The organism is Pseudoduganella sp. GW821-FHT12E03 (assembly GCF_058807115.1).
Map to the genome: position 1 here is coordinate 24170 of NZ_JBXAQJ010000001.1, position 115343 is coordinate 139512.

The window sequence follows — 115343 nt, forward strand, 5'->3', positions numbered from 1 at the left end:
CGGCTGTAGCTCAGCTGGATAGAGTACTTGGCTACGAACCAAGGGGTCGTGGGTTCGATTCCTGCCAGCCGCACCAGAATTCATCAGAAAAGCCAGATCTTGCGATCTGGCTTTTTTGTTTTACCCCACCACATTTACTGGCTGGTTGGCGGCAAACGCCTCGATATTGCCAATCAACTGGTCCGCCAGGCCTTGCATGGCTTGCGTACTGGCCCATGCATTGTGCGGCGTCAGGATGAAATGCGGCAGCCGCAGGTTCAGCAGCACGTTGTTGGGCGGCGGTGGTTCTTGTGACAGCACGTCGAAACCCGCGCCGGCAATCACGCCGGTTTGCAGCGCCAGCGCCAGGGCCGCTTCATCGACCAGGCCGCCGCGCGCGGTATTGATCAACAGGCTAGAACGTTTCATGCGCGCCAGTTCGGCGGCGCCGATGCAGTGGCGGGTCTGGTCATTCAATGGCGCATGCAGGCTCAGGATATCCGACGTTTGCAGCAACTCATCCCAGGACACATTGGTCACATCCGGATCATCGGTCGGTGTGCGCGTATGCACCACGACTTCCATGCCGAAGCCGCGCGCGATCCGTGCCACCGCCTTGCCCAGCGCGCCATAGCCAAACAAGCCCAGGCGGCTGCCATGCAAATCCAGGATCGGGTGGTTGAACAGGCAAAAACGATCCGATTGCTGCCAGCGGCCCGCTTCCACGTCGAGGCGGTACGCCATCAAATTGCGCCGCAAGGCAAGAATCAGCGCAAACGTGTGTTCCGGCACGGCGGCATAGGCGTAATTGCGGATGTTCGAGACGATGATGCCGCGTTCGCGGCAGGCGGCCAGGTCAATGATGTCGGTGCCGGTCGCCGCCACGGCAATCATTTCCAGATCCGGCAACTGCGCCAGCGTGTCGGCGCGCAGCGGGACTTTATTGGTGATGGCGATGGTGGCGCCGTGCAGGCGTGTCCGTGCCTCATCGGCCGTGCTGGCCGCATACTCCGTCCAGGTATGGGCGAACGCGGGGCGGCGGATGTTGGCGATCACGCTGTCGCGGTCCAGGAAAACAAGATGGTGGGTCATGCGGCGGCCCCTGTCGAAATGGATGTTGCCGGGGGCGGCGTCACCACCTGCATCCCCGGATGGTTGGCAAACAAATCGGCGACCCACTCGACAAAGACGCGCACCTTGGCCGACAGGTGGCGGTTTTGCGGGTACACCACGTGGATCGGCACCGGGTCCGTGGCCCATTCCGTCAGGATCGGCACCATGCGGCCGTCGGCCAGGTAGTCGGACAACGCAAAGGTCGTCATTTGCGTCACGCCCAGTCCCGCCAGGCCGGCCGCGATATACGCATTCGAATCATTGAGCGCGACCAGCGCCGGCAGTGGCAGCTGGATGCGTTCGCCATCGCGCGTAAAGTCCCAGTCAAAGACCTTGCCGGTCTTGGCCGAGAAATAGTTCACGCACACGTGGCGCACCAGGTCGCGCGGATGCTGCGGCACGCCGTAACGCGCCAGGTACGATGGCGCCGCGCACGTCGTGAAATTCAATGCGCCGATGCGGCGCGCGATCAGGGTGGAGTCGCCCAGCATGCCGCCGCGCACCGCGCAATCGACGCCTTCTTCGATCAAGTCGACCGGACGGTCGGAGCAGCCCAGTTCCAGCGTGATGTCCGGATAGCGGGCGAAAAAATCGGGCAGGGCGGGAATCAGCATGTCGCGCGCCAGTGCGCTGGGCGCATCGACGCGCAGCCGGCCCGTCGGGCTGAGCTTGGTGCGCGACAGTGATTCCTCGGCTTCGCGCACGTCGGCCAGGATGCGCAGGCACCGTTCGTAGTAGGCGGCGCCGTCGGCCGTCACACTGATTTGCCGGGTGGTGCGATGCAGCAATTTGACCGCCAGCGCGGTTTCCAGCGACTGGATCAGGTTGGAGACGGTCGCTTTCGGCAACTGCATGTTTTCCGCCGCCCGCGTGAAGCCGCCGGCGTCCACCACTTGCACGAACACTTCCATGGCCTGTAATTTGTTCATCTGACAACTTCCATGATTGTTCAACTATTACATGGCAATTGACCACGTTGATTGTTCGGAATTTTGAACAATCAATTCGCGATTGCCATATTTAACAGATTCTAGTTCAAGTTTATAGTTCATGCACTGGAACAAAGATTTGCTTTCTCCAGTTGCCAATTGAGGAGTTGACCATGAAACGTCTGGATGGAATTGTTGCTATCGCCGCGATCGCGCTGAGCGCACTGGCATTGGGCGGCATGGTGGTCACGGATGAGTACGCGGCCGCCGCACGCACGGAAGCCCAGGGCATGATGGCCCTGACGCATGAAGTGTCGGGCGGGCAGGTGCAACTGGTGCCGGCCAGCTTCAATGGCACGATGACGGCCTCGGCGTCCGCCTCTGCGGCAGTGCAGCAATGATGGCGGCCCAGGCCATGGAACAGGGCGTGCCTGTCCGGCTGAAAACCAAGGAACTGGAAGTGCAGGGCGCGTCCGGTCCATTGGGCGCCCGGCTCTACATCGCGGCGGACGCGCCGGCGGTGAAGCGCGATTCCCTGATCGTGTTTTTCCATGGCGGCGGCTTTGTCGCGGGCGACCTGGAAGAAGCCGATGAATTCCTGCGCAGCCTGGTGACCTGTGATCCACGCCATGTTGTCTTGGCCAGCAATTACACCTTGGCCACCACCAGCCCGTTCCCGGCCGCGGTGGAAGATGCGCACGCGGTGCTGTTGTGGGCAAAAAAGAATAAAGCCAGGTTGAACTGGACCGGCAAACGCATGCTGGTCGCCGGCATCGAAGCCGGCGCCAACCTGGCCGCCGTTTGCACGCTGATGGCGCGGGACCGGGGCGGTCCTGCGCTCGGCGGGCAGATTTTAATCATGCCGATGCTGGACCCGGGGCTGACCACGGGGTCGATGCGGGAAATGCCGACCTGCAGCTATAAAGCGCAGGCGGCCGATGTGTGCGCCGCCGGATACCGGGGCTACCTGCCGAACGCGGCGGACCGTACCCATCCGTATGCCTCGCCGCTGCAGTCGAGCCGGCTGAAAAACCTGCCGCCGGCGCTGATCCTGTCCGCCGAAGACGATCCGCTGCGCGATGAGGCCGAACAATATGGCGCCAAGCTGATTGCCTGCGGCATCAAGACCACGGTGCGCCGCTTGCCGCCGACGCCGCTGCCCGATGTGGAAGCGCGCAACGAATGTGCCTGTAAAACCTTTGCGCTGGCGGAAATCGCCGGCTTTGTCGCCAGCCTGGATGGGATGGAGGTCCCTCCGCCAGCGGTGTAGTACCTAACGAATTTAACGAATTCAGCCAGTTCCGCCGACCTGTTTTTTCCGCGCCACGCGCGCGGCGGGGGACGCTTTTGCCCAAAGATTTTCATACAAAAAGGAAAAATTATGAAAAGCCCGAAAACCCACTCGATCAACCTGGCCGACAAAGTGCGGCCGATGATGGCCGCACTGGCCGTGGCAGGCTTGGCAGCCGCGTCCCTGGCTGGTTGCGATACCGCTAACAGCAAGACCCAGGAAGCCGCGCCGGCCGGTCCTCCGATCTCGGCCGCGACCGTGGTGGAAAAAGCCGTCACGGAAACCCAGGAATTCTCCGGCCGCCTGGAAGCCATCGAGCGCGTGGAGATCCGTTCCCGCGTGTCCGGTTTCATTACCGCCGTCAATTTCAAACCAGGCAGCGAAGTCAAAAAAGGCGACGTGCTATTCCAGATCGATTCCCGTCCCTACCAGGCGGAATTGTCGCGCGCGGAAGCGGCCGCCCACTCGGCCCGCGCCAAGGCCGAACTGGCGAAACTCGAATTGACGCGCGCGGAAAAGCTGCTGGCCGACAAAGCCATCGCCCAGCGTGAATACGATGAAAAAGCCTCCAGCCTGAAAGAACTCGACGCCAATACCCGCGCCGCGCAAGCGCAGGCGGAATCGGCGCGCCTGAACCTGGCGTACACGCAAGTGACGTCGCCGATCAATGGCCGCGTGTCGAAAGCCGAAATCACCCTGGGCAACCTGGTGGACGGTTCTGCCGTGCTGACGTCGGTGGTCTCCACCGACAAGATCTACGCCAGCTTCGATGGCGATGAAGACACGTATTTGCGTGTCGGCGCCTTGGCCCAGAAGGGACATGCCGTCATCGTCAAGGTCGGCCTGGCCAATGAAACCGGCTTCCCGCATGAAGGCAAGCTGGAATTCGTCGACAACCGCCTCGATCCGCAAACCGGATCGGTGCGCATGCGCGCCACCTTCGCCAACGAAGACCGCACGTTGGTGCCGGGCCTGTTTGCCCGCATCCAGCTGGGCGGCGCCGGCGCCGGCAAGCCAACCGTCTTGATCAACGAGCGCGCCGTGGGCACCGACCAGAACCGCAAGTTCGTCTACGTGGTCAGCGCCGACAGCAAGGCCGAGTACCGTCCTGTGGTACTGGGCCCGGCTGCCGAGGGCATGCGCGTGGTGCGCGACGGCCTGAAACCGGGCGAAAAAATCGTGGTCAACGGCTTGCAGCGTGTGCGTCCCGGCGCGCCGGTGACGGCGCAAATGGTCAATATGGATTACGACCCGCTGGCGCCGCAAGATCCGAAGCAAGCCAAACCGTCGCCGAAAAAAGATGAAAAGGTCGCCGCTGCTGAAACCAGCACCGGCACGGCCAAGCAATAAGGACCGAACATGAAATTCTCCCGATTCTTTGTCGACAAGCCGATCTTCGCGGCGGTGCTGTCGATCCTGATATTCGTGGCGGGGCTGATATCGATTATCAAGCTGCCGATTTCCGAATACCCCGACGTGGTGCCGCCCTCGGTGGTGGTGCGCGCCATGTACCCTGGCGCCAACCCGAAAGTCATTGCGGAAACCGTGGCCGCGCCGCTGGAAGAACAGATCAACGGCGTGGAAAACATGCTGTACATGTCGTCGCAAAACACGTCCGATGGCGCGCTGGCGCTGACCGTCACCTTTAAAATCGGCACCAATGTCGAGCAGGCGGAAACGCAAGTGCAAAACCGCGTGCAGCGCGCCTTGCCGCGCTTGCCGGAAGAGGTGCGTCAAATTGGCGTGACGACCGTTAAAAGCTCGCCGAACCTCACCATGGTGGTCCACCTGGTGTCGCCGGACGGACGCTACGACGACCTGTACCTGCGCAACTACGCTGTGCTGAACATCAAGGACCACCTGTCCCGTATCCAGGGCATGGGTGAAGTCAACCTGTTCGGTTCCGGCGACTACGCCATGCGCGTCTGGCTCGACCCGCAAAAAGTGGCGGCGCGCGGCATGGTGGCGTCCGACGTGGTGGCGGCGATCCGCGAACAAAACGTGCAGGTGGCGGCGGGCGTCGTGGGCGCAACGCCGAACAAGGGCGCTGAATTCCAGCTGACCGTCAATACCCAGGGCCGGCTGAATTCGGTCGAGGAATTCGGCGACATCATCGTCAAGACCAATGCCGACGGCGCCCTGACGCGCCTGAAGGATGTGGCCCGCGTGGAGCTGGGCTCGAACAGTTACGCCTTGCGCTCACTGCTGAATAACAAATCAGCGGTGGCAATTGGCATCTTTGAAGCGCCGAACGCGAATGCGTTGCAGCTGTCGGCCGACGTGCGCGCCAAGATGGAAGAATTGAAGAAAGACTTCCCGCAAGGCGTGTCGTATGACGTGGTGTACGACCCGACGCAATTCGTGCGCGAATCCATCAAGGCCGTGATCCACACCTTGCTGGAAGCGGTGGCGCTGGTGGTGATCGTGGTGATCGTGTTCCTGCAAACCTGGCGCGCGTCGATTATCCCGCTGCTGGCGGTCCCGGTCTCGATTGTCGGCACCTTTGCCGTCATGATGGGCTTTGGCTTCTCGATCAACACGCTGTCGCTGTTCGGGCTGGTGCTGGCGATCGGTATCGTGGTCGACGACGCGATCGTGGTGGTGGAAAACGTCGAGCGGAATATCGCCAATGGCTTGTCGCCGCGCGACGCCACGATCCAGGCCATGAAAGAAGTGTCCGGCCCGATCATCGCGATTGCGCTGGTGCTGTGCGCCGTGTTCGTGCCGATCGCGTTCGTATCCGGCCTGTCGGGCCAGTTCTACAAGCAGTTCGCGCTGACCATCGCGTTTTCGACCGTGATTTCGGCGTTCTGCTCGCTGACCCTGGCGCCGGCGCTGGCGGCCACCTTGCTGAAACCGCACGACGCGCCGAAAGATGCGCTGACCCGTGGCATGGACCGCGTGTTCGGCGGCTTCTTCAACTGGTTCAACCGCTTCTTCAACCGCGCATCGACCCGCTATGAAGCCGGTGTGCAGGGCGTGTTGCGCCGCAAGAGCGCGGCCATCGTGGTGTACGTGGTGCTGGCGGCATTGGCCGGTGTGGTCTTTAAACTGGTGCCGGCAGGCTTTGTGCCGGCGCAGGACAAGCAATACTTGATCGGCTTCGCGCAGTTGCCGGACGCCGCTTCGCTGGAGCGCACCGACGCCGTGATCCGCCGCATGTCGGACATCGCCAAGGAAATCCCCGGCGTGGAATCGTCGGTGGCCTTCCCCGGCCTGTCGATCAACGGCTTTACCAATGCGCCGAACGCGGGCATCGTGTTCACCACCTTGAAACCGTTCCACCAGCGTACCGGCAAGGGCGAATCCGGCGAAGCGATTGCGGCGGAAATCAACAAGCGCATGGGCGCCGTGCAAGACGCGTTCATCATGGTGTTCCCGCCGCCGCCCGTGAATGGCCTGGGTACGACCGGTGGCTTCAAGATGATGATCGAAGACCGCGACAACCTCGGTTACGACGAACTGTATAAAGCCGTACAGGCGGTGCAAATGAAGGCCTGGCAAGATCCGCAGCTGGCCGGCGTGTTCTCCGGTTTCCAGATCAACGTGCCGCAATTGTTTGCCGACGTCGACCGCGCCAAGGCGAAACAGCTGGGTGTGCCGCTGGCGAACATTTACCAGACCCTGCAAATCAACCTGGGCTCGCTGTATGTCAACGACTTCAACCAGTTTGGCCGTACCTACCAGGTGCGGGTCCAGGCGGACGCGCCGTTCCGTTCGCAGGCCGAGCAGATCGCCCAGCTGAAGGTGCGCAATGACAAGGGCGAAATGATCCCGCTGTCGTCGCTGATGCGCCTGAAGGACAGCTATGGCCCGGACCGCGTGCAGCGCTATAACGCGTATGTCGCCGCCGAAATGAATGGCGCCGCCGCGCCGGGCATTTCGTCCGGCCAGGCCCAGGCCGCGCTGGAAAAAATCGCCAGGGAGACGCTGCCGAAAGGGATCAGCTACGAATGGACCGAGTTGACGTACCAGGACATCTTGTCCGGCAACACGATGATTTATGTGTTCCCGCTGTGCGTGCTGCTGGTGTTCCTGGTGCTGGCGGCCCAGTATGAAAGCTGGACCCTGCCGCTGGCGGTGATCCTGATCGTGCCGATGTCGATCCTGTGCGCGCTGGTTGGCGTCAAGGTGACGGGCGGCGATAACAATGTGTTCACCCAGATTGCGCTGTTTGTGCTGGTGGGACTGGCGTCGAAGAATGCGATTCTGATCGTGGAATTCGCCCGCGAACTGGAAGACCATGGCCGCACCGTGCTGCAAGCCGCGTTGGAAGCATGCCGCCTGCGTCTTCGTCCGATCCTGATGACGTCGATCGCGTTCATCATGGGCGTGGTGCCGCTGGTGTTCTCGTCCGGCGCGGGTGCGGAAATGCGCCATGCGATGGGTGTGGCGGTGTTTGCCGGCATGCTGGGCGTGACCTTCTTCGGCCTGTTCCTGACGCCGGTGTTTTATGTGCTGCTGCGCACGCTGGCGCAAAAAATGACCAAGAAATCCCATGTGGCCGCGCCAGTGGCCACGGAACTGGAAGGGACCAAATAAATGAGTATTACTGCGACTATGACTGCAAGGGGCGTTGCGCCCGCAGTTTCCATGTTGATGGCGGCGCTGCTGCTGACCGCGTGCGCGGCGCCTGAATTCAAACAGCCGGACGTGGGCGCGCCGGCCGCGTTCAAGGAAGCGCAATCGGCGCCAGCCAGCGCCGGTGGCGTGGTCACTGCGGCCGACGGCACCCGCTGGAAACAGGCGCAGCCTGCCGAGCAGCAGCCCCGTGGCGAGTGGTGGCTGGCATTCAACGATCCTGCCCTGAACGGCCTGATTACGGAAGCCACCAAGGCCAACGCCAACCTGGCCGTGGCGGCGGCCCGTGTCAAGCAGGCGCGCGCCATTGCCGGGATTTCCGAATCGGCGCGCATGCCGCAAGTCGGTGTCGGTGTCGGCGCGCAGCGTTCGCGTGCCTCGGCCGCTTCGCTGGGGCTGCCGGCCGGCAGCCCGGTGGCGCCGCAGACGTCGTACAGCGCCAACTTGACCGCCAGCTATGAGGTGGACTTGTTTGGCCGCGTGTCGTCCGACATCGCCGCCAGCCGCAGCGATGCGCAAGCCACGGAAGCCAATTACCGTTCCGTGCTGCTGGCCCTGCAGGCCGACGTGGCGCAGGCGTACTTCCGCCTGCGCGCCACCGATGCGGAATTGGCAACGTTGGATCAGACCGTGCGGCTGCGCGAGGAAAACGTCAAGGTCAACCAGCGCCGCTTCGACCTGGGCGACATTGGCGAATTCGACCTGGCGCGCGCCAAGACGGAACTGGCGACGTCGCGCGCCGAAGCCATTGGGCTGCAGCGTCAGCGCGTGACCACCGAACATGCGCTGGCCGTGCTGCTGGGCCAGCCGGCGGCGAACTTCACTGCCGGCGTCTCGCCGCTGCAGGATGGCGCGCTGCTGCCGGCGATCCCGGCCGGCTTGCCGTCGGCGCTGCTGGAGCGCCGTCCCGACATCGTGGCGGCGCAGCGCGCGATGGAAGCGGCGAATGCCCGCATCGGCGTGGCCCGCTCGGCCATGTTCCCGGCGCTGACCATCAGCGCCAATGGCGGCGGAGCAGCCGGCGCGTTTGCCGACGTCTTTAAATGGAGCAGCCGGTCGTGGGTGCTGGGCGCGCTGATGTCGATGCCGCTGATCGACGGTGGCCGCAACAGCAATAATGTGTTGCGCAGCGAAGCGGCGCTGGAAGAGTCCGTGGCCACCTACCGCGGCAGCGTGTTGAACGCGTTTGCCGAAGTGGAAGACAACCTGGCGGGCTTGCGTATCCTGTCCGGCCAGACGCGGGAAATCGACGATGCGCTGGTGTCGGCGCGCCGCTCGGCCGACCTGGCGCAAAAGCTGTACGCGGCGGGCCGGTCCAGCTACCTGGACTTGCTGGACGCGCAGCGCAACCTGGCGCAGGTGGAGCGCAACGCCGTGCAATTGCGGGGCAACCGCGCCGTCACCACGGTGGCGCTGATCCGCTCGCTGGGCGGGGGCTGGGACAGTACCGGCGCCGGCGCGAAATAAACCGCGACGCCATGTAGCGGTGCATCGCAGCGCCAGGCGCCTTCGGGCGCCTGGCGTGCTACAGTGACGGTTCCCCCGTGTTTGCCGTCACTCCATGAAAGTCAAAACCCACCTGGTGTTGCTGGTCGTGGTCGTGCTGACGCCGGTGATCGTGTTTTCCGCGCTGGTGTTGAACATGCTGGTGTCGCGCGAGCGGGAAGCGGCCATGCGCAGCATGCATGAGCTGGCGCGCGCCGCCGTGCTATCGATGGATATGCAGATGATGCGGGCGCAGGCCGGCGTGCAGGCGCTGGCGGCGTCGCCCAGCCTGGCGCGCGAAGATTTTGCCGCGTTCTATCTTGAAGCCAAGGCCGCCGTGGACCAGGAGCCCCTGTATGTGGCGCTGCTGGACCAGCACGGACAGCAAGTCTTCAATACCGTGCAGCCCTATGGCATGGCGCTGCCGCCGCCTTCCGGGGTCAGCACCCTCAACGTGCGCGAAGTGCTGGCCGGCGGCAAACCGCGCGTTTCGAACTTGATCCTCGGCACCACCACCGGCCAGTTCCTGGTCTCGATGGAGCGCCCCGTCATGGCCCGCAGCGGCACCCGTTATGTGCTGGGCGTGTGGATGTTTGCCCGCGACCTGTCGGGCCTGCTGCCGGCCGACGGCGTGCCGCCCGGCTGGCTCATTTCCGTGCTCGACCGTAACGGCGTGACCCTGGCGCGCAACCAGCGGCCGGAACAGTTTGTTGGTTCCGAACCCGTGCCGGAATTGAAAAAAGTATTGATGGGGCCGGAGAAAAGCGAATTCCGCGCCCTTAACCGGGCCGGACAGGAGATGTACGGCGTCAATGACCGTTCCTCCCTGTCGGGCTGGACCGTTACCGTCGGCGTGCCGGTGACCGATTATGAACAGGCCGCGGTACAGGCGAAAACCCTGACCGCGTTTGGTTTCCTGTTTGCCATTGCGTGCGCGATGGGCGGCGCGCTGTTCATGATCCGCCGCTTGGTGCAGGGCACGCGGCGTATTGCCCAGGCGGCGGAAATGCTGGGCGAGGGCAAGGCGCCGCCGGAGGCCCGGCTGGAAATCGCCGACTTCCAGGAAGTGCACGCGCGCCTTGCCCGCGTGGCGGAGCGGCTGGCGGCGGCGGAAGCGGAGCGCCGCGCCCACCTGGACTTCACGCAACAGGCCAAGGAACAGGCGGAAGCGGAAAACCGCGCCAAGGATGAATTCCTCGCGATGCTGGGCCATGAATTGCGCAATCCGCTGGCGCCCATCAGCGTGGCCGCGCACCTGCTGGGCAAGCCGGACCTGAGCCCGGAACGGGCCCGCGCCGCCAGCGCCGTGATCGGCCGCCAAGTGCAGCACATCAACCGGTTGCTGGAAGATTTGCTCGATGTGTCGCGCGTGACGCGCGGCATCGCGGACTTGAAACGGGAGCCGGTGGCATTGCATGACGTAATCCATGCGGCGCTGGAACAGGTGCGCTGCATGGCCGAGGCGCGCCATCAAACCATTTCCCATGAAGTGCCGGATGCGCCGCTGGTGGTGCTGGGCGACTGTGCGCGGCTGGTGCAAATCGTCTGCAACCTGTTGCACAACGCGGCGAAATACAGCCATGACGGCGGCGCGATTGCCTTGCGGGTGCGGCGGCAAGGGGCATGGGTGATGATCGAAGTGGCCGACCAGGGCATGGGCATCGCCGCGGAATTCCTGCCGCGCGTATTTGACTTGTTTTCACAAGGCAGCCGGGGCATCGACCGCCGCCAGGGCGGGCTCGGCATCGGGCTGGCGCTGGTGCGCAGCCTGGTGCTGCTGCACGGCGGCGATATCGCCTGCCACAGCGCGGGGCCGGAGCAGGGCAGCACGTTTATCGTGCGCCTGCCGCTGGCGCAGGAGGGCGGCGCCAACGCCTTGCCCGCCGACCCGCCGCGCTGAAGCCGGCGGGGCAAGCTCACTGCACGCCGTGCATGCCGTAACGCGCCGCGATCGTGTAGACCGTCCCTGAACGCACCATCTCTTCCAGCGCCGCCATCAACTGGTCCTTCACCGCGGGCGCCGTGCGCTTGCGCGACAAGCCGAGGTGGTACGTGATTTGCTGCACTTCCCCCACTTGCCGCAAGCCCGCATCGCCTTCCCGCTGCATCAGCCAGATGCCCAGGTCTTTATTGATCACCACCACGGCCTTGCTGCCGTAGCGGCCCATGCGCAGTTTGCGCAGCGCCGTGTCATTGTCGATCTCCACCTGCAAGCGGGCATTGGGCGCCGCTTGCGCCAGCCGGGCCGCGACCGAAGATGTGCCGGAGGGGCCGAACGAGGCCACCGTGTATCCGGCCAGCAAGTCGGGCGTCGGGTCGCTCAGGGTACTGTCCTGCTGCGCGTACAGGACGTACGCGGAGCGGATCAGGGCGGGGCTCATGTGGAATAGTTGCCGGCGTTCCGGCAAATCCAGGATGGCCAATAACCCGTCCGCTTCGCCTTCCGTCACCATTTGCAGGGCGCGCCGCCAAGGGAATATTTCGATGGTGCATTGCGCGCGGACGGTTTCACAGGCGGTGTGCACGATGTCGACGAATGGCCCGGTCAGTTTGCCGTTTTCCATATGGATGAACGGCGGCCACGGCTGCGCAACAAAGCGCAGCTGCAGCGGCGGCGCCGCCACAGCAAGCTGGCAAGACCATGCCACTGCAATCGCGCCAGCCCGGCATGCCCAGCGGCCCATGGCCATAGCGCCTCCAATTTCTTGACCTTTAGTAACAATATAGGCCGTGCGGCGGTTGCGGGCAACCGTGTGACCGGATTGACACAGCCGCCGCACCGCTGCTTGCGGTCGTTGACTCCTCGCCATAGTATAAATTGACCGGAAGGTCCGGTTTACAATCATAACGACGGCACAGGGGGGCGGGATCATGAACCAATGGCTGCGGGCAGTGGCGTTATCCATCTCCGTTGCGGCAACCGCCGTGGCGGTGGCGCAAGACCAGCGCGGCACGGCCGACGAAGCGGTGGCGCTGGTGAAAAAAGGGGCGGCGTTCTATAAGGCCAACGGCAAGGACAAGCTGGCGGCGGAAATCAATGGCCGTTCCCCGCAATTCCAGGAAAAAGACTTGTACCTGTTCATGTCGCCGGCAGCGGGTGGCGCCCTGATTGCCCACGGCGCCAACGCGAAAATGGTCGGCAAAACCCTGGGCGACTTGCGTGATGTCGATGGCGTGAATTTCGTGCAAAAGTTCCGCGAAGTGGCCAACAGCAAGGAAGGCAAGGGCTGGGTCGACTACAAGTGGCCCAACGCCAAGACCGGCCAGCTGGAACAGAAGAGTACCTATATCGAGCGGGTCGACGACGTGTATATCGCGGCCGGTATTTACAAGGGTAAATAGCCCGCCGGGGGGGCCACGCTGTGTGCGCTGGCTAACCGTGGCGCACCGCGCATGGCGGTAGCATCGCCGTCATGCGCGACCCACTGAAAACCTACAAGGCCAAGCGGAACTTCGCTATCACGCCGGAACCTGCCGAAGGCGGCCAGGAAGGCGGAGAGCAGCGCGCGTTCGTGATCCAGAAACACTGGGCGTCGCGGCTGCACTACGACTTCCGGCTGGAACTGGACGGGGCCATGAAAAGCTGGGCGGTGCCGAAAGGCCCCAGCTACGATCCGCACGACAAGCGCATGGCGGTGCAGGTGGAAGACCACCCGATCGCCTATAACGATTTCGAAGGCACGATACCGCCGCACCAGTACGGCGCCGGCAAAGTCATCATCTGGGACCAGGGCACCTGGCAGCCGGAGGGCGACGCCCGCAAGGGCTACCGCGAAGGCCACCTGAAATTCACCTTGCACGGCCATAAAATGCATGGCCGCTGGGCGCTGGTGCGCATGAAAAGCCGGGGCGAAAAGCAGCCGGCGTGGCTGCTGATCAAGGAAAAAGATGAGGCAGCAAGGCCGGCGGATGAATTTTCCGTGGTCGATGAAATGCCGGACAGTGTGAAGGCGCTGGGGATGCCGGACGGTATGTCCGCCGGGACTGCTTCCGCGGGCAGGGCAGCGCCCAAGACAGCGGCCAGGCGTTCCCGCGCCTCCCGTCCGGCCAGACCGGGTCAGGCCGCCGCGGCCGAACCGGGGGAGGCGCGGAACGCCATGCCGGCCCTGCCCAAGGCGCGCCTGCCCGCCACCTTGGCGCCGCCGCTGGCCACCCTGGTGGACGCCCCGCCATCCGATCCGGACGACTGGCTGTTTGAAATCAAGTTTGATGGCTACCGCATCCTGGCCCGCATCGATGGCAAAGGCATCAGGCTGATGACCCGCAATGGCAATGACTGGACCCATAAACTGGAGCCGCTGCGCGCCGCCCTGGCGGAGATGGCGTTGCCGAAGGGCTGGTATGACGGAGAGATCGTGGTACACGATGACAACGGCCGTCCGGACTTCGGTTTGTTACAGCAGGCGTTTGATACAGCGGGCAACGGTGACATGGTGTACTTCGTGTTTGACGCGCCTTACCTCGATGGCCACGACTTGCGCGACGTGCCGCTCGAGCAGCGCCGCACCTTGCTGTACACCGTGCTGAAAGACCGGCCCAGCGACACGGTGCGCTACAGCGCCGAGCTGGACGCGCCACCGGCCGACATGGTGGCGGCCGCCTGCAAGATGGGGCTCGAGGGCATCATCGGAAAACGGCGCGATTCCACTTACGTGTCGCGCCGCACGCCGGACTGGATCAAGCTGAAATGCGGGCAGCGGCAAGAGTTCGTGATTGGTGGTTACACCGACCCCAAAGGATCGCGCCAGGGCATCGGTTCGTTGTTGCTGGGCGTGCAGGGCAAGGATGGGGCGCTGCATTATGCGGGCAATGTCGGCAGCGGTTTCAATGCGGATAACTTGCTGGCCTTGCGTTCGCAGCTGGAAAAACTGGCGGCGGATGCCAGCCCGTTCGCGCCCGGCCGCACGATTGCAAAAAAGGCGCACTGGGTCAAACCGAAGCTGGTGGCGGAAGTCAGCTTTGGCGAATGGACGCGGGATGGTTCGGTGCGCCACGCGGTATTCCAGGGCTTGCGGTCGGATAAACCGCCGCGCGCCATCACGCGTGAGCAGCCGGCCCATATCGAAGACCTGGCGCAGGCGGCCAAGCCGGCGCGCCGGCGACGCGGCGGCCATGCCACGGCCGCCGCGAACGCCACCGGCGATGCGAACGGCCACGCACACCGTGAAGCAGACCACAACGCAAACCACAACGCAAGCCGCGACGCAAACCGTGACGCCGACGACAGCGCCGGCCCGCTGCATGGCAACTTGCCGGACGACCTCACCGTGACGCATCCGGATCGCGTGATCGATAAAACCAGCGGCGCGCACAAGATCGACGTGGTGCGCTATTACGCGCTGGTGGGTGACTTGATGATGGCGCACTTGCATGCCCGCCCGGTGGCTCTGGTGCGGGCGCCGGCCGGTGTCGGCGGCGAATTGTTTTTCCAGAAGCACGCCGATGTGAAAAAGCTGCCGGGTTTAACACTGTTGAACCGGAAGCTCGATCCCCCCCACCCGGCCATGCTGGCCGTGGCCGACAAGCAGGGCTTGGCGTGGGCCGCGCAATGGAATGTGGTGGAAATCCATACCCAAAACGCCACCGCGCGCAGCTATGAAAAACCGAACCGCATGGTGTTCGACCTGGACCCGGGCGAGGGCGTGGCATGGGCGCAGGTGCGGGAAGCGGCGCAGTTGCTGCATGCCTTCCTCGAGGAACTGGGCTTGCCCGCGTTCTTGAAAACCAGCGGCGGCAAGGGGCTGCATGTGGTGGTGCCGGTCAAGCCGCACTATGACTGGGATACGGTCAAAGCATTTTCGCAGGCGGTTGTGGCGCGCGTGGCGCAGACCTTGCCGGACCGGTTTGCGTTGAAAAGCGGCCCGAAGAACCGGGTCGGCAAGATCTTTATCGATTACCTGCGCAACGGGCGGGGCGCCACCACGGCCTGCGCCTGGTCGGTGCGCACGCGGCCCGGACTCGGCATTTCCGTGCCGGTGGCATGGGATGAACTTGATGCGCTGAAAGGCGGCGCGCAATGGACGGTCCACAATGTCCATACCCGGCTCGATGTGGGGAATGCGCCATGGGACGGGTACGACGACAGCGCGGCCGGGCTGGCGGCCGCGATGAAAAAGTTGGCGTTTAAGCCGTAGGGCGGGTTTTACGGGGACGCCGAGTCAAACCCGCCATGCGTGCGCGGCGTTGACGCCGGCAGGCGGCATTGTAAATGCCGCCCTACGCCGCCGTGCGGGTGGCCCTGGTTGCGGTCTTCGGGCGCTTCGCCGCCGTGGTTTTGCGCGCCGCCGGTTTTTTCGCCGCCGTACGCGGCTTTGGCGGTGGCGCGTCTTCTTCCTCTTCTTCCTGCTCGTCATCGGCCGCCTTGCCCCGCTTGCCGCCGCCCAGGCTTTGCTGCAGCAGCGCCACGAGGTCCACCACATTGGCGCTGGCGCGCGGTTTCTTCGCGGGCGCCGCTTCCGTGATGCTCTTGGTCTGTTTCGCCTTGATCTTGCGCTTGACCAGCGCCATCACGTCTTCGCGGTAGGTGTCATGGTATTGCGACGGCTCCCACTCTTCCGTCATGCCATCGACCAGCGACAGCGCCATCTTGATTTCCTTGTCCGAAATACCGGCGGATTTCAGCGACCTCGCCGGTAATTTCAATTCATCGGTGTCACGGATTTCATCGGGGAAGCGCAGGGTATTGAGGATGATGGTGTCGCCTTCGCACAGCAGCGCGCACAGGTGCTGGCGCACGCGGATCACGACGGTCGCAATCGCCACGCGGTCCGCCTTGCGCAGCGTTTCGCGCAGCAGGGCATAGACTTTGTCGCCGCCACGGCCCGGCGTCAGGTAATACGGCGTGTCGTAATAGGTCAGCGGGATGTCCGCGGCGGGAACAAAGGCTTGAATGTCGATCGACTGCGTGGCTTCGACGTTGGCCTGTTTCAAGTCTTCGTCCGACAGCACCACGTATTCGCCGTCCTGGTATTCATACCCCTTGATGATGTTGTCCCATGCGACTTCCTTGCCGGTGCCCTTGTTATAGCGCTTGAAACCAATCGGGGAAAAATCGCGCCGGTCCAGCATCGTCAAATCCAGGTCGTGCTCTTGCACGGCCGAGTGCAAATCGACGGGAATGTGCACCAGGCCGAAGCTGATCGCGCCTTTCCACAGTGAACGCGCCGCCATGTCAGCCGCCTCCCACGCTGCCGGTCACCGGCAGCACGATGCCGCTGATGTAGCTGGAACAGCAGGGCGCCGCCAGGAACACATATGCGGGAGACAATTCTTCCGGCTGGGCGGGCCGCTTCATGTCGGTGGTGGCGCCGAATTCACGGATTTTTTCCGGCGTCTGGTCGGCTGGATTGAGCGGCGTCCACACCGGCCCCGGCGCCACGGCGTTGACGCGGATCCCCTTGTCCAGCAGGTTTGACGCCAGCGACATGGTGAAAGCGTGGATCGCGCCCTTGGTGGTGGAGTAGTCGAGCAGGTGGCTGGACCCTTTCAGGCCCACGACCGAGCCTGTATTGATGATGCTGCCGCCGCGCTGCAAATGCGGTTCCGCAGCCTTTGCCATATGAAAATAACCATAAATATTGGTTTTCATGGTCAAGTCGAAGCGTTCTTCCGACAACTCCGCCAGCGAGCCCGCGTGTTCCTGGAAGGCCGCATTGTTGACGAGGATGTCGAGCTTGCCGAGGTTGGCCACGGTGCGCTCGACCGCGTCCTTGCAAAAGGCCGGGTCGCGCACGTCGCCGGGAATCAGCAGGCAAGTCTGGCCTTCCGCTTCCACGTGGTGCTTGGTTTCCATCGCATCGTCGTGTTCTTCCTGCAAGTACACGATGGCCACATCGGCCCCTTCTCGCGCATACAGCACCGCCACCGCGCGGCCGATGCCCGAATCGCCGCCGGTGATCAGCGCCGCCATGCCGGCCAGCTTGCCGCTGCCGCAATAGTCCGGCGCGAGGAAGCGGGGTTTTAATTCCATCGTGCCTTCAATGCCGGGCTTGACCAGGTGTTGCCCGGGCAGAGGCGGGCTGGGCTGGTCGGTATGGCCGGTTTGCACGGCCTCCTTGTGGTCGCCGGACGGTCCCTGCAACTGGTCGCGGTGGTCTTGCTGTTGCTGGATTGCGCGCTGCTCGCTGCCAGCCGAGGTCGCCTTGTTTTCCGAATTCGGCATGGTGTCCTCCCTGTTCGTCAAAGGGACAGTATTCGGAGATGCTGCGGCGCGGACCGTGCGGGGCCGCACATTTTCGGACCTTCGGCAGGTTTATTTGTAGTTTTTAGAGCAAATAATATTGCTATTTATGAACATTATGGCAAACTGCTGGAATACGATACTTATAACAGGTATGGGGATAATGTCATGGCGACAGACACTGATAGCCAGGCCCAGCGGGTCGGCTTGTTCCTGAACCTCGCCAGCGAACGCCGCGGCGAGTTTCAAAGCGCTTGCGGCGAGCTTTTTAACCGCTTGCTGTTGGCTGAATCATTCGATGCGGCCCTGGTTGCGTTGGGCCGCCAGCCGGTCGATTTGCTGGTGATCGACCTCGACGGCTTCGAAGACCACGGCGACCTGGCGTCGGCTTCCGGCCTGGTGCGGGCCCGCATGGGCAAGCCGGTCCTGGTGTTGTGTCCCTATAACAAGACGTCGTGGCTGCCCGAATTGATGACGGCTGGTCCCCTGGCGTACCGCGTCAGCCCGATCCTGAGTACGGAAATGCAGCAAGCGGTCAGCTATGCGCTGACCGAGCCGCTCGATGCCGCCGCCGCCGCCCAGCAGCAATTGCTGGACAAGGAAAAGGAATTGCGCGATTTGCTGGCGGTGCAGCGCAATGTCCAGCGCGCGCTGACCGGCATGGACGAGCTGGCGCTGATGTCGAGCCAGATTTGCGTGGCCCTGTGCACTTTCCCTGGTGTGCGCCATGCGGCGCTGTTCCACATGAAAGAGCGCGGCAACCTGGTGCTGGAAGCGCAGGAATCGCGCAACCACCTGGATATGGCGCAATTGCTGGGCCGTACCGACCAGTTGCTGCAATTACCCGCCCATGAATCCTTCCCGCCGCTGCTGTCGGTCGGCACCGGCGAGCTCGTGCTGATGGATGCGCCGGAAAAAGCTGGCGACCCGATGCTGGCCATGGGCCTGCACGACCACGGCGTGCGCACCATGCTGGCGCTGCCGCTGCGCAGCGAAGCCGGCGGCCCGGTGCTGGGCGCGGTCAGCCTGATGTTCGACCGCCTGATCCACCCGTCGCGCGAACAATTCTCGTGCTTTGGCAGCCTGGCGCAATTCATCAGCTTTGGCCTGGCCATGAGCGAACTGAAGCATCAAAACGATGCGCTGGCCGGCCAGCTGACGCAAATCACCACCATCGATGCGTTGACGGGCGCGGTCAATCGCCGCCACGGCGAATCGCAGCTCGACAACGAAATCCGCCGCGCGCGCCGCTATGGCATTCCGCTGGGCGTCATTGCCTTCGATATCGACAACTTCCGCTCGGTCAACGACATTTACGGCTATCCGTGCGGCGACAAGGCGTTGCGCACCGTGGCCGCCACCGTGCAAGACCGGCTGCGCACCTCGGACACCCTGGTGCGCATGCGCGGCGAAGAATTCCTCATCATCGCCACCCACACGGCCGCCATCGATGCCTTGAAACTCGCGGAAAAGCTGCGCGAAACCATAGCCAACACGGAATTGCCCGGTTGCGACAATGTGACCATCAGCCTGGGCGTGGCGCAGGCGGGGCCGGAAGAGGGCGCCGCCACCTTGCTGGAACGCCTCGACGCGGCGCTGCACCGCGCCAAGCGGGCCGGGCGTAATTGCGTGGAATTGGCGATGGCGCAGTAAGCTTTCCGCTGATACCAGAGCCCACGTGTGCCGCGTTCGCGGCTGCGTGGGCTTTTTCATTGGTGATGGCGTTGTGGGGATGAAAATCCCTGTGATTTGACGTCGGATCAATGACATAATTGCAAGTAAGAAGGCTGACTGCAGCCAAGAGTTGCCAGCCAAACACGGCTTCCTGTCTCTCAACAGTTGACATTTAAATATTAAAATGAAAGCAATTATTACTGGCGGTAACCGGGGAATCGGGCTCGAAATCTCGAAAGTCCTCGTGAGTAAGGGATTTGAAGTGCATGTGATATCCCGTTCCGGCATCGCCGAGCCTCAGAAGGGAATGGTTTCGTGGACGGCTGATATTGCAGATTTCGAAAAGGTTCTACAGGTTGTCGACGAAATAGGCACGCCTGACGTGCTGATCAACAATGCCGGAATGATGAATGCCATGACGGCAAGTGACTACGGTTCCGACGAAATTCTCCACATACTCAACGTGAACCTGATTTCCACCGTACGGCTCAGCGTATGTTTGGCAGAACGGATGGCAGGTAACGGCGGAGGTCGTATCGTGAGTATGGGGTCGATTGCGGGCGAAATTGGTCACCCGGACATTTGGTACGGAATTTCAAAGGCGGGCCTCATGAATGCGATGCGCTCACTTGCGCGTACATATGGTGCAAGAGGCGTGATTGCCAACTCAGTTGCGCCGGGACCGGTCGAAACTGAAATGATGAAAAACATTCCACAAGAAAGAAAGACTCGCTTGATGGCGGCAACGATCAGTCAACGATTCTGCCTTGCTGAGGAGGTTGCAAGAACAGTCCGTTGGCTCGCAACGGACGCACCGGCGTTCATCAACGGGGACGTAATTGATATGAATAATGGCACAAATTACCGGTAACGTGCGTCGGCGGCTCTTATCGGCCAGGAGCTGCCTGCCGGAAGCAGTGTTTAAAAAAATTGAAACGAGATTTATTGATGTCCTTTGCAAGGCTGAGCCACGTCACGCTTCATCGTCCCGGAAGCGCGGTGAATGGAACCACTACAGTGCAGCGCGATTCCGCAGATTTCTTGGTGGATGGTGAGTCGCTATTAGCCCGTCTTGTCAAGATGAATGGCGGACATGGCGACTTCATGGGGTGTTTCGTGCACGGTTTTGCCGATGCTAAAGCACAAGCCTTAAGTGAACTCTTGCTCGAGAAATTTGAGCAGCGTCGAGTCGGCATATACATTTGTCCAGAATGCGGCGATATCGGATGCGGAAGATTTTCGGTTATGGTGGAGCGGCGAGCCGATGAGGTAATTTGGTCAGAATTCGCCTATGAAAATGGCTACGAAGAGCCCTGGATATTTGAAAAAATGGGGTCGTTCCGGTTCGAGTCTTCGCAGTATGAAAAGGCTGTTCGTCAGTCTGCAGAGATTTAAATGGATGTCTCTATTCGGCCCAAAGCAGCCCCTCAACTTAACTTGTTTTGAAAATGAAAACTTTGCATAATATTCTTTTACTGATGACTATAGGATTGTCTGCTTCGGGCGCTCCTGCTATGGCGCAGTCGTTCAACCATTTACTACCGATTACTCCCGTTACTAGGCCGGGACCAGGTGATCCAAACTGTGCAAAGCCAACCTATCCTAAAACGTCCATTCGAAATGAAGAGCAAGGTCGCGTTGTTGTCGCATATCTTATCGACGCAGAGGGTGCCATTTTGGACAGTAAGGTTGTTAAGTCATCTGGTTTTCGCGAGCTCGACAAGGAAGCTTTATATAGCATTGCTAAATGCCAGTTCAAACTTCCTGCCGATGCAACCGAGCCTCGTTGGATGCAGATGACCTACGTATGGTCGCTCCAGTAAGCTACGCGTCCTTTCGGCCAGTACCGGACGAACAAAAAATGAAAGCATTCATGGAAGCGATTTATTTGGCGATCACAAAGAAGGGGCTTGAAAAGGCGCTGGAAGTCTGCGCTGAGACTGGCGCGACTGTCTGGTGTGGTGCTGACACGATGTCAGAAGGCGAGTTCGATTCTCATACCGGCCCGGCCGTGTCACGGTTTAGCTATTCGATAGATGAAACTGACGACTTGGCTGGTGCAATCGAGACTGTCCGAGAACACCATCCTGAAGCTGTGATTTGGGTCGAAGCGGAATCTTGACCTTGTGCTTTCGGTCAAAAGCCGCCGCTCGGAATTTTACTCACATGATTAATCGCCTTACCTCGTTCACTGCCCTTATTGCACTTCATCTTACTTGTGCGGCGCTTCCGAAAGGTGCCCCGCCACCAACGCCAATGTCCTTTGGTGGCGATTATTGGAATTGTGTTCTTCCCGTTAAAATAGTCATGAGAGGCCCATCGATCGGCTATATGGCCACGGATTTGGCTTCAAAAGTAGTGAGTCAATTTAGGAAAGGCGCTAATGTTAGGGTGCTTCAAGTTCGTGATGTGGTTCTAGAGCCGGGCATTGCAGAAGTAACGCACGACGATTTCGAGCACAATGACATTGGCTTGTCCGTTGGAACTGAAGTGTATGCGTTGGCGGAATGGGAATTTCTGTATTTCCACGCGTGGGTAAATGGGCTTGAAATTGATGGCGGCCTACCGCTAGGCGATGATTCTTATTTCAAATTCATTGAAATTCCCAAAGTTGAACGCTGGGTTCTTCTTCAACATGAACTCCCGCCAAAGGCGAAGAGTTGGGTAAAGTATAGCGATGCCCTTCGGGATGACCGCGTAATACAGGGCTGTACGCGTATTCAGGATCACTGATTAGCATGGTCGAACGCAGTCAGGTAGCGGCCATTACCAGCCGTTCGAGTTCGGGCAGAAAGCAGGGCGTTCAAGCGAGCGTGAGTCCAGCGTTTGTTGTATATTACACAATTCCCGCCTACACTGAGCCGGCAACGAAGTCTCACGTACCTGACCGCCTTTCACGGATTCTATTTGCCGCCTAACTTGACGCAGAACAGATGGCTCAAGCATGGATGCGGCTTGCAGCCGATTCGCTTACCCAGGTTATGCAGACAAGCTGTCGGGATAGGTAGAAATTTTTTCACCCTAATTGAAATTAAATGACAAGCATTTTCTATATGGAGCGCAGATGCAGGATTTAAGCAATCTGCCGAAGGATGTACTCGTTAATGTGCCGGCCAATTTACCTGTTTCACAAGATGATGGGGCATGCAATCATCTAATGGAAATGCTGATGCCTTCTGTCGAACTGCCGTCAACATCAGGAAATACGGTTAATCTCGCCACTCAATACGGTTGGGTTGTTCTCTATTGCTACCCAATGACAGGACGTCCCGGCGTACCTATTCCTGATGGTTGGGCTGCCATCCCAGGAGCAGCCGGGTGCACTCCTCAATCCTGTTCTTTCCGTGACAACTATGAAGAGATGGAGTTACTCAAGGTAAAAGTATTCGGAATGAGCGCCCAAACTACGGCAGACCAGGTCGAAACGGTACAACGCCTGCATTTGCCATATCAGTTACTTAGCGATAATGCATTTTCATTTGCGGCGGCTTTGGGCTTGCCAACTTTTGAGGCTGGGGGTATGCGCTTATTGAAGCGTGTTACTTTGGTTGCTAAGGATGGAAAAATTGTGAAATGTTTCTATCCTGTCTTTCCACCTCACAGAAACGCAAGTGAAGTGCTTTCATGGTTACAAGTTCATGCTATTTAACTCGATATTCGACACCGACACCTTACGGTGCCGGTCAATTCAGCGTTGAGCGTCCGGTTCGGAGAAGAACGACTGACCGGTTTGGGGGGGCGGATTCAACCGGTCGAGGCAACACATTGCATGCGGATTTCCTGCCCCCGCGCGCCTGTCTGGTAAACCATCTGCCAACCATGTCTTTTCCTGTCTGTTTTTGCCTCCTTTTGTCTGTTTTTTGAAAAAGAAGACAAAAGAAGACAAAACCAGACAAGAAAAGACGGATATCCAGACTGTTTACCACACGGGCCGTGAGGGAACCCCAAGCCTTGCTCGCCGACGACGGGGCCGGCACTGGCGCGGCGGCATCACCGCCTGTTACACTTCCGCGCCATGCACTCCGATGCCAAATCACCCATCCCAGGCCTGCTTCACTGGCAGCACTTGCATTGCCGCGCCGGCAGCGGCGACGTGCCCGTGCACGTGCTGCGCTACGACCTGCAACAATACGTTCCCGGCGCCTTCGCGCAGGCCGGCGTCGCGTATCCGGCCGCGATGGACCGCTGCGTCCCGAAACGCCAGGCGGAATACCTGTTTGGCCGCGTTGCCGCCCGGCGTGCGCTGGCCGATCTCGGCTGGCCGGATGCCCAGGTTGGCACCGGTCCGCAGCGCGAACCGCTGTGGCCTGATGGGGGAGTGGGCGCCATTACCCACACCGATACCTTTGCCGCCGCCACGGCGCTCAGGGCAGGGCGGTTCAGGGGCATCGGCATCGACATCGAAGCCGCCCTGGCGCCGGAAGCCATGGCCAGCACCGAGCACTACGCGATGAATCCGCAGGAATTACAGGTGCTGCGCGCACAATCCGCACTCGCGTATCCGCTGGCGCTGGCGATCGCCTTTTCCGCCAAGGAAAGCATTTATAAAGCCCTGTTCCCCACCGTGGGCCGCTACTTCGGCTTCGAAGCCGTGCGCGTCGATGCGATCGATGTGATCGATGGCGGGCAGGGGATCTTGCAGTTCACGGTGATGGAAACCCTGTGCCCGGACTGGCGCGCCGGACACCGCGATCAAGCCAACTTCACCCCGCTGGACCCGCGCACGGTCTTGACCAGCTACGGCTGGTAGCCTCCCGCGAAATCCCCATCGGCAAAATGGAAATGTTAAATAATTGTTTACATTGGAAATGAGAATCAATATCATTCGCATTCCTTTAAAAACAACCAGATTCACATGTCCATCACGAGAACAATCCTGGCGACGAGTATTGCCGCCATGTGCAGCACGGCGCTGGCAGCGCCGTCCGGCCCAAGTGACGCCAGCGACGAGAAGGTCGTGATTGTCACGGCGTCGCTGCGCAACCATACGGCCGCCGCCGCACCCGCCTTCACTACCGTGATCACGGCGGAAGACATTGCCCGCGCGCCGGTCAACAGCATTGGCGACCTGCTGCGCGAAACCGTCGGCATCAATACCAGCAACGACGGGACCGGCCGCGACAGCATCCAGATCCGTGGCCTCGACAGCAAATACACGCTGATGCTGGTGAACGGCAAGCGCATTTCGTCGTCCGGCGCCTTGTGGCGTGGCGGCGATTTTGACTTTTCCTCCATTCCGCTCAGCAATATCAAACGCGTGGAAATCGTGCGCGGTCCGATGGCGGCGCTGTACGGTTCCGACGCCATTGGCGGCGTCATTAACATCATCACGAAACCCGCCACCCAGGCGTGGAGCGGCACGGTCACGGCCGACTACCGCGTGGTGGCCACCGGCGACGAAGGCACGTCGCGCCGCATCGGTGTCTCGGCGTCCGGCGCCGTCAGCGACGCGGTCAGCCTGGCCGTCAATGGCGATGTCCTGAGCCGCGACGCCTGGTACGCCACGTCCGCCTCGGACGCCACCCGCCCGGCACGTCTGGAAGCGAAGAAGGCGCAAAACCTCAGCGGCAGCGCCACCGTGCAACTGGCCGGCAACCAGTCGCTTGATATCGACCTGGCGTGGAACCACGACCACCGTCCGCGCGGCCTGTATTACTACGCGTTTTACCCGGCGTGGAATTTCGAAGCCAAGGACTTCCGCGAACAGGAAATCAACCGCCGCACCGGTGGCGTCACGCACCGCGGCGATTGGGGCGGCTTCACCACCACGGCCTTCATCACCAAGGAACTGGCCACCATCGACGACTTCAATAGCCGCTACGACAAGCCGCAAGACCGCGTGCTGAAGGAAGACAATACGTACGCGAAGTTCTACGGCAGCGGCAATGCCGGCATCCATACCATCACCGCCGGCGTCGATGTGCGCCGCCAGGTCATCAAGGATGCGCTGACCTATAAAACCTCGGGCCGCATCGGTATCGATTCCAAGGCGCTGTTCGCGGAAGATGAAATCGCACTGGCCGAGCGCCTGCACCTGACCCTGGGCGGCCGCTTCGACGATACCAGCACCTATGGCAGCCGCTTTACGCCGAAAAGCTATCTGGTCTGGCAAGACGGTAATGGCGTCACGGTCAAAGGCGGCGTCAGCAAAGCCTTCAAGGCGCCGGAAGCGTACCAGCTGAGCAAGGAGTACAGCATCGTCAGTTGCGGCGGCAGTTGCTACCTGTCGGGTAATCCTGACTTGAAACCGGAAACTTCCACTAACGTCGAACTGGGCTTTGAAGTGCACCGTCAAGGCTGGGATGTAACGGCGGCCGTGTTCCACAACGACGTCAAGGACTTGATCGTGGCGTATTACGACGCCGCGATTCCCGCCCGCCGCTGGATCAACGTGGCACAGGCGAAAACCAGCGGCATTGAGCTGCAGGGCGAAGTGGAGCTCGCGCAAGACTGGTCGGCCAGCGCCAACTTCACGCACTTGAACGCCGATTACACCGACGAAACCGGCAAGTCCGTCACGCCGGACAGCAAGCCGGAAAACATGGGCAAGGTCAGCCTGAACTGGAAAGCCACCGGCAACCTGACGGCCACCCTGTCCGCGCACTACACCGGCAAGCAGCTGTATGAAACCAGGGAATTGCCAGGCTATACCCGCGTCGATGCCGGCGTCGTGGCAAAAATCGACCGGCACTGGACCGTGCGCACCGGCGTGAAAAACCTGACCGGCGTCGACCTGGAAGAGAAGAACAAGTCGTTCGCCTATAACGAATTGGGCCGCAACTACTACGTCAGCGCGACCTACGGCTTCTGACGCCGGCCATACCAGCAATACCAGCGATACCAGTAACACCGGCAGCTTCTGCCCCCCGCCAGCCCTCCCGCCAGCAACACTCCCAAACCCACACCCGCCAGCCACCGCCAGCACCTACCTGAATCGAGAGGTAACGATGGCAACGACACTATTCATGTCGCCGCATCGCAGCGTCCGTGCGCATGGCGTCGCCGCGCGTATTGTGACGCCGGCGGCCAGCGGCCACCAGCTGCAGCACGAGATCGACCAGGCATTGCACCGCGCCCGCGCGGACGGCATTGCCAACCCGGTCGTGATTGGCGCACTGCCGTTCGACTCCACCCGGCCGTCGGCGCTGATCGTGCCGCAACAGGTGGAATTCTTTGACCGTGAAGCGCGCAACAGCGCCGGCCGCCCGATCGCCGCGATGCCGGCCATCCGCTCGGCGCACAGCGTGCCGGGCGAAGACCGCTTTAAACAAGGGGTACGCCAGGCCGTGGCCAATTTCGGCCTGAGCGATATCCGCAAAGCCGTGCTGTCGCGCGTACTGGACGTGGAGCTCGATGGCGAGCTCGATGCGGCCGGCATCTTCAACCGGCTGGCGGCGCAAAACCCGTCCGGCTACCAATTCCGCCTGCCGCTGGCGGACGGCTCGGAACTGGTCGGCGTCAGCCCGGAGCTACTGGTGCGCAAGGAGGGCGCGCGCCTGTATTCCAACCCTCTGGCCGGCTCCGCACGCCGCCAGCCAGACCCGCGGCAAGACCGCGCCACCGGCAATGCGCTACTGGCCTCCGGCAAGGATACCTATGAACACCGGCTGGTGACGGACGAGATCCGCCGCGTGCTGGCGCCGCTGTGCCGCGAACTCACGATACCCGCCGCGCCCTCGCTGCTGACCACCAGCGCGATGTGGCACCTGTCGACGCAAATCCACGGCGTACTGGCCGACCCCGCGCAAACCGCGCTGCAACTGGCCGCCTTGCTGCATCCGACACCGGCCGTATGCGGCTTCCCCACGCGCGGCGCGCGCAAGCTGATCGACCTGGTGGAACCGTTTGAACGGGGCCTGTTTGCCGGCGCGGTCGGCTGGTGCGATGCGGACGGCAATGGCGAATGGGCCGTCACCATCCGCTGCGGCCAGGTGCACGGCAACCGTATCCGCCTGTTCGCCGGCGCCGGCATCGTGGCGGAATCCTGCCCCGAAGCCGAGTGGGCGGAAACCCAGGCCAAGCTGCAAACCATGTTGCGCGCGCTGGATATGCAGGAGGCGGCATGAAGCGCATTCCATTCACGCCATGGCCGGACGCCGCCGCGCAGCGCTACCGCGAACTGGGCTACTGGACCGGCGCACCGTTGACCGCCATGCTGGCGCAACAGTGCGCGCGCAACCCGGACGCCACGGCGATCCTGTGCGGCGAGCGCGGCGTCACCTACCGCGAACTCGATGCGCAATCGTCAAGCCTGGCGCGGGCGCTGGCGCGGCGCGGCCTGGGGCAGGGCGATACGGCGCTGGTGCAACTGCCGAACGTGGCGGAATTTTATGTGGTCTTCTTTGGATTGCTGAAGGCCGGCGTGGCGCCCGTCAATGCGCTGTTCAGCCATCAGCGCCTGGAGTTGCAGTCCTATGCGCAGCAACTGCAACCGCGCCTGTTGATTGGCGCCAGCGCGCACGGCCTGTTCGGCGATGACGGGTTTATCCGCGAATTGCGGGCGGCGACGCCGCAACTGGAGCACGTGTTGCTGTTATCGGCTCCGGCCAATCCACCGCAGGGCGTGCAAGACCTGGCGCCGCTGCTGGCCGATATCCCGCACGACGGCCCCGCGCCGCACCCCACGCCGGCCTCCGAAGTCGCCTTTTTCCAGCTGTCCGGCGGCAGCACCGGCACGCCCAAGCTGATCCCGCGCACGCACGACGACTATTACTACAGCGTACGCCGCAGCGCGGAAATTTGCCGCCTGTCGCCCGCCACGCGCTACCTGTGCGCACTGCCGGCCGGCCACAATTTCCTGCTCAGTTCTCCCGGCGCGCTGGGCGTGTTCCATGCCGGCGGCGCGGTGGTGCTGGCGCCCTCGCCGGAACCGCTCAATTGCCTGCGCCTCATCGCGCGCCATGGCGTGACGATGGCGGCGCAGGTGCCGTCGGCCGTGGCGCTGTGGCTGCAGGCGGTGGACGCCAACCCGCCGCTGCGCCAGCAACTGGCGTCGCTGCGCCTGCTGCAGGTGGGGGGCGCCAGCTTTGCCGAGGCGCTGGCGCGGCGCGTGCCGCAAGTGCTGGGCTGCGCCTTGCAGCAAGTGTTCGGCATGGCCGAAGGCCTGGTCAATTACACCCGGCTGGACGACCCGCCGCACCTGGTCTATGCCACGCAAGGCAGTCCGATGTGCCTGCACGACGAAGTGCGCGTGCGCGACGCCGATGGCAACGACGTACCCGATGGCGCGACCGGCATGCTGGCCACGCGCGGTCCCTACACCTTCCGGGGCTACTACCAGGCGCCCGAACACAATGCGCGCGTGTTTGACGCGGACGGTTTTTATGCCACCGGCGACCTGGTGCAGCGCGGCGCGGACGGCTACCTGAAAGTGGTGGGGCGCGTGAAAGACCAGATCAACCGGGGCGGTGAAAAGATCGCTGCCGAGGAAGTGGAAAACCTGTTGCTCAAGCACCCCGGCGTGCTGCAGGCGGCGCTGGTGTCGGTGCCGCATCCGGCGCTCGGTGAAACCAGTTGCGCCTGCATTGTGCCGAAGCAGCCGGGCCTGCGCGCCGTGGATTTGCGCAAATACCTGCGCCAGCTCGGCATCGCCGAATACAAATTGCCGGACCGTTTCGACATGCTGGACAGCCTGCCGCTGACGGCGGTCGGCAAAACCGATAAACAGGCGCTGCGTGCGCTGAGAGGAAACCAACCATGACGATCCCCGCCATTGCCAACTACACCTTGCCCGCCGCGGCGCAATTGCCCGCCAACCGCGTGCGCTGGACGGTCGATCCACAGCGCGCCGTGCTGCTGGTGCACGACATGCAGGATTATTTCCTGCGCTATTACGGCGCCGACAGCCCGCTGCTGGCCACCGTGACCGCCAACATTGCGCGGCTGCGGCGCTGGGCCGATGCGCTGGGCGTACCGGTGGTGTACACGGCGCAGCCGACCGAGCAAAGCGCGGAAGACCGCGCGCTGCTCAACGACATGTGGGGCCCCGGCCTCACCACGGCCGACCCGGCATTGCAGCAAGTGACGGCCATGCTGGCGCCGGCGCCGCATGACACCGTGCTGACCAAATGGCGCTACAGCGCATTCCACCGCTCCGACCTGCACCAGCTGATGCGCGAATGGCGCCGCAGCCAGCTGGTCATCACGGGCGTGTATGCGCACATCGGCTGCATGACGACCGCGCTTGACGCCTTCATGCGCGACATCCAGCCGTTCATGGCGGCCGATGCGCTGGCCGATTTCTCGGAACGCGAACACCGCATGGCGCTCGACTATGTGGCGGGCCGCTGCGGCGTGGTGCTCGATACCGGCGCGGTGGTGGCGGCGGCGCGCCCGGCGCTGACGCGCGAATGGCTGCGCGAATCGCTGCTGCCCCGGCTCGAAGCGCACGACTTCCAGGACGACGACAACCTCACCGATTACGGGCTCGATTCGCTCGAAGTCATGAATGTGGTCGGGCAATGGGAGGCGGTGGGCGTGACCGTGGCGTTCGAGGAACTGGCCGCCGAACCGACCTTCGATGCGTGGTGGACGTTGCTGGCATCACGGCTGGCATCCCGATCGCTCCCGCAGCCGGACGGCGCGCAAGCCGGCCTGCTGGCCGCGTAAGGGGCGCGCGATGTTCCTCGGCGAGCAAAACAACCTGACCGATGCGCGGCCCGTGCGGCCGCCCGGACCGCCCGCCCTGCATTTCGAAGGGCGGCAAGTGTGGGTGACGGGCGCGGGGCGCGGCATCGGCTACCACGTGGCGATCGCGTTCCGCCAGCTTGGCGCGCGCGTGATCGGCATCGACCGGGCCTTCGATTCGGAACTGGGCACGCGCCACGGCAAGAAATACCCGTTCAAGACCGTGCGGCTCGATATCACGGACCGTGCGCAAGTGGCGCGGGAATGCGCGCAACTGTTGCTGGAAACACCGAGGATCGATGTGCTGGTCAACGCGGCCGGTGTGCTGCGGCTGGGAAAACTCGACACCATCAGCGCGGCCGACTGGCAAGCTTGCTTTGACGTCAATGTCGGCGGGGTGTTCAACCTGCTGGCCGAACTGGCGCCGCAATTCAAGCGGCAGCGCGCCGGCAGCATCGTCAACGTGGCGTCCAATGCGGCGCACGTGCCGCGCATGGATATGGTGGCGTATTGCGCGTCGAAATCCGCGCTGGTCAGCCTCAGCCACTGCGCCGCGCTGGAACTGGCGGAATTCGGGGTGCGCTGCAACCTGGTGTCGCCCGGTTCGACCGACACGCCGATGCTGCGCTCGATGCTTCCGGATGACGACGGCATGCGCCGCACCATTGCCGGCTTGCCGGGCCAATACAAGCTCGGCATCCCGCTGAAAAAGATCGCCACCGCGCGTGAAATCGCCAACACCGTGGTGTTCCTGGCCTCCGACCTGGCCAGCCACATCACGATGCAAGACCTGGTAGTCGATGGCGGCGCCACCCTGGCCGCATAAAAGCGCCGGAAGCCAGGAACCAGCCATCGCCCGCCAAGGCAAGCGGCCCGAAATGCGTAGGGCGGTTTCCGCCATGGCGGAAGCCGCCGCGCCAGCGTCGCCCGTACAGTAAAAGGAATGAAATGCAGTCAACCAGAACAACCCACGCAATAGCGGCCCTGGCCGCAGCCCTGCTGGCCGCCTGCGGCGCGGAGCGTCCGGCCGCCCCGCAAAACCAGCCAGCCGCGGCGCCAGCGCCACTGGCGGAAGTCGCCGTCGCCACCGCCATCGCCAGCGACGCCCCCATCCGCACCGAACTCCCCGGCCGCGTCGTCGCCCTGAAAATCGCGGAGGTGCGCCCGCAGGTGGCCGGCGTCATCGTGCGCCGCCACTTCGACGAAGGCGGCGATGTGCGCGCCGGCGATGTCCTGTACGACATCGATGCCGCCAGCTATGCGGCAAGGCGCGACCAGGCAGCCGCCGAACTGGCGCTGGAAAAAGCCGCGCTGGTCAACCTGCGCGTGATCGCGGAACGCTACCGCAAGCTGATCGACTCGAAAGTCGTGACGCAGCAAGACCACGACCTGGCGCAAGCCAATCATGAACAGGGGCTGGCCCGTGTGGCGTCGCGCGAAGCGGCGCTGCGGTCGGCGCAAATCGACCTGCAGCGCACGGAAATCCGCTCGCCGATTGCCGGCCGCGTGGGCCGCTCGGCCATTACCGAAGGCGCGCTGGTGGCGGCCGGCCAGCAGGAAGCGCTGGCGCGCGTGCAGCAGCTTGATCCCATCGTGGTCGATATCGCGCAATCGAGCCGGCAGGTGACGCAATTGCGCCGCCAGTTGCTGGCGGGCGGTGTCAGGCAGGGCAAGCGCGCCGTCACCCTGATCCTGGAAGATGGCAGCGCTTATCCGCACGCGGGCGAATTGAAATTCGCGGAGATGCAGGTCGATGCGAATACCGGCATGGTGGTGCTGCGCGCCCAATTCCCGAACCCGGACCGCTTGCTGGCGCCGGGCATGTACGTGAGGGCGCAGGTCGAGCAGGGCGTGCATGCCGGGGCGGTGCTGTTGCCGCAGCAGGCGGTGCGCCATGACGGCGGCGCGGCCAGCGCCCTGGTGGTGGACGCGCAAGGCGCGGTGGCGCGGCGTACGCTCGATGTCATCGGCATGGAGGGCGAGCACTGGGCCGTGCGCGATGGCGTGCGGGCCGGCGAACGGGTGGTGGTCGAAGGCGGCATGAAGGCGGCGCCGGGGGCGCGCGTGCGCGCCGTCGAATGGCAGGCTGGCAAGGGCGGGAGAAAATCCGCCGCGCCGGGCTTTGCCGCCGCGCAGGGATAAACCAGCATGGTTTCCAAATACTTTATCGAACGCCCGATCCTGGCCTGGGTGCTGGCCGCCATCATCATGCTGGCCGGTGTGCTGGCGCTGATGCGCCTGCCGGTGGCGCAATACCCGGACATCGCGCCGCCGTCGGTGCGGGTGACGGCGTCGTATCCCGGCGCGTCGGCCCGCGTGGTGGAAGACACCGTCACGCAAATCCTGGAACAGGAACTCAAGGGCCTGGACCGGCTGCTGTATTTCAGCGCCGGCAGCAGTTCGTCCGGCGAAGCGGAGTTGGTGCTGACGTTCGAGCAAGGCGTCGATGCGCAACTGGCGCAGCTGCAGGTGCAAAACAAGGTCAACCAGGCGCAATACCGGTTGCCGCGCGCCGTGCAGCAAAACGGCGTGCAGGTGGCCGCCGCGCAAAACAGTTTCCTGATGGTGGGCGTGTTTTACGACGCCAGCGGGCGCCTGTCCGACAGCGATATCGCCGACTGGGCCAGCGGCCATGTGATGGATGCGGTCGGCCGCCTGCCCGGTGTCGGCGAAGTGCGCAATTTCGGCTCGCCGCACGCCATGCGCGTGTGGCTGGACCCGCACCGTCTGCACAGCTTCGGCCTGATGCCGGGCGACGTGGTGCGCGCGATCGAAGCGCAAAACGCGGTGGTGCCTGTCGGTGAACTGGGCGCGCGCCCGTCCGCGCAGGGCCAGCGCCTGAATGTCAGCGTGACGGCGCAATCGCGCCTGCAAACGCCTGAACAGTTCCGCGCGCTGGTGCTGAAAAGCCGCGACGATGGCGGCGCGGTGCGGCTGGACGACGTTGCGCGGGTCGAAGTGGGCAACGAACAATATGGCGGCGTGTCGCGCATGAACGGGCTGCCGGCCTCCGGCTTTGCCGTCATGCTGGCGCCCGGCGCCAATGCACTGGCGACAGCGGCGGCGGTGCGCGAACGCATTGCCGCGCTGGCGCCATCGTTCCCGTCCGGCCTGCACATCACCTATCCGGAAGACGCCACGCGCTTCGTGAAACTGGCGATCCGCGACGTGGTGGCGACCCTGGCGGAAGCCGTGCTGCTGGTGGCGGCAGTCATGCTGCTGTTCCTGCGCAGCTGGCGCGCCACGCTGGTGCCGGTCCTGACGGTGCCGGTGGTGTTGCTGGGCACCGTGGCGGTGCTGTCGGCCTGCGGTTTTTCCATCAATACGCTGACCCTGTTCGGCATGGTGCTGGCGATCGGCTTGCTGGTCGATGACGCCATTGTCGTGGTGGAGAACGTTGAGCGCATCATGCATGAGCAGGGGCTCGACGCCCGCGCCGCCACCTTGCAGGCGATGCGCGGCATGACCGGCGCACTGGCCGGCATCGCCGTGGTGCTGGGCGCGGTGTTTGTGCCGATGGGCTTTTTCAGCGGGTCCGTGGGCGTCATTTACCGCCAGTTTTCCATCACCCTGGCCAGCGCGATGGCCTTGTCCGTGCTGGCCGCCGTGTGCATCGCGCCGGTCCTGTGCGCGGCGCTGCTGCGGCCTGCGGCGGGGGCGCAGGCGCGGCCCGGTCCGCTGCAAGCGGCTTTGCTGCGGCTGCGCATCCGTTATGGCGCCATCTCCGGCCGCGCCTTTGGCCAAATCCTGGGAATGGTCCTGGGCCGTCCGCTGCGCGCGATGCTGGTATACGGCTTGCTGGCGGCCGGCGCCGTGCTGCTGGCGCAGCGCCTGCCCACGTCCTTCCTGCCGGACGACGACCAGGGCACCGTGATGGTGAAGTTCGCGCTGCCGTCCGGCGCCACCTATGAACGCACGGCCGCCGTGGCGCAGGACATCGAACGCTACTTCCTGCATGAGGAACGGGCCGTGGTCGATGGCGTTTATACGATTGCCGGTTTCGGCATGGGCGGCGCGGGGCAGAACGCGGGCATGGCGTTCGTGTCGCTGAAGGACTGGCAACAGCGCCAGGGACAAAGCGTGCAAGCCGTGGCCGCGCGCGCCACGCAGGCGCTGGCGGCCCGTCCCGCGCTGCGCGATGCGCGCGCCTTTGCCATGGCGCCGCCGCCCATCGATGGCCTGGGCGAGGCCGGCGGTTTTGAATTCTGGCTGCAGGCGGCCGATGGCGCGGGCAGCGCGCAGCACAGCGCGCGCGCCGTGGCGCTGGCGGAACAGGCGTCGCAACTGCCCGGCATGCTGTATGCGGAAGCCGACGGCGCGCACGACAAGCCGCGCCTGCACATCGACATCGACCAGGGCCGCGCGCAATCGCTGGGACTCGATACCGATGACGTCAACCAGACCCTCGGCACCGCGTGGGGCGGCGCTTACGTCAATGACTATATCCACGAAGGCCGCGTGCGCAAAGTCATGGTGCAGGCCGACGCCGCTTACCGCGCCAGTCCCGATGACTTGAACCGCTGGTTTGTGCGGGGCGCCGGCGGGGCGATGGCGCCGCTGGCGGCGTTTGCCGGCAGCCGGTGGGAAAGCGGACCGTCCGAACTGCACCGTTTCAACGGGCTGCCGGCCGTGCACGTGACGGGGGCGGGCGCGCCGGGCGCCAGCTCGGGCGCGGTGATGGCGGCGCTGGAGCGCCAGGTTGCGGCAACCCCGGGCACGCAGCTGGCGTGGAGCGGGCTGTCGTTCCAGGAACGGTTGTCCGGCGGGCAAGCGCCGCTGCTGTACGCGGCTTCGGTGCTGTTCGTGTTCCTGTGCCTGGCGGTCCTGTATGGCAACTGGGCCGCGCCGGTGGCGGTGCTGCTGGCGGTGCCGCTGGGCGTGGTGGGGGCGGTGGCGGCCGTGGCGGTATCGGGTCTGGCGCGCGACATTTATTTCCAGGTCGGCGTGCTGGCCACGGCCGGCCTGGCGGCCAAGAACGCCATCCTGATCGTGGAATTTGCCGAGGGCGCGCTGCGCGCCGGCATGGCGCCGCTGGCGGCCGGCGTTGCCGCCGCCATGGCGCGCGTGCGTCCCATCGTCATGACGTCGCTGGCGTTTGGCGCGGGCATCGTGCCGCTGGTGCTGGCGTCCGGTCCCGGCGCGGGCGCCCAGCATGCGATTGGCGCCAGTGTACTGGGCGGCATGGTGTCTTCCACCGCGCTGGGCGTGTTCATTGCGCCGCTGTGCTGGTACGTGGTGCGGGGCGGCTTGCGGCGCGGTCCGCGCCCGGCATCCCGCGTCGAATCCATCAACATTTCCGGAGCATAAAGATGCTGTTTGTTTTCCTGACCGTGGCCGGCTGCTGCCTGGCCTATCTCGCGCACCGCAACCAGCAATGGCTGCGCGCACCCCTGGGACGCGCCGGCGCCGCGGCGGCGGCGCTGCTGCTGGCGGCGGGACTGGCCTGCGCCTGGCGGGCGTGGGCGCCGCTGACCGCCATTTTTGCCTGGCTGGCGCTGCAAATGCTGGCGTGGAGCCTGGTCCCGTTTTTTTCTTTATTCATGCCCAAGGAACGCCATGAACCGTGAATCGAAACCCGCGCCGATCCGCCCTGACTGGTGGAGCAAGACCTTCGCCGGCGGTGTGCTGGGGGCAACCCTGGCCCTGGCGCTGGCCGGATTGTTTGCCTGGCTGGGACCGGGCGGCATCAACGCGCCGGAAAAACCGCAATTTGTCATGTGGAGCATCGCGCCCCTGTGGCTGTCGGCATTTGCCGGCGTCTACCTGTTCCGCAGCGGCGCACGCGCGCTGCTGTGGATGGGCGGCGCCAACGCGGCGGCGTATGCGCTGCTGTTCTGGGTGAAGGGAGTCGTATGAAAATCCGCAGCGATATCCTGCGCATCTACCAGAGTTTGCACACATGGACCGGCATCTGCGCCGGCATGCTGCTGTTTATCGGTTTCTTCGGCGGCGCGCTGACCATGTTCAAGCAACCGCTGGAGCGCTGGGCCAGCGCCCCGGTTGCGCCTGCCGCGCTGGTCAGCCACGCGCCGGCGCAGGTCGACCAGGCGGTGCGCGCCGTCCTGCAAACCTATCCGGCCGCGCGTGAAGAAATGACCGTGCACCTGGCGCACAAGGAACATACGCCGTCGCCGGTGACATGGCGCGCGGGCGAGGGGGGGCGCGAACTGCAGCTGGACGGCGCGCGCTGGCATGCCGGCATCGATGCGCGGGGCGCGTTGGCCGTGCGGGAAGAAACGCCGTCGCTGCTGGCGGAATTGATCGACCTGCTGCACCGCACGGGCGGCATTCCCGGTTCCTTCGATGGCGAGTATGCGGGCATTTATGTGATGGGCGTGGCGGGCGCCATGTATTTCCTGGCGCTGGTGTCGGGCGTGATATTGCTGTTGCCGACCCTGGTCAAGGATTTCTTTGCGCTGCGCAAGGGCAAGAACCGCAAGCGCTTCTGGCTCGATGCGCACAATGTGGTGGGCATCGCCAGCCTGCCATTCCACATCGTCATCAGCCTGACCGTGGTGGTGTTTGCCTTCCATGACCAGTTTTACGGCGGTCTGGAACAAGTGGTGTATGGCGAACGGCCGCTGTTTGGCGGCCCGGACCGCCCCGTCATCGAACGCAAGGTGGACGATGTGCTGCCTGCCAGCGGCCTGGCGGCGCGCGTGCGCGGCGAGGCGCCGGGATTCGAGGTGACGGAACTGCTGTACATGGGACTGGAAAGTCCCCGCCCGATCGTGCGCGCGGCGGTTGTCAGTCCGGATTATGTGGTGCAGGGCCCGCAATCGGGTTTTGTCATGATCGATCCATATTCGGGCGCGATCATGGACACCAGCATGTTGCCGACCAAATCCGATGTGTGGAGCAGCATCGTGGGGCCATTCTTTGCGCTGCATTTCGGCAGTTATGGCGGCAATACCGTGCGCTGGGTGTATTTCGTGGCGGGACTGGGCGGCGCCTTCCTGTTCTATTCGGGCAACCTGCTGTGGATAGAAAAGCGCCGCAAAAACCAGTTGCGCCAGCAGCCGTTGCCGGTCCAGCCACGCAAGACCGTCGTGATTGCCGCCGCCACCGTGGGCGTGTGCCTGGGCAGCGTGGCCGGCGTGGCCTGGACCCTGGTGGCGGCGCGCTGGCTGCATGCGGCGCAGGCCGACATCAACACCGGCTACCTGGCCGTGTATTACAGCGTGTTTGTGGCGTGCGTGGCCTGGGCCTTTGCGCGCGGCGCGGCGCGGGCCGCGCCGGAGTTGCTGGCGCTGTGCGCGGCGGGCGCGCTGGCGGTGCCGTTGACGTCGGCGGTGGCCGTCATGTGGCCGCAAGCCGGCCTGTGGGCGCACGGCAGCGCCGCCGCCCTTGGCGTGGACGCGACCGCGCTGGTGTTCGCGCCGCTGCTGGCGTGGGCGGCCCGGCTGTCGGCGCGCCGGATGCGGGGTGGGGCGCTTGACAGCGTGTGGTCGGCGGCCGTGCCGGCGGCGTCAGCCGCGCCGGAAGCCGCCCGTCCGGTTTCCGCGCAAGAGGTCCGGCCATGACGGCGCTGATGGAGCGCGCCGACCTGGGCGGCGACGCCTGGTGGGCCGACGCCGCCGCCCTTGGCACGCCGCTGCTGGCGCCCGCGCCGGAGGGCGCCATGGACGCGGTGTTCCTGTGGCGCCAACAGGGGCATGAAACGCAGGTCTATATCGACGTGTGGTCGCACACGCCGCATCCGGCGCAAGGCCCGACAGCATTGCAGCGGATCGCCGGCACCGATGTCTGGCAATGGCGCACCCGCCTGCCGGGCGACTGGCGCGGCAGCTATTTCCTGGTCCCCTCGGGCGGCGGCGATGCGCCGCCCGAGGGCGCGGAGCGCCGCGCCATGCGCCACTGGTGGATGGCGCTGATGGCGCGCGCCGCGACGGCGGACCCGTTGAACCGCTTGCCGCCCCATGGCGGCGCATGGGGCGCGCGGCTGTCGCCGCTGCTGCTGCCAGCGGCGCCGGTCCATCGCGCGTGGGACGCCGCGCGCGATGCGCCGCCGCAAGGCAGCCTGCGGGAAGTGCGGTGGGACAGCGCGCTGCTGGACACGGCGCGCACGGTCTGGGTGTACCGCACCGGCGCGCGGAGCGCCTTGTCCGGCCAGCCCGGCCAGCCCGGTCTGCCGCTGGCCATCCTGCTGGACGGCCAGTACTGGGCACGGCAAATGCCGGTGTTCGGCGCGCTCGATACCTTGACGGCGGCCGGGGATTTGCCGCCCGCCATCTATGTGCTGATCGATGCCGTCAGTCCGGAGCGCCGTGCGCACGAGTTGCCATGCAATGCGCAATTCTGGCGCGCCGTGCAGGAGGAACTGGCGCCGCAAGTATTGCAGGGCTGCCAGCCCGGATACACGGTGGTGGCCGGACAAAGCTTCGGCGGGCTGTCCGCACTGTACGCGGCGCTGCACTGGCCGCAGCGCTACCACGGGGTGCTGAGCCAGTCCGGTTCATTCTGGTGGCCCGATGCGGGGACCATCAGCGGCTGGCTGGCCGGGCAGGTCGGCGCCGGGCAGGTGCGGGCGCCCGGCGTGGACATCGTGCTGGAAGCGGGCTGCTATGAAGACGACATGCGCGACGGCAGCCGCGCGATGGCGGCCGCGTTGCGCAACACCGGCCACCGCGTGGCGTACCACGAATTCCGTGGCGGCCATGACTGGCTGTGCTGGCGCGACGGCTTGCTCGACGGCTTGTGCCGCCTGCTGGGGCCCGCCAGAACAGAATTCAAATGCAATTAACGAACGAATCAACCTGACCAAGACCAACCAAGAGCGACTACCGATGAGCGACTACCTGAACCCTTTCGACGATGAACAAGCCACGTTTTCCGTGCTGGCCAACGCGCGCGGCCAATACAGCCTGTGGCCGGACTTGCACGCGCAGCCGGATGGCTGGGAGCACCGCTTCGGCCCCGCGCCGCGCCAGCAATGCCTGGAGTATGTGGAGCACCACTGGCACGCCATCAACCCATTCAAGGCTTAACGGACGCATAAATATGCAATTAACGAACAATCCCGGCGCCATCCCCCTCAATGGCAGCCAACAGGGCATCTGGTTCGCGGACCAGGTCAGCGAGCAGCGGCATGGCTATGTGATTTCCCATTGCATCGAGCTGGAGGCCGGCATCGATGCCGGCTTGCTGGCGCGGGCCATCCGCGCCGTGCTGGCGCAAGCCGATACGGTGACGGCCGGCTACCGGCAGGATGCCGCCGGCCCGGTGCAACTGTTGCGCGCCGGCTTGCGTGCGGACGACATTCCCGCTCCGGAACAGTGTGATTTCACTGCCGATGCGGACGGCAAAGCCCGCGCCCTGGCGTGGATGTGGGCCGATACGCGGGCGCCGCTGCCGCTCGACGGCGATGTCCCGCTGTACCGCCAGGCACTGTTCCGCGTGCGGGACGGCGAAGGCCGCGCGCAATGGCTGTGGTACCAGCGCTATCACCACATCATGCTGGACGGTTACAGCTTCATGGCATTGACGCGCCGCGTGGCCGCCGTCTATACCGCACTGGCGTCAGGCGCGCCGCCATCGCCATCGCCGTTTGCGCCGGTCGCGCTGGCGGCGGAAGAATATGCGGCGTACCAGGCGTCGGCGCAATGCGCGGCCGACAAGGCGTTCTGGCAAACGCATTGCGCGGATTTGCCACCGGCGGTGACGCTGGCGGCGCCTGGCGGAGAGACGACGGACGCCGGCGGTGACAGCCCGGTCACCGGCCATCCCGGTATTGCATCCCGCCTGGCCGCCGAGGCTGGACACGTCGCGGTCCACAGCCTGCCGCTGCCCGCCGCGCTTGTCGTCCAGCTGCACCGGCTGGCCACCACCCATGCCGAAGCCCGGGCCGCCCGGCTGTCCGCGCCGGATTTGCTGCAAGGCGTGCTGGTGGCATACCTGTACCGCGTCACCGGCCAGGCGCGCCAGGCCATCGGCGTGCCCTTCATGCGCCGCATGGGGGCGAAGGCGATCCATACGCTGGCGCCGCTGGTCAATGTCTTGCCGGCGCTGGTGACGCTGTCGCCGCAACTGTCGTGGAGCGGCGTGTCGGCCGCATACCGGCAGGCGGTGCGCGAGGTGCGCGCGCACCAGCACTATGAGGCGGAACAGGTCCAGCGCGACCTGGGCTTGCTGGCCTCGGGCCGCAAGCTGTATGGCGCGCTGATCAACCACAAGCTGTTCGACTACCGCCTCGATTTCGGCGGCTTGGCCGGTCGCACGGTGCACCTGGCGACCGGCCCGGTGGACGACCTGGAATTCAGCCTGCAAAGCGACGCCACGCAGGCCGTGCTGGAATTGCGGGCCGACGCGGCGCGCTATACGCGCGCCGACCTCGAACGCCACGCCGCGCGCATCCTGCGCCTGCTGGAAGGCTGGCTGGCCGATCCGGAGGTGCCGGTGGGGGACGCGCCAATCCTGCCGCGCGCGGAACTGGACGCCATCGCGCAGTGGTCGCGCACGGCGGGGCCGGAAACCCCGGCGCCGCCGCGCAGCATCTCGGCGCTGTTGAACCAGCAGGCGGCTAGCCAGCCGGACGCCGTTGCGCTGGTGTGCGGCGGCCGCCACGTCACCTTTGGCGCACTGGCGCGGCAAGTGGCGCAACTGGCGCGCATGTTGCTGGGAGCGGGCGCCGGGCAGGGCAAGGTGGTCGCCGTGGCCGTACCACGCTCGGTTGATGCGGTCGCCGCCATGCTGGCGGTACTGGAATCCGGTGCGACGTTCCTGCCGCTGGACCTCGACTATCCGGCCGATCGGATCGCCATGATGTGCGAGGATGCGCATCCGGTGCTGCTGGTGTCGCAGGCGGCCGTGGCCACGGCGTTCCCGCCGTCGCTGCAACGCCTGAACCTCGACAGCGCCGCCGTACTGAATGACCTGGCCGGGACCGATGGCGCGCCGCTGGGCGATGCCGAACGTGGCGGCCCGTTGGCGCGGGACGCCATCGCGTATGTGATCTTCACGTCCGGCAGCACGGGCCGTCCGAAAGGCGTCATGAACACCCATGCGGCGCTGTCGAACCTGTTGCACGCGCACTGGCCGGCCGTGTACCAGCCGGCGCTGGCGGCCGTGCAAGCCCGCCATCCGGGCCGCCGTCTGCGGGCCGCGCATACCCACTCGTTTTCCTTTGACTCGTCGTGGCTGCAATTGTTCTGGCTGTTGCACGGCCAGGAATTGCACGTGTTTGATGAAGAAATCCGCCGCGACGCCCACGCGCTGGCGCAGCAGGTCGACGCCATCGGGATCGATGCGATGGACTTGCCGCCATCGTTCCTGGCGCAAATGCTGAACAATGGCTTGCTGGCCGAGGGCACCCATCATCCGGGCCTGATCCTGATTGGCGGCGAGGCCGCGCCGGCCGCGCTGTGGCGCCAGTTGCGCGGGTTCCCGGGCCTGCAGGCGCACAACCTGTATGGGCCGACCGAATACACGGTCGATACGCTGCGCGCAGCGCTGCGGGATTCGGCGCACCCGGTGATCGGCCGCCCGCTCGGCAACACCGCCGTCTACGTGCTGGACGCCCGCTTGCAGCCGGTGGTCACCGGCGCGGTGGGCGAATTGTACGTGTCGGGAGCGGGGCTGGCGCAGGGGTATCTGGGACGGGCCGGATTGACCGCCACGCGTTTTGTCGCCAATCCGTTCGACGGGCATGGTGCGCGCATGTACCGCACCGGGGACCTGGTGCGCTGGAACACGGCCGGCATGCTGGAATACATGGGCCGTAGCGATGACCAGGTCAAGGTGCGCGGCTACCGCGTGGAACTGGGCGAAGTGGAAAATGCGCTGTCGCTGTTGCCCGGCGTGGAAAGCGCGGTGGTGCTGGCGCAGGCGGTCAACCATACGCACCGGCTGGTGGCGTACGCCGTCGTGCCCGGTCTCGATGACGAAGGGCGCGCCGCGCGCGCCCATGCCTTGCTCGATGCGCTGCGCGCCGTGCTGCCTGACTACATGGCGCCGGCCGCGCTGGTGGTGATGGACGCTTTTCCGCGCAATGTCAGCGGCAAGATCGACCGCAAGGCATTGCCGGCGCCGGTGATGGCCGCACCGGCAAACACCGATGGCGCGGAGGGCTTGCCGGCGGCACCGGCCACGGCAACGGAAACGCTGGTGTGCGCGCTGATGGCGCAGGCGCTGGCGACAGACGCGGTGGCGGCCGGCAGTGATTTCTTTGCGCTCGGCGGCGACAGCATCACGGCGATCGTGCTGTGCACGGCGCTGCGCAAGGCGGGGCATGCGTTGCGCCCGTCCGCCGTGTTTTCGGGACGGACGCCGCGCGCGATTGCGGCGGTGCTCGATGCCGAGGCGGCTCCTGCCGCACCTGCCCGGCCAGCGGTCACGGACGCGGCACTGTCCCGGCAACTGGACGACGCGGCGGCAGCGGCGCTGGCGCGCCGCCATGGCCCCTTTGCGGAGAGCGCCCCGGTCCTGCCGCTGCAAAAAGGCATGCTGTTCCACACCCAGCTCGATGGCGGCGCGGCCAGCTACAACACGTATACGCGGCTGCACTGGCGGGGAGCGCTCGATGCGCCCCGCTTGCACGCCGCATTGCAGGCCGTGCTGGCGCGCCATCCGCAACTGGGCGGATTGTTCGACCTCGACACCACGGCACAGCCGGTATTGCTGCTGCCCAAGCAGGGCGCCGCCGTGTGGCCATGGACGGAACACGACTTGTCCGGTGCACCGGAAGACGCACGCGCCGAGCAACTGGACGCGCTGCAGGCGGACCTGCTGGCCACAGTGTGCCCGCCGGACCGCTTTGGCGGCATGCTCAATGCGGCGCTGGTCAAGCTGGCGCCGGACAGCCACGTGCTGCTGCTGGTGGTGCATCACCTGGTGATCGATGGCTGGTCCACGCCGCTGCTGATGCGCGATTTGCTGGCGGCGTACCGCGACGGTCCCGCGTCATTGCCGCCTGCCACCGGCTATGTGCACGTGGTGGCGCAACTGGCGGCCCGCGACTTGTCGGGCAGCGCGGAGGTATGGCGCGACTACCTCGATGGCGCGCAGCCTGCCGTGCTGTTTGACCCTGCCGGCAAATCCGGTGAGACCCCGGTCGATGAATATGCGCTGGAATTCGATGCGGCGCAGACCGCGCTGTTGACCGCCGCGCTGCGCGCGCGCGGACTGACCTTGAATGTGTTGATGCAAGCGGTGTGGGGCATCGTGCTGGGCAGCCTGGCCGGGCGCGACGATATCGTGTTCGGGGCGCCGGTGTCGGGCCGCGACGCGGCGGTCGACGGCATCGAACAGCAGGTCGGCCTGTTCCTCAATACCGTGCCGGTGCGCATTGCGCTCGATCCGGCGCGCGGCCTCTGGCAGCAATTGCCGGAGATCCAGCAGCGCCACGCGGACTTGCTGGAACATGATGGCCTGGGGCTGGCGGAAATCCAGCGCGTGGCGGGCGTTGGCCCGGGCGGTGGCGCCCTGTTCGACACGCTGCTGGTGGTGGAAAACTACCCGGACAACAGCTACCTGGCGCAAGCGCTGCCGGGGGCGGATGGCGGTCCGCTGGTGGTGGACCATATCCATAACCGGGGGTACAGCCACTATCCGCTGGCATTGCTGGTGTTGCCGGGCAAGCGGTTGACCCTGCTGGTGGAAAACCGGGGTGCGCTGGCCAACGCATCCCTGCTGGCGCACCGCGTCGCGGCGTTGATCTCGACCGCGCTGGCGCAGCCGGAGCTGCCTGTGGCGCATTATCCGCTGCTGTTGCCGCAAGAACGGCAAGCCATCGCCCGCGCCAATGCGACGGAGCGGGTATTGCCGCCCGCCACCTTGCGCAGCGCACTGCGGGAACAGGCCGCGCGCACCCCGGATGCGCCGGCGCTGGCCGATGCCCGGCATCGGCTGACCTACCGTGCCATGCGCCACCAGGTACGCGCGCTGGCGGCCCGCCTGCGGAACGACGGCGTGCAGCCCGGCGATATCGTGGCGGTGGCGCTGCCCCGGTCTGTGCGCCTGGCCATTGCGCTGCACGCGGTGATCGAGGCGGGCGCGGCTTACCTGCCGCTGGAACTGGATTACCCGGATGCGCGGCTCGGTTTCATGCTGGGCGATGCGGCGCCCGCGCTGCTGGTGACGGACAGCGGCCGCGCGCGGCGCTTCGCGGCATTGGCGGCGATACCGATGCGGGTATTCGACACACTGGCGCCAGACGATGCGCCCGCGCCGGAAAGCCCGGCGCAGGTAACGCCCGATCATCCCGCGTACCTGATCTACACGTCCGGCACCACCGGCCGGCCGAAAGGCGCGCTGGTGCAGCATGGCGCCATCGTCAACCGCATCGCGTGGATGCAGCATGAATATGGTTTGACAGCCGGTGACACGGTGCTGCAAAAAACGCCGTGCGGCTTTGACGTGTCGGTATGGGAATTCTTCTGGCCCCTGATGACGGGCGCCCGCCTGGCCATGGCCGAGCCGGACGCGCACCGCGACCCGCAGGCGCTGCAGCAAGCCATCGCCACCTGGGACGTCACCTGCCTGCATTTCGTGCCCTCGATGTTGGCGACGTTCACGTCGCACCTGAAGCCGCAGGGGCCGGACGCTTGCCCCTCGCTGCGCCTGGTGTTTTGCAGCGGCGAAGCGCTGTCGAAGGCGCAGGCGCGCGAATTCGATACGGTCAGCGGCGCGCGGTTGCACAACCTGTATGGCCCGACCGAAGCCGCGGTGGACGTCACGTATTACCCGGCGTCCGGTGCGCTTGACGACGGCGGCGCGGGTGTGCCGATCGGCTATCCGGTGTGGAATACGCAATTGCGCGTGCTGGACCGGCGCTTGCGCGAAGTGCCGCCGGGCGCGCCGGGGGAACTGTACCTGTGCGGCGCGCAGCTGGCGCTGGGGTATCTCGGGCGTCCGGGCCTGACGGCGACCCGCTTCGTGGCCGACCCCTACGCCCATGGCGGGCGCATGTACCGCACCGGCGACGTCGTCGTGCGCCTGGCGCATGGCGCCATCGAATACCTGGGGCGTGCCGACGACCAGCTGAAATTGCGCGGCCAGCGCATCGAACCCGGTGAAATCGAAGCGGTGCTGCTGCGCCAGCCCGGCGTGGCGCAAGCCGTGGTGCACGCGGTGGCACTGGGCCAGGACACGTCCGGCGCCCTGGACAGCCGCCAGCTGGTGGCCTACCTGGTGCCGGCGCCCGGCGCGAGCCTGGCATGGGACACCCTGCGCGCCGCGCTGGCGCAAGGCTTGCCGGCGCATATGGTGCCGGTTGCCATGGTGCCGTTGGCGCAATTGCCGCTCAGCGCCAACGGCAAGCTGGACCGCAAGGCGCTGCCCTTGCCGGCGGCCCATGCCGGCAGCCGCACATTGCCGGCGCGCGGGCTGGAAAGCCGGTTGGCGACCGTGTTTGCCCGCGTGCTGGGCGTGGATACGGTGTACGCGGACGACGATTTCTTTGCGCTGGGCGGCCATTCGCTGCTGGCCATGCGGCTGGCGTCGGAATTGCGCGCGGCACTGCGGCGGCCCGTGACGGTGGGCCAGGTGATGCTGGCGCCGACCGTGGCGCGGCTGGCGGAACGCCTCAACGAGGGCGGCATGGTCAACGATTTCGGCAACGACGGCTTTGAAGCGGTGCTGCATTTGCGTCCCGCGAAGGGGGCGTCGGGCATGCCGCCGCTGTTCTGCTTTTATCCGGGTTCCGGCTTCGCATGGCAATACAGCGTGCTGTCGCGCTACCTCGACGGCGGCCAGGCCATTGTCGGGCTGCAATCGCCACGGCCCCATGGCTTGGTTGCCACCAGTCCCGACATGGACACGCTGGTGCGGCGCCAGCTGGACCTGATCCGCACCGTGCAGCCCAAGGGACCATACCGCCTGCTGGGCTATTCGCTGGGCGGCACGGTGGCCTATGGGGTGGCGGCGCTGCTGGAAGCGCAGGGCGAGCCGGTGGAATTCCTCGGCTTGCTCGACACCTATCCGTCCGAGGCGCATGACTGGAACGATCCGCAGGGCGCGGAAGCGGCGCTGGGGGCGGAGCGCGAACAGGCGCAATTGCTGGCCGGCGCGGCGCGGGGCGAATCCGGCCCGGACGAGGGGCAGGAAGAGACGCCGGAAGGCGCCGCGCTGCAACAGGAGCGGGAAGCCATGCTGGCGCAGATTTTCGCCAACTACAAGGACGCCGTGCGCCTGCTGTCGCAAGCCCGCACGCCGCGCTATGGCGGCAAGGTGACCCTGTTCGCGGCGGGCCAGTCGGTGCCCGCGTATATCGATCCGCGCACGGCGTGGCAGGGCAGGGCGGACCAGGTGCGCCTGCACTGGCTGGCGCACTGCGCGCACGAGAACATCATGTCGCCGCAATCGCTGGAAATTTTGGGCCCGCTGTTGGCCAGCGAATTGGCCAATGCACCGTTAAAGGAATTAAATTGAAAAAATTACTGACCGACTTCGGCCTGCTGCGCCGCAACCGCGATTTCCGCAGCGTGTTCATCGCCCGGACCATTTCCCTGCTGGGCCTGGGCATGCTGTCGGTGGCGGTGCCGATGCAAATCCACACCCTGACCGGCGATCCGTTGCAAGTGGGGCTGGCGATGGCGCTGGAGGGGACCGGCATGCTGGCCGGCATGCTGCTCGGTGGCGTGCTGGCGGACCGGCATGACCGCCGCACCCTGATCCTGTCGGCGCGGCTGGTGTGCGGCCTCGGGTTCGCCGCGCTGGCGGCCAACGCCTGGCTGCCCGCGCCGTCGCTGTGGGCGGTGTACCTGCTGTCGGCCTGGGATGGCTTCTTTGGCGCGCTCGGCGTGACGGCGCTGCTGGCCTGCATGCCGGCCATCGTGGGGCGCGAGAACGTGCTGCAGGCGCGCGCCATCAGCATGGTGACGGTGCGGCTGGCCACCGTGCTGTCGCCCGCCATCGGCGGCATCGTGATTGCCACGGCGGGCGTCGGATGGGCGTATATGGCGGCGGCGCTTGGCACCGGCCTGACCCTGCTGCCCCTGCTGCGCCTGCCCGCGATGCGCCCACAGCACGCCGACGACGGCAACCCGTTGCAGGCGCTGGCCGGCGGTGTGCGCTTCCTGCTGACCAACAAGGTGGTGGCGTTCACCGCGCTGGCCAGTGTCATCGTCACCCTGGGGACGGCGGTGCGGGTGCTGTTTCCGTCGCTGGCCGAATCGTCGTTCGGCGGCGCGGCATTCGAAACAGGCTTGATGTATTCCGCCGTGCCGCTGGGCGCCACCGTGGGCGCCTTGCTCAGCGGCTGGACCGGTGGCGTGCGGCGACCCGGCCTGGTCATGCAGCTGTGCGGGCTGGGGGCGTTCGCGTGCCTGATGCTGCTGGGCGTCAACCGCAGTTTCCCGGCGGCGCTGGCATTGCTGGCGGTGTTCGGCTACCTGGTGTCGGTGGCGTCGCTGTTGCAATATGCGCTGGTGCAGGGCCATACGCCGGACCACTACCTGGGCCGGGTCAACGGCCTGTGGTCGGCGCAGGATGCGGCGGGCGACACGGTGGGGACCTTGGGCATCGGCCTGCTGGGCAAGCTGCTGGCGCCGCTGGCCAGCGTGTTTGCCTTTGGCGCGGCGGCGGCGGCGCTGGGCCTCGCCATGCTCGGCGTCTGCCGCGCGCTGCGCGAGGCTCCGATGCAGTGTCCGGCGCTGGCGGAAATGGCCGAGTAAGCGCGCGCCGCCGTGTTATACATTATGCCTATAATGTATAATGCGCAGATCGGCAAGGGAGGGCATGCGATGAAAGTCAGCAGGGAACAGGCGGCGCTGAACCGCGAGCGCATCGTTGAAACAGCGGCAACCTTGTTCCGCGAGCGGGGCTATGACGGCATCGGCGTGGCGGACTTGATGAAAGGCGCCGGGCTGACACATGGCGGCTTTTATGGCCATTTCGGCTCGAAGGAAGATTTATTGGCCGAAGCCTGCGCCAGGGCGTTGGCGCATTCGGTGGAGCGTTGGCGCCAGCGCGTGGCCGCCGCGCCTGACCAGGGGCGCGCCGCCATCATCGACTCCTACCTGACGCCGCGCCACTGCGGCAATCCCGGCGCGGGTTGCGCCGTGACGGCGCTGGGCGCCGACGTGTCGCGCTGCGGCCCGGCCGCGCGCGCTGCGCTGGCGCAGGGCGTGCGCGAACAGCTGGCCATCCTGGCGCCGCTGGAGCGGGGCGCCGATGACGAGGAAAAACGCCGGCAAGCCATCGCCGATTACGCCGCCATGGTGGGCGCGGTGGTGGTCGCGCGCCTGTTCGAAGACCCGGCGCAGGCGAATGATGTGCTGGACGCCGTGCGCGCCACATTGCAGGCGCGCGGATTGTAGCCTTGCCTTCCGGCATGGTAGGCTTCGGCTTTAAAGCTTGAACATTTCCTATGCTGCACTGGCTGAAGCACTATCGGCGCGCAATGCTGGCTGGCGATATCGGCGCCGGCATCGTCGTGGCCATGATGTTAATCCCGCAGGGCATGGCTTACGCCCTGGTGGCGGGGCTGCCGCCCGTCGCGGGCATTTACGCCAGCATCCTGCCGCCCATCGTGTATGCCCTGTTTGGTTCGTCGATGACGCAATCGGTGGGCCCGATGGCGATCGTGTCCCTGATGACAGGCGCCGTGCTGGCGCCGCTGGCCACACAAGGCTCCGGCCTGTACACGGTGCTGGCGGGTCAACTGGCGCTGGTGTGCGGGCTGGTGCTGCTGGCGTGCGGCTTGTTGCGGCTGGGTTTTCTCGCGAATTTCTTTTCCCGTCCTGTGATGAGCGGTTTCACGGTCGGCTGCGCGCTGGCGATTGCCGCCGGCCAGGTCAAGCCGCTGCTGGGCGCCGCGTTCCCGCACTGGCATCTTCCCAGCGCCATGCTGGGCATCGGCGCCATCGTGACGCTGCTGCTGGCAAAACAGTATATGGAAGCGCTGCTGAAGCGGTGCGGCATGCCGGCCAACGCGGCCGGCATCGCCGCCAAACTGGCGCCCATGCTGGTGGTGCTGGGCGGCCTGGCCCTCGCCACTTCGCTGGGGCTGCAGGCGCGTGGCGTGGCCATGTCGGGCGAAGTGCCGCCAGGATTGCCGCAACTGAACCTGGCGTTGTCGCCGGGCCACTGGCGCGCCTTGCTGCAGCCGGGATTGCTGATCGGCTTCGTGGTGTTCTTGATGAGCATGTCGGCGGCGCAGGCGCTGGCGCAAAAGCGCAATGAAAAACTGGTCAGCAACCATGAACTGATCGGACTGGGCGCCGCCAACGTGGCCGCCATGGCTTCCGGCGGCTTCCCCGTCACGGGCAGCCTGTCGCGCTCGGCCGTGAATTTCGCGGCCGGTGCGCAAACGCCGCTGGCGTCGGTCATCTCCGCCGTCTTGCTGGCGGCCGCGCTGACGGCGCCGACCGCCTGGCTGGCGCTATTGCCGCTGCCGGTGCTGGCCGCCACCATTATCGTCGCCGTGCTGGGCATGGTGGAACTCGACACCCTGAAAACCGCGTGGCGCTATGACCGGGGCGACGCGGCCGCCTGGCTGGTCACGTGCGGCGGCGTGCTGGCGCTGGGCGTGGAAGCGGGCGTGGTGGTGGGGGTGCTGCTGTCGATGGGGACGCTGATCTGGCGCGCCAGCCGCCCGCACATTGCCGTGCTGGGGCGCATCGCCGGGACCGAACACTTCCGCAATATCGAACGCTATCCGGCGGAAACCCAGCCGGACGTCCTGTTGCTGCGGATCGACGCCAACCTGTTCTTTGGCAACGTCGAAGCCATCGGCGAACGGATCGAAGATGAAGTGCGGGCACACCCGAGCGCGCGCCACCTGGTGCTGGTCATGACCGCCGTCAGTTCGATCGACACGTCGGCGCTGTTCGCGCTGGGCGAATGGAATGCGGGCCTGAAGCGGCGCGGCATCGCGCTGCACCTGGCCGAAGTCAAAGGGCCCGTGCTGGACCGCCTCAAGCAAAGCGACTTCACGTCGCAGCTGGCCGGCCCGATCTTCCTGTCCACGGCCATGGCGGCCGCCCGCCTGCACCAGGGACGGGAAGGCGATTATGCGGAATATATCTGACGAGGAGAACGCAATGCAGGATGAGCAACAGGCACTGGGGCCGGCCGCGTGGCCGAATTTCGAGAAGCGGCGCCGGGTCAAGCAATTGTGCGCGGCGTTCAATCGTGCCGACGACCTCGCCGAGCAGTCGCGCATCCTGGAACAATTGCTGGGCAAGCCCACCGACGCGCATTTCGAGGCGCCGTTTTACTGCGACGTCGGCACCAATATTTCCCTCGGCCGCCATTGCTTTGCCAACCACAATGTGGTGATCCTCGATTGCGCGCCGGTGACCCTGGGCGACCATGTCATGATCGGCCCGAACACCGTGATTTCCGCCGCCGGCCATCCGGTCGACCCGGTGGCGCGCAATGCGGGCGTGTTTATCGAGCGGCCGATCACGATCGGCAACAGCGTGTGGATCGGGGCCAATGTCACGGTGATGGGCGGCGTCACCATCGGCGACAATTGCACGATCGGCGCCGGCAGCGTCGTCAACCGCGATATTCCCCCCAACAGCCTGGCGGCGGGCAATCCGTGCAAAGTGATCCGGACCATTCAGCCGGGCGGCGCCACGGCGGCGGCCTGACGCTGTTCCATCCACGCGGTGGGGCTGACGCCGTTGAGTTTGCGGAACGAGCGGGAAAAATTCGCGATATCCGAGTAGCCGAGCCGGTAGGCGATTTGCGAGATCGGGAATTTGCCGCTCGCCAGCAATTCGCACGCCCGTTCGTTGCGGATGCGCAGCGCCAGGCCGCGAAAGCTGATGCCGCCCTTGGCCAGGTGCCGGTCCAGCGTGCGCGACGAGACATTTAAAATCCCCGCCAGTTCTTCCAGGGTCGGCTGCGCGTCTTCCGCTTCGCGCAGCATCATCGTCACCCAGTCGCACCAGTTGCCTTGCTGGTCCATGTGCTGCAGCAACTGCTTGCAGCGGGCTTCGGCCTGCTGCAGCGCGCGCAAGTCGGTCATGGCCAGCGGCACGTCGAGTTCGGACGTATCCAGCGTGACGCGCATGCCCGGCTGTTCCACCACGCCGAAGTGGATGCGCACATTGCGCAATTCCCGGTAGCGCTGCGCATGGGGCGGCGCCGCCGTTGTCAGGTACATGTCATAAGTCGGCAGGCGGCCCTGGGTGACGGCCTGCATCTGGCAATGGAACGACACCGGCAATGTTTCCATATACGTTTCATACACCGATTGCGGCATGCCGTGCACCGGGCGGAACGTGACTTCCGCATAGGTGGCGTAGCGCGCATAGCGCATGGCGAACAGCGGCGTCATCAGCTTGTAGTAGCGCGACGCCAGCCGCAGCACATGGTCCAGGGTGGGACAGCTGATGATGGCGTAGCCGAGGATGTCGTGCGAATTGAGCTTGATCAGGCGCCCCATTTCAAAGCCCAGGTCGCGCCGCCCCGTCAGGCGGGCCGCTTCCAGCATCAGGGTTTCCGCCTGGGTCACGGTGAGCCGGGCCTGCGGATCGTTCAGGGTGCGGATTTGCGCCGCGCTGAGCGCGTCGCGGCAGGGAATACCCTGGCTCTCCAGGTGGTCGAACAGCGCCGCGTAATACCGTGCCGGGATGAATAATTCACCTGGTTTCAAAACGTCCCCCGTCATGCTTATCGTTGTTTTAACTGCTGATTTGTCGGTTCATGATAGGCATTCCTGTCCACAAATGACAGTGGTTTGACGGGAAATGACAAGCGGGGTGGTTCTGCCGGAGCAAGAATGTGACCAGCTGCACAAGCCGTGTGTGCGCATACAACACTTCCCACCGGAGACACCCGCATGACCCAGAACACAACCGGGCCGCGAACGGCCGCGCAACGCGCCGCGCTGGCCGCGCTGTGCACCTTGCCCGCCGCCATCACCGCGCCTTTAACCGGTTATGCACAAGACACCTTGCCATTTCCACCACAGCCGTCCGCCAGCAAGGCCGGTCCCACCTTGCAGCAATCCTCGCACCAGTGGCGCAAGCCGGTGCGGCATTTGCCGGCCGGCGCGCCCAACGTGCTGGTCATCATGCTGGACGACGCGGGCTTCGCCCAGTCCGACGCGTTTGGCGGTGAAATCCACACGCCGACCCTGGCGCGCATCGCCAACACCGGCATTGCCTATAACGCGTTTCACACCACGGCGGTCAGTTCCGCCACCCGCGCCGCGCTGCTGACGGGCCGCAACCACCATCGCGTCGGCAGCGGCCAGATTTCGGAAGCCGCCAACGACTGGGACGGCTACACGGGGGTGATCCCGAAGACGTCGGCCACCGTGCCGGAAGTGCTGCGCCACTACGGCTACCGCACGGCGGCATTCGGCAAATGGCACAACACGCCGATCACGCACACCACGGCCATGGGCCCGTTCGAGCGCTGGCCGACCGGCCATGGCTTTGACACGTTCTATGGTTTCATCGCGGGGGAAACGTCGCAATACGAACCGCGCCTGTACCGCGACACCACGCCGGTGGAGCCGCCGCACGCACTGGCCAACGCGGCGCCCTACCATCTGACGGACGACCTGGCGGGACAGGCCGTCACGTGGCTGCGCCAGCACCGGTCCTACAGCCCGGACCAGCCATTCTTTTTATTCTGGACGCCGGGCGCGGTGCACGGCCCGCACCACGTGAACGCCGCCTGGGCCGATAAATACCAGGGCAAGTTCGACAGCGGCTGGGATGCCTACCGCGAGCGCGTGTTCGCACGCCAGAAAGCGCAGGGCTGGATCCCGCAAGACGCCAGGCTCAATCCCCGCCCGGACACCTTGCCGGCCTGGGACAGCCTGTCGGCGGACGAAAAACGCTACCAGGCGCGCCTGATGGAAGTGTTTGCCGGGTTCCTCGAACATACCGACACGCAGGCCGGCAAGGTGGTCGATGAACTGGAGCGCCTCGGTGTGCGCGACAACACGCTGATCTTCTATGTGTTTTCCGACAATGGCGCGTCCAGCGAAGGCATGCAGGGATCGATCAGCGAATTGCTGGCGCAAAACGGCATTCCCGTGCCGGCCGCGCAGCAAATGAAAGTGCTGAACGAGGAATATGGCGGCTTGGCCGCACTGGGCGGCAAGGAACTGGAAAACATGTACCACGCGGCATGGGCGCAGGCGTCGTCCACCCCGTTCCAGGGCACCAAGCTGATGGCCAGCCACTTTGGCGGCACCCGCACGCCGATGGCGGTATCGTGGCCGGCGAAAATCCGCCCGGATGGCGTAGTGCGCAAGCAGTTCCACCACGTGAACGACATCGCGCCCACGATTTACGAAGCGGCATCGATCAAGCCGCCCCAGGTCGTGGACGGACACCTGCAAGACCCGTTCGACGGCATCAGCATGGCGTATACGTTCGGCAATGCGAAAGCGGCGCCGCGCAAGCACACGCAATATTTTGAATACCTGGGCTCGCGCGCCGTCTACCACGATGGCTGGATCGCTTCCGTCAAAGGCCCGCGGCTGCCCTGGGCCATGGATTTTTCCGGCCTCAGGACCTGGGACGCGGCGCAAGACCGGTGGGAACTGTACAACGTGGCCAGCGACTATTCGCAATCGGTGGACCTGGCGCAGCGGGAGCCGGCCAAGCTGGCGCAAATGCAGGCGCTGTTCGAGCGCGAAGCGCAAGCCAATCAAGTGTATCCGGTGGGCGGCGGCGCGTATGTGTTCCTGAACCCGGCTCAGCGCCAGGGCTCCGGCACGACGGCGTGGCAATTCTCGGATGTGGTCTCGCGCATGCCGGAACCCGTGGCGCCCAATATCAAATCGAAAAACAACGTGGTGACGGTCCAGGCCAGCGCGCCCGCGGGCGCGGGCGGCGTACTGTACGCGCTGGGCGGGTCAGGCGGCGGCGTGACGCTGTACCTGGATAACGGCGTGCTGGTGTACGAGTACAACGCGCTGATCATCCGCCGCACCATCATCCGCGCCACGGAACCGCTGCCGGCCGGCCCCGTGAACATCGAAGTGGAAACCGTGCTGGCGGCGCCCAAACCGGGCGCGCCGGCGCAAGTCACGCTGCGCGCCAATGGCAAGGTGGTGGGGCAGGGGAACGTGCCGTTTACGGTGCCATTCCTGTTCACGGCCAGTGAAACGTTTGATGTCGGCATGGACCTGGGCGCGCCGGTCTCGCGCAACTATAGCGGCGCCGCGCCCCATGCGTTTGGCGGCAAGATCGACGCGGTCACGGTGAAATACCTGCCATGAACCAGGCGCTCCAGTCCCCCCAGCCGCATGGCGTGCACCTGATGGCCAAGCCGATCGGCCCGCTGTGCAACCTCGATTGCGATTACTGCTTTTACCTGGAAAAGGAACAGCTGTATCCGCCCCGCGAAAAATTCCGCATGAGCGACGCGGTGCTGCGCGCCTATGTGGCCGGGTATATCGCGGCGCAGCCCACGCCGGAAGTGGAATTCACGTGGCAGGGCGGCGAGCCGATGCTGATGGGGCTGGCGTTTTTTGAGCGGGCGGTGGCGTACCAGCAGGCATCAGAGCCGGTGCGGGCCGGGACCAAGACCATCCGCAACACCTTGCAAACCAACGGCACCCTGCTCGATGACGCGTGGTGCGCTTTCCTGGCGCGGCATGATTTTACGGTCGGCATCAGCATTGACGGCCCGCGCGAACTGCATGAACTGCACCGGCCCGATAAGCAGGGACGCTCGTCGTTCGACGCGGCGTTGAACGGCTTGCGGCTGCTGCTGCGCCACCACGTGAAAGTCAATGTGCTGGTGACGGTGACGCGCGATTCGGCGCCGCACGGGCTGGCGGTTTACCGCTTCCTGCGCGATGAAGGGGTGCGCTTCATCCAGTTCAACCCCGTGGTGGAGCGCGCGCCGGACGCGGAACAGCCGATCCGCCTGCATTTTGCGCGGCCGCCCGCGCTGGCGAAAAGCCCGGTGCCGGCCACGGCGCCGCGCGCCGCCGCCGTGACGCCGCAGACCGTGGAGCGGGGCGCCTACGGCGACTTCCTGATCGCGGTCTTCGACGAGTGGGTGCGCCACGATGTCGGCACGGTGCACGTGATGAATTTCGAGTGGGCGCTGGCGTCGTGGCTGCAATTGCCGGCGTCGGTGTGCCTGTTTGCGCCGCGCTGCGGCAAGGCGCTGATTGTCGAGCATGACGGCGGCGTGTATTCGTGCGACCACTATATGTACCCGGAATACAAGTTAGGCAACATCACGGGCGGCCTCGGTGACGACAGCGGCGGCGGCCTCGCCGCCATGGCGGCCAGTCCCGCACAGCAAGCCTTCGGCGCGGCCAAGGAAGAGGCCTTGCCCGGCCATTGCCGGCGTTGCCCGTATTTATTCGCCTGCAACGGCGAATGCCCGAAAAACCGCTTCATGGCCGCGCCGGACGGGGAGGCGGGCATGAATTACCTGTGCCCCAGCTATGAAAAATATTTTCGCCACATTACGCCGGCCATGAATGCGCTGGCGAAAATCATTGCGGCGGGTTTTCCCGCGTCCAGCGTCATGCAGGCGTTCAATGGCCCGCTGATCTTGAAAACCGCCGGGTGAATGCCGTTGTACTTTGGTGCATGTGTCAGGAAATGACATGCCAACGTCAGGAAATGATAAGCGGTAGCACGCTGCAACCAGCACAATGATCTTACGGAACCAGCATAGGTTCCGATAAAAAACACAGCCCCAGGAGACCCGCCATGCACCGCACCATTCCATCCGCCGCAGCCCGGTAGCAGCAAGGCCCACCGGCGCCCGGCCGGCCATTCCCATAACAAGCATGTCCTGTGCCGATGGCGCAGCGGGAGAGTTCATCCCGAAGAAACATGCGGCAGCAGCAATAAAAAAACGAAAAACGCAAAGGAGAACACGCAGCATGAATCGAATCACGCAATCAATCCGGCCTCGCGCCATTGCCATCGCCGCCGCCCTGTGCGCCGCCGCGTCGGCCCATGGCGTGGAACTGGAAACGGGGAACCCGGACCTGTCCATCCGTTTTGACAACACGGTCAAGTACAACTACGCAAACCGGGTCGAGAAGCAAAACGAACACTTGCTGAAATCCGTGAACTCGGACGACGGCGACCGCAATTTCAACCGGGGCACGGTGTCGAACCGGGTCGACATCCTCAGCGAATTCGACGTGGTGTACCAGAAATCCATGGGCTTGCGCGTCTCGGCCGCCGGCTGGTGGGATGGCGCCTATGGCAGCCTCGATAACACCAATGTCGCCACCTCGAACCACGTTGGCGCCGATGGCAAGCCGGCACTGGGCATGTCGAAGTATGCGCGCCGCTACCACAAGGGCGCCAGCGGTGAGATTCTCGACGCGTTCCTGTTTGCGCGTTTCGACCTGGGCGAGATGCCGGTCAACGTCAAGCTGGGCCAGCATACGCTGTACTGGGGCGAAAGCCTGATTTCGCCGATCCACGGCGTGAACTTCGGCCAGTCGGCGGTGGACTTGATCAAGGGGTATTCGGTGCCGGGCTCGGAAGCCAAGGAATTGTTCCTGCCGCGCCGCGCCGCGTCGGTGCAAATGTCGCCGACCACGGAATTGTCGCTGGCGGCGCAATACTTGTTCAACTGGAAGCCGGCGCGCCTGCCGGAATCGGGTTCCTTCCTGGGCTTCTATGACTATGGCTTGCAGGGCGGCGAATCGTTCAACCTGTCCGGCCTGGGCTTGCCCAGCGCGCTGAAGATGGAAGACCGCAAGCCGGCCAACCGTGGCGATTTCGGCTTGTCGGCGCGCTGGAGCCCGGACTGGCTTGATGGCACGGCCGGTGTGTATTTCCGCCGCACCGGCGACTTGCTGCCGGGCGCCAACCTGCGCCTGGCCGGCGTGCCGGCCGCGCTGTTTGGCCAGAGCAGCCCGCTGGTGGCGCAAAATGCGCAAAAGGCCGCCGCCGCCGCCATCGCGGCCGGCAAGACCCCGGCCGAAGCGCAAGCGGCCGCCCAGCAGGCCGGCCTGGCCACCGCCGTGGCGGTGGGCAGCGCGACGTGCACCGGTGCGATTCCCGGCGCCGCCGTGGCTGCCGGCAACTGCCTGTTTTACCCGACCACCCTGGGCGCCACCAGCCGCTACCAGCTGGAATACGGCGGCGATATCGGCATCGTTGGCGTATCGCTGTCGAAAAGCGTGGCCGGCGTGTCCGTCGGGGCGGACCTGAGCTACCGTAAGGACATGCCGCTGCAAAGCAGTCCGGCGCTCTTGATGCCGGCCGGCACCAACCCGCTGCTGATCGCCAGCCTGAACACCATGCTGAAAGGCGCGCTGGTGGCCACCGCCGCAGGCTTGCCGGGCGAAGACCAGGTTTCGACCACGCGCGGCAACACCTGGCACGGCGTGCTGAACTTCCTGGGCACCACGGCGCAAACGCCGCTGTTCGATGCCTCGAGCTGGCTGGCGGAATTCACCTGGAACAAGGTGGCGAAAGTCACGCAGGGTGCGGAATTCTACAAGGGCCGCGCCGACTATACCGGCGTGGACAAGGTCAAGAACTTCGTCGGCCTGGCGCTGAACTTCACCCCGACCTGGTTCCAGGTGTTCCCGGGCGTGGACCTGTCGGCGCCGATCGCCTACAGCCGTGGCCTGACGGGGAACTCCGCCGTCAATGCCGGCGGCAACAAGGGCGCCGGCAATTACGCGGTGGGCCTGTCGTTCGACATTTACCAGAAATACAAGGTTGACGTGAAGTACGTGGACTTCTTCGGTCCGCTCGGCATCGATCCGGCCACGGGCGCGACCACGTCGAACGCCGGCGTGACGCCGCTGCTGAAAGACCGCGGCTTTGTCGCACTGACCTTGAAAACCACCTTCTAAGATTTTGGAGTAGAACCATGTTGAAGAAAACCATGATGGCCGCCGCCCTGTGCGCGGCAGTGTTTGCACCGATGGCTGCCCAGGCTGCCGTGACCCCGGAAGAAGCCAAACAGCTGGGTCTGACCCTGACCGCGTTCGGCGCGGAAAAAGCCGCCAGCAAGGATGGCGTGATCCCCGAATACGCGGGCGGCCTGACCAACGGCCCTGCCGTGGCCAAGGGTTCCGGCATGCGCGCCGATCCGTTTGCCAGCGACAAGCCGCGCCTGGTCATCACCGGCAAGAACTTGCAGGGCCAGGACGACAAGCTGACCGCCGGCACCCGTGAATTGCTGAAGCGCTACGCGACTTACCGCGTCGATGTGTATCCGACCCGCCGCAGTGTCGGCTATCCGAAGTTCGTGCTCGATAACACGGCAAAAAACGCCACCAATGCGAAAACCACCGATGGCGGCGTGGGCGTGGAAAACGCGCTGGGCGGCGTGCCGTTCCCGATCCCGAAGAGCGGCAATGAAGTGATGTGGAACCACTTGCTGCGCTACCAGGGCCAGGCGATCTACTCGAAATACGACTCGTGGAACGTCGATTCGTCCGGGACCCCGACCCTGGCCACCACCGGTGAAATCTGGCAGGAATTCCCGCTGGCCGACGCCAAGCGCACCGACACCGCCAAACAGACGGAAATCTTTTTCCGCACCAAGCTGAACTACCTGGCCCCGGCGCGCCGCGCCGGCGAAGCGCTGCTCGCTTACGACCATGTCAACCCGGTGGCGCAAGGCCGCAAGGTGTGGCAATACCTGCCGGGCCAGCGCCGCGTGAAACTGGCGCCGGACGTGGCCTACGACACGCCGAACCCGGGTTCGGCAGGCGCCTCGACCTATGACGATGCATGGGTCTTCAACGGCGCGCTGGACCGCTACGACTTCAAGCTGGTGGGCAAGAAGGAAGTGATCGTTCCCTACAATAACTACAGGCTGACGTATCACAAGACCCCGGGCGACGTGACCACGCCGAACCACATCAATCCGGACCTGGTGCGCTGGGAAACCCACCGCGTGTGGGTGGTGGAAGGCACCTTGAAAGCGGGCAAGCGCCATATCTACAGCAAGCGCACCTTCTACATCGATGAAGACAGCTGGACCGCTGTCGCGTCGGATGAATACGATGCGCGCGGCCAGCTGTACCGCGCCTCGTTCAGCCACGCGACGTATTCCTACGATGCGCAGGCGACGTCCACCGCCAACCACATGATCTACGACTTCGTCAGTGGCGCCTACAACATCACCGGCATGGTGGGTCCGCACGGCGGCGTCAAGTACATCGATCCGCTGAAGGCGTCGGAATGGTCGTCGGAATCGCTGGCCGGTTCGGGCGTGCGGTAAATGTTTTTGAACTATGGATGCCTGGCCTGAAGGCCAGGCACCCCTATTCGATACCGTGTCTCTTTTTGCGCCGGCGTCACCTGTCCCCATGATTCCTCATGTGGTGCGCCGGCGTTCTTTTTTGACTGAACACAGCATATGACTTCTTCCATCCTGCCCGTGCGCGCCATTGGTGCGCTGGCGTTAGCCGCGGCGGCCGTTACGGCGGCCATCCCTGCGGCGGCGGCACCGGCGGCGCCGTTCGCCGATGTGCTGAAAACGCCGGCCAGTACCAGCCCGCTGGCGCAGCGCGCCCTGATCAATGGCCTGGCCCAGGCCGGCAAGCGCATTGTCGCCGCCGGCCAGCGAGGTCATATTTTATATTCCGACAACGGCGGCCAGCGCTGGACCCAGGCCCAGGTGCCGGTGTCGTCCGACCTGACCGCGCTGTGCTTCCCGAGCGCGACCCATGGCTGGGCGGTTGGGCATGACGGCGTCGTGCTGCACAGCATGGATGCCGGCGCCACCTGGACCCTGCAGCTGGACGGCGCGGCCGCCGCGCAGGCGGTGCTGGCGCATGCCACCGCGCGCGGCGCCGATGAAGCCGTCCTGGCCGACGCGCGCCAGTTGGTGCGGCAGGGCCCGGACAAGCCCTTCCTCGACGTGTGGTTCGAGGACGAGGTGCGCGGCTTCGTGGTGGGCGCATTCGGCCTGGCGTTCCAGACCACCGACAGCGGCAAGACCTGGACGCCGGCGCAGGGCTTGCTGGACAACCCCCGTGGCCTGCACCTGAACGCGATCCGGCCGGCCGGCGGCGCGACGTATATCGTGGGTGAGCAGGGCATGGTGCTGCGCCGCGCCCCGGGCGCCGAGCGCTTCGTGCCGGTACCGATGCCGTACAAGGGCAGTTTCTTTGGCGTGGCGGGCAACGACGCCGCCGTCATCGTGCATGGCTTGCGCGGCAACGCCTTCCGCAGCGCGGACAAGGGCGCCACCTGGCACAAGGTGGAAACCGGCGTGCAGACCGGCCTGACGGCGGCGGCGGTCGGCGGCGCCAGGTTCATGCTGGTCAGCCAGGCGGGCCAGGTGCTGGCCAGCGCGGACAACGGCGCCTCGTTTGCGCCGCTGCCGGGCATGACGCCGGCTCCGGTCTCGGCCGCGCTGCTGGTCGCGCATGGCAATGACGCCGGCGCGGGCGCGCTGCTGCTGGGCGGCGCGCGCGGCCTGCGCTTGCAGCCGCTGCAGCAGCCGCTGACGCGGCAATCGCCAAAGTAAGGAACAGGAAAATGGATATGGGATTGCCTCAACTCGATGAAATGCCGGTCGTACGCGACCTCAAGAACTTTGACCAGCGCTCCGGCAGCCTGCTGGAGCGGCTGGTCTTCAACAACCGCATGCTGGTCATGGTGCTGTGCCTGGTGGCGACCGTGCTGCTGGGCTGGGTCGCGGTGAAAAAGCTCACGCTCAATGCGAGCTTTGAAAAAATGATGCCGCAGAGCCAGCCGTACATCAAGAATTACCTGGAAAACAAGGGCGCCTTGCGCGGCCTGGGCAATGCGCTGCGGGTGGTGGTGGAAAACCCGAATGGCGACATCTTCGATCCGAAATACCTCGACGTCCTGAAAAAGGTCAACGACGACCTGTTCCTGACCCCGGGCGTGGACCGCGCGTGGATGAAATCGATGTGGACCCCGTCGGTGCGCTGGAACGAAGTGACGGAAGAAGGTTTTACGGGCGGCGCCGTGATGCCGGACAATTACGATGGTTCGCCGCAAAGCGTCGAGCAACTGAAGATCAATATCGCCCGCTCCGGCATTGTCGGCAGCCTGGTGGCCAATAACTTCAAGTCGTCGATGATCTTTGTGCCGCTGCTGGACAAGGACCCGGCCACCGGCCAGCCGATCGATTATTCCGCGCTGTCGAAAGAACTGGAAACCAAGATCCGCGCCCATGAACGGGGCGATTTCAAGACCGGCGTGCACATTGTCGGCTTCGCCAAGCTGGTGGGCGAACTGCTGGACGGCATGGCGCGCGTGGTGATGTACTTTGGCGCGGCGGCGCTGGTGGCGACCGCCATCATCTTCGGTTATACCCGCTGCGTGCGTTCCACCGCGCTGGTGGTGGCCTGTTCGGTGGTGGCGGTGGTGTGGCAACTGGGCATGGTGGCGGCGCTGGGGTTTGAACTGGACCCGTTCTCGATCCTGGTGCCATTCCTGGTGTTTGCCATCGGCGTGTCGCACGGCGCGCAAAAAATGAATGGCATCATGCAGGACGTCGGCCGTGGCACCCACTTGCTGGTGGCGGCGCGCTACACGTTCCGCCGCCTGTTCCTCGCTGGCTTGACCGCACTCCTGGCCGACGCCGTCGGCTTTGCCGTGCTGATGCTGATCGACATCCCGATCATCCGCGACCTGGCGCTGACCGCGTCGATCGGCGTGGCGGTGCTGATCTTCACGAACTTGCTGCTGTTGCCGGTGCTGCTGTCGTATGTCGGCGTGTCGCCCAAGGCGGCGGCGCGCACGCTGCAAGATGACAGCGAGACGGGCAAAGGCAAGGGCATCGGCGTCCTGTGGGCGGCGCTGGACCGCTGCACCGAGCGCGGCCCGGCCATCGCGGTGCTCGTGGTGGCGGGCTTGCTGGCGGCCGGCGGCTTTGCCGTCAGCATGAAACTCAAGATCGGCGACCTCGATCCGGGCGCGCCGGAGTTGCGGGCCGAATCGCGCTACAACCGCGACAACGCCTTCATCACCGCCAATTACTCGCTCTCGTCCGACCAGTTTGCCGTGATGGTGAAAACCGCCAAGGAAGGCTGCCTGAAATATGAAACGCTGGTCGATGCGGACCGCCTGGCGTGGACCCTGCAGCAAGTGCCGGGTGTGCAAACCACGGTGTCGCTGGTGGACGCGGTGCGCCAGGTGACGGCCGGTTCGTCCGAAGGCAGCCCGAAATGGCTGACCGTGTCGCGCAACCAGGATGTGCTGAACTATGGCGCCCAGCAGGCGTCCACCAACAACCCGGACCTGTTCAACGCGGAATGCTCGCTGATGCCGGTGATCGCCTACCTGTCCGACCACAAGGCGGAAACCCTGGAAAAAGTCGTGGCCGCCGCCGATGCGTTTGCCAAGGCCCACTCCACGCCGGAGCGCCAGTTCCTGCTGGCGGCCGGCAGCGCCGGGATCGAAGCGTCCACCAACATCGTGGTCAGGGAAGCCAACACGAAAATGCTGCTGTACGTGTATGCGGCCGTGACGGTGCTGTGCTTTATCACATTCCGCAGCTGGCGCGCGGTGGTGGTGGCCGTGCTGCCGCTGGTGCTGACGTCGATCCTGTGCGAAGCGCTGATGGTGGCACTGGGCATGGGCGTCAAGGTGGCGACCCTGCCGGTGATTGCGCTGGGCGTCGGGATCGGCGTCGACTACGCGCTATACCTGCTGTCGGTGCAACTGGCGCAGCAGCGCAACGGCCAGTCGCTGGGCGACGCTTACCGCCACGCCGTGCAGTTCACCGGCAAGGTGGTGGCGCTGGTGGGCATCACCCTGGCCGCCGGCGTGGTGTGCTGGGCCTGGTCGCCGATCAAGTTCCAGGCCGATATGGGCATCCTGCTGACCTTCATGTTCTCGCTGAACATGGTGGGCGCGCTGGTGCTGGTGCCGGCCCTGTCCCATTTCCTGTTGAAGAAAGTGTAACCATGAAACGCGCACTGCAAACCCTGGCCGCGCTGGATGACGCTATACGCATCGAGATCGATGCGCTGCGGGCGGCCGGCATTTCGTTCAATGCGATTGCCGCGGCGCTGAACCGGCGCGGCATCCCGGGCTTGCAGGGCGGGCGCTGGTATGGCGCCACCGTGCAGCGCGCACTACGGGGGGCGGCGCAGCCGGTCCCGCAATACTGAATCTCATTCTCTTATTCTATGTGGAGTTGAAGCATGCTCGGTAATATGCAACAGCAGTCGCTGCTGGTCTCAGGCTTGATTGAACACGCGGTGCGCAGCCACCCGAACGCGGAAATCGTGTCGCGCACGTCCGAAGGGCCGATCCACCGCACCACGTATGGCGAAGTGGCGCGGCGCGCCAAACAGGCCGCCAATGCGTTGACCCGCATCGGCATCAAGCAGGGTGACCGGGTCGCCACCCTGGCGTGGAACGGCCACCGCCACATGGAACTGTATTACGGCGTGTCCGGCATGGGCGCCGTGCTGCACACCATCAACCCGCGCCTGTTTGCCGAACAGCTGGAATACATCGTCAACCATGCGCAAGACCAGGTGCTGTTCTTCGATCTGGGTTTTGCCAGTCTGATCGAACAGCTGGCGCCGAAGCTGCCGAACGTGAAAGCGTTCGTCGCCATGACGGACCGCGAGCACATGCCGGCCCAGGCGATACCGCGCCTGCTGTGCTATGAGGATGTGCTGGCGCAGGAAAGCGCGGACTATGTGTGGCCGGCGCTCGATGAAAACGCCGCCAGCTCGCTGTGCTACACGTCCGGCACCACCGGCAACCCGAAAGGCGTGCTGTACACGCACCGCTCGACCGTGCTGCATGCGTGGGCCGCCTGCTCGGGCGATGCGCTGAACGTGAATGCGTCCGACAGCATGCTGCTGGTGGTGCCGATGTTCCACGTCAATGCGTGGAGCATGCCGTACGCGGGCGCCATGTGTGGCGCCAAGCTGGTGTTGCCGGGACCGGCGCTGGACGGCAAGAGCGTGTATGAACTGATGCGCGACGAGGGCGTGACCCTGGCGCTGGGGGTGCCGACCGTGTGGCTGATGCTGTTCCGCCACGTGGAAACCCTGAACCTCGACCCGCGCGCGGAATTGAACCTGCACAGCGTGGTGATCGGCGGCTCGGCCGCGCCGGCGTCGATGATCGTGACGTTTGAAGACAAGTTCGGCGCCACCGTGATCCATGCGTGGGGCATGACGGAAATGTCGCCGCTGGGCACCGTGTGCCGCCTGTTGCCGAAACACGCGAAACTGCCGCGCGAGGAAAAACTCAAGATCCTCACCACCCAGGGCCGCGCGGTGTTCGGCGTGGCCATGAAGATCACCGATGACGACGGCAAGGATTTGCCGCGCGATGGCAAGGCGTTCGGCCACCTGCTGGTCAAGGGCCCGTGGATCGCGGCCGGCTATTACCGGGGCGAAGGCGGGCGGGTGCTGGACGACGACGGCTGGTTCGATACCGGCGACGTCGCCACCATCGACCCGGACGGCTACATGCACATCACGGACCGGGCCAAGGATGTCATCAAGTCCGGCGGCGAATGGATTTCATCGATCGACCTGGAAAACGCGGCGGTCGGCCACCCCGATGTGGCGGAAGCGGCCGTGATCGGCATCGAGCATCCGAAGTGGCAGGAACGCCCGCTGCTGGTGGTGGTGGCCAAAGGCGGACGCGAACTGACCCGCGACACCATGCTCGCTTACCTCGACGGCAAGATCGCCAAATGGTGGATGCCGGACGACGTGCAATTCGTCGACCAGTTGCCGCACACGGCCACCGGCAAGCTGCAAAAGATGAAGTTGCGGGAACTGTTCCGCGATTACCGCTTCCCCGGCGCGTGACGCCATGGCGACCATGCCTGTTCTTTGGAAGTCGCTGACGATGGCGCGGCGCCTGGCGCTGGGTTTCGGCCTGGTGCTGACGCTGCTGGTGGGGATGCTGCTGGTGTCGCTGGCGGCCATGTCCGGCATGCAGCGCGGCACGGAATCGCTGCTGCAAGACCAGTACCGCAAGGTGGAACTGGCCAATGAAGTGAAATACAACGTGGCCGTGATCCACCAGTTGCTGCGCAGCGCCATCATCGCCGCCGAATACCAGGGCGAAAACGAGGTGGCGCGCAGGATCAAGCCGCTGCGCGAGAAAAACGCCGCCTTGCTGGGGCAGTTGCAAACGCTGTCCGGCGCAGGGGATGGCGACCTCGCGGGCGCGCGCAAGCTGCTGGAGCAGATCGCCAAAGCCAGCGCGGCCGATGAAGCCAGCCAGAAGGAATTGTATGGGCTGCTCAATGCCGGCCAGCTGACCGAGGCGCGCAGCCTGCTGAACGCCAACATCCGCCTGTCGGAACAGGAATATGTGAAGGCGCTGGGCGACATGGTGGCGCAGCAGGCCAAACGCATGGCGGACGGCGTGCAGGCCTCCACCGCGTCGTATGCGGTGGCGCGCAATTCCATGCTGGCATTGGGCGCGGCCGCCATGGCGCTGGGGCTGGGGGCGGCGGTCATGATCGTGCGCGCGCTGGTGCACCAGCTGGGTGGCGAACCGCGCTACGCCAGCTGGATCGCGGGCCGCATTGCCGATGGCGACCTGGCGGTCGAGGTGCGCAACGCCTATCCGGGCGAGGACAACCTGCTGTCGGCGATCGCCGGCATGCGCGGCAGCCTGGCCGGGGTGGTGGGCGAAGTGCGCTCGGGCGCCGACACCATGGCGCTGACGGCGCGGGAAATCGCCAGCGGCAACCAGGATTTGTCGCAGCGCACGGAGTTGCAGGCCGGCGCGCTGCAGCAAACCGCCGCCTCGATGGAACAATTGACGGCAACCGTGGCGCAAAACGCGGAACGGGCGCGCCAGGCCAGCGCGCTGGTGTCGGAAGCGTCCGGCGTGGCGGAGCGGGGTGGCGCCGTGGTGGATCAGGTGGTCGACACCATGGGCCGTATCAGCGCCTCGTCCGGCAAGATCGCCGACATCATCGGCGTCATCGACGGCATTGCCTTCCAGACCAATATCCTGGCGTTGAACGCGGCGGTGGAAGCGGCACGCGCCGGGGAACAGGGCCGTGGCTTTGCCGTGGTGGCGTCCGAAGTGCGGGCGCTGGCGCAGCGCTCGGCCAGCGCGGCGCGTGAAATCAAGGCGCTGATCGAGCAATCGGCCGGCGAAGTGCGGCAAGGCGGCGTGCTGGTGGGGCAGGCCGGCAGCACCATGGCCGACATGCTGGCGTCGGTCAGCCGCGTGGCGTCCATCATGGGTGAGATCGTCGACGCCAGCGGCGAGCAGCGCGATGGCATCGCCCAGATCCACCGCGCCATTGCCGAGATGGATGACGTCACCCAGCGCAACGCGGCGCTGGTGGAGGAAGCGGCGGCCGCCGCCACCGCCATGCAGCAGCAGGCCGGGGCGCTGGCCGGGCTGGTCAGCCGGTTCAAGCTGGCGGGGGCGGCTGGAATCCCGGGGACGGCGCTGGCCGTAGGGCGGTAACCCGAAGGGTGGCCGCCGTGCGTGCCGCCTGGCGGCTTTGCCTATCGGCAAAACCGCCCTACGGGGGCGCCGTCCGGGATGGGGGCGTAACGGCCTGTCATTCCTTGTTGTCACTCTGCAACGAGCAGGATGCGGCAGACAGGCCGCCATGGCGCGTGTATGCTTGCATGCCATATACTGGCCCGCATTGTCGAGGGGAACGGATGGACCAGATGGCGCAGGCGGGGGGCAGGCAGTCGGTGGCGCAGGGCGGCCACGCGGAACCCGTGCGCGGCGATATCCTGGTGGTGGAAGACACCCCGGCGTCGCTGCAACTGCTGTCACGGCTGCTGACCGATGCCGGTTACCGGGTGCGGGAAGCGCCCAATGGCGAACTGGCGCTGTGGAGCGCCCAGGCCCAGGCGCCGGAACTGGTGCTGCTCGACGTGCGCATGCCCGGCATCGATGGCTACGAAGTCTGCAGCCGCCTGAAGCGCATGCCGGGGCTCGATGAAGTGCCGGTGATTTTCCTGTCCGCCCACAGCGACACCGACGACAAGCTGCGCGGCTTCCAGGTCGGCGGCGTCGACTTCATCTCGAAACCGTTCCAGTTTGAAGAAGTCAATGCGCGGGTGCAGTCGCATTTGAAAATCCGCCGCCTGCAGCAGCAACTGGCGGCCCACAACGACCGCCTGCAAAAGGAATCGCGCCAGCGCCTGGCGGAAATCGCCCATTTGAACCGCAACGCCAGCGCCACCGTGTATTGCGCGGCGCTGATGCATGAGCTGAACCAGCCGCTGGCGGCCATCATGAGCAATGCGGAAGCGGCGGAACTGTTCCTGAAAATGGACCCGCCGCTGCTGGGCGACGTGGAAGAAATCCTGGCCGATATCCGGCGCGACGACCGCCGCGCCAGTGACCTGATCCAGCGCATGCGGGAATTGCTGAAAAAATCCGATCCCGTGGTGCAAAAGCTGGACCTCAACGAGGTGGTGCGCCAGGTGTGCACCTTGCTGTCGGGCGAAGCGCGGATGCGCCGCATCGTGCTGGAGATGCAACTGGCGCCTGGCGCGCTGCCGGTGGCGGCGGACCCGATCCAGTTGCAGCAAGTGTTGATCAACCTGGTCTTGAACGCGTTCGACGCGATGGCGCAGGTGGCCGACGGGGTGCGCGCGGTGTGCCTGTCCACCGGGCGCCGCGCCGACCAGACGGCGGAAGTACTGGTGTCAGACCAGGGGTGTGGTTTTCCGGAAGGGCATGAACGCGTGTTTGAATCGTTTTTCACCACCAAGCCGCATGGCATGGGACTGGGCTTATCCATTGCGGCCGCCATCGTGCAGGCGCACAGCGGCAGTATCTGGGCCGGCAACAATGCCGGCAGCGGCGCCACGGTCGGCTTTGCGCTGCCGGCGCTGTTGCCCGCGCAGTTGCCCGGTTCCGTGGCGGAGCGCCCATGAGAATCCATATCATTGACGACGATGACGCGCTGCGCACCGCGCTGGGGCGCCTGCTGGGCGCTTGCGGCTACGTGGTGTCGACCTATGAATCGGGCGACGCCTTTGTGCGCGCGGAAACCGGCACCGAAGCGGGCTGCATCTTGCTGGACGTGGACATGCCGGGCTTGTCGGGCCTGCAACTGCAAGACCATTTGCGGGCCAAGGGCAGCATCTTGCCGATTGTCTTCCTGACCGGCAATGGCGACATTGCCATGAGCGTGCGGGCCATCAAGGCTGGCGCCGAGGATTTCCTGCCGAAGCCGATCGGCAAGGACGCGCTGCTCGATGCGATCGGGCGCGCCATGCAGCGCTATGAAGCGGCCTTTGTGTCAAACAGCGCCTTGCTGGAACTGCGCAAGCGCGCCGCGACCCTGACCGCGCGCGAACGCGAAGTGTTTGCGCTGGTGGTGCAGGGCATGCTGAACAAGCAAATCGCCTTTGAACTGGGCAACACGGAACGCACCGTCAAGGCGCACCGCCACAGCCTGATGGAAAAGCTCGGCGCCGGCTCGCTGGCGGAACTGGTGCAAATGGCGAACCGCCTCGGGATCGCCAGCCCTGTTTCTGAATGAACCTGTGCTGAATAAGCACTTGTACTAAAGGACACGTTACAAGTGTCCTGATCCTCTCTACAGTCATCCCATCGGCGCGGCGCGCCTGTCCGGATGACGTCATGGAAGCAGCAAAACTCATCGTCGCAGTCGTGGAAAACGACCAGGCCATGCTGAAGGCACTGGGACGGCTGTTGCGGGCGTCCGGTTATGCGGCGCAGCTGTATCCGTCCGCCGAACGCTATTTGCAGCGCGCCGAGCAGGCCGATGTGGCTTGCCTGATCCTTGATATCGACCTGGGCGGCCTGTCCGGCATCGAATTGCAGCAAATGCTGGTGGGGTCGGGCCATGCCCCGCCCATCGTGTTCGTGACCAGCCATGCGGAAGACCGGTACGAAGCGGCGGCCCAGCAACTGGGTTGCCTGGCGTACCTGCGCAAGCCGTTTGCCTCCATCGACTTGCTGCGCGCGCTGGAAACCGCCGTTCATCCATAGGGAATCCAAATGAAAAACCTCACGATCAAAGCACGCCTGATCGCCGCCATGGCCTTCCTGTCCATCCTGCTGACGGCCATCGGGCTGGCCGGCATGAACAGCCTGTCGCAAACCAATGCGTCGCTGCAAACGGTGTATGACGACCGCCTGGTGGCGATGGGCATGCTGCACAAGATCAGCGCCGCGCTGCACCGCAACCAGCTCGACCTGGGCAATGCGGTGGACATGGATCCCGGGCCCGCCGTGCACCAGGTGCTGGCCGCCGTGCAAACCCGCCGCGCCGAGTCCCAGCGCATTTGGGACACCTATATGCGGACTTACCTGACGCCGGAAGAGAAACAGCTGGCCGAGACCTTTGACGCGTATGTTGTTGCCATGCAAAAAAAGGGCGTGCAGCCGCTGGCTGATGCGCTGGCGGCGGGCGACAAGGAACGCTCGGCGGCGCTGGTACATGCCGCGCTCGATCCCACCGTGGCGCAGGCGCTGGAGATCATGGAAAAGCTGGTGCAGCTGCAACTGGACGTGGGCCGCCAGGAATACGAAGATTCCCAGGCGCATTATGTCGTGTTCCGCCTGATTTCCATCGTCTCCGTGCTGGCCGGGGTGCTGGTCGGCATCGTCATGGGCTGGTGGCTGCTGCGGGCCATCCTGCAACCCCTGCAGCAAGCCATCGGCGTGGCCGAAGCGGTGGCCGGAGGCGACCTGTCGCAAACGATCGACGTGCGCGCCAATGATGAGATGGGCCAGCTGTCGCGGGCGCTGGAACGCATGAGCCGCAGCCTGGCCGGCATTGTGTCCCAGGTGCGCAGCGGCACGGAAACCATCACGGTGGCGTCGGGTGAAATTGCTTCCGGCAATAGCGACTTGTCGGCCCGCACGGAAAGCCAGGCCTCGAGCCTGCAGCAGACCGCCAGTTCGATGGAACAGTTGAACAGCGCGGTGCAAAACAATACGGAAAGCGCGCGCCAGGCCGACCGCCTGGCCAGCGAAGCGTCGGCCGTGGCCGTGCGCGGCGGCCAGGTGGTGGCGCAAGTGGTGCACACCATGGGGCGCATCAGTGAATCGTCCGGCAAGATCGCCGACATCATCGGCGTCATCGACGGCATTGCTTTCCAGACCAATATCCTGGCGCTGAACGCGGCGGTGGAAGCGGCCCGCGCCGGGGAACAGGGCCGCGGCTTTGCCGTGGTGGCGGCCGAAGTGCGCAACCTGGCGCAGCGTTCGGCCGGCGCCGCGCGTGAAATCAAGGTCTTGATCGGCGATTCCGTGGCCCAGGTCAGCGAGGGCAGCCGCCTCGTCAACGAGGCCGGCGCCACCATGGGCGACGTGGTCGGCAGCGTGGACCGGGTGACCCGCATCATGTCGGAAATCCTCACGGCCAGCGAAGAACAAAGCCGGGGGCTGGACCAGATCAACCAGGCTGTGGCGGAAATGGACAATGTCACCCAGCAAAACGCGGCGCTGGTGGAACAGGCGTCGGCCGCGGCCGAAGCGCTGCAAGACCAGGCCCGCGAACTGGAGCAGGCGGTCAGCGTATTCCGCCTGGCGCCACCTGCCGGCGGCATGGGGTTGCGGGCGGTGCGGGCAGCACGGGCTGAAGGGGGCGCCGCGCGGCGCACCGAACCGCGCATGCTGCTGGGACGCGCCAGCCGTGAGTCCGAAGCGGCATGAGCAAGGTGGTCTAAGCAAGGGGCCCTGGGCAAGGTGGCCTATGCGCGGCGGCATTGGCGGGGCGGCATCGGCGCGGTGGCGTGAGCGCGACAACGGGCTTGACAGGGGTGGAAAGGTTGGACTTGCCTGGCGGTTGAACTTATTATTTGTTACGGGCTGACCAATACGGCGTGAAACATGGCAACAGCGACACAGCAAGCATCCGGTGTGGCGGCGGTGCGTCGCGCACGGACGCGGGGAGAAGTGTCGATTGCGTTACTGGTCAGCGTGGCGCTGACCGCCGTGGTGACGGCGGTGCTGGCCGCATTTGCCGTGTATTTCTACCTCAGTGAAAAAGAACAGCGCTGGGATCAATTGCGCCATGGCCTGGCCACCAGCGCCGATGAGCTGGCGGCCGCCGTGGCATTGCCTGTCTGGAACTTCGACGAGGCGCAAATCATCACCATCATGAAAAGCGGCCTGAGCAACCGGGGGCTGCACGCCAGCATGGTGGCCCCGGCCGGCGCCCATCATCCCTATATCTTGCAGCGCAATGACGCGGGCCAGCTGGTGTCGAGCCTGATGGCGCCGCAAGACGCGGATTTGCTGGTGGAAAAACGCGACATGATGGTGGAAGGGCAAAGCATCGGCGTCATTACGCTGTATGCGTCGCCCGCGCCGCTGCTGGCGGAACTGCGCCAGCGCAGCGTGGCCATTGCTGGCATGATCGTGGTGCTGGACCTGGCGCTGGTGGCGGGCCTGTACTTGCTGCTGTGGCACGTGATGCTCAAACCCGTGCGCGCCATCGGCCGCTATGCGGTGCTGGTGCAGGCCGGCCTCAACGCCGACGCGACCATGCCGCGCGCCTGGTATTTCGGCGAACTCAAGGGGCTGTACGGGGCGATCCGGCAAATGGTGGGGCTGTTGCAACACCGCTATGAAGCCATGCATGCCAGCGAACAACGATTGCAAATTGCAACCCGCGCTGCCGGCATCGGCATCTGGGACTGGAACGTGGAAACCGGCGTGGCGGACTGGGATGACCAGATGTTCCGCCTGTATGGCGCCCGCCGCGATGAGGTGGATTCCCCGCTCCAGCTGTGGCGCGACATGCTGCACCCCGACGACGTGGCCGACAGCGAAGCCCAGCTGCGCCGCGTGCTCGATGGCAGCAGCATCGAGACCGCGCACCAGTTCCGCATTGTCTGGCCGGACGGCTCGGTGCGCCACATCCAGACCGATTCGCTGGTGCTGCGTGCGCCGGACGGCCGGCCGCTGCGCATGGTGGGCGTGAATTACGACATCACGGCCCACAAGCTGGCGCAACAGGAACTTGAACGGCACCGTCATCACCTGGAAGAACTGGTGGGGGAGCGGACCCGCGCGCTGTCGGTGGCGGTGGCGCAGGCGCAGGCGGCCAACCAGGCCAAGAGCGTGTTCCTGGCCAATATGAGCCACGAATTGCGCACGCCGCTGCATTCCGTGATCGGTTTTTCCCGCTTGCTGGCCGATGCCGCCCACATGCTGCCGGAAGACCGGCGCAACCTGGGCATCATCCATGGCTCGGGCCAGCATTTGCTGGTGCTGATCAACGATATCCTGGAATTGTCGCGCATCGAGGCGGGCCGCGCGCAATTGCAGCCGGACACCCTGCTGTTGCCGGAAATGGTGCAGGACGTGACGGACATGGTCAGCGTGCGGGCGTCGCAGGCCGGGCTGAAACTGATCCTCGACAGCAGCGGCTTACCGCCCCGGGTGCGGATTGATGGCACCAAGCTGCGCCAGGTGTTGCTGAACCTGATGTCGAACGCCGTGAAATTCACACGCGCCGGCAGCGTCCGGCTGGAAGTGCGCGCCGCGCGCGATGACAACGGCGGCTGGCTGCTGTCGTTTGCCGTCAGCGATACCGGTCCCGGCATCGCCGTGGCGGACCAGCAGCGCATCTTTGAACCGTTTGTTCAGGCCGGCAATGGCGGGGCGGTGGAAGGCACCGGGCTGGGGCTGGCGATTTCCCGCGAATTCGTGCAATTGATGGGCGGGAGCCTGAGCGTGCAGTCGGCGCCGGGGCAGGGCGCCACGTTCCGCTTTTCCGTTAATGCCGAAGGCGTGCTGGCGGGCCAGCATGTCCTGCCGCCGCCCGCATTCGGCGCCGGCGGGGCGGGCACGGCGCAGGCGCAGGTGCCGGCGGCGACCCTGTCGGTACGCCAGTTACAGCGTTTGCAGCCGGCGGTGCGGGTGGCGCTGCGCGAAGCCGTGCTGCAATTGAATTTGCAGCAGGTGCGTGATTTGCTGGCGCCGCTGCCGGAAGAACTCGATGACGTGGTGGCCGGCATTGAAGCGATGCTGCAGCAGCACGCCTATCCGCAACTATGTGCGCTGCTCGGTGAGCAGGGTATCGACATGCAGGAGCCAGCCGGATGACCCAGGGTGCGACAGAAGGTGAAATCCTCGTGGTGGAAGACACCCCGGCCTCGCTCAAGTTGCTGAGCGAATTACTGGGCAATGCCGGCTACCTGGTGCGCCAGGCGCCGGACGGGGAGCTGGCGTTGTGGAGCGCGCATGCGCGGCCGCCGGAGCTGATCCTGCTCGACATCCGCATGCCGGGCATCGATGGCTATGAAGTGTGCCGCCGCTTGAAGGCCGACCCGCAATTGCGCGATACGCCAGTGATTTTCCTGTCGGCGCAGTACGACACGGACGACAAGGTGCGCGGCTTCCAGGCCGGCGCGGTGGACTTTATCGCCAAGCCGTACCAGTCGGAAGAAGTATTGGCCCGCACCCGCGCCCATATCCGGCTGGCCCGCACCAAGGCGGCGCTGGAATCGAGCAACGCGGAATTGTCGCGCACCCTGGATGAACTGAAATCCGCGCGGCAGGAAATCATGCGCTCGGAACGGCTGGCCGCGCTGGGGGCGCTGGTGGCGGGCATCGCCCATGAATTGAACACGCCGATCGGCAATACTATGCTGGCCGCCAGCGCGCTCGATGACCTTGCGCGCGATTTCTTTGGCAACATCGACCAGGGCTTGCGCCGCTCCGAACTGGAGCGCTTTGGCGCCGATACCTGCAAGGCCACCGGCCTGATGCTGCGCAGCCTGCACCGCGCCGCCGACCTGATCGAATGTTTTAAACAGGTCGCGGTGGACCAGACCAGTTCCCAGCGCCGCGCCTTCGAGCTGGCGACCCTGGTCGACGGCATGGCCAAGACACTGGGGCCGTCGCTGCGCGAAGCGGGCGTGACGCTGGAGATCGACGCGGCGGACGGTGTGACGATGGACAGTTATCCGGGCGCGCTGTGCCAGATCCTCGCGCAACTGACGCGCAACACGCTGGTGCACGCCTACGCGCCCGGCGCCGGCGGGGTGATCACCCTGAAGACGTCGGTGGAAGGCGCGGCGGCGCGGCTGGAATTCGCCGACCACGGTGTTGGTATTCCGCCAGACCACCTGGCGCGCATTTTTGAGCCGTTTTATACAACCCGCATGGGCGAAGGAACGGGCGGACTGGGGCTGCACGTAGTGCACAACCTGATCGTCAATGTGCTGGGCGGGACGATAGAAACGTACAGTGGCGGCGGACGGCCGGGCGTGCGTTTCGATATCCGGCTGCCATTGAGCGCGCCGGCGCTTGGGGCGGCGCCGAATATGTGGTAGCGTTGCAAAGTTTTTTACGGGACGGGCGCGGCGAGAGGAAGCAATGCGGCAGGATCAGGTAACGGAAACAGAAACAGCCGCACCGGCGGAGCCAGCCACCGGCAAGACCAGCAGGGGCGAGGTGCTGATCGTCGAAGACACGGCGGCATCGCTGAAACTGTTGAGCGATTTGCTGACCGGCGCCGGCTATTACGTGCGCCAGGCGCCCAATGGCGAACTGGCGCTGTGGACCGCCCAGTCGCGCCCGCCGGAACTGATCTTGCTCGATGTGCGCATGCCCGGCATGGATGGCTATGAAGTGTGCCGGCGCCTGAAAGCCATGCCTGGCTTGCTTGATGTGCCGGTGATTTTCCTGTCCGCCCAGCACGATACCGATGATAAATTGCGCGGCTTTGCCTTGGGCGGCGTGGACTTTATCGCCAAGCCATTCCAGGCCGAGGAAATCCTGGCCCGCACCGATGCCCAGGTCCGCCTGCGGCGCGCGCAGCAGGCACTGGCCACCGAACGGGCCAACCTGGAACAGCGCGTGATGCAGCGCACGGCGGAACTGGCGGCGGTGGCCATGTCGCTGGAAGCGGAAGTGCAGCGCCGCCGCGCCAATGAAGATGCGCTGCGGCTGGCCGGCCAGGTGTTCGCCGCCACCCGCGACGCCATCGTCATCACGGACGCCCAAGGCTTGATGATGGCGGTGAACCCGGCGTTCACCCGCATTACCGGGTATACCGCCGATGAAGTCGCGGGCCAGCCCGTCACCATGCTGCGCACGGCGCAGGCCGGCGTCGCGTATGCCGGCATGATGCAGGCGATTGACGCCAACGGCCACTGGAGCGGTGAAATGACGGCGCACCGCAAGGGCGGCGGCACGTATACCGGCCTGCTGAGCGTGTCGACGGTGCGCGCCGCCGATGGCGCGGTCGACAATTTCATCGTTGCCTTCATCGACATGACGGAACGGAAGGCGGAACAGCACCTGATCGATTTCCTGTCTTACCACGACGCGCTGACCGGGCTGCCGAACCGCACCCAGGCGCGCAGCCGGTTCGATGAATTGCTGGCCGCCTGTGGCCCGGACCGGTGCGTGGCCGTGCTGTGCCTGGACCTGGACCGTTTCAAGGGTGTCAATGATTCGTACGGCGCGGCCATCGGCGATGAAGCGCTGAAGACCGTGGCGCGCTTCCTGCGCACCTGTGTGCGCGAAGGCGACATGGTGTCGCGCCATGGCGGCGATGAATTCCTGATCATGGTGGCCGACGACCTGCAGTGCAGTGTCACCACCGCGATAGCCGAAACCATCTTGAACGGGCTGCGGCGCGATTTCCCGATCGCGGGCCACACGGTGGCGCTGACCACCAGTATCGGGATCGCCACCGCGCCCGGTGATGGCGCCACCCTCGATGAACTGGTGCAGCACGCGGAAATGGCGCTGTTCCGCGCCAAGGAACTGGGCCGTGACAGCTATGCGTTTTTCACGGAAAGCATGGATGCCGACATCCGCCACCGGCTGGCGCTGCAAAGCCAGTTGCGCGGCGCGGTGGCGCGCGCTGAATTTTCCGTCCACTACCAGCCGCAAGTATGCCTGCGCACCGGCGACATCACCGGCGCGGAAGCGCTGCTGCGCTGGCACAACGTGGTGCTGGGCCAGGTGCCGCCGGGGCGGTTCATTCCCGTGGCCGAAGAATACGGCTTGATCAATGCGATCGGCGTGTGGGTGCTCGACACCGTGTGCGGGCAAATCCGCGCGTGGCAAGACCAGGGCCTGGGCGCGGTGCGCGTGGCGGTCAACCTGTCGGGCAGCCAGTTTGCCCATGCCGACACGGTGCCGCTGGTGGAGGAAACCCTGCTGCGCCATGGCGTGGCGCCGTCCTGCCTGGGGATTGAAATCACCGAAGGCTCCGTGATGGGCGATCCGGACAAATCCGTCGAGGCGCTGCGCCGCCTGAAAGCCATCGGCGTCGGCATTTCACTCGATGACTTCGGCACCGGTTATTCATCGCTGGCGTACCTGAAGCGCTTCCCCATCGATGTGCTGAAAATTGATAAATCGTTTGTCGACGATGTGGCCCATGCGGCCAGTGACGCCGCGATTGCCTTGTCGGTAATTTCTCTGGCGCACAACCTGAATATGCGGGTGGTTGCGGAAGGCGTGGAAACGCCCGAGCAGGCCCGCTTCCTTGCGTCGCACGGCTGCGATGCGATGCAGGGGTATTTGTACAGCCGTCCGCTGACCGCGGCCGACTTCACTTCGCTGCTGCGCCACCCGCGCTCTTTGCAAATCCACCTGGAATAGGATACCCCCATGAAGAAAACCTGCGCCGCCATCGCGGCAGTACTGCTGTGCGCGGCAACCTCCGCGGCACTTGCCCATGCCCACGCCGCCGCCGCACCGGCGGTCAAGGTTTCCGCCGCCACCCGCGCGGCCGACGCGAAGTTCAAGGCCATTTACGCGCAGGAATGGAAATGGCGCCAGCAGCAAAAAATGGAAGACGATGAAGACGACGTCAACGCGGTCAGCGCGGTGCTGCCGAAAGTCGATGTGGCCACGCAGCAGGCGCGCCTGGCGTACTGGCAGGGCGTGATGAAAAAGCTCGACGGGGTGGCGCCGGCCAGCCTGTCGGACGCGGAGCGCATCAATTACCTGGTGTACCGCGCGCAAATCGGCGCGCTGATCGACAATCAGCGTTTCCGCGAGTATGAAAAGCCGCTGAACGCCGATTCGTCGTTCTGGACCAACATGGCGGGCGAAGCGCGCAAGACCTTGCGCACCTTGCCGGAGTACCGCGCCTATGTGGCCCAGCTCAATGACGTGCCGCGCTACTTCCGCGAAGAAATCGCCAACATGCGCGCGGGCCTGAAGCGCGGCTTCACGCCGCCGAAAGTCACCCTGCTGGGCCGCGAAGGTTCGCTGCAATCGGTGACCGATGAAAAGGATTTGACCAAGCTGGTGTTCTATAAACCGTTCCGCGAGATGCCGGCGTCGGTGCCGGCGGCGGAACAGGAAACACTGCGCGCGGCGGCGTTGAAAGCCATCCGCGAAGCCGTAGTGCCGGCCCATGCGGAATTGCTGGCCTTCATGAAGAATGAATACATCCCGGGCGCGACCGAAGCGCTGGCCGCCACCAGCCTGCCGGACGGCAAGGCGTATTACCAGTCGAAAATCACGGAATTCACCACCACCAGCATGTCGGCCGACCAGATCCATGAGATCGGCCTGAAGGAAATGGCGAAGCTGCGGGCGGAAATGCAGGAGGTGATGAAGCAGGTGAAATTCGAAGGCGACTTGCCGGCCTTCCTGCACTTCCTGCGCACCGATCCCCAGTTCTATGCCAAGACGCCGGAAGAGCTGCTGATGCGCGCGGCCTACATTTCCAAGCGCTTTGACGGCAAGATCGGCGATTACTTCGGCTACTTGCCGCGCAAGCGTTTCGCCATCATTCCGGTGCCGCCGGAACAGGCGCCGTTTTACACCTCGGGCCGTGGCGGCCCGGGCGTGTACCTGGTGAACACCTACAATCTGCCGTCGCGCGCGCTGTACAGCCTGCCCGCACTGACCCTGCATGAATCCGCGCCGGGCCACGCGTTCCAGATGCCGATCGCGCTGGAAATCAAGGGCCGCCCGGAATTCCGCAAAGCCTACATTTCCGCCTTTGGCGAAGGCTGGGCGCTGTACACCGAGCGCCTGGGCGTGGAAATGGGCATGTATGAAACGCCGTATGAAGTGTTCGGCATGCTGAGCTACCAGGCCTGGCGCGCGTCGCGCCTGGTGGTCGATACCGGCGTGCACGCCAAGGGCTGGACCCGCGAACAGGCGCAAGCCTACCTGCGCGACAACACCGCGCTGTCGAATCACGAAGTCGAAACCGAAGTGGACCGCTACATTTCGTGGCCGGGCCAGGCGCTGTCGTACTACCTCGGTGAAATGGCCATCATCGAAGCGCGCCAGCGCGCTGAGAAGGCGCTGGGCGCGAAATTCGACATCCGCAATTTCCACGACACGGTGCTGAACCTGGGTTCCGTGCCGCTGCCGGTATTGCAGGCGCGGATCGATGCGTTTATCGCCGACGGGGGCAAGAGTCCGTATCCGAAGGACGAGTAACGGCGGCGAGGGGGGCGGGAACAGCAAGGCGTTCACGCTGAGCCCCCCACCATGCCAGACCGGGCGCTGTCGAGCCCGGTTTTTTTATGACAACATTACTCCTAGTGCGCGGGCGCGGCGAAGTAGGCGCGCACATCGGCAACCCGCCCGCCGACTTGCATGATGACTTCCGCCAGCCGCTCCCGTGACACGCCCAGTTCGCGGGTCCAGTACACCAGATCCGATTCCATCAACACATTGATGCAGTCATCCGGATGTTGGCCGGGTTCCCGTACGTTGTGGTTCATGATGCGCCTCCATTTCGAGAAGCTTCAGTATGCCCGGCATGGCGCCACTGTCTGTGCGCTGATCCACGGTGCGCCATCCGATGCCGCCGTTACACGGTCAGCCAGCCGGGCACGCCGCCCGGCGTTGCCGCCAGCCGTTGCGTGATACAGATGGTGCGTGGCCCGCCCGGCCGGAAGCCGAAGCAGGCCATGGCGTTGTCATAAAACAGCTGGCGCGCCTTGATGATGCCGTTGCACAGCGCCGCGTGGACGCTGAACGGATATTGCTGCCAGCCATTGACCTTGCTGAGCATGTGCCAGTCCGAACCGTACAACAAGTGTGCGCTGGCGGCAGGACTCAGCCTGAGCGCGCCGGCGACACGCTGGCGTGCCTCGATACATGCGGCGGTTTCAGCACCACACTGGAAGAATTCATCCCAATAGGCAATGTCACTATAAAAGTTCCTGCCGGCGCCGCCGGGCAAATTCAGGAAGCCTGTGAATTCATCCGGCCATTGGGCGCCGTGATTGCGGGCGGCGCCGCCGAAATGGCCTGCCAGGATGGTCGGCGCCAATCCGGCCGGCGCCGCGCCCGCGCCATACTCCGCCAGCAGCGCGCGATAGCCCGCCGGGCCGCCGTAAGCATCCGCTTCGTCGTTGACGCCCATCGATGCGCCCGCGTGCGCCATGACGGGAATTTCACGCGCGGCGCACCAGTCGTACAAGGCTTTCAAGGTGGCGTCCAGCTGCGCCAGGCTGCCCTGGTAGCGGCCCGGGTGCTTCAGCAAGCGGGCATTTCCGTAGGGGTAGTAGCCGACCGGCGGATAGATTTTCACGCCGACGTAGCCATAACGCTCGATCGCGTCCGTGACCAGCGCAAACGATGCCGATGCCGCAGCCGGCGATTCCCACGGATTGAATGCGATCAGCGGCAGCATGTAGCCACCGCTCATGGCCGACAACAGCGAATGCAGCAGCATTTGGTCGCGGCGCGAGGAATACGGTTGATTGTCCAGCCAGCCATCGAAATCGACCAGCGATCCAAAGACCGCGTTGATCCCGAACGCGCCCCGCGCGGCGCTGTAAAACTGCGCATAGGTATGCAGGTTGGTGTACCGGTGCGACAGCATATGGCCCAGGAACGCAATGAAGCCGCCAGGGTCGCTGGCGTCGTCCGGGCCGCCCGCATCCGCTTCCAGACCAAACTCGGCCTTGTACTGCGCCGAGCGCGCATAGGGATTGACCAGCCGGTGGATCGTGTCCGGCGTCAGGCCGGCCGGCGCCTGATTGATGCGCGCGGCGCCGTGCTTGCGGTTCAGCGCCTCGATGTGCCGGCGCTGGGCCTTGTTGTATTCATCGAGCAGCCCGGTCTTCAATGCGGCATCGTAGATGCGTTGCGCCATCAACGGATAGTCTTCGCCCGGCAAATCGCCGATGCGCATGGACTTGGCGCCGGCCTGTTGCAAGCGTCCTGTCAGGATGGTGAATTCCTCGCCGGCGGTCGGGGCAAATCCTGCCAGCAGGTCGGCCGCCGCCGCCAGTGCGCGGAAAAAGGCGTGGCCAAGGCCGCCGGCCTGGTGGCCGAAGCATTCGCCAATATAGTCTTTGACGTTGACATCGGACGCATTGAAAAAATGCGCATGGGCGTCCAGGCAGGGGAAGGCGGCATTGGCGGGAGTCGTGGCCGTCTCCGGCCGCAGGACCGGATGAATGTCACCGAGCGCGGGAAAGGATGCCGGATCGATTTGTGAAATGGGCGGCGGCCGCCGGCCAAACAGCGCACAGCCGGATAAGCCCAGCGCGCCGCTGGCCGTCAATATGCCCAAGGTTGCCCTGCGTCCCAGATCGGTCATGCCGCCCTCCGTGGTGAATTGCCGAGTGCCCCCATCATACAAGCGCTGCGGACGCGGCGGGTAGGGGCCATCAGACGGTCAGCGGTCCGGCCAGAACCGGTCGAACAGCGGCTTGACGCTGGTGCCGTGCACCAGGATCGACAGCATGATGGTGACCAGGGTGATGTCGATCAGCGTGCTGGCCAGCACGGCGGGCACGCCATGGTTGACGGCAAACATCAGGTAATACACGGAACCGATCCCGCGCACGCCGAACCACGCGGCGATGCCTTTCACCCGGCCCCGCACACCGGCGCCGGCCAGTCCAAGGTACACGCTGACGGGACGCGCCACGCAAAACAGGAAAAGCGCCGTGCTCCAGGTGCGCCAGTCCCAGGTATACAGCGAAATCGCCGCGCCCAGCAACAGCACCAGCATCAGTTCGGACAGGCGTTCCAGGTGTTCCTTGAAGATCAGCGATTCGCCGCTGACGGTCAGCGGTGCCTCGGGCGCTTGCGCGGCCTGCGCCTCGCCATCGCCGCTGCCATGGCTATGACCGCTGCCGGTGTGGGGTTCGGTCCGTGCCGGGGAGGGCGCGGCGTTCATCAGGCCGTGGCGGTCGCGCGGCATGCCGGCCAGGGTCAGTTCGGTTTGCCGCAATGCGACGCCGGCAAAAAACACCGCGAGAAAACCCCATGCGTGCAGCCACACGCTGACGCCATAGACCACCGCAATCAAGCCCAGTCCCACGAAGTCATCGAGGACTTCGTGGCGCGGATCGCTGCCGCGCAGCGCCCAGCCGGCGCGCGCCAGCAATGCGCCGCCGGCAATGCCGATGGCAATCGCGGTGCAGGTGGCATAGACCACGTCAATCACGGCCCAGCGCCAGCCGAATTCACCGAGTTCGTGCAAGCCCAGCAGGCCCAGGCCCAGCATCACGAGCGGAAAGGCGCTGCCGTCATTCATGCCCGCTTCGCAGGTCAGGGCAAAGCGCAGCTTGTCGCGGTCGCCCGCGTGGCGTACCTGGACATCGGTGGCCAACACCGGGTCGGTGGGCGCGAGGATCGCGCCCAGCAAGATCGCCGCGCCCGGCGGCAAATCCAGCACGGTCCACGCAAACAGCGCCACCAGCGCCACCGACACCGTCATCGAGACCCAGGCCAGCCGCAGCGACGCCTGCCAGCGTGTCCAGGTAAACGGCACGGGCATTTTCACGCCGGCGGAAAACAGGGAAATCAGCACGGCCAGTTCCGCCATGACTTCCAGCAGCGGCGCCTGCGCCAGCGGATTGACGGTAAACACGCCCAGCACGGCAGGCCCCAGTACCAGGCCGACACCCAGATAAACGATGGCCGAGGTCACCGGCAGCCGTGCCAGGGTGGTGGCCGCCAGTCCCCGCGCCAGCATCAGGCAACCGATCAGCATGAACCAGAGGTAAGCAGTCATGCCTGCCGACTATACGCGTGGATAGGCTGGAGGGGCGCACGCGCCACCATGGTGCAGGGTTTTTCGCCAGCGTGCTAATTTGGTGCGCCGGGTGGTGAGAATTCCAGCCAAGTGCTGGCACGGCTCTTGCTGAATCATTGGTAAGCAACCCAGGAGCACTATGCCGGACAGCAGCAACCCTTTGATCGATGCAGGCCAGGCAGGCCAGGCCGCAGCCTGGCACGCGCACCTGTCGCTCGCGTTTGCCCGCGATGGCGCCACCACGCGCCTGACCGGGCGCCGCCACAGCGGTCCGCTGCGGGTGCAAAAGGCGCTGTATCCGGAAGGGCCGGCAGTGTGCCATGCGATCGTGATCCACCCGCCGGGCGGGGTGGTGGGCGGCGACCGGCTGGCGCTCGATGCCGTGGCCGGCGACGGCGCGCACGTCGTATTGACCACGCCGGGCGCGGCCAAGTGGTACCGCGCCAATGGCAGGACGTCCGGCCAGCGAGTGTCGCTGACGGCGGAGCGCGGCGCGGCCATCGAGTGGTTGCCGCAGGAAAGTATTTTTTATGACGACGCCCAGGTGGAACTGGAACATGACGTGCAACTGGCCGGCGACGCGGCATATCTCGGGTGCGAAATCCTGTGCCTGGGGCGGAGCGCCGCCGGCGAATCGTTCAACACCGGCCGCATCGGCCAGCGCACCCGTATCCGGCGCGGCGGCAAGCTGCTGTGGTGGGAACAGGGCGTGCTGACGCCGCACGCGGTGGCCAGCCCGCTGGGACTGGCGGGGCACACGGTGTGCGCCACCTTGCTGGCGGTCGGCACATCGTTCCCGGCGGAATTACTGGCGGCGCTGCGGGCGCTGGGAGCCTCGGGCACTGCGGGCACATCCGGCGGCGCCGGCGCGGCCGCCCGCCAGCCGCACTGGGGCGCCACCCTGGCCGGCAAACATGTGCTGGCCGTCCGCCACCTGGGCCACGACAGCGAAGCGGCCCGCGAACTGATGCTGTCGGCGCTGCAACTGGTGCGGCCCGCGTTGCTGGGCCGCGCCGCGCACACGCCGCGCAGTTGGCGCACCTGAGGAGACACCATGGACCTGACACCCCGCGAAAAAGACAAATTGCTGATATTTACCGCCGCCCTGGTGGCGGAGCGGCGCCGCGCGCGCGGCTTGAAACTCAACCATCCGGAAGCGGTGGCGTTGATCACCGCCGCCATCATGGAAGGCGCGCGCGACGGCAAGAGCGTCGCGCAATTGATGGACGAAGGCACGCGCATCCTCGGCCGCGCCGATGTCATGGAAGGGGTGCCGGAAATGATCCCGGATATCCAGGTCGAAGCGACGTTCCCTGACGGCAGCAAGCTTGTCACCGTGCACCACCCGATCCCTTGAAGGAGGACACCATGATCCCTGGTGAAACCATACTGGAAGAAGGCGCCATCGGCCTGAACACCGGCCGCGAAACAGTCACCATTACCGTCGCCAACCGTGGCGACCGGCCGGTGCAGGTGGGCTCGCATTTCCATTTTTTTGAAGTCAATCCCGCACTGGCGTTCGAGCGCTGGCAAGCCTACGGCATGCGCCTCAATATCGCGGCGGGCACCGCGGTGCGCTTTGAACCGGGCCAGCAGCGCACGGTGGAGCTGGTCAAGCTGGGCGGCGAGCGGGTGGTGCACGGCTTTAATGGCGCCGTGAACGGGAAACTGGACAAACCGTCGCCACAGGAATAAGCATGGCCACCATCTCGCGCACCGCGTATGCGGAAATGTTTGGTCCCACTGTCGGCGACCGCATCCGCCTGGCCGACACGGAACTGTTCATTGAAATCGAAAAAGACTTCGCGCTGTATGGCGAAGAAGTGAAGTTCGGTGGCGGCAAGGTGATCCGCGATGGCATGGGCCAGTCGCAGCGCCCGCACGCGCAAGTGATGGATACCGTCATCACCAATGCCGTGATCGTTGACCACTGGGGCATCGTCAAGGCCGATATCGGCTTGAAGGATGGTGTGATTGCCGCCATCGGCAAGGCCGGCAATCCGGATATCCAGCCCGGTGTCACGATCGTGATCGGCGCCGCCACGGAAATCATCGCGGGCGAAGGGCTGATCGTCACCGCGGGCGGGATCGACACGCATATCCACTTCATTTGTCCGCAGCAAATCGAGGAAGCGCTGATGAGCGGCGTGACCACGATGATCGGCGGCGGCACCGGACCCGCGGTCGGCACGGCGGCCACCACGTGCACGCCGGGGCCGTGGCACATCCACGCCATGCTGTCGGCGGCCGACGCGTTTCCCATGAACCTGGGCTTTCTCGGCAAGGGCAACGCCAGCATGCCGCTGCCGCTGGAAGAACAGATCGCGGCCGGCGCCATCGGCTTGAAACTGCATGAAGACTGGGGCACGACCCCGGCCGCGATCGACAATTGCCTGTCGGTGGCTGACCGCCACGATGTGCAGGTGGCGATCCACAGCGATACGCTCAACGAGGCGGGCTTCCTCGAGCACACCCTGGCCGCGTTCAAGGACCGCACCATCCACACCTTCCACACGGAAGGGGCGGGCGGCGGGCACGCGCCGGACATCATCGCGGCGGTCGGGCAGGGCAACGTGCTGCCGTCATCGACCAATCCGACCCGGCCCTACACCGTCAACACGCTGGACGAACACCTCGACATGCTGATGGTGTGCCATCACCTCGACGCCGCCATCGCGGAAGACGTGGCGTTCGCGGAATCGCGCATCCGGCGCGAAACCATCGCGGCCGAAGATATCCTGCACGACCTCGGCGCGATTTCCATGATGTCGTCCGATTCGCAGGCGATGGGTCGGGTTGGCGAAGTGATCCTGCGCACTTGGCAGACCGCGCACAAAATGAAAGTGCAGCGCGGCGCGCTGCCGGAAGACAGCGGCCGCAACGACAACTTCCGCGTCAAACGCTACGTCGCCAAGTACACCATCAATCCCGCCATCACGCATGGCGTGTCGCATGCCGTTGGGTCGCTGGAAGTGGGCAAGCTGGCCGACATCGTGCTGTGGAAGCCGGCCTTCTTTGGCGTCAAGCCATCGATGATCATCAAGGGCGGCATGATCGCGGCGGCCCAGATGGGCGACCCGAACGCGTCGATCCCGACGCCGCAGCCGGTCCACTACCGCCCGATGTTCGGCGCGTTTGGCGGCGGACTGAAAAAATCCGTGACCTTCCTGTCGCAGGCGGCCTGCGATGCGGGCGTGGCCGAACGCTTAAAACTCAACAAGCCCGTGATGGCCGTGAAAAACATGCGCACCCTGCGCAAGCATGACATGGTCCACAACGGATTGACGCCGGTGATGGAAGTCGATCCGGAAACCTATGAAGTGCGCGCCGACGGCCGCCTGCTGGTGTGCGAACCGGTGGCGGTGCTGCCAATGGCGCAGCGTTATTTTCTGTTCTAGGAGCGGCCACGATGGCATCGATACTGACATTGCACACCAAGCTCAATGGTCCGGCCACGCCGTACGCCGAACTGGTGCTGCCCTTTGACTTGCGGGAAAAATGCCGGCTGCGGGCGGTCATGTCGAATGGCGAGGAAGCGGCGGTCTATACGGCGCGCGGCACCGTGCTGCGCCATGGCGATTTGCTGGCCGGCGAAGACCGCGCGAAAGTCGTGCAAGTGGTGGCGGCGTGCGAACCGGTCTACCAGGTCACCTGCGCCGACCAGCACGATTTGCTGCGCTGCGCTTTCCACCTCGGCAACCGCCACACGCAGGCGCAACTGGGCGACGGCTTCCTGCGTATCCGCGCCGACGCCGTGCTGCGCGATATGCTGCGGGGGCTGGGCGCCGTGGTGGTGGAGGAAAACGCGCCGTTCGAACCGGAAGCCGGCGCCTATGGCGGCGGCCACCACCACGGCGACGGGCATGGCCACCCGCTGGCGCCCATCCCGGCCCGGCAAAAGATCCACCGGCCCTCGGACCCCGCCTGATGCAAGCGACCGCCCTGTTACACCTGCTGCAACTGGCCAGTCCGTCGCTGCCGGTCGGCGCCTACAGCTATTCGCAAGGGCTGGAGGGCGCGCTGGAATCCGGACAGGTGACGGACGCCGCCAGCGCCCGGGCGTGGATTGCGCGGCAATTGCATGAAGTGGTGGCGCAATGGGACGCGCCCGTGTGCTGGCGCCTGATCCATGCGTTTATCCGGCGCGATGGGGAGGCCGTGGCGGCCTGGAGCGAACGCTACCTGGCGTCGCGCGATACGGCGGAATTCCGCGCCGAGAGTTTGCAGATGGGGTATTCGCTGTCGCGCCTGGTGACGGAACTCGATATTGCCGACGGCAGCCTGGCGGCCTTGCTGCCGCCGGCCCCGGACACCACGTTGCCGGTGGCGTATGCGTGCGCCGTGGCGGCGCTGGGCATTCCGCCGCCCGAAGCGTTGCTGGCCATGCTGTTTGCGTGGGCGGAAAACCAGGTGCTGGTGTGTGTGAAATCCGTGCCGCTGGGACAGGTGGCGGGGCAGCGCATGCTGCTGTCGCTGCGCGCCGAGATTGAAGCGGCTGCGCGCCATGCGCAACAGGTGGATGACGATGGCATGGGCAACTGGGCGCCCGCGTTGTCGCTGCTGTCGATGCGGCATGAAACCCAGTACAGCCGTTTATACCGTTCTTAATTCAGGAGTCACGATGAGCACTTCAAATCCCCTGCGGGTCGGCATCGGCGGTCCGGTCGGCTCCGGCAAGACCGCGCTGTGTGAAATGCTGTGCAAAGGCATGCGCGAACGCTATGACATGGCGGTCATCACCAACGATATTTATACCCGCGAAGACATGGAAATCCTGCTGCGCGCCAACGCCTTGCCGGCCGAGCGCCTGATGGGCGTGGAAACCGGCGGCTGTCCGCATACGGCGATCCGCGAAGACGCGTCGATCAACCTGGAAGCGATTGCGCGCATGCAGGCGGATTTTCCCGACCTGGACTTGATCCTGGTGGAATCCGGCGGCGACAACCTGGCCGCCACCTTCAGCCCCGAATTGTCGGATTTGACGATTTATGTGATCGATGTGGCGGGAGGCGAAAAAATCCCGCGCAAGGGCGGGCCCGGCATCACCCGCTCGGATCTGCTGATCATTAACAAGACCGACCTGGCGCCGTATGTCGGGGCCAACCTGGACATCATGGCGCAGGACGCCAAGCGCATGCGCGGCGAACGGCCATTCCTGTTCACCAATTTGCGCAGCGGCGACGGGGTGCCGGCGGTGATTGATTTTATTTGCAGGCAGGGCTTGCTGGACCTGGAAGGACAATCGATGAAGGGAATGGTATGACGAACCGGATCAGACACCATGGCGCGCTACCGGTCACAGCGGTGGCGCTGTTGCTGCCACTGGCGCTATGCAGCGCGCCGGCGCTGGCGCATCCCGGCGCGCACCACGCCGCCGTGGCAGGCGCCGCCGCGTTGGAGGGCTTGCAGTCCGCGCTGGCGGCCGGGTTCCTGCATCCGTTGACGGGGCTCGACCATATGCTGGCCATCGCGGCGGCGGGTGTGTGGAGTGCGCGCCAGCCGCGGGGCGTGCACCTGTTGCCGGTGTATCTGGCGGCGATGCTGCTGGGGGCGCTGGCTGGCGTGGCCGGGCTGGCGCTGCCGGGACTGGAAACCGGGATTGCCGCCACGGTCGTGGCCAGCGGCATGCTGGTGATGGCGGCCACGGTGCGCGTGCCGGCGCCGGCCGCGATGGCGCTGCTGGCAGGGTTTGCCGCGTTGCATGGCAATGCGCATGGACTGGAATTGCCGCTGGCCGCCACCACCGGCTTCCTGGCTGCAAGCGCGGTGCTGTTGCTGGCGGGGCGCCGCCTGGGTGCCTGCGCATCGGCCGGCCTGACGCGCATGGCCGGCGCCGGTGTTGTGGTTGCCGGTGCGATGATGTTGACCGCGCTGTAACGGTTACCTGTTGCTCGCGGCGCTTTATCCGCCGCCCGCGTATCGCCGTGTGGCTCAGCCGCGCTTGTCGCCGAACTGGATCGGCGCCGCGTCTTCCGGGTGCAAGCCTTCGTGGCCCGCGAAACCGGCGCGGATGGCCGCCAGGTCGGTTTCCTGGTCGCCCGTCAGGAACACGTGGTCGCGCACCGCGAGGATTTTATTCGGGTAATCGAGGTAGACCAGGCACAGCGGCACTTTGGCTTCCAGCGCCAAATGGTAAAAGCCGCTTTTCCAGTAGGGGCGGTAGCCGCGCGTGCCTTCCGGCGTGATGCCGACCCAGTACCAGTCCGCCGCGTTCATGCGCGCGGCCTGGCGCTGGATCATGCCGGTCGGGGCGCTGCGGTCGACCGGATCGCCGCCCATGGCGGAAAACCAGCGGCCCAGCAGGGGAATCTTGAACAGCGAATCTTTCGCCAGCCAGCGGAAATGCAAGCCCAGCGCCCATTTGCCCACCATGCCGATGACGAAATCCCAGTTCGACGTGTGCGGATAAATCACGCAAATGCCGCGCGGGCCGGGCAGGGGACGGTACAGCAAGCGCCAGCCGAACAGGTTTAACAGCTTGAGCGCCAGGCGCTGACCCGCGCCGGGCAGGCTGGCTAACTTCAGTTCGTCTTGCATGATGTACTCCGGTATTGCGAATTCGACAGGATTAACGGGCTGACATTTCACTTGATGAAAAATGCGCCCGGCATTCTATCGGTGCCTTCCGTTAACGGCAAGTAATGTGTCGCGAGTGTGGTGTTTCCGCAAGTTTCTTGTTTTTGCGTTATCGTAGCGATTCAGTTAACGTTCGTTGAGGAATACATGATCTTGAACAGCTTGACCAAATCCTGCGTTGCCATCGCCACTGCCGTTGCCTGCGGCGCCGCTTCGGCGGCCGCGCCGATGGTAAAGACCCAAGGCCCCGGCTATTACCGGATGATGCTGGGGGACTTCGAAGTGACGGCGCTCAATGACGGCACCGTTGATTTGCCGGTTGAAAAGATTTTGCACCAGCCAGCGCCAAAAACCCAGAAGGCATTGGAAAAATCGTTCCTGAAAACCCCGCTGGAAACGTCCGTCAATGGCTACCTGGTCAATACCGGCAGCAAGCTGGTCCTGATCGACACGGGCGCGGCGGGGCTGTTCGGGCCCACCCTGGGCAAACTGCTGGCCAGCCTGAAAGCATCGGGTTATGCGCCGGAACAAGTCGACGAAATCTATATCACCCACATGCACTCGGACCATTTCGGTGGCTTGACGCAAGCGGGCAAAGCCGTGTTCCCGAATGCCGTGGTGCGTGCAGACAAGCATGACACCGACCATTTCCTGAGCAAAGTGAACCTGGAAAAAGCCCCGGCCGATGGCAAAGGCGCATTCCAGCGTCCGATCGATGCGCTGTCGCCCTACAGCGACGCGGGCAAGCTGGTGCCGTTTGAAGGCGACACGGACCTGGTGCCAGGCGTTAAGGCGGTTGGCAGCCACGGCCACACGCCGGGCCACACCACCTATGTGGTGGAAAGCAAGGGGCAGAAACTCGTGCTGATCGGCGACTTGATGCACGTGCAATCGGTGCAGTTCGATGATCCGTCCGTGACGATCCAGTTCGACTCCGACGCGAAAGCCGCGCTGGCGCAGCGCAAGGCCGCGTTTGCGGAGGCGGCCAAGCAGGGTTACCTGATTGGCGCGGCGCACCTGCAATTCCCGGGCATCGGCCACCTGCGCGCGCAGGGCAAGGGTTATACGTTCGTGCCGGTGAATTACACGGTGCCGCGTTAAAAAACATGGCGGCCAAGGCCGCCATGTTGGCTGTTTAACCCAACGCCGGGTAATCCGTGTAGCCTTCCGCCGTGGCCGCATAGAACGTTTCAGGCTTGGCCGCGTTCAACGGCGCATCTTCCCGCAAACGGCGCGGCAAGTCGGGGTTGGCAATGAAGGCCTTGCCCCAGGCCACCGCGTCCGCTTCGCCGGCGGCAATGATGCGCTCGGCCGAGTCCTTGTCCATCTTTTCGTTGGCAATATAAATGCCGCCGAATTCCTGTTTGATCAGCGGGCCCAGGCTGTCATCGCCCACGGCTTCGCGTGCGCAAATGAACGCGATGCCGCGCTTGCCCAGTTCGCGCGCCACATAACCGAAGGTGGCGGCCGGATCGGAATCGCTCATGTCATGCGAATCGCGGCGCGGCGCCAGGTGCATGCCGACACGGCCGGCGCCCCACACGCTAATCGCCGCGTCCGTCACTTCCAGCAGCAAGCGGGCGCGGTTTTCCACCGGGCCGCCATAGGCGTCGGTGCGCTTGTTGGTGCCATCTTGCAGGAACTGGTCCAGCAGGTAGCCGTTGGCGCCGTGGATTTCCACGCCGTCAAAACCGGCCAGCTTGGCGTTTTCCGCGCCCTTGCGGTAGGCCGCGACGATGCCGGGGATTTCTTCCAGCTCCAGCGCGCGCGGCACCGGATAAGGGCGCTGCGGGCGCAGCAGGCTGACGTGGCCAGCCGCGGCGATCGCGCTGGGCGCCACCGGCGTTTCACCATTCAGGAAGCTCGGGTCGGAAATGCGGCCCACGTGCCACAGTTGCAGGAAAATCTTGCCGCCCGCCGCGTGCACGGCATCGGTCACAACTTTCCAGCCAGCCACCTGTTCGTCGGACCAGATGCCCGGCGTATCGGCATAGCCGACGCCTTGCGGCGTGACGGCCGTGGCTTCCGACAGGATCAGGCCGGCCGAGGCGCGCTGCACATAGTATTCGGCCATCAGCGCATTCGGCACGCGCTCGCCGCCAATCGCGCGGGCACGGGTCAGCGGCGCCATGATGACGCGGTTGTTCAGGGTCAGGTCGCCGATTTTCAGGGGTTCAAACAAGTTTGCCATGGTGTTGTTCCTTTAGAGGCCAATATTCATTTGTTCGATGAACGCGGCAATCACATCGTCGTTGCGCTTGAAGAAATTCCACTGGCCAACCCGCTGTACCGTCACCAGTCCCGCCTTTTGCAACGTGGCGAGGTGGGCCGATACGGTTGACTGCGACAAGCCGGTGCGCTCGTCGATCAGGCTGGCGCACACGCCAAACGACAGCGGGTGCATCTGATCGGCAAAAAACGCTTCCGGCTGTTTCAGCCAGGCCAGGATCTGGCGCCGGACCGGGTTGGCCAGCGCCTTGTGGATCGCATCGATATCTATGTTCATGGTGGTATTCATCGAAAACTTCCGATGCCAATATCGTTAAAATCCGATACCAGCATCGACATACTACGATATATTGGAAAAATGTGCAGGCACTGGTTCAAAAGGAGCCCACTAGGAGCATACTTGTTGGCAACAAATAAAAATAAGAGGTCATCATGTGGAGTGTGTCCATCAAGTATGACGATCCTCAAAATTTCCTGCCCGACAAGACCTTGTTCAGCGGGGCGATCCAGTCGGTGGTCGCTTACCTGAACATGTTTATCAAGGGCAGCGCCACGCTGGACCTTGCCGTGCAGGTGTCGCAGACCTCGACCGGGCGCTTCGCCGGCGGCGGTGCAGTGTATACCGAATCGGCATCCGGCGGGCTGCACTATGTGATTGCCAGCGCGGCGCGCGAACTGGCGGGCGGCGCCAACCAGAATGCGGGCGCGGCCGACCTGACGATTTACGTCGACCCCACCAGCTCATATTTCCATTCGCTGTCCTTCGACACCAACCCCTACCTGGCGGCCCGCAAAGTGCCCGTCAACATGACGGACGGGCAAACCGTGCTGCTGCACGAAGTCATGCACGGGCTTGGCTTTACGTCCTACCGCGATTACGCCACCGGCGCCTATGGCGGCGCCACCCGCACCCTGCTGGACAAATACACGGTGCAATCCGGCGAGCGCTACCTGCTGGCCAGCCCGACCCTGGCGCAATATGGCGTGCAGCCGGTGGAAATCACCAGCACGTCGGTCTCGCAAAACTTTGCCCACCTTGGCAACCTGAACAACCTGGCCAATGGCTATGTCGACGACTTGATGAATGGCTTGTACTTTTATCTGGGTAACCGGTATTACATGGGCCAGCTGGATTTGATGTTGTTGCGCGACCTGGGCTTTGACGTGGCGATCCCGGATACGCTGCCGCTGTCGTACGCGGCGCTGACGGGCAAGGGCCAGGTGGCGCCGACCCTTGCGGTGTCCGGCGCGGCGGGTTTGGGCAGCAATGTCATCAAGGTGTCCGGCGTATCGGCCCCGGGCGCCATGACCAGCGTGCTGGAACACAACCAGGTGCTGGGCACGGTGACGGCTGGCGCCGACGGGCGCTGGACCCTGGAAGTGGTGGCCGACCCCGCGCTGGCGGCCAGCGCTGTCGTGGCGCGCGACGGCAGCCATGCGATTGATTCCGCCGTGCTGGCCCTGGCGCGGGGCAGTGGCGGGCTGCAACTGCACGCTTCAGATTGCTACACCACGGTGCTGGGCGGAGCCGGCAACGACCTGGTGGTGCCGGGGGATCGGACCGTGCGCATCGATGGCGCGGGCGGGATCGATACGGTGCTGTACGGCGGGGCCCGCAACGCTTACACGGTCGCGGTGTCGCGCGCCGGGGCCACGGTCGGCGATGCGCTGGGCGTGGATCAGCTGACGGGTGTCGAGCGGCTGCGTTTCGCGGACATGACCGTGGCGCTCGATACGGCGAGCGGGGTGGCGGGGCAGGCGTACCGGATTTACCAGGCCGCGTTCGACCGCCAGCCGGATATGGCGGGGGTGGGCTATTGGATTGGCGCGATGGACCAGGGCGCCAGTTTGCGCGAAGTGGCGGCCGCGTTTGTGGCGTCGGCGGAATTTGGCGCGCGCTATGGCAGCAACCCCGGCAATGCGGACCTGGTGATGCGTTTTTACCAGAATGTGCTGCACCGGGCGCCCGAACCCGAGGGTTACCAGTACTGGCTGGGGATCCTCGACAGCAAGCAGGCGACCCCGGCGGAACTGCTGGCGTATTTTGCGGAAGGCCCGGAAAATGTCGCGGCCGTCGCCGCCGTGATTGGCAACGGCTACGCCTATATCCCTTACGGTTAGACCAGCAGCAGCGCCAGCCCCAGCACGGCCGGCACGGTTTGCACAAACAGGATGCGGGTCGAGACGGTGGCCGCGCCCCAGAGTCCGGCCACCGCGACGCACGCCAGGCCGAACAGGTTGAAGGCGCGGGCCACGGCCGGGTCCGGATGCAGCAGGCCCAGCGCCAGCGCCGCCACCAGGAAGCCGTTATAGCAACCCTGGTTCGACATGGCCGGTTGCACGATGTCCGCCTTTTCCGCCGTCAGGCCGAATACACGGCGGCCGCGGGTGCGGAACAGCACGGTTTCCAGCAGCACGATATACACGTGGATCAGCAACACAACGATGGTGACGACCTTTGCGGCGAGCAGCATGACGGACTCCCTTTATATGTGAATAGTCAACAAATGATATACTTTTCAGGATTGCCCGCGGGGACGACCCCGCACGATTAGAGCAGGTGCACGAATTATCGTTAACCGCGAAGGGCGGCTGCGGCGGGGACGGCCTTGCCAGGAGATGGATATGGCGTGGTGGTGGCTTTTTATTGCGGGGTTGCTGGAAGTGGGCTGGGCCGTGGGCTTGAAATACACGGAAGGGTTCACGAAACTGGTGCCGTCCGCCTTGACCCTGGCCTCGATGGCCGGCAGCGTCGGCTTGCTGGGCTTGGCGCTGAAAGACTTGCCACTGGGGACCGCGTACGCGGTATGGACCGGCATCGGCACCATCGGCACCGCGCTGTTCGGCATCTTTGTGCTGGGCGAACCGTCGGGCGCCCTGCGCATGGCGTGCATTGCGCTGATCACGTGCGGCATTTTGGGCTTGAAACTGGCGCATTAAGGAACGGCGGTCCAGCGTTCATAGATGCGGTTCAGTTCGCCATTCTTGTGTAATTTTTGCAGCGCCTGCTGCATCAGGTGCAGCGCGTGCGGATCGGCTTTCTTGCTGATCCAAAAATAAATCGGTTCTTCCTTCAGCACGGCGGGCAGGATGCGCACCTTGTCCTGCATGCGCTGTTCGCGGATCAGCCAGGTCAAGGTCAGTTCATTCATATAGACAAAGCGGCCATGGCCGCCGATGATCTTGCGCAGGTTGGTGACGTTGTCGCCGGTGCTCTCATCGACTTCCAGGCCCAGCTGCCGCAACTGGTCGGAATACGCCGCGCCGCGCGACGTGGTGATCAGGGGTTTCAGGCGGACCAGGTCGTCGATGGTGTCGACCGTGGCCTTGTCGGCGACGGTGGCCGCCAGCCGGTGCCTGACGACGTACAGTCGTACCGACTGGTGGGCAATCTTGCGCCGCTTGTCGGAGTCGAGCAGGGCGCAGGCGGCGTGGACCATGCCGGTTTCCAGGCCCTGTTCGATCACGGGGACCGAGCGGAAATCATCATGGCCGGTGAATTTCAGCCGGGGTTCGGCTTTTTCCATGGCGGCCAGGATATCGGGACAAATCCCTTCCAGCCCGCCATTGTCCTTGGCCACCCATTTGGGGGGAATGCTTTCCTGGCCCAGGGTGCGGACGATCACGGTTTGCGCCTGGCTGGCGGCAGCCAGGCAACTCAAGAGCAAAGCACCTGCGAGCGGCGGCAGCGGGTGGGTCATTGGCGTTCTCCTGCCAACGATTGTAGCGTTGCGGGATGGCCGCCGCCAGCGATTTAACAGGTGCTGTTAAAAGGCGCCGTTCGGCTTGGCCAGGTAAAACCACTCGGCGTTCGGCTTGGCGTTCACGTCCGGGAACAGCACATAGCCATCAAAGCCCGCCGTGACCGGGGTGCCGTCGGCGCGGTGGCCGACCGTGTCGCCCTTGGCCACCTTGTCAAAGCTGGACCACACTTTGACGAAGGCGTCGTCCGGGTGCAGGCGGTCGATCACTTCCACCATCGACAGGTATTCGGTCTCGCTCACTTGTTGCGGCGCGGCCGCCTCGATCAGGCCCAGGTGCGCCAGGGTATTCATGATGGCACGGTACGCGACGTCCGGCGCCTGCGGATCGGCATGCTGGCCGCATTCCAGGGTCAGCGCGTAACCGCCGGTGGAGCGCATGAATTCCGTGGTGCCGACGCCATAGCGCAGCACGGTTTCGACTTGGGTGTCGTCCCGCAGGCGGCGCTGCACGCCGGCGCCATAGGTCGCCATCCAGCCGTCGACGAAGCGGCGAACGCCCAGGATGCGGGCCATCGCGCGTTCTTTTTCCTCATGCTGGAACGGTTGCAGGGCGCCGTCGTTGTTGCGCGGGCCGACCATCACGAAGGCTTGGCTTTGCGCATTGAACGAGTGCAGGTCCAGCAGCACGTCGTGTTGCGCCAACAGCGGGCACAGCCAGTTGGCGATGTGGTCTTCGAAATCCTGCGGCTGCTCGTTCGGGAACAGGTTGCGGTTCAGGTTGCGGTCGCCGGAGCGCTGGTTTTTCAGGTATGCCAGCGGATTGGTGATCGGCACAAAGGTGACGCTGCCGCCGGCGATGCGCAGGGCGCCGCTGTCGAGCTGTTCCATCACCTTGAGAATGCCCTTGGTGCCGCAGGTCTCGTTGCCGTGCACGGCGCCGAGGACAATGAGTTTCGGGCCCTTACCCTGGCCGGTATAATTGACGGATTTGAATTGCAGTTCGCTGGCGGCAGTCATGGTGTTCTCCAAAAGAATGGGCGTTATTCTAAGGGGAAAGGCGCTACCGCGCTGGCGTCCCTCTTATATGAAACCCATAACCCCACCGCACCGGCTGCACGGCCTCGATACGCTGCGCGCACTGGCCATCGTGCTGGTGTTTGCCAACCACCACCTGCTGTTTGTCAGCAAGGCGTCGCCATTTGGCTGGCTGGGCGAGATCGGCTGGCTCGGAGTGGACTTGTTCTTTGGCTTGTCCGGTTATTTGATTGGCAACCAGATCTTTGCCGCCATGCGCACCGAACAGGGCTTTTCATTGCCGGTGTTTTATGCGCGCCGCTTCTTGCGCACCTTGCCGAATTATTATGTGGTGCTGGCGCTGTACGCGCTGTGGCCGTGGTTCCGCAATGGCTTGACACTGCCGCCGCTGTGGGAATTCCTGACGTTCACGCAAAACATCAACCTGACGCCGGGCACCGCGTTTTCCCATGCCTGGTCGCTGTGCGTGGAAGAGCAGTTTTATGTGCTGCTGCCGGCCGTGGCGCTGTTGATCGGGCTGTGCGGGCGGCCGCTGGCGCTGGGCTGGCTGGCGCTGGCCGCCACCCTGGTCGCCGGCGCCGTGGTGCGCGCCTCCCTGTGGGAGCCGGGCATGGCGCAGCAGGGCGGGTTTGATTTCTATACGCTGATTTACTACGCGTCGTGGTGCCGCTTTGACGAACTGGTGGCGGGCGTGGCGCTGGCGGTGCTGAAAAATTACCATGGCGGTCTGTGGGCGCGGCTAACGTCAGGCGGCAACCTGGCGCTGGCGGCGGGTGGCGGGCTGTTTGCACTGGCGTGCCGGCTGTTTTATGACGACCATTATGGCTATGGCGTGACGGTCTATGGCTATCCGCTGCTGGCGCTGGCCGTGTCGCTGCTGCTGGTGGCGGCGCTGAGTCCCGGCTCACTGCTGGCGCGCGTCCGCATCCCGGGCGCGCAATCGCTGGCGCTGTGGTCGTATGCGATTTACCTGCTGCACAAGCAGGTGTGCATCCTGCTGAAGCCGGAGTTGAAAGACCTGGGGCTGATGCCGGATTCGGTGGCGGCCACGGTGGTGATGGCGGCAGTCAGCGTGGCGGCCGGGTGGCTGCTGTACGTCGGGGTGGAAACACCGTTCATGGCATTGCGGGACAAGTGGTTCCCTGCCAGCACCAAGCGGCCGTCGCGTACCGTCCCCGCGCTGTCACACCCTGGGGTCTGACCCCGGAGTGTGACATCGCGCTGTACTGCTACGGACGCATTTCAATGACGTCGAACGGCGCCTGCATGTCGTCGGCCAGGTAGGCCAGCAGGGCGTTGACGCGGTAGGGGGCTTCTTCGTGCCGGGTGCTGTCGATGGCGCGGCGCAGGCCGGGCATGCATTCCAGGGTGTGCGGGCTCTGGTAGGCCTTGAGCAGCAGGGCGGCCAGCGGCGCGGCATCGTTGCGGCGCTGGTGCCGCACGCGCGACTCGATCACGCCCAACAAAGCGCGCTGCATGCGCGGCGTCGGGTTCGTGATGTGGGCAAACACCAGCGGGGTGTTGGCAATCGCATCGCACATACGGCGCTCGATTTCTTCGGGTTTGACGTCGGACGCGATGTCGAAATACGCGCCCACCCAGCGCGTGCGCGCATACGCGTGCCCGGGCGGGAACGAATCGGCTGTCTCGAAGCCGCATATCCGGCTCAGGTGCTTGAGCCAATCCATCAGTGCGTTCATGCCCGGCATTGTAATGGATACGGAGAAAAAAGAGCGGCCCTGGGGGTGTTGCCGTCCCCAGAGGCCGATGGTGATCGTTGTATGGCCGTTACGCCGGGTGGGCTTCCTCGCCCAGGATGCCGGCGCGGAAGTCTTCCACCGCCTGTATCAATTCCGCCTGCGTGTTCATGACGAACGGGCCGTACTGGGCAATCGGTTCATTCAGCGGCCGCCCGGCCAGCAAGATAAAGCGGGCATCTTCCGACGCGGTCAACGTAACACCATCGCTGTCCGCATGGTTGTCGAAGATGGCCATGCGGCCGCTGGCGACCGGTTTGCCATCGATCTGCACCGTGCCCCGGTACACAAAGATAAACGCATTGTGGCCGGCTGGCACTTGCTGGCTGAATGACGCGCCTTGCGGCAGCACGACATCGACATAGACCGGTTCGGTCACGGCACGCTGCACCGCGCCCTGCACACCATGGCTGGCGCCGGCAATCACCCGCACGCCGGCGCCCTGTTCCGTGGTGAACGACGGCACCTGTTCGGCGCTGAAGTCGCGGTACCAAGGCTGGCACAGCTTGTCTTTGGCGGGCAGGTTCAGCCACAGCTGGAACCCTTCCATGCGGCCATGTTCCTGTTCCGGCATTTCCGAGTGAATCACGCCGCGCCCGGCCGTCATCCACTGCACGCCGCCATTGGCCAGCAAGCCTTCATTGCCGGCGCTGTCGCGGTGGCGCATGCGGCCTTCCAGCATGTAGGTGACGGTTTCAAAACCCCGGTGCGGATGGTCGGGGAAACCGGCGATGTAATCGCCGGCGGCGTCGCTGCCGAAGTTATCGAGCATCAGGAACGGATCGAGGCGGCGCTGCAGCGTGTTGGTCAGCACACGGTTGATCTTGACACCGGCGCCGTCCATCACGGACTGGCCCTGGATGATGCGCTCGATGGTGCGCGGGGTATGGACAGTTTCTGTGGTTACGGTACTCATGGTCTTGTTCCTTTGCCGGATAATCGGATCGATTACACCAGAATCGCGTTGATTTGTTCGTTGGCTTCGGCTTGCGCTTTGGCGACCGCTTCCGGGCCCAGGCCCATTCCTTCGGCATACACGAATTGCACGTCGGTCAGGCCGAGGAATTTCAGGAACAGTTTCAGGTGCGGTTCCTGGGTATCGGTCGGGGCGTTGCGGTGCATGCCACCACGCGACGACGCGATAATGACTTTTTTGTTTTCCAGCAGGCCGACCGGGCCGGTTGCCGTGTACTTGAAGGTCACACCGGCGCGGGCAATCGCGTCGAACCACGCTTTCAGTTGCACGGTGATGCCGAAGTTGTACATCGGCGCGCCAATCACGATCACGTCCGCCGCCTGGACTTGGGCGATCAGGGCGTCGTCCAGCGCCACGCGGGCCGCTTGGGCTGCGGTGCGCTGATCGGCCGGAGTGAACAGGGCCTGCAAGGTGGCTTCGTCCAGCACCGGGTGCGGCTCGGCGGCCAGGTCGCGGCGGGTGACGGCTGCGCCGGTGTTGGCGGCAGCCAGTTTGGCGACGATGGCGTCGGCGATACGGGTCGATTCGGAACCGGTGCTGCGGGCGCTGGAGTTGATTTGCAGGATGTTCATGTCGTGCTCCTTTATATTGGGTTCGTTGCTGCGATGGGTGTACTTTAGCAATTCCAAAAATGAAGATAAAGACGGTAAAATGGATAACATTCGTTCAAAATTGGAACAATAGGACACCCCATGGCCATCGACCCGAATGATTTGCTGCTGTTTGCCCGCATTGTCGAGTGCGGCAGCATCAGCCTGGCGGCGGACCGGCTGCAATTGCCGAAGTCCACCGTGTCGCGCCGCCTGTCGCTGCTGGAAGCGGCGCTGGGCGAGCGGCTGCTGCAGCGGACCACGCGCCGCCTGGTGCTGACCGAGTTTGGTTCCAGCCTGCTCGATCACGCGCGCAAGGTGGCGGAAGAGACCGAGGCGGCCGCCGCGCTGGCGCAGCACCGGCAGCAGGCGCCCAGCGGCCTGCTGCGGGTCTCGATGCCGGGCGACTTTGCCAACTATGCGATGGACCGGGTGCTGGCGCGCTTCCTGGAACAGTATCCGGCGATTTCCCTGGAACTGGATTTGTCGCCACGGCGCGTCGACCTGGTGGCGGAAAATTTTGATGTGGCGATCCGCATGGGCGCGCTGCCGGACGATTCGACCCTGGCCGCGCGTCCCGTCGCCATCAGCCGCATCGGGCTCTATGCGGCGCCGTCGTACACTTCGGTGCACGGCTTGCCGGAACACCCGGATGACTTGTTCCGCCATAGCTTGCTGAGCCTGCCGAAGGCGCAAAACGGCATGACGCGCTGGGTCTTGCACCGGGCCAAAACCGTGTGGGAGCGCGAATTGCCGGTGCGGATGATGGCGAATTCGCCGGAGTTGCTGGTGCGGATGGCGTGCGCGGGCGCCGGCATAGCGCTGGGGACGGAATTATTTGCCCGCAAATTCTTGCACAGCGGGGAGCTGGTGCGCATTTTGCCGGAATGGTGCATTCCCGCCGTGACCGGCTGGGCCGTGTTCCCGGGACGGCGGCTGATGCCGGCCAAGACGCGGGCGTTTTTGGATATGCTGGAATCGATCAACGAAGGAGGGGAGAAAATTGGCGCTTAATGTGATGCCTTGTGTGATGCCGGGCGTGATCCGGCCGGCGGTGATTGAGGATATTCCCGCCATGCACCGGGTGCGGCTGGCCGTGCGGGAAAACCGGCTGACCAGCGGCCGTATCGGCGAAGCGCACTATGTGCCGGAAATCACCGTTACCGGGCGGGGCTGGGTGGCGGAGCTCGATGGCGTGATTGCCGGCTTCGCCATTGGCAACCTGGAGACCGGCAATATCTGGGCGCTGTTTGTCGATCCCGATGCGGAAGGCCTGGGCCATGGCGGCCGGTTGCATGACGCGATGGTTGGCTTCATGTTTGGCGCGGGGCTGGCGCGGCTGCACCTGGGGACCGCGCAAGGGACGCGGGCCGAGCGTTTTTATGCGGCGCGCGGCTGGCGCGTGACGGGCACGGACGGCGGGGATGTGTTGATGGAATTGCGCAACGGAGGGCAGGCATGACGGAGCACCGATTTAATGTGTTTGGCAAGCTGGTGCTGATCCGTGGCGGCGCGGGCGGCTGGCAAGCGTTTTATCCGGGACCCGATGGCAAGCGCCGGCCTGCGGACTTTATCGTGCCGGACGATATTGCCGAAGCGGATTTGCTGGAATACCTGGCGGACTTGTTTCATGAATACGCCACGCCGCGCAACCATGCGGTCACGCGGCTGCCGGACAGCGCGGCGTGAGATTTGTTGACATATAAATAAAATTACCCTAATGTAACGCCGAGCGGATCCTTCAAGCCGGCCTGTCGTTGCTTCGTGCAGGGACAGCCTCCACGGGGCTACCCCGTGGGATTTCAGTTGTTCAGTATTTCACCGCATGAGCCGCGTTGCGCTTCCACGCAAGTTTGCTCACGCATCACAAGACTCGTTGAAGGCTCTCCGCTCCATTTCTCCGCCCATGCATACCGAAAAACTGACCGTCCTGGCGCTGGCCGACATGATGCTGGCGACGGACGGCAGCATGGACAGCCTGGTGGCGGCTTGCCACCGTGTATTCGATGGCGCGCCGCCGTGGGCGCCCCAAGTGTGTGCCGCGCTCGTCGCCCGGGTTGGCGGTCACTTCCATGATTTCAGCCGGCGCGAGCTGGCTGCGGTGCTTTGGCACTGCCTGGGCCGGAGAGATGACGGCGCGGGCGAGTCCGATCATGGTGGCGACGCCGACGCCGACGCCGACGCCGACGCCGACGCCGATACTGATGCCGATGCCGATGCCGAGGGCTACGGGGAAGCCGATGCGTGGCCAGTTGCCGTGGACTTGCCCCCGTTGCGGCGCTATTGCATCGATCCGCCGGTACGCCCGCGCAAACCTGACTGGCTGGCCGCGCTGGCGCTGCCGGAACTGGCGTCAGCCGGTGCGCTGGCCGCGTGGCTCGATGAGCCGGTGGGTGCGCTGGGCTGGTTTGCCGACCAATGGCGGCTGGGTGGTGACGGCCACGCGCGGCTGCAGCATTACCACTACCGGTGGGTGCCGAAACGCAGCGGCGGCCTGCGCCTGATTGAAATTCCCAAGGAGCGGCTGCGGCGCCTCCAGCAAAAAATTCTGCGCGGCATACTGGACCGCGTGCCGCCACATCCGGCGGCGCATGGCTTCCGCCGTGGCCACTCGTGCGTGACGCACGCGGCGCTGCACGCCGGACAGCACGCCGTGATCCGCATGGATTTGAAGGATTTTTTTCCGGGCATTCCGCTGTCGCGCATCCACGCGCTGTTTGAAAAACTGGGCTACCCGGCCAGTGTGGCCGGAACGCTGGCGCGCATTTGCACCAACCGCACGCACCCCAGCGCTTTCAATGACCGGCAACTTGGTGGTTCGTTGACCTGGGCCGAGCGCCAGCCATGGAAAAGTGCCCATCTGCCGCAAGGTTCCCCCTGTTCGCCCGCGCTGGCCAACCTGTGCGCCTACCGGCTGGACCTGCGGCTGGCCGCATTGGCCAAGTCGCTGGGCGCAAGCTACAGCCGCTATGCCGATGACCTGGCGTTTTCCGGTGGACTTGAGTTTGCGCGGAGGACGGACCGCTTCCACATCCAGGTGGCCGCCATCGCATTGGAGGAAGGTTTTCGCGTCAACGTCCGCAAAACACGGCTGATGCGCGCGGGGACGCGCCAGCAAGTCACCGGCGTGGTGGTCAACAGCCATCCGAATATCCCGCGCGGCGAATACGATGCACTGAAGGCCACGCTGACGAACTGCGCGCGCCATGGCCCCGCCGCGCAAAACCGCGGCCGGCATCCCGATTTCCGCGCTTACCTGGCGGGCCGGATTGCCTACGTAAAGATGGTCAATGCAGGCCGGGCCGCCAGGCTGCAGCGCTTGTTTGACACCATCGCGTGGCCGGCCTGATTGCAATGGAAGGAGGGGGGCGTGTCTCCCCACGGCCTGTATTTGCAAGCTTGCGCAAATTCCATGCTCAAACGTGTTTGAAATTCCTGAATCGTGCTCTTTTCCAGGAGGGCGGAACGACTCCGCCTGACTCAGGAAAGCGCGCCATGAGCGCGCCGTAACGTTTACTTTGCCATCTCCTGCTGCGCCTTCTGCACCAGCGCATCGACCACCTGGAAGGTGGCCGCTTCCAGCGACGCGCGTGGCACATCCGGGTTCTTTTCCATCACCATCGATGGCGACGTCAGGTAGCGGCCATTGATCACCAGGGTGGGCGTGCTGTCGACGTTATAGCTGGTCATCAGCTTTTCCAGGTTGCGCAGGCGGGTCGTGACGCCGAACGAATTGTACGCATCGAGGAATTTTTGCTTGTCGATGCCTTGCTTGACGGCCCACGCGAGGTTGTCGTCGTCGGTGCGCAGGCGCTGGCGGTCCACGTGCCAGGTATGCAACACCTTGTCGTGCAGCGACACGTCCAGTTGCAGCGCTTCCAGCGCCAGGAACAGGTGCGCTTCCGGATCGTTCTGCATGTGCGGCATGTGGATGCGGCGGAAGTTGATGGCGTCGCCCTGTTTCTTGACCCATGCCGCCAGCGCCGGTTCCAGCGCATTGCAGGCCGGGCAGTGGTACATGAAGAACTCAATGACTTCGACCTTCTTGCCGGCCGGCGCCACCGGCATCGGCGTGGCCAGTGTCAGGTATTCCGCGCCATTGCGCGGCACGGCAGGCGAAGCGGTGGCAACGCCAGCCGACAGCAAGGCAGCCGCCATCAGGGCAGCCGTCATCTGGGCGGCACGGATCAAACGCATAGGAATCCTCGGCGAAATAAGCAATTAACGCAGGTTGGCCATGGTCTCGCCCAGCTGGACCGGGCCGGCCGGCTGCCAGGCGTGGTTGAAGTGCAACTGGCCCTTCGGGAACAGCATGACCACGGTGGAGCCCAGCAGGAAGCGGCCCAGCTCTTCGCCTTTCTTCAGCACGATTTGCTGGTCGTCATAGGTCCATTCCTTGACGTCGGCATGGCGTGGCGGATTCACAACGCCATGCCACACGGTCGCCATGCTGCCGACGATGGTGGCGCCGACCAGCACCAGCACGAACGGCCCGTTGGCGGTGTCAAACACGCACACCACGCGCTCATTGCGGGCGAACAGGCCGGGAATGCCGCGCGCCGCGGTCGGGCTCACGGAAAACAGCGAGCCCGGCACATAAATCATGCGCGTCAGGCGGCCATCGCACGGCATGTGGATGCGGTGGTAGTCGCGCGGGCTCAGGTACAGGTTGGCAAAGCTGCCATGGCGGAATTTCGCGGCCAGCGCGGCATCGCCGCCCACCAGCGCCGTGGTGGAAAAGCTGTGGCCCTTGGCCTGGAAAATCTGGTCGTCGTCGATCGCGCCAAACTGGCTGATGCGGCCATCGACCGGGCAAACGAAGTCGGCCTTGGCCAGCGGACGGGCTTCCGGCTTCAGGGCGCGGGTGAAGAATTCGTTGAAACTGTGATAACTCGCGATGTCCGAATTGGCCGCCTCGGCCATGTTGACGTTGTATTTCGCGACAAACCAGCGGATCAGCCGCGTGGTCATATTGCCGCCTTTGGCGCCCGCAATGCGGCCGGCGAAATTGGTCAGCGCCCCTTTGGGCAGCAAATATTGCGGTAATACGGCAAGGCGGTCGGACACAGTTATGCAACCTATCAATATAGATGAATACGCATTATAACGGCGCGATTGGCCACTGGCGAAAAATTGCAAAGCACCTGCTTGGCTTAGGCAGGGCCATGACTCGGTGATGCCTGAATGGTATGATTGATGCATGACAAAAACCAAGAACGCTGATCCGTTGATTGCCCCCACCGAACCCGATGCGCTGCACCTGGCGCTGTCGGAAGTGCGGATGCTGCAGCGGACCATCATCGAATTGCGTTCGGAGCTGGAATTGGCGCACCACGAGCGGGCGCGGCAAGTGCAGGATGCGCTGGCGTCGTCGCACAACGAAGTGCAGCAAGTGCGCGCCACGGTGATGACGTTGCGCGACGCCCTGGAACAATCGCGCGCGGAGCGGGAAGCCGCGCTGAAAACCGCCACCGCCGGGGCGCAGGGGGAAATTACCCAGTTGCGCGAAACCGTGTCGGTGCTGCGCTCGGAACTGGAGCGGGTGACGCGCGAACATGCCGAAGCCGTGCAGCAAACGGCCACCGCGCACCGCAGCGAAGTGTTGCAATTGCATGAAACCATACGCGCGTTGCGCGATGTACTGGAAGCCCGGCAGGCATAGTCGATCGCATGAACTTTATGGATAAGAGCGCGCTTGAGCCGCGCACGAAAAAGCCGGACAGCGCGCCCGCCAGCACTGGCTCCGGCGCCGCCGCTGCTGCCAAGGCCAAGGCAGGTGCGCAAACGCGCCGCCTGCGGCAAGTGGAACTGTTGCTGGAAGTGTCGCGCCGCATGGCGGCCTTCGATACCCTCGATGAAATCCTGACCGCGCTGGTGGAAGTCACCACCGAAGAGCTCGATGCCGAGCGCGGCACCCTGTTCCTCAACGACGCCGAGACCGGCGAACTGTTTTCCCGCATTGCGCAAGGTGAAACCCAGCGCGAAATCCGGTTTTTAAATACGTCCGGGATTGCCGGCCACGTGTTTACCACCGGCGAGCCGCTGATGATTGCCGATGCCTATGCCGATGGCCGCTTCAACCGCGCGATTGACGAACAGACCGGTTTCGTCACGCGCAACATCCTGTGCGTGCCGATCCGCACCTTCAAGGGCGAGATCATTGGCGTGTCGCAGACGCTGAACAAGCGCAAGGGCAAATTCACCCGCAACGATTTGCAGTTGCTCGAAGCGTTGACCACGCAAGGCACGCTGGCGCTGCAAAGCGCGCGCTTCCTGGAAAGCATGAAGAAAGTGCGGCGCCAGGAAATGGAATTCATCGACGTGGTGTCGGAAGTCACTGCCGACATCAAACTTGGTTCGCTGCTGCAGCGCGTGATGGGCGAAGCCACCCGCCTGCTGAACGCCGAACGTTCGACGCTGTTCCTCAATGATGAAAAGACCAATGAATTGTGGTCGGAAGTGGGGCAGGGGCTGGAATCGATGCAAATCCGGCTGCCCAATTCCGCCGGTATCGCGGGCGCGGTGTTTACCTCCAACAAGACCATCAATATCCCGTATGCCTACGCGGACTTGCGCTTCAACCCCGCCTTTGACAAGCGCACCGGCTATTTCACCCGTTCGATCCTGTGCGTCCCGATTGTCAATAAAAATGGCAAGACCATCGGTGTGACCCAGGTGTTGAATAAACGGGGCGGCCCGTTTACCAGCGAAGACGAATCGCGCCTGCGCGCGTTCACCGCGCAAATTTCCATTGCGCTGGAAAACGCCAAGCTGTTTGCCGACGTCCAGCAAATGAAGAATTACAACGAGGCCATGCTGGAATCCATGTCGAACGGCGTGATCACGCTGGACGGCCAGGAAAAAATCGTCACCTGCAATGCGGCGGGCCTGGCCATCCTGCGCTCCGATGCCGCCGCCATGCTGGGCCGCCCGGCCCAGGAATTCTTTACCGGCCCGAATACCTGGGTGGTCGACAAGCTGCGCCAGGTCGAGGAAAACCAGTCGGCAGGCCACATGATGGATGCGCCGCTGATTGTCGGCGACGAAACCATTTCCGTGAACTTTTCCGTGCAGCCGCTGCTGTCGGTGGAAAAGAAGCGGATCGGCTGGATGCTGATGCTCGACGATATCTCCGGTGAAAAACGCTTGAAGGCCACCATGTCGCGCTACATGGACCCGAGTATCGCCGACCAGATGGTGGCCAATGGCGCGGAAATGCTGGGCGGGAAAAACGTCACGGCCACCGTGCTGTTTTCCGATATCCGTAAATTCACCACCATCACGGAGCAACTGGGTGCGCAGGGCACGGTGGCGCTGCTCAATGAATATTTCACGATGATGGTGGACTGCATCCAGCGCGAAGAAGGCATGCTCGATAAATTCATCGGCGACGCCATCATGGCGGCCTTCGGCATTCCGGTGCCGCATGAAGACGACCCGGACCGCGCGGTGCGCACGGCCATTGCCATGATGCGCGAACTGCGCGCGTGGAACCAGCCCCGCATCCGCGATGGCAAACTGCCGATCGATATCGGCATCGGCTTGAATTCCGACTCCGTGGTGTCGGGCAATATCGGCTCCAAAAAGCGCATGGATTACACCATCATCGGCGATGGCGTGAATCTGGCGGCCCGCCTGGAATCGGCGTGCAAGCAATATGGCGCGCATATCCTGATCAGCGAATTCACTTACCGCGCGCTGCGCGGCACCTACCGCGTGCGCGAACTCGATATCGTCGTGGTGCAGGGTAAAACCAAGCCGGTCTCGATTTACGAAGTGATGGATTTCCATACCGAGGAAACCTATCCGCATTTAATCGACGCCATGGGCTTGTTCCGCAATGGCGTGATCAATTACCGCAAACAGAAATGGGCGGCCGCGCGCCAGTCATTCCAGGAAGTGCTGGCCTTGCATCCCGGCGACAAGGCGGCATCGATGTATATCGAGCGCTGCGACCGGCTCGAAGCCGATCCGCCGCCGGAAGACTGGGATGGCGTGTATATCATGCAGAGTAAATGAAAATCCCCCGCAGTACGCTTGAACAATGGCAGGTGCTGCAAGCCATTGTTGAATGCGGCGGCTATGCGCAGGCGGCCGAAGCGTTGCACCGCAGCCAGTCGTCCGTCAGTTATATGGTGGCGCGCCTGCAGGAACAACTGGGCGTGGAATTACTGGAAATCGATGGCCGCCGCGCCAGGCTGACCAACAATGGCGCGGCATTGCTGCAGCGCGCCCGCGCTTTGCTCGATGACGCTTTCCAGCTCGAAGAATTCGCCCGCAGCCTCAATGACGGCTGGGAATCCGAATTGCGGTTCGCGGTGGACAGCCTTTTTCCGTCGGAATTACTGGTGCGTATCCTGCGCGAATTCGAACCGCTGGCGCGCCATGCCCGCGTCAACCTGGTGGAAACCATTTTGTCGGAATCGGAAGACGTGCTGCGGGAAAAACGCGCCGATATCGTCATCGCCAATTATGTGCCCACGGGTTTTTTAGGCGACGCGTTGCTCGATATTGAATTTGTCGCGGTGGCGCATCCGAACCATCCATTGCACGGATTGGGACGCACCATCAATGAAGATGATTTAAACCGGCATTTACACATCGTGGTGCGTGACGCCGGTGTGCAAAATCCCCGCGATTATGGCTGGCTTAATTCCACCCAGCGCTGGACCGTCACCAGCCCGGCCACCCGCAATGAAATGGTGAAAGCGGGTCTCGGCTATGGCTGGATGGCCACGCACAAAATCGCCGGCGAGCTGGAACGGGGTGAATTAAAAGCCCTGCCATTACGCACGGGGCAAAAGCGCAAATTGACCTTGTCGCTGATTATTGCCAATACCGAGCGGCCCGGTCCGGCCGCCTGCCAGCTGGTGCGGATTATCCGTTCCGTGATTGCCTGCCATTGCAAAGACAAGGGCGGCGGCTGCCCGGCAATGTAAGCCAGGTTATCGCATATCCAGTGGCGTGCCCTTGCGTGGACGCGGGAAGCCCCGATCGAGTTCAGCGAGATCGTCCGCCGTCAATACCATATCGGCCGCCTGGCGGTTCAATTGCACGTGTTCCGGGTTGGACGATTTGGGAATCACAATCACCTGGTCCTGGCACAGCAGCCACGCCAGGGCGATTTGCGCCGGCGTCACGCCATGCCGCGCCGCCACCGCCTGCAGGCTGCGGTTGCCCAGTAATACCCGCTGTTCGCCCGGCGTCGAGGATTCCAGCGGCGAATACGCCATGACCGGCACATGATGTTGCTGCGACCACGGCAATAAATTCCATTCAATGCCACGCCGCGTCAGGTTATACAGCACCTGGTTGGTGACGATGCCGTCGCCGCCATCCAGCGCACGGGCCTGTTCCATATCGTCCAGGTCGAAATTCGAGACGCCATAATCGCGGATTTTCCCGGCCTGTTTCAATGCCTGCAGCCCGTCCAGGGTTTCCTGCAGCGGCACGGAACCGCGCCAATGCAGCAGGTAGCAATCGAGGTAACCGGTCCGCAGCCGCCGCAGGCTGCGCTCGCACGCGGCCTGCACGCCCTTGAACGTGGCATTGTGCGGATACACCTTGCTGACCAGGTAAACGCTGTCGCGGCGGCCTTCGATGGCGTCGCCCACCACTTCTTCCGCACCGCCGTCGCCATACATTTCCGCCGTATCGATCAAGGTCATGCCCAGGTCCAGGCCCAGTTGCAGCGCGCGCACTTCACGCTGGCGGTGGGCCGCGCTTTCCCCCATGCTCCAGGTGCCGAGGCCGAGGGACGGCATGGTCCGGCCGGATGACAGTTGCACAGTCTTCATAGTGGCTCCGAGATAGATGTCGTTACACGATGTTACACGATCGTTACCATTTCAGTAATTGAGAACAATTCTCATTAGACTATAATCCTTCCTTTATGAATTATTTCCCCAAGTCATGTACAACGTTCCCACCTTGCGCCGCAGCGCGATTGCCTTAGCCTGCCTGACCCTGATGTCCAACGCTGCCATGGCTCAGCAAGCCGACTCCAACGACGCCCAGGTGGAAACCGTCCAGGTGACAGGCAACTGGCTCGGTTCCGGCCAGCGCAGCGTCAAGAACTTTGGCGGGGCGCGCACGGTGGTCAAGCGCGACGAATTCCAATTGACCGGTGCGGACAGCCTCAGCGATGTGCTGCGTTCGGTGCCAGGCGTGCAAATTACCGATAATTCATCGTCCGGCGGCAGCGCGATTTCGCTGAACATCGGCGTGCGCGGGCTGGAAGGGCGCTATTCGCCGCGTTCCACCATCTTGCTGGACGGCGTGCCGCTGTCGGTCGCGCCGTATGGCCAGCCGCAATTGTCGTTTGCGCCGGTGTCGCTGGCCAATATCGATGCGGTGGACGTGGTGCGTGGCGGCGGCGCCGTGCGCTACGGCCCGCAAAACGTGGGCGGCATCATCAACTTTAAAACCCGGGCGATTCCCGAGCGCGATTCCGCGATGGATGCGTCGCTGCGCCTGAACAAGTATGACGGCGGCAACAGCACGGCCATGGCCAGCGCCTTTGTCGGCGGCCGTATCGATGGCGGCCTGGGCGTCGCGATGATGTATTCGGGACTGGAAGGCGACGGCCCGCGCGCCCACAACCGCGACAAGGTCAACGATTTTGCGCTGAAATTCGCTTATCCGCTGAGCGCGACTTCGGAACTCAACGCCAAGTTTTCGTACTTCGACGCGGAGTCGGAAACCCCGGGTGGCTTGACCCGGGCGCAGTATAACGCCGACCCGCAAGCCGCTTTCCGCAATGGCGATTTCTGGCGCGGACACCGCAGAGGCCTCGACGTCAGCTATATCAATACCCTGTCCGAAACCCGCGAAGTGGAAGTGCGCGCGTATTTCAACCAGAGTTTCCGCGAGAGCTTGCTGGCCAACGCGCAGGATATCGGCCTGACGCAATTTGCCGGCAGCCCGCGCCACTACAATGTCGGCGCGATCGAGCCGCGCTATACCCAGCGCATCACCTGGGCCGGCATGCGCCATGACGTCACGGCCGGCTACCGCTACCTGCAGGAGCGCGCCGATGAAAAGAACATCAATTTCAAGGTGTCCGACCTGTCGCGCACGGAAACCCGCAATTCGGCGAACAGCACCGATGCCCACGCCGTCTATCTCGATGACCAGATCGCCTTCGGCCAGTGGCGCGTGACGCCCGGCCTGCGCTATGAGCACATTGACATGGGCCGCTACAACGTGCTGACCAAGTTCAGCCAGGAGTTCAGCAACACCAAGCTGCTGCCGTCGGTCAATTTGGCCTACCTGCTCGACAAGGCGACCACCGTATACGCCAACTACAACACGTCGTTTGGCAGCATCCAGCACTTGCAGCTGAACCTGCAAAGCTCCGCCGATGCGCTGCAGCCGGAGACCGCCAAGACGCTGGAGCTGGGCGCGCGCTATGCGGCCAATGGCTGGCAGCTCGACGCGACGCTGTTCAACCTGGACTTCTCGAACCAGATCGTGTTCGTCAACACGGCGCCGCTGTTTTATCAGAACCTGGGCAAGACGCGCCATCGCGGCCTGGAGTCGCGCGCCGAATACGCGCTGGGCGGCAAACTGGCCGGCCTGTCGGTGTACGGCACCTATGCTTACACCAAGGCGACGCAAGGGGAGGGCAAGTATGCGGGCAACGACGTGCCGTTCTATTCGCGCACCGTCGATACGGTGGGCGCGCGCTATCGATTCAGCACCGCCTGGGGTAATTTCGTGGCCGATATCGGTTCCACCCACCAGTCCAGGCAGTTTGCCGACGACGCCAATACCGTGGCGGAAAACGCCAGCGCCTCGCTGGGCCTGATCCCGGGCTACCGCCTGTGGAACGCCAGCGTGACCTACGTGGTCCCGGGCGACCAGCGCGTTGAAATCCAGGCCGGCGCGTCCAATCTCACCAACCGCAAGACGTATACCCGCACCACGGACACCAACCTCGGCATCTTGCCGGGCGCGCCGCGCATGGTGTACCTGAACTTGCGCACGGCGTTCTGACGGATTGGCCATGCCGCCCGCGCTGCGCCATTTGCTGACGTCCCTGCACCGCTGGACAGGTTTTACCCTGGGCTTGCTGTTCGTGCTGATGGGGCTCTCCGGCACCCTGCTGGTGTTCGAACATGAACTCGATGCGGCGCTGAATCCCGCCTTGTTCCATGAAGAGGCCAGCTGCGGCGCGCTGCAACCGGCGCCCGATGCGGCCATGGCGGCGGCCGCCGTGCAGGCGCGCTGGCCGGGCGCGCAGCCCGGCTTTGTGTATCTGCCCGGCCAGGCCGGCGGCGTCTACCGCGTCACGTTCAAGGCGCCCGGCGTGGCCGACAACGAAGCCATGGTGGACCGGTGCGGCATGGTGCTGGGCAGCCGCGACCGCCAGGCCGGCCGGTTCGATGCGCTGCACGTCATGCCGACCCTGCAAACCTGGCACTTGAATATGTTCCAGGGAAAAGAAGGCCGCATGGCACAAGGCTATATCGGCCTGGCGGTGGCGCTGTTATTGCTGGTGGGTTTGTGCCTGGCATGGCCTAAATCCGGGAAAGGCATTCAAAAATGGCGCCGCGCCTTGCATGTCAAACTGGATCAGCACCGTTACCGCACCCATTATGATTTGCACCGCGCCGCGGGCCTGGTGTTTATGCCGTTGTTATTGGTGCTGGCATTGACGGGTTTTTATAATGGTTTGCCGGAGCTGGGGCGTAGCCTGGTGGCCAGCGTGGCGCCCGTGGCCACCGACCGCCGCGCACTGGCGCTGCCGAAACTGGAAAAAGGCGAGGCCGCGATAGGCTGGAAAGCAGTGCAGGCGATTGCCGCGCCGTATATGACCAATGGCGTGGAATTAGTGGCCATTGCCCGCCAGCCTGATCGGGGTTTATATCAAGCCCGCCTGCGCCATGCGGATGACTGGCAGCGCACCGGCAGCTATCGCTTATTTATCGACATGCGGACCGGGAAAGTCCTGCAGATATTCAATCCGCGTGGCGGCGAATATGCGGACCGCTTCCTTGCCACGTTGTTCCCTTTGCATTCCGGCCAGCTGGGCGGCCCGATGGTCAAATGGTTGATTGCGTTCAGCGGATTGCTGCCGGCCCTGTTCTTTTTTACCGGTATTACTACTTGGTTACTGCGCAGGAAAAAACGTTCGGTGTGACGCCGGCATGCGCCCGGAGTTCCATCTACGCAATTCCCTTATTTTCATTCTTTAACGTTGTTTGATTTACGCATCACGCAACGGATATGCGCACGATATTAAAATTGACTAGAATAAGTGTGTCTTCTTATGGTAAATTGCGTTATTGAATTCTCACAGATTGTCACACTGGTTTTTCTCGCAACCATGGTCCAGTCGGGAAATTCGCCCACCATTGAATAAGGAAGCTGAGATGACTACTTATCAGGAATATCAGGCAAAAATTGCTGAACTCCAGAACCTGGCAGAAAGTGCTCGCAAGGAAGAACTGAGCAAAGCCAAGGAACAAATCGCGACGATTATGCGCGAATACGGTCTGTCCCTGGCCGATCTGGCTGGTGTTGGCAAGCCAGCAAAAACCTTGAAACCACGCGCCCCGGTTCCAATGAAATACCGTGACGACGCATCCGGCCAGACCTGGACCGGCCGCGGCCGCGCACCAAAGTGGCTCGAAGGTAAAAACAAGGAAGACTTCCTGATTAAATAAGTCAGCGTGGTCCGCGCCGCCCACGTGGTGCGCTTCTGAAAAACCGGCATGGCCCTCGTTGGCTGGTGCCGGTTTTTTTTGCGTTGCAAAGAAATGCGGCTTTCGTGCCGCAGTGACTTTCGTGCTGAAAGGCGACAATTTCAGGCGCTCATGCATGAAATTCTGGTTGATGGCAGCCAATTCAAGCAAAGTCGTGCGAAGATGAACCATGCACGAGATACCATTATTCCCGCTCAATACCGTGCTTTTCCCCGACGGCCACTTGCCGTTGCAAGTGTTCGAAGTGCGGTATCTGGACTTGATCCGTAAATGCATCGCCAATGGCGATGAATTCGGCGTGGTCGCCTTGTTTGCGGGCGACGAGGTGCAACGCCCGGAACAGCATGAAGAACTGGCCGCGGTTGGCACCATGGCGCGCATTACGCAATGGAGTTCGCCCGTCACGGGTTTGCTGCAAATTACCTGCATCGGCACGCAACGCTTCCGGATTGAATTGGCGGAACAGTTGAAACACGGCTTGTGGATGGGGGAAGTGGAAATGCTGGAACCGGACCGCGCGCTGCCGGTACCGGAAGAACAGCAGGATGTGGCCGATGCGCTGGGCGCGGTGATCCGCTCGCTGGAAAAGCGCCAGATGCCGCCGGCGCAAATGCCCTTGCTGCCCCCGTATAAACTCGAAGATTGCGGCTGGGTAGCCAACCGCTGGTGCGAATTGCTGCGCCTCGGCCTGGAGCACAAGCAGTTAATGATGGCGCAATTGAATCCGGTACTGCGGCTGGAACTGGTACAGGATGTGTTAAGTGAAAATGGCTTGCTGAGCTGATTTCCCGCTGGCCCCAGAATTTCTGCCATTCGTGGCTCTCGCGATGGCGCCACCGGCCCGTTATACTGATATTTTAGCCAACATGGGTGCCGGGCCTTTAGACCGGGCATCCACATATCAGCACGGAGCCGTCATGTATTGCCAGCCGCATTTCAAGCAAGCGTCGCGTGAAACCCTGCATGCCCTGATGCGCAGCCACCCGCTGGGCATGCTGATCGTCACGTCGCCCTCCGGCGCGACGGCGGATTTGCTGCCATTCGTGCTGTATCCGGACGAGGGGGAACATGGCGTCCTGCGCGCCCATGCGCCGCGCGCGAATCCTGTCTGCGGTGCGCTGCTGGAAGGGGCGGAATGCCTGGTGGTATTCCAGGGGCCGGAAGCTTATGTCAGCCCGTCGTGGTACGCCAGCAAGGCGGAAACCCACAAAGTCGTGCCGACCTGGAATTTCACGATGGTGCAGGCGCGCGGGAATGCCAGGCTGGTCGACGATGGCCACTGGCTGCGGCGCCAGTTGGACGATTTAACCGATGCCCACGAGGCGCGCATGCCGCAGCCGTGGAAAGTCGCCGATGCGCCCGCCGATTTCGTGGCCGCCATCAGCCGCGCGATTGTCGGCATTGAAATCCCCATCAGCGCGCTGGACGGCAAATGGAAAACCAGCCAGAACCGCAGTGCGGCCGACCGCGCCGGCGTGGTGGCCGGGCTGCAGCAGCACGGGGATGAAAGCATGGCGATATTGGTCGCCGCAACACTGGCGCAAACGCCGTAGGCCGGATTGGCGGCGCCAAGCCGGTATGCCCGCATGGCTACCGGCTTGGACCACATCACCCTCCGTGCACTTCCTCTTCCATCGCATGCACCCGCACCGACCACAGCACCCCGGTGGTCAGCAGCACGATGGCCACGGCCTCGAGCAGGCGCGGCCACTGCTGCTTGTAGATAAACCCGTATAGCAGCGCAAACAAGGTCTCAAACAGGATCAATTGCCCCGATAAGGTGACGGGCACGCGGCGGCTGGCGATATTCCACAAGTGATTGCCGATCACGGAGGCCCCCAGCGCCAGCAAGGCATTGGTGATCCAGAATGCCGTCCAGTCGCGGCCACTGGCGGCGCCGGCCGCGCCGGTGATGTCGGCATGCCAGATGGCGAAGGCCGCGCCGCCCAGCAGCAGCGCGATCAGGCCACTCGACAAGCCATACAGCGCCGACCATTCCGCACTGCTGAAATGGTGGTGCTGCTTCAGGTAGCGGGCATTGTCGAGCGTGTACCAGCTCCAGCAAAACAGCGCACCGGTGGCGCACAGCACGCCCAGCATGGTGTGCCACAGGCTGCCGCCGGCCGCCTGGGCATGGGTGAACACATCGAAGTTAATGCAGGCTATGCCGGCAGCCGTGACCATCAACGGCATGGCCAACTGGCGCAATGGCACCGCGCCGTGGTCCTTGCGGCCCATCAGCGTGACGGAAATCGGCAGCACGCCGATGATCAGCGAGGTCGGTGCCACGCCGGCCCATTTGACCCCCAGCGCCAGCAGCATGTAGTAGACGATATTGCCGGCCAGCGCGTGCCGCACCAGCGCCAGGCAATCGCTGCGGTCGAGCCGCGCCAGCAAGCTGTTTAAGCGGGGCAGCATCAGGCCCAGCGCAATCGCGCCGTACGCGGTATACCGTCCCACCGCCATTTCCAATGGCGTAAACGACGACAGTAGTTCCGGCACGATAAACACCATGCCCCACATCGCTCCGGCCAATAGCCCGCACAGCACGCCATTCCACATGATTCGGCTTTCCATTTTGAAAGGGTTGCCAGTGTCTCATATGCGGCCGGGTTTTGCGCACGCCGGGTATTGCAGGAAACCGGTCCATTCAGGCGCGCCGGCGGGCGCGGCCCACGTGGATTTGCATGCCTACGATCCGGCAGCCTACGCGGCTGCCGTGTTACCGTTCCTGGCGCGTCATTTGCGGCAGTCTGGCGCCGCTATGGCGCCGCCAGTTGCGCCAGTTGCGCCAACCCGATAAACCCCGCGACATTTGCCAGCACGGTTGCCCAAAACTTGAGCCGGAACGACGCTTTGACCGATTTGTGACGCAGCCATTGCTGCGCCACGATGGCGCCGGGCCAGCCGCAGCACAGGCCCAGCATTAATAAGGTGCTTTCGGAGATGCGCCAGCGGCCGGCCCGGGCGGCCGACTTGTCCAGCGCATAAAACGTAAAGCACACCATGCTGGCGATGGCATACAGCGCCAGCGCCCATGGCAGCCACTGTGCAGCCACGGCTTAGAAGTAGTTCAGGCCCAGCGCGGCCTTGACTTCATCGGTGGTGCGCGCCGCCACTTCGCGGGCGCGCATCGTGCCTTCCTTCAGCACCTGCATCACATAGC

Annotated in this window: 98 protein-coding genes (1 of these 98 cut by a window edge); 74 read left to right on the forward strand and 24 right to left on the reverse strand. The window is 64.3% G+C overall.

Translation table 11 applies throughout. The annotated features are described in order from the left end of the window. Positions 1-120 precede the first annotated feature (120 nt). The gene (locus tag AC1RRC_RS00105) at positions 121-1071 is read right to left on the reverse strand and encodes a D-2-hydroxyacid dehydrogenase (RefSeq protein WP_493053201.1); all 951 of its coding nucleotides are present in this window, start codon (positions 1069-1071) and stop codon (positions 121-123) included. Continuing rightward, positions 1068-2021, reverse strand: a complete 954-nt coding sequence (locus AC1RRC_RS00110) for a LysR family transcriptional regulator (protein WP_493053202.1) — start codon at positions 2019-2021, stop codon at positions 1068-1070. The genes AC1RRC_RS00105 and AC1RRC_RS00110 overlap by 4 nt, the downstream gene beginning before the upstream one ends. Positions 2022-2194: 173 nt before the next feature. Here AC1RRC_RS00110 and AC1RRC_RS00115 point away from each other — a divergent pair, with 173 nt between their 5' ends. From AC1RRC_RS00115 to AC1RRC_RS00140, 6 genes are all read left to right on the forward strand, one after another. Then, positions 2195-2422, forward strand: coding sequence for a hypothetical protein (locus AC1RRC_RS00115; protein ID WP_493053203.1), 228 nt, complete (start codon positions 2195-2197; stop codon positions 2420-2422). Next, complete coding sequence (locus AC1RRC_RS00120) at positions 2422-3291, forward strand: alpha/beta hydrolase (RefSeq protein ID WP_493053934.1); 870 nt, start codon at positions 2422-2424, stop codon at positions 3289-3291. The genes AC1RRC_RS00115 and AC1RRC_RS00120 overlap by 1 nt, the downstream gene beginning before the upstream one ends. Before the next feature lie 111 nt (positions 3292-3402). Further along, positions 3403-4662, forward strand: coding sequence for an efflux RND transporter periplasmic adaptor subunit (locus AC1RRC_RS00125; RefSeq protein WP_493053204.1), 1260 nt, complete (start codon positions 3403-3405; stop codon positions 4660-4662). 9 nt (positions 4663-4671) lie between these two features. Beyond that, entirely contained in the window at positions 4672-7854 is a 3183-nt protein-coding gene (locus AC1RRC_RS00130) for an efflux RND transporter permease subunit (RefSeq protein WP_493053205.1), read from the forward strand. A 51-nt stretch (positions 7855-7905) separates the two neighbouring features. After that, the gene (locus AC1RRC_RS00135) at positions 7906-9360 is read left to right on the forward strand and encodes an efflux transporter outer membrane subunit (protein WP_493053206.1); all 1455 of its coding nucleotides are present in this window, start codon (positions 7906-7908) and stop codon (positions 9358-9360) included. Between the two features lie 94 nt (positions 9361-9454). After that, complete coding sequence (locus tag AC1RRC_RS00140; protein ID WP_493053207.1) at positions 9455-11278, forward strand: sensor histidine kinase; 1824 nt, start codon at positions 9455-9457, stop codon at positions 11276-11278. A 16-nt stretch (positions 11279-11294) separates the two neighbouring features. Here AC1RRC_RS00140 and AC1RRC_RS00145 read toward each other — a convergent pair whose 3' ends face one another. Next, positions 11295-12068 carry a substrate-binding periplasmic protein gene (locus tag AC1RRC_RS00145; protein WP_493053208.1) on the reverse strand — a complete coding sequence of 258 codons (774 nt, stop codon included), beginning with the start codon at positions 12066-12068 and terminating at the stop codon, positions 11295-11297. Between the two features lie 181 nt (positions 12069-12249). On the opposite strand from AC1RRC_RS00145, the gene AC1RRC_RS00150 reads away from it, so the two are divergent. Both AC1RRC_RS00150 and ligD read left to right on the forward strand, forming a co-directional pair. Continuing rightward, complete coding sequence (locus AC1RRC_RS00150) at positions 12250-12720, forward strand: cache domain-containing protein (protein ID WP_493053209.1); 471 nt, start codon at positions 12250-12252, stop codon at positions 12718-12720. A gap of 71 nt (positions 12721-12791) precedes the next feature. After that, positions 12792-15512 carry a DNA ligase D gene (gene ligD / locus AC1RRC_RS00155; RefSeq protein WP_493053210.1) on the forward strand — a complete coding sequence of 907 codons (2721 nt, stop codon included), beginning with the start codon at positions 12792-12794 and terminating at the stop codon, positions 15510-15512. A gap of 82 nt (positions 15513-15594) precedes the next feature. On the opposite strand, the gene ku is transcribed toward ligD, so the two are convergent. Next, the gene (ku, locus tag AC1RRC_RS00160; RefSeq protein ID WP_493053211.1) at positions 15595-16548 is read right to left on the reverse strand and encodes a non-homologous end joining protein Ku; all 954 of its coding nucleotides are present in this window, start codon (positions 16546-16548) and stop codon (positions 15595-15597) included. Between the two features lies 1 nt (position 16549). Then, positions 16550-17539 (reverse strand): SDR family oxidoreductase, encoded by a 990-nt coding sequence (locus tag AC1RRC_RS00165; RefSeq protein ID WP_493053212.1) that lies wholly within the window; start codon positions 17537-17539, stop codon positions 16550-16552. 186 nt (positions 17540-17725) lie between these two features. Between AC1RRC_RS00165 and AC1RRC_RS00170 the strand changes: the two genes are divergently transcribed. The 25 genes from AC1RRC_RS00170 (at position 17726) to AC1RRC_RS00290 (ending at position 50391) form a co-directional block, all read left to right on the forward strand. Continuing rightward, the gene (locus AC1RRC_RS00170; protein ID WP_493053213.1) at positions 17726-19210 is read left to right on the forward strand and encodes a GGDEF domain-containing protein; all 1485 of its coding nucleotides are present in this window, start codon (positions 17726-17728) and stop codon (positions 19208-19210) included. Positions 19211-19415: 205 nt separating this feature from the next. Next, entirely contained in the window at positions 19416-20102 is a 687-nt protein-coding gene (locus tag AC1RRC_RS00175; RefSeq protein WP_493053214.1) for an SDR family NAD(P)-dependent oxidoreductase, read from the forward strand. 77 nt (positions 20103-20179) lie between these two features. Further along, entirely contained in the window at positions 20180-20626 is a 447-nt protein-coding gene (locus tag AC1RRC_RS00180) for a hypothetical protein (protein ID WP_493053215.1), read from the forward strand. A 53-nt stretch (positions 20627-20679) separates the two neighbouring features. Next, positions 20680-21054 carry an energy transducer TonB gene (locus tag AC1RRC_RS00185; protein WP_493053216.1) on the forward strand — a complete coding sequence of 125 codons (375 nt, stop codon included), beginning with the start codon at positions 20680-20682 and terminating at the stop codon, positions 21052-21054. 38 nt (positions 21055-21092) lie between these two features. Continuing rightward, positions 21093-21353, forward strand: a complete 261-nt coding sequence (locus AC1RRC_RS00190; protein ID WP_493053217.1) for a hypothetical protein — start codon at positions 21093-21095, stop codon at positions 21351-21353. A 44-nt stretch (positions 21354-21397) separates the two neighbouring features. Next, positions 21398-21964: a hypothetical protein gene (locus AC1RRC_RS00195; protein ID WP_493053218.1), complete on the forward strand. Its 567-nt coding sequence runs from the start codon at positions 21398-21400 to the stop codon at positions 21962-21964. 331 nt (positions 21965-22295) lie between these two features. Beyond that, positions 22296-22880, forward strand: a complete 585-nt coding sequence (locus tag AC1RRC_RS00200) for a peroxiredoxin (protein ID WP_493053219.1) — start codon at positions 22296-22298, stop codon at positions 22878-22880. Positions 22881-23297: 417 nt separating this feature from the next. Next, positions 23298-23981: a 4'-phosphopantetheinyl transferase family protein gene (locus tag AC1RRC_RS00205; protein WP_493053220.1), complete on the forward strand. Its 684-nt coding sequence runs from the start codon at positions 23298-23300 to the stop codon at positions 23979-23981. A 105-nt stretch (positions 23982-24086) separates the two neighbouring features. Further along, positions 24087-26042: a TonB-dependent receptor domain-containing protein gene (locus AC1RRC_RS00210; protein ID WP_493053221.1), complete on the forward strand. Its 1956-nt coding sequence runs from the start codon at positions 24087-24089 to the stop codon at positions 26040-26042. A gap of 136 nt (positions 26043-26178) precedes the next feature. Beyond that, positions 26179-27297, forward strand: coding sequence for an isochorismate synthase (locus AC1RRC_RS00215; protein ID WP_493053222.1), 1119 nt, complete (start codon positions 26179-26181; stop codon positions 27295-27297). After that, the gene (locus AC1RRC_RS00220) at positions 27294-28931 is read left to right on the forward strand and encodes a (2,3-dihydroxybenzoyl)adenylate synthase (protein ID WP_493053223.1); all 1638 of its coding nucleotides are present in this window, start codon (positions 27294-27296) and stop codon (positions 28929-28931) included. Before AC1RRC_RS00215 ends, AC1RRC_RS00220 begins: the two co-directional genes overlap by 4 nt. Next, complete coding sequence (locus AC1RRC_RS00225) at positions 28928-29839, forward strand: isochorismatase family protein (protein WP_493053224.1); 912 nt, start codon at positions 28928-28930, stop codon at positions 29837-29839. The genes AC1RRC_RS00220 and AC1RRC_RS00225 overlap by 4 nt, the downstream gene beginning before the upstream one ends. A 10-nt stretch (positions 29840-29849) precedes the next feature. Next, positions 29850-30683, forward strand: coding sequence for a 2,3-dihydro-2,3-dihydroxybenzoate dehydrogenase (gene dhbA, locus AC1RRC_RS00230; protein WP_493053225.1), 834 nt, complete (start codon positions 29850-29852; stop codon positions 30681-30683). Positions 30684-30805: 122 nt separating this feature from the next. Continuing rightward, positions 30806-31999, forward strand: a complete 1194-nt coding sequence (locus AC1RRC_RS00235) for an efflux RND transporter periplasmic adaptor subunit (RefSeq protein WP_493053226.1) — start codon at positions 30806-30808, stop codon at positions 31997-31999. Positions 32000-32005: 6 nt separating this feature from the next. Then, on the forward strand, positions 32006-35164 hold the full coding sequence (locus tag AC1RRC_RS00240; protein ID WP_493053227.1) for a multidrug efflux RND transporter permease subunit: 3159 nt from the start codon (positions 32006-32008) through the stop codon (positions 35162-35164). A gap of 2 nt (positions 35165-35166) precedes the next feature. Next, positions 35167-35424: a hypothetical protein gene (locus AC1RRC_RS00245; RefSeq protein WP_493053228.1), complete on the forward strand. Its 258-nt coding sequence runs from the start codon at positions 35167-35169 to the stop codon at positions 35422-35424. Further along, on the forward strand, positions 35414-35713 hold the full coding sequence (locus tag AC1RRC_RS00250) for a hypothetical protein (protein ID WP_493053229.1): 300 nt from the start codon (positions 35414-35416) through the stop codon (positions 35711-35713). Before AC1RRC_RS00245 ends, AC1RRC_RS00250 begins: the two co-directional genes overlap by 11 nt. Further along, entirely contained in the window at positions 35710-37380 is a 1671-nt protein-coding gene (locus tag AC1RRC_RS00255; RefSeq protein WP_493053230.1) for a PepSY-associated TM helix domain-containing protein, read from the forward strand. The genes AC1RRC_RS00250 and AC1RRC_RS00255 overlap by 4 nt, the downstream gene beginning before the upstream one ends. Further along, positions 37377-38600 carry an enterochelin esterase gene (fes, locus tag AC1RRC_RS00260; protein WP_493053231.1) on the forward strand — a complete coding sequence of 408 codons (1224 nt, stop codon included), beginning with the start codon at positions 37377-37379 and terminating at the stop codon, positions 38598-38600. The genes AC1RRC_RS00255 and fes overlap by 4 nt, the downstream gene beginning before the upstream one ends. A gap of 43 nt (positions 38601-38643) precedes the next feature. Continuing rightward, positions 38644-38844, forward strand: a complete 201-nt coding sequence (locus AC1RRC_RS00265) for an MbtH family protein (protein ID WP_493053232.1) — start codon at positions 38644-38646, stop codon at positions 38842-38844. 13 nt (positions 38845-38857) lie between these two features. Beyond that, on the forward strand, positions 38858-46222 hold the full coding sequence (locus AC1RRC_RS00270; protein WP_493053233.1) for an amino acid adenylation domain-containing protein: 7365 nt from the start codon (positions 38858-38860) through the stop codon (positions 46220-46222). Then, complete coding sequence (entS, locus tag AC1RRC_RS00275; RefSeq protein ID WP_493053234.1) at positions 46219-47466, forward strand: enterobactin transporter EntS; 1248 nt, start codon at positions 46219-46221, stop codon at positions 47464-47466. Before AC1RRC_RS00270 ends, entS begins: the two co-directional genes overlap by 4 nt. A 69-nt stretch (positions 47467-47535) precedes the next feature. Further along, entirely contained in the window at positions 47536-48111 is a 576-nt protein-coding gene (locus AC1RRC_RS00280) for a TetR/AcrR family transcriptional regulator (protein ID WP_493053235.1), read from the forward strand. A gap of 50 nt (positions 48112-48161) precedes the next feature. Next, entirely contained in the window at positions 48162-49823 is a 1662-nt protein-coding gene (locus AC1RRC_RS00285; RefSeq protein WP_493053236.1) for a SulP family inorganic anion transporter, read from the forward strand. 13 nt (positions 49824-49836) lie between these two features. Continuing rightward, positions 49837-50391, forward strand: a complete 555-nt coding sequence (locus AC1RRC_RS00290; protein ID WP_493053237.1) for a sugar O-acetyltransferase — start codon at positions 49837-49839, stop codon at positions 50389-50391. On the opposite strand, the gene AC1RRC_RS00295 is transcribed toward AC1RRC_RS00290, so the two are convergent. Continuing rightward, entirely contained in the window at positions 50361-51416 is a 1056-nt protein-coding gene (locus AC1RRC_RS00295) for an AraC family transcriptional regulator (RefSeq protein WP_493053238.1), read from the reverse strand. The genes AC1RRC_RS00290 and AC1RRC_RS00295 overlap by 31 nt on opposite strands. A gap of 171 nt (positions 51417-51587) precedes the next feature. On the opposite strand from AC1RRC_RS00295, the gene AC1RRC_RS00300 reads away from it, so the two are divergent. The 17 genes from AC1RRC_RS00300 (at position 51588) to AC1RRC_RS00380 (ending at position 78036) form a co-directional block, all read left to right on the forward strand. After that, positions 51588-53990, forward strand: a complete 2403-nt coding sequence (locus AC1RRC_RS00300) for an arylsulfatase (protein WP_493053239.1) — start codon at positions 51588-51590, stop codon at positions 53988-53990. Continuing rightward, positions 53987-55303 carry an anaerobic sulfatase maturase gene (locus AC1RRC_RS00305; RefSeq protein WP_493053240.1) on the forward strand — a complete coding sequence of 439 codons (1317 nt, stop codon included), beginning with the start codon at positions 53987-53989 and terminating at the stop codon, positions 55301-55303. The genes AC1RRC_RS00300 and AC1RRC_RS00305 overlap by 4 nt, the downstream gene beginning before the upstream one ends. 319 nt (positions 55304-55622) lie before the next feature. Further along, positions 55623-57566: a DUF1302 domain-containing protein gene (locus AC1RRC_RS00310; RefSeq protein ID WP_493053241.1), complete on the forward strand. Its 1944-nt coding sequence runs from the start codon at positions 55623-55625 to the stop codon at positions 57564-57566. Between the two features lie 17 nt (positions 57567-57583). Continuing rightward, positions 57584-58945 (forward strand): DUF1329 domain-containing protein, encoded by a 1362-nt coding sequence (locus AC1RRC_RS00315; RefSeq protein WP_493053242.1) that lies wholly within the window; start codon positions 57584-57586, stop codon positions 58943-58945. Between the two features lie 138 nt (positions 58946-59083). Next, positions 59084-60199, forward strand: a complete 1116-nt coding sequence (locus tag AC1RRC_RS00320; RefSeq protein WP_493053243.1) for a YCF48-related protein — start codon at positions 59084-59086, stop codon at positions 60197-60199. A 17-nt stretch (positions 60200-60216) separates the two neighbouring features. Next, positions 60217-62610, forward strand: coding sequence for an efflux RND transporter permease subunit (locus tag AC1RRC_RS00325; protein ID WP_493053244.1), 2394 nt, complete (start codon positions 60217-60219; stop codon positions 62608-62610). Between the two features lie 2 nt (positions 62611-62612). Beyond that, complete coding sequence (locus tag AC1RRC_RS00330; RefSeq protein WP_493053245.1) at positions 62613-62819, forward strand: recombinase family protein; 207 nt, start codon at positions 62613-62615, stop codon at positions 62817-62819. A 33-nt stretch (positions 62820-62852) separates the two neighbouring features. Then, positions 62853-64490: a 3-(methylthio)propionyl-CoA ligase gene (locus tag AC1RRC_RS00335; RefSeq protein WP_493053246.1), complete on the forward strand. Its 1638-nt coding sequence runs from the start codon at positions 62853-62855 to the stop codon at positions 64488-64490. Positions 64491-64503: 13 nt separating this feature from the next. Further along, the gene (locus tag AC1RRC_RS00340) at positions 64504-66120 is read left to right on the forward strand and encodes a methyl-accepting chemotaxis protein (RefSeq protein ID WP_493053247.1); all 1617 of its coding nucleotides are present in this window, start codon (positions 64504-64506) and stop codon (positions 66118-66120) included. Between the two features lie 203 nt (positions 66121-66323). After that, positions 66324-67556 carry a sensor histidine kinase gene (locus AC1RRC_RS00345; protein ID WP_493053248.1) on the forward strand — a complete coding sequence of 411 codons (1233 nt, stop codon included), beginning with the start codon at positions 66324-66326 and terminating at the stop codon, positions 67554-67556. Next, complete coding sequence (locus AC1RRC_RS00350) at positions 67553-68167, forward strand: response regulator transcription factor (RefSeq protein ID WP_493053249.1); 615 nt, start codon at positions 67553-67555, stop codon at positions 68165-68167. The genes AC1RRC_RS00345 and AC1RRC_RS00350 overlap by 4 nt, the downstream gene beginning before the upstream one ends. Before the next feature lie 101 nt (positions 68168-68268). Beyond that, entirely contained in the window at positions 68269-68640 is a 372-nt protein-coding gene (locus AC1RRC_RS00355; protein ID WP_493053250.1) for a response regulator transcription factor, read from the forward strand. Between the two features lie 9 nt (positions 68641-68649). Beyond that, a complete protein-coding gene (locus AC1RRC_RS00360; protein WP_493053251.1) occupies positions 68650-70311 on the forward strand; it encodes a methyl-accepting chemotaxis protein in 1662 nt (553 codons plus the stop codon). Between the two features lie 177 nt (positions 70312-70488). After that, positions 70489-72711, forward strand: coding sequence for a sensor histidine kinase (locus AC1RRC_RS00365; protein ID WP_493053252.1), 2223 nt, complete (start codon positions 70489-70491; stop codon positions 72709-72711). After that, a complete protein-coding gene (locus AC1RRC_RS00370; protein ID WP_493053253.1) occupies positions 72708-73943 on the forward strand; it encodes a sensor histidine kinase in 1236 nt (411 codons plus the stop codon). The genes AC1RRC_RS00365 and AC1RRC_RS00370 overlap by 4 nt, the downstream gene beginning before the upstream one ends. Before the next feature lie 43 nt (positions 73944-73986). Continuing rightward, positions 73987-76230 carry a two-component system response regulator gene (locus AC1RRC_RS00375; RefSeq protein ID WP_493053254.1) on the forward strand — a complete coding sequence of 748 codons (2244 nt, stop codon included), beginning with the start codon at positions 73987-73989 and terminating at the stop codon, positions 76228-76230. 9 nt (positions 76231-76239) lie between these two features. Beyond that, entirely contained in the window at positions 76240-78036 is a 1797-nt protein-coding gene (locus tag AC1RRC_RS00380) for a DUF885 domain-containing protein (protein WP_493053255.1), read from the forward strand. A 101-nt stretch (positions 78037-78137) separates the two neighbouring features. Here AC1RRC_RS00380 and AC1RRC_RS00385 read toward each other — a convergent pair whose 3' ends face one another. The 3 genes from AC1RRC_RS00385 to AC1RRC_RS00395 form a co-directional block, all read right to left on the reverse strand. Next, positions 78138-78323 carry a DUF3606 domain-containing protein gene (locus tag AC1RRC_RS00385; RefSeq protein WP_493053256.1) on the reverse strand — a complete coding sequence of 62 codons (186 nt, stop codon included), beginning with the start codon at positions 78321-78323 and terminating at the stop codon, positions 78138-78140. Between the two features lie 89 nt (positions 78324-78412). Beyond that, on the reverse strand, positions 78413-80155 hold the full coding sequence (locus AC1RRC_RS00390; protein WP_493053257.1) for an amidohydrolase family protein: 1743 nt from the start codon (positions 80153-80155) through the stop codon (positions 78413-78415). 78 nt (positions 80156-80233) lie between these two features. Beyond that, entirely contained in the window at positions 80234-81580 is a 1347-nt protein-coding gene (locus tag AC1RRC_RS00395) for a cation:proton antiporter (protein WP_493053258.1), read from the reverse strand. A 160-nt stretch (positions 81581-81740) separates the two neighbouring features. Here AC1RRC_RS00395 and AC1RRC_RS00400 point away from each other — a divergent pair, with 160 nt between their 5' ends. From AC1RRC_RS00400 to AC1RRC_RS00435, 8 genes are read left to right on the forward strand one after another with little or no spacing between them, the layout of a single operon-like run. Further along, the gene (locus AC1RRC_RS00400) at positions 81741-82646 is read left to right on the forward strand and encodes an urease accessory protein UreD (RefSeq protein WP_493053259.1); all 906 of its coding nucleotides are present in this window, start codon (positions 81741-81743) and stop codon (positions 82644-82646) included. Between the two features lie 9 nt (positions 82647-82655). Beyond that, a complete protein-coding gene (locus AC1RRC_RS00405) occupies positions 82656-82958 on the forward strand; it encodes an urease subunit gamma (protein WP_493053260.1) in 303 nt (100 codons plus the stop codon). Positions 82959-82969: 11 nt separating this feature from the next. After that, entirely contained in the window at positions 82970-83296 is a 327-nt protein-coding gene (locus tag AC1RRC_RS00410) for an urease subunit beta (RefSeq protein ID WP_493053261.1), read from the forward strand. Between the two features lie 2 nt (positions 83297-83298). After that, on the forward strand, positions 83299-84999 hold the full coding sequence (ureC, locus tag AC1RRC_RS00415; protein WP_493053262.1) for an urease subunit alpha: 1701 nt from the start codon (positions 83299-83301) through the stop codon (positions 84997-84999). A 20-nt stretch (positions 85000-85019) separates the two neighbouring features. After that, a complete protein-coding gene (ureE, locus tag AC1RRC_RS00420; protein WP_493053935.1) occupies positions 85020-85529 on the forward strand; it encodes an urease accessory protein UreE in 510 nt (169 codons plus the stop codon). Further along, positions 85529-86209 carry an urease accessory protein UreF gene (locus tag AC1RRC_RS00425; protein ID WP_493053263.1) on the forward strand — a complete coding sequence of 227 codons (681 nt, stop codon included), beginning with the start codon at positions 85529-85531 and terminating at the stop codon, positions 86207-86209. Before ureE ends, AC1RRC_RS00425 begins: the two co-directional genes overlap by 1 nt. Before the next feature lie 13 nt (positions 86210-86222). Next, complete coding sequence (gene ureG / locus AC1RRC_RS00430; RefSeq protein WP_493053264.1) at positions 86223-86864, forward strand: urease accessory protein UreG; 642 nt, start codon at positions 86223-86225, stop codon at positions 86862-86864. Then, positions 86861-87478, forward strand: a complete 618-nt coding sequence (locus tag AC1RRC_RS00435) for a HupE/UreJ family protein (protein WP_493053265.1) — start codon at positions 86861-86863, stop codon at positions 87476-87478. Before ureG ends, AC1RRC_RS00435 begins: the two co-directional genes overlap by 4 nt. A gap of 54 nt (positions 87479-87532) precedes the next feature. Here AC1RRC_RS00435 and AC1RRC_RS00440 read toward each other — a convergent pair whose 3' ends face one another. Next, entirely contained in the window at positions 87533-88138 is a 606-nt protein-coding gene (locus tag AC1RRC_RS00440) for a 1-acyl-sn-glycerol-3-phosphate acyltransferase (RefSeq protein ID WP_493053266.1), read from the reverse strand. Positions 88139-88324: 186 nt separating this feature from the next. Between AC1RRC_RS00440 and AC1RRC_RS00445 the strand changes: the two genes are divergently transcribed. Next, a complete protein-coding gene (locus AC1RRC_RS00445; protein ID WP_493053267.1) occupies positions 88325-89278 on the forward strand; it encodes an MBL fold metallo-hydrolase in 954 nt (317 codons plus the stop codon). A 34-nt stretch (positions 89279-89312) separates the two neighbouring features. Here the strand turns inward: AC1RRC_RS00445 and AC1RRC_RS00450 are convergent, their stop codons facing one another. Both AC1RRC_RS00450 and AC1RRC_RS00455 read right to left on the reverse strand, forming a co-directional pair. Then, positions 89313-90368: an alkene reductase gene (locus tag AC1RRC_RS00450; protein WP_493053268.1), complete on the reverse strand. Its 1056-nt coding sequence runs from the start codon at positions 90366-90368 to the stop codon at positions 89313-89315. Between the two features lie 12 nt (positions 90369-90380). Further along, on the reverse strand, positions 90381-90683 hold the full coding sequence (locus AC1RRC_RS00455) for an ArsR/SmtB family transcription factor (protein ID WP_493053269.1): 303 nt from the start codon (positions 90681-90683) through the stop codon (positions 90381-90383). Between the two features lie 155 nt (positions 90684-90838). Here AC1RRC_RS00455 and AC1RRC_RS00460 point away from each other — a divergent pair, with 155 nt between their 5' ends. Further along, a complete protein-coding gene (locus tag AC1RRC_RS00460) occupies positions 90839-92527 on the forward strand; it encodes a DUF4214 domain-containing protein (RefSeq protein WP_493053270.1) in 1689 nt (562 codons plus the stop codon). Here the strand turns inward: AC1RRC_RS00460 and AC1RRC_RS00465 are convergent. After that, positions 92524-92880 carry a DUF1304 domain-containing protein gene (locus AC1RRC_RS00465; RefSeq protein ID WP_493053271.1) on the reverse strand — a complete coding sequence of 119 codons (357 nt, stop codon included), beginning with the start codon at positions 92878-92880 and terminating at the stop codon, positions 92524-92526. The genes AC1RRC_RS00460 and AC1RRC_RS00465 overlap by 4 nt on opposite strands. Positions 92881-93031: 151 nt before the next feature. Between AC1RRC_RS00465 and sugE the strand changes: the two genes are divergently transcribed. After that, the gene (gene sugE / locus AC1RRC_RS00470) at positions 93032-93346 is read left to right on the forward strand and encodes a quaternary ammonium compound efflux SMR transporter SugE (protein ID WP_493053272.1); all 315 of its coding nucleotides are present in this window, start codon (positions 93032-93034) and stop codon (positions 93344-93346) included. Here sugE and AC1RRC_RS00475 read toward each other — a convergent pair. After that, entirely contained in the window at positions 93343-94107 is a 765-nt protein-coding gene (locus tag AC1RRC_RS00475) for a substrate-binding periplasmic protein (protein WP_493053273.1), read from the reverse strand. The genes sugE and AC1RRC_RS00475 overlap by 4 nt on opposite strands. Positions 94108-94173: 66 nt before the next feature. Then, positions 94174-95127, reverse strand: coding sequence for a M14 family metallopeptidase (locus AC1RRC_RS00480; RefSeq protein ID WP_493053274.1), 954 nt, complete (start codon positions 95125-95127; stop codon positions 94174-94176). Positions 95128-95194: 67 nt separating this feature from the next. Between AC1RRC_RS00480 and AC1RRC_RS00485 the strand changes: the two genes are divergently transcribed. Beyond that, positions 95195-96346, forward strand: coding sequence for an acyltransferase family protein (locus AC1RRC_RS00485; protein ID WP_493053275.1), 1152 nt, complete (start codon positions 95195-95197; stop codon positions 96344-96346). Positions 96347-96374: 28 nt separating this feature from the next. Here AC1RRC_RS00485 and AC1RRC_RS00490 read toward each other — a convergent pair whose 3' ends face one another. The 3 genes from AC1RRC_RS00490 to AC1RRC_RS00500 all read right to left on the reverse strand — a co-directional run bounded on the left by AC1RRC_RS00490 (position 96375) and on the right by AC1RRC_RS00500 (position 98450). Then, complete coding sequence (locus AC1RRC_RS00490; protein ID WP_493053276.1) at positions 96375-96845, reverse strand: hypothetical protein; 471 nt, start codon at positions 96843-96845, stop codon at positions 96375-96377. An 88-nt stretch (positions 96846-96933) separates the two neighbouring features. Continuing rightward, positions 96934-97818, reverse strand: a complete 885-nt coding sequence (locus AC1RRC_RS00495) for a pirin family protein (protein ID WP_493053277.1) — start codon at positions 97816-97818, stop codon at positions 96934-96936. Between the two features lie 32 nt (positions 97819-97850). Further along, a complete protein-coding gene (locus AC1RRC_RS00500) occupies positions 97851-98450 on the reverse strand; it encodes an FMN-dependent NADH-azoreductase (protein ID WP_493053278.1) in 600 nt (199 codons plus the stop codon). A gap of 120 nt (positions 98451-98570) precedes the next feature. On the opposite strand from AC1RRC_RS00500, the gene AC1RRC_RS00505 reads away from it, so the two are divergent. The 4 genes from AC1RRC_RS00505 (at position 98571) to AC1RRC_RS00520 (ending at position 101817) form a co-directional block, all read left to right on the forward strand. Beyond that, on the forward strand, positions 98571-99482 hold the full coding sequence (locus AC1RRC_RS00505) for a LysR family transcriptional regulator (protein WP_493053279.1): 912 nt from the start codon (positions 98571-98573) through the stop codon (positions 99480-99482). 4 nt (positions 99483-99486) lie between these two features. Next, on the forward strand, positions 99487-99930 hold the full coding sequence (locus AC1RRC_RS00510; protein WP_493053280.1) for a GNAT family N-acetyltransferase: 444 nt from the start codon (positions 99487-99489) through the stop codon (positions 99928-99930). Beyond that, complete coding sequence (locus AC1RRC_RS00515) at positions 99927-100157, forward strand: DUF7661 family protein (protein ID WP_493053281.1); 231 nt, start codon at positions 99927-99929, stop codon at positions 100155-100157. The genes AC1RRC_RS00510 and AC1RRC_RS00515 overlap by 4 nt, the downstream gene beginning before the upstream one ends. A gap of 217 nt (positions 100158-100374) precedes the next feature. Next, on the forward strand, positions 100375-101817 hold the full coding sequence (locus AC1RRC_RS00520; protein ID WP_493053282.1) for a reverse transcriptase family protein: 1443 nt from the start codon (positions 100375-100377) through the stop codon (positions 101815-101817). 164 nt (positions 101818-101981) lie between these two features. Here the strand turns inward: AC1RRC_RS00520 and AC1RRC_RS00525 are convergent, their stop codons facing one another. Next, positions 101982-102665 carry a thiol:disulfide interchange protein DsbA/DsbL gene (locus AC1RRC_RS00525; protein WP_493053283.1) on the reverse strand — a complete coding sequence of 228 codons (684 nt, stop codon included), beginning with the start codon at positions 102663-102665 and terminating at the stop codon, positions 101982-101984. 24 nt (positions 102666-102689) lie between these two features. Beyond that, positions 102690-103535 carry an archaetidylserine decarboxylase gene (gene asd, locus AC1RRC_RS00530; protein ID WP_493053284.1) on the reverse strand — a complete coding sequence of 282 codons (846 nt, stop codon included), beginning with the start codon at positions 103533-103535 and terminating at the stop codon, positions 102690-102692. A gap of 133 nt (positions 103536-103668) precedes the next feature. Between asd and AC1RRC_RS00535 the strand changes: the two genes are divergently transcribed. The 3 genes from AC1RRC_RS00535 to AC1RRC_RS00545 are packed head-to-tail and all read left to right on the forward strand — an operon-like array spanning position 103669 to position 107407. After that, positions 103669-104130, forward strand: a complete 462-nt coding sequence (locus tag AC1RRC_RS00535) for a hypothetical protein (RefSeq protein ID WP_493053285.1) — start codon at positions 103669-103671, stop codon at positions 104128-104130. A gap of 8 nt (positions 104131-104138) precedes the next feature. Continuing rightward, positions 104139-106487, forward strand: a complete 2349-nt coding sequence (locus tag AC1RRC_RS00540; protein ID WP_493053286.1) for a GAF domain-containing protein — start codon at positions 104139-104141, stop codon at positions 106485-106487. Next, a complete protein-coding gene (locus tag AC1RRC_RS00545; protein ID WP_493053287.1) occupies positions 106484-107407 on the forward strand; it encodes a LysR family transcriptional regulator in 924 nt (307 codons plus the stop codon). Before AC1RRC_RS00540 ends, AC1RRC_RS00545 begins: the two co-directional genes overlap by 4 nt. Before the next feature lie 6 nt (positions 107408-107413). Here AC1RRC_RS00545 and AC1RRC_RS00550 read toward each other — a convergent pair whose 3' ends face one another. After that, positions 107414-108265: an aldo/keto reductase gene (locus AC1RRC_RS00550; protein WP_493053288.1), complete on the reverse strand. Its 852-nt coding sequence runs from the start codon at positions 108263-108265 to the stop codon at positions 107414-107416. Between the two features lie 115 nt (positions 108266-108380). On the opposite strand from AC1RRC_RS00550, the gene AC1RRC_RS00555 reads away from it, so the two are divergent. The 5 genes from AC1RRC_RS00555 to AC1RRC_RS00575 all read left to right on the forward strand — a co-directional run bounded on the left by AC1RRC_RS00555 (position 108381) and on the right by AC1RRC_RS00575 (position 113730). Continuing rightward, positions 108381-110465, forward strand: coding sequence for a TonB-dependent receptor family protein (locus AC1RRC_RS00555; RefSeq protein WP_493053289.1), 2085 nt, complete (start codon positions 108381-108383; stop codon positions 110463-110465). A gap of 10 nt (positions 110466-110475) precedes the next feature. After that, the gene (locus tag AC1RRC_RS00560; protein ID WP_493053290.1) at positions 110476-111612 is read left to right on the forward strand and encodes a PepSY-associated TM helix domain-containing protein; all 1137 of its coding nucleotides are present in this window, start codon (positions 110476-110478) and stop codon (positions 111610-111612) included. 232 nt (positions 111613-111844) lie between these two features. After that, positions 111845-112138, forward strand: coding sequence for an H-NS histone family protein (locus tag AC1RRC_RS00565; RefSeq protein WP_493053291.1), 294 nt, complete (start codon positions 111845-111847; stop codon positions 112136-112138). Between the two features lie 208 nt (positions 112139-112346). Then, positions 112347-112961 carry an LON peptidase substrate-binding domain-containing protein gene (locus AC1RRC_RS00570; RefSeq protein ID WP_493053292.1) on the forward strand — a complete coding sequence of 205 codons (615 nt, stop codon included), beginning with the start codon at positions 112347-112349 and terminating at the stop codon, positions 112959-112961. A 133-nt stretch (positions 112962-113094) separates the two neighbouring features. Continuing rightward, entirely contained in the window at positions 113095-113730 is a 636-nt protein-coding gene (locus AC1RRC_RS00575) for an FMN-binding negative transcriptional regulator (protein WP_493053293.1), read from the forward strand. Positions 113731-113785: 55 nt separating this feature from the next. Here AC1RRC_RS00575 and AC1RRC_RS00580 read toward each other — a convergent pair whose 3' ends face one another. The 3 genes from AC1RRC_RS00580 to trpS form a co-directional block, all read right to left on the reverse strand. Then, positions 113786-114739 carry a DMT family transporter gene (locus AC1RRC_RS00580; protein WP_493053936.1) on the reverse strand — a complete coding sequence of 318 codons (954 nt, stop codon included), beginning with the start codon at positions 114737-114739 and terminating at the stop codon, positions 113786-113788. A gap of 200 nt (positions 114740-114939) precedes the next feature. Further along, complete coding sequence (locus tag AC1RRC_RS00585) at positions 114940-115236, reverse strand: DUF1294 domain-containing protein (RefSeq protein ID WP_493053294.1); 297 nt, start codon at positions 115234-115236, stop codon at positions 114940-114942. 3 nt (positions 115237-115239) lie between these two features. Then, a protein-coding gene (gene trpS, locus AC1RRC_RS00590) for a tryptophan--tRNA ligase (RefSeq protein ID WP_493053295.1) crosses the window boundary here: on the reverse strand, positions 115240-115343 show its 3' portion. It continues 946 nt past the right edge of the window; only the last 104 of its 1050 coding nucleotides appear in the window; the start codon falls outside the window, past its right edge; its stop codon occupies positions 115240-115242.

Bases quoted from the DNA above. Each gene is read 5' to 3' on its own strand.
- AC1RRC_RS00105 (WP_493053201.1), bottom strand. From the start codon at position 1,071: ATGACCCACCATCTTGTTTTCCTGGACCGCGACAGCGTGATCGCCAAC.
- AC1RRC_RS00110 (WP_493053202.1), bottom strand. From the start codon at position 2,021: ATGAACAAATTACAGGCCATGGAAGTGTTCGTGCAAGTGGTGGACGCC.
- AC1RRC_RS00115 (WP_493053203.1), top strand. From the start codon at position 2,195: ATGAAACGTCTGGATGGAATTGTTGCTATCGCCGCGATCGCGCTGAGC.
- AC1RRC_RS00120 (WP_493053934.1), top strand. From the start codon at position 2,422: ATGGCGGCCCAGGCCATGGAACAGGGCGTGCCTGTCCGGCTGAAAACC.
- AC1RRC_RS00125 (WP_493053204.1), top strand. From the start codon at position 3,403: ATGAAAAGCCCGAAAACCCACTCGATCAACCTGGCCGACAAAGTGCGG.
- AC1RRC_RS00130 (WP_493053205.1), top strand. From the start codon at position 4,672: ATGAAATTCTCCCGATTCTTTGTCGACAAGCCGATCTTCGCGGCGGTG.
- AC1RRC_RS00135 (WP_493053206.1), top strand. From the start codon at position 7,906: ATGTTGATGGCGGCGCTGCTGCTGACCGCGTGCGCGGCGCCTGAATTC.
- AC1RRC_RS00140 (WP_493053207.1), top strand. From the start codon at position 9,455: ATGAAAGTCAAAACCCACCTGGTGTTGCTGGTCGTGGTCGTGCTGACG.
- AC1RRC_RS00145 (WP_493053208.1), bottom strand. From the start codon at position 12,068: ATGGCCATGGGCCGCTGGGCATGCCGGGCTGGCGCGATTGCAGTGGCA.
- AC1RRC_RS00150 (WP_493053209.1), top strand. From the start codon at position 12,250: ATGAACCAATGGCTGCGGGCAGTGGCGTTATCCATCTCCGTTGCGGCA.
- ligD (WP_493053210.1), top strand. From the start codon at position 12,792: ATGCGCGACCCACTGAAAACCTACAAGGCCAAGCGGAACTTCGCTATC.
- ku (WP_493053211.1), bottom strand. From the start codon at position 16,548: ATGGCGGCGCGTTCACTGTGGAAAGGCGCGATCAGCTTCGGCCTGGTG.
- AC1RRC_RS00165 (WP_493053212.1), bottom strand. From the start codon at position 17,539: ATGCCGAATTCGGAAAACAAGGCGACCTCGGCTGGCAGCGAGCAGCGC.
- AC1RRC_RS00170 (WP_493053213.1), top strand. From the start codon at position 17,726: ATGGCGACAGACACTGATAGCCAGGCCCAGCGGGTCGGCTTGTTCCTG.
- AC1RRC_RS00175 (WP_493053214.1), top strand. From the start codon at position 19,416: ATGAAAGCAATTATTACTGGCGGTAACCGGGGAATCGGGCTCGAAATC.
- AC1RRC_RS00180 (WP_493053215.1), top strand. From the start codon at position 20,180: ATGTCCTTTGCAAGGCTGAGCCACGTCACGCTTCATCGTCCCGGAAGC.
- AC1RRC_RS00185 (WP_493053216.1), top strand. From the start codon at position 20,680: ATGAAAACTTTGCATAATATTCTTTTACTGATGACTATAGGATTGTCT.
- AC1RRC_RS00190 (WP_493053217.1), top strand. From the start codon at position 21,093: ATGAAAGCATTCATGGAAGCGATTTATTTGGCGATCACAAAGAAGGGG.
- AC1RRC_RS00195 (WP_493053218.1), top strand. From the start codon at position 21,398: ATGATTAATCGCCTTACCTCGTTCACTGCCCTTATTGCACTTCATCTT.
- AC1RRC_RS00200 (WP_493053219.1), top strand. From the start codon at position 22,296: ATGCAGGATTTAAGCAATCTGCCGAAGGATGTACTCGTTAATGTGCCG.
- AC1RRC_RS00210 (WP_493053221.1), top strand. From the start codon at position 24,087: ATGTCCATCACGAGAACAATCCTGGCGACGAGTATTGCCGCCATGTGC.
- AC1RRC_RS00215 (WP_493053222.1), top strand. From the start codon at position 26,179: ATGGCAACGACACTATTCATGTCGCCGCATCGCAGCGTCCGTGCGCAT.
- AC1RRC_RS00220 (WP_493053223.1), top strand. From the start codon at position 27,294: ATGAAGCGCATTCCATTCACGCCATGGCCGGACGCCGCCGCGCAGCGC.
- AC1RRC_RS00225 (WP_493053224.1), top strand. From the start codon at position 28,928: ATGACGATCCCCGCCATTGCCAACTACACCTTGCCCGCCGCGGCGCAA.
- dhbA (WP_493053225.1), top strand. From the start codon at position 29,850: ATGTTCCTCGGCGAGCAAAACAACCTGACCGATGCGCGGCCCGTGCGG.
- AC1RRC_RS00235 (WP_493053226.1), top strand. From the start codon at position 30,806: ATGCAGTCAACCAGAACAACCCACGCAATAGCGGCCCTGGCCGCAGCC.
- AC1RRC_RS00240 (WP_493053227.1), top strand. From the start codon at position 32,006: ATGGTTTCCAAATACTTTATCGAACGCCCGATCCTGGCCTGGGTGCTG.
- AC1RRC_RS00245 (WP_493053228.1), top strand. From the start codon at position 35,167: ATGCTGTTTGTTTTCCTGACCGTGGCCGGCTGCTGCCTGGCCTATCTC.
- AC1RRC_RS00250 (WP_493053229.1), top strand. From the start codon at position 35,414: ATGAACCGTGAATCGAAACCCGCGCCGATCCGCCCTGACTGGTGGAGC.
- AC1RRC_RS00255 (WP_493053230.1), top strand. From the start codon at position 35,710: ATGAAAATCCGCAGCGATATCCTGCGCATCTACCAGAGTTTGCACACA.
- fes (WP_493053231.1), top strand. From the start codon at position 37,377: ATGACGGCGCTGATGGAGCGCGCCGACCTGGGCGGCGACGCCTGGTGG.
- AC1RRC_RS00265 (WP_493053232.1), top strand. From the start codon at position 38,644: ATGAGCGACTACCTGAACCCTTTCGACGATGAACAAGCCACGTTTTCC.
- AC1RRC_RS00270 (WP_493053233.1), top strand. From the start codon at position 38,858: ATGCAATTAACGAACAATCCCGGCGCCATCCCCCTCAATGGCAGCCAA.
- AC1RRC_RS00280 (WP_493053235.1), top strand. From the start codon at position 47,536: ATGAAAGTCAGCAGGGAACAGGCGGCGCTGAACCGCGAGCGCATCGTT.
- AC1RRC_RS00285 (WP_493053236.1), top strand. From the start codon at position 48,162: ATGCTGCACTGGCTGAAGCACTATCGGCGCGCAATGCTGGCTGGCGAT.
- AC1RRC_RS00290 (WP_493053237.1), top strand. From the start codon at position 49,837: ATGCAGGATGAGCAACAGGCACTGGGGCCGGCCGCGTGGCCGAATTTC.
- AC1RRC_RS00295 (WP_493053238.1), bottom strand. From the start codon at position 51,416: ATGACGGGGGACGTTTTGAAACCAGGTGAATTATTCATCCCGGCACGG.
- AC1RRC_RS00300 (WP_493053239.1), top strand. From the start codon at position 51,588: ATGACCCAGAACACAACCGGGCCGCGAACGGCCGCGCAACGCGCCGCG.
- AC1RRC_RS00305 (WP_493053240.1), top strand. From the start codon at position 53,987: ATGAACCAGGCGCTCCAGTCCCCCCAGCCGCATGGCGTGCACCTGATG.
- AC1RRC_RS00310 (WP_493053241.1), top strand. From the start codon at position 55,623: ATGAATCGAATCACGCAATCAATCCGGCCTCGCGCCATTGCCATCGCC.
- AC1RRC_RS00315 (WP_493053242.1), top strand. From the start codon at position 57,584: ATGTTGAAGAAAACCATGATGGCCGCCGCCCTGTGCGCGGCAGTGTTT.
- AC1RRC_RS00320 (WP_493053243.1), top strand. From the start codon at position 59,084: ATGACTTCTTCCATCCTGCCCGTGCGCGCCATTGGTGCGCTGGCGTTA.
- AC1RRC_RS00325 (WP_493053244.1), top strand. From the start codon at position 60,217: ATGGGATTGCCTCAACTCGATGAAATGCCGGTCGTACGCGACCTCAAG.
- AC1RRC_RS00330 (WP_493053245.1), top strand. From the start codon at position 62,613: ATGAAACGCGCACTGCAAACCCTGGCCGCGCTGGATGACGCTATACGC.
- AC1RRC_RS00335 (WP_493053246.1), top strand. From the start codon at position 62,853: ATGCTCGGTAATATGCAACAGCAGTCGCTGCTGGTCTCAGGCTTGATT.
- AC1RRC_RS00340 (WP_493053247.1), top strand. From the start codon at position 64,504: ATGCCTGTTCTTTGGAAGTCGCTGACGATGGCGCGGCGCCTGGCGCTG.
- AC1RRC_RS00345 (WP_493053248.1), top strand. From the start codon at position 66,324: ATGGACCAGATGGCGCAGGCGGGGGGCAGGCAGTCGGTGGCGCAGGGC.
- AC1RRC_RS00350 (WP_493053249.1), top strand. From the start codon at position 67,553: ATGAGAATCCATATCATTGACGACGATGACGCGCTGCGCACCGCGCTG.
- AC1RRC_RS00355 (WP_493053250.1), top strand. From the start codon at position 68,269: ATGGAAGCAGCAAAACTCATCGTCGCAGTCGTGGAAAACGACCAGGCC.
- AC1RRC_RS00360 (WP_493053251.1), top strand. From the start codon at position 68,650: ATGAAAAACCTCACGATCAAAGCACGCCTGATCGCCGCCATGGCCTTC.
- AC1RRC_RS00365 (WP_493053252.1), top strand. From the start codon at position 70,489: ATGGCAACAGCGACACAGCAAGCATCCGGTGTGGCGGCGGTGCGTCGC.
- AC1RRC_RS00370 (WP_493053253.1), top strand. From the start codon at position 72,708: ATGACCCAGGGTGCGACAGAAGGTGAAATCCTCGTGGTGGAAGACACC.
- AC1RRC_RS00375 (WP_493053254.1), top strand. From the start codon at position 73,987: ATGCGGCAGGATCAGGTAACGGAAACAGAAACAGCCGCACCGGCGGAG.
- AC1RRC_RS00380 (WP_493053255.1), top strand. From the start codon at position 76,240: ATGAAGAAAACCTGCGCCGCCATCGCGGCAGTACTGCTGTGCGCGGCA.
- AC1RRC_RS00385 (WP_493053256.1), bottom strand. From the start codon at position 78,323: ATGAACCACAACGTACGGGAACCCGGCCAACATCCGGATGACTGCATC.
- AC1RRC_RS00390 (WP_493053257.1), bottom strand. From the start codon at position 80,155: ATGACCGATCTGGGACGCAGGGCAACCTTGGGCATATTGACGGCCAGC.
- AC1RRC_RS00395 (WP_493053258.1), bottom strand. From the start codon at position 81,580: ATGACTGCTTACCTCTGGTTCATGCTGATCGGTTGCCTGATGCTGGCG.
- AC1RRC_RS00400 (WP_493053259.1), top strand. From the start codon at position 81,741: ATGCCGGACAGCAGCAACCCTTTGATCGATGCAGGCCAGGCAGGCCAG.
- AC1RRC_RS00405 (WP_493053260.1), top strand. From the start codon at position 82,656: ATGGACCTGACACCCCGCGAAAAAGACAAATTGCTGATATTTACCGCC.
- AC1RRC_RS00410 (WP_493053261.1), top strand. From the start codon at position 82,970: ATGATCCCTGGTGAAACCATACTGGAAGAAGGCGCCATCGGCCTGAAC.
- ureC (WP_493053262.1), top strand. From the start codon at position 83,299: ATGGCCACCATCTCGCGCACCGCGTATGCGGAAATGTTTGGTCCCACT.
- AC1RRC_RS00425 (WP_493053263.1), top strand. From the start codon at position 85,529: ATGCAAGCGACCGCCCTGTTACACCTGCTGCAACTGGCCAGTCCGTCG.
- ureG (WP_493053264.1), top strand. From the start codon at position 86,223: ATGAGCACTTCAAATCCCCTGCGGGTCGGCATCGGCGGTCCGGTCGGC.
- AC1RRC_RS00435 (WP_493053265.1), top strand. From the start codon at position 86,861: ATGACGAACCGGATCAGACACCATGGCGCGCTACCGGTCACAGCGGTG.
- AC1RRC_RS00440 (WP_493053266.1), bottom strand. From the start codon at position 88,138: ATGCAAGACGAACTGAAGTTAGCCAGCCTGCCCGGCGCGGGTCAGCGC.
- AC1RRC_RS00445 (WP_493053267.1), top strand. From the start codon at position 88,325: ATGATCTTGAACAGCTTGACCAAATCCTGCGTTGCCATCGCCACTGCC.
- AC1RRC_RS00450 (WP_493053268.1), bottom strand. From the start codon at position 90,368: ATGGCAAACTTGTTTGAACCCCTGAAAATCGGCGACCTGACCCTGAAC.
- AC1RRC_RS00455 (WP_493053269.1), bottom strand. From the start codon at position 90,683: ATGAACATAGATATCGATGCGATCCACAAGGCGCTGGCCAACCCGGTC.
- AC1RRC_RS00460 (WP_493053270.1), top strand. From the start codon at position 90,839: ATGTGGAGTGTGTCCATCAAGTATGACGATCCTCAAAATTTCCTGCCC.
- AC1RRC_RS00465 (WP_493053271.1), bottom strand. From the start codon at position 92,880: ATGCTGCTCGCCGCAAAGGTCGTCACCATCGTTGTGTTGCTGATCCAC.
- sugE (WP_493053272.1), top strand. From the start codon at position 93,032: ATGGCGTGGTGGTGGCTTTTTATTGCGGGGTTGCTGGAAGTGGGCTGG.
- AC1RRC_RS00475 (WP_493053273.1), bottom strand. From the start codon at position 94,107: ATGACCCACCCGCTGCCGCCGCTCGCAGGTGCTTTGCTCTTGAGTTGC.
- AC1RRC_RS00480 (WP_493053274.1), bottom strand. From the start codon at position 95,127: ATGACTGCCGCCAGCGAACTGCAATTCAAATCCGTCAATTATACCGGC.
- AC1RRC_RS00485 (WP_493053275.1), top strand. From the start codon at position 95,195: ATGAAACCCATAACCCCACCGCACCGGCTGCACGGCCTCGATACGCTG.
- AC1RRC_RS00490 (WP_493053276.1), bottom strand. From the start codon at position 96,845: ATGAACGCACTGATGGATTGGCTCAAGCACCTGAGCCGGATATGCGGC.
- AC1RRC_RS00495 (WP_493053277.1), bottom strand. From the start codon at position 97,818: ATGAGTACCGTAACCACAGAAACTGTCCATACCCCGCGCACCATCGAG.
- AC1RRC_RS00500 (WP_493053278.1), bottom strand. From the start codon at position 98,450: ATGAACATCCTGCAAATCAACTCCAGCGCCCGCAGCACCGGTTCCGAA.
- AC1RRC_RS00505 (WP_493053279.1), top strand. From the start codon at position 98,571: ATGGCCATCGACCCGAATGATTTGCTGCTGTTTGCCCGCATTGTCGAG.
- AC1RRC_RS00510 (WP_493053280.1), top strand. From the start codon at position 99,487: ATGCCTTGTGTGATGCCGGGCGTGATCCGGCCGGCGGTGATTGAGGAT.
- AC1RRC_RS00515 (WP_493053281.1), top strand. From the start codon at position 99,927: ATGACGGAGCACCGATTTAATGTGTTTGGCAAGCTGGTGCTGATCCGT.
- AC1RRC_RS00520 (WP_493053282.1), top strand. From the start codon at position 100,375: ATGCATACCGAAAAACTGACCGTCCTGGCGCTGGCCGACATGATGCTG.
- AC1RRC_RS00525 (WP_493053283.1), bottom strand. From the start codon at position 102,665: ATGCGTTTGATCCGTGCCGCCCAGATGACGGCTGCCCTGATGGCGGCT.
- AC1RRC_RS00535 (WP_493053285.1), top strand. From the start codon at position 103,669: ATGACAAAAACCAAGAACGCTGATCCGTTGATTGCCCCCACCGAACCC.
- AC1RRC_RS00540 (WP_493053286.1), top strand. From the start codon at position 104,139: ATGAACTTTATGGATAAGAGCGCGCTTGAGCCGCGCACGAAAAAGCCG.
- AC1RRC_RS00545 (WP_493053287.1), top strand. From the start codon at position 106,484: ATGAAAATCCCCCGCAGTACGCTTGAACAATGGCAGGTGCTGCAAGCC.
- AC1RRC_RS00550 (WP_493053288.1), bottom strand. From the start codon at position 108,265: ATGAAGACTGTGCAACTGTCATCCGGCCGGACCATGCCGTCCCTCGGC.
- AC1RRC_RS00555 (WP_493053289.1), top strand. From the start codon at position 108,381: ATGTACAACGTTCCCACCTTGCGCCGCAGCGCGATTGCCTTAGCCTGC.
- AC1RRC_RS00560 (WP_493053290.1), top strand. From the start codon at position 110,476: ATGCCGCCCGCGCTGCGCCATTTGCTGACGTCCCTGCACCGCTGGACA.
- AC1RRC_RS00565 (WP_493053291.1), top strand. From the start codon at position 111,845: ATGACTACTTATCAGGAATATCAGGCAAAAATTGCTGAACTCCAGAAC.
- AC1RRC_RS00570 (WP_493053292.1), top strand. From the start codon at position 112,347: ATGCACGAGATACCATTATTCCCGCTCAATACCGTGCTTTTCCCCGAC.
- AC1RRC_RS00575 (WP_493053293.1), top strand. From the start codon at position 113,095: ATGTATTGCCAGCCGCATTTCAAGCAAGCGTCGCGTGAAACCCTGCAT.
- AC1RRC_RS00580 (WP_493053936.1), bottom strand. From the start codon at position 114,739: ATGTGGAATGGCGTGCTGTGCGGGCTATTGGCCGGAGCGATGTGGGGC.